Origin of the sequence: Oharaeibacter diazotrophicus, assembly GCF_004362745.1 — a bacterium.
Lineage (GTDB): Bacteria > Pseudomonadota > Alphaproteobacteria > Rhizobiales > Pleomorphomonadaceae > Oharaeibacter > Oharaeibacter diazotrophicus.
In genome coordinates, this window is sequence record NZ_SNXY01000006.1 from 1,741,887 (window position 1) to 1,824,113 (window position 82,227).

Below are 82,227 nucleotides of genomic sequence, written 5' to 3' on the forward strand. Positions count from 1 at the left end.
CCCGGTCGGCGCCGACGAGCTCTCCACCATAGAGCCGGACGACATCCTGAAGAGCCGCGTCCTCACCCAGGGCGGCCGCATCGGCGGGTGATGCGCGGGCGCGCTCCCGTCAGCCGTCGTTGGCCGCGTTGAGCTCGTCCGGGCGGATGCCCGTGTCCTCCGCGCCCGCCGCCCGCTTCGACCGGATGCCGGTGCGGCCGTCGTCGGCCCCGATCATCTCGACCCCGCCGCGCTCGAAGGCGGCCGCCAGCGCGGCCACCGCCCCCGGCGGCGGCGGGCGCCGCTCGGCCTCGAACTCCCGAACCGCGTCGACGGCGACGCCGGCCTGACCGGCGAGCTGGTCGAGCGACCAGTTGAGGAAGGCGCGGGCGGCACGGCACTGGGCGGGGGTCATGGAAGGCTCTCCTCACGGGCGGCGGTCGGCGTCGTCCCGTCCGCCGCGACGGCGATGCTGGCACGCCGCGGCCCTTGACGCGAGGCCGGCCTTCGGGTCTGGCTGTGCCATCGGCAAGGACGTGTGGGGACGGCGGCATGCACGTGCGGAAGTGGTTTTCGGCGGCGGTGGTTCCGCTCCTCCTCGCGTTCGCGGCCCCGGCCGCGCGGGCGGCGACCTGCGAGACCTCCGACATCGTGGTCTACGGCGGCACGCCGGCCGGTCTGGCGGCGGCGATCCAGGCCGGGCGGATGGGCAAGTCCGTCACCGTGCTCGAGCCGACCATGCACGTCGGCGGCATGATGGGCAGCGGCCTGACCAAGGCCGACGTGTCGGTCTACGAGGACACCTACGGCGGCATCGCCCGCTCGTTCTTCGCATTGGCCCGCGCGCACTACGACACCAAGAGCACGACGCGGATCTACTACGGATCCGGCTGGGCCGAGGAGACGCTGCGGCGGATGACGATCCACGCCGGGGCGAAGATCGTGCTCGGCCAGCCGATCGCCCGGGCGGTGCGGTCCGGCCGCTCCATCGTCCGCATCGAGACCACCACCGGCCGTCGCTTCTGCGCCGAGGTCTTCGTCGAGGCGAGTTACGAGGGCGACCTCCTCGCCAGGGCCGGCGTCCCGACCATCCTCGGCCGCGAGGCGCGCGCCACCTACGGCGAGGCCCACGCCGGCGCGCAGCCGCTCGGGCGGATCGAGGTCGGCAACCGCACCGTGCTCGTCGATCCCTACGTCAAGCCCGGCGTTCCCTCGAGCGGCCTGCTCTACGGCGTCGAGCCCTTCGTCGCGCGGACGACCGGCGAGGCCGACGACCGGTTGATGGCGTTCAACTATCGCCTCTGCGTCACCGACCGCGCGGCCAACAAGGTGCCCTTCCGCAAGCCGGCCGGCTACGATCCCGCGCTCTACGAGACCGCCGCGCGCTTCCTGCAGACCCTGATCGCCGAGCGCGGCTTCGTCACCTCGACCCATTTCATCGGCAACAGCGTCACGGTCGAAGGCAAGCTCGACGTCAATTCGAGCCGCTACTTCTCGACCGACGTCTGGCACATCGGCCGCGACTACATCCTCGCCGACGGCGCGGGCCGCGCCGCGGTCCTGGCGCGTGTGCGCAACTACACCGAAGGCCTGTTCTGGTTCGCCTCGACCGACCCGCGGGTGCCGAAGAACGTGCGCAGCTACACGCGCCGCTACGGCTGGTGCGCCGACGAATTCCGCGACAACGGCAACTTCCCGCGCCAGCTCTACGTCCGCCAGGGCCGTCGCCTCGTCGGCCGCTACGTCCTCACCGAGAACGACCTGATGGCGCGCCGTTCGTTCGACGACTCCATCGGCCTCGGCTACTACCCGATGGACGAGCACGGCATGTACCGCACGGTCGTCGGCGGTTTCATCGCCGACGAGATCCGCCAGAGCCTGCCCGGCGGCAAGTACGAGATCCCCTATCGCGCGCTGCTGCCGAAGATCGGCGACTCGCTCAACCTGATCGCGGCGACCACGATCTCCGCCAGCCACGTCGCCTTCACCTCGGTGCGGGTCGAGCCGACCTTCATGGTGATCGGTCAGGCCGCCGGCGCCGCCGCGGCCCTCGCCAAGGACGGCCGGGTCGGGGCGGTCGACATGGCGCGCCTGATGAGCACGCTCGACGCCGCCGGCCAGATCCGCAAGAAGGATCCGACGGGCGGCCGCCGGTAGGTCTGCACGCTCCCGCCCGTCCACCTGCGCCCTGCGGCTAAACCCGAACTACCGGACCGCGCCCCGACGTGGTAACTCGGCCGGGTCGGGGAGAGGGAGACGGACTTGCCCGCGACGGCGCGCGACATTCTGCGGGTCTGGGTGGCGATACTCGCCGCCTGGGCGCTCGTCGTCCAGGCGGTCGTCCCGGCGGCGGCCGCGCCGCTTCCGTCCGACCTCCGGGCGATCTGCGCCGCCGCCATGACCGGCGCCGCTCCCGCGGGCCACCTGCCCGCGGGCACCGCGCACGACGACTGCTGCACCCTCTCCGTCCCGCCGACCGCGCTGCCGCCGGACGCACCGCCCCGTCCCGTCGTTGCCGCCCGCGGCTGGATCCACCTCGACGTCCCCTCCGCCCCCGCGGGCGTGCGCGGCGCGGAGACGCCCGAGACCGCCCCGCTCGTCCCGCGCGGCCCGCCCGTCGCGGCCTGATCGACACCGTCCCGGCCGCCCCGGCGGCCCGCTCGACAGCTTCTCGTCTTCCCGACGGCCGCCCGCGAGTCCCGCGCACCGCCCGTCACCTTTCACATCGGATCCTCGCCATGCGTTTCGCCAAGTTCCTCGCCGCCGCCACTGTCCTCGCCGCCCTGGTCGCCCCCGCCGCGGCCCACGAGTTCAAGGCCGGCGCCCTCGAGATCGTCCACCCCTGGACCCGCGCCACGCCCCCGGGCGCCAAGGTCGGCGGCGGCTTCATGGTCATCCGCAACACCGGCACCGAGCCCGACCGTCTGGTCGGCGGCTCCGTGTCCTTCGCCGACGAGTTCCAGGTCCACGAGATGACCATGGAGGGCGACGTCATGAAGATGCGCCAGCTCGAGAACGGCCTCGAGATCCCCGCCGGCGGCGAGGTCACGCTGAAGCCCGGCTCCTTCCACGTCATGTTCATGGGCCTGAAGCACGGCCTCGAGCAGGGCAAGGAGGAGAAGGCGACGCTGAAGTTCGAGAAGGCCGGCGAGGTCGAGGTCGAGTTCGCCGTCGAGCCGGTCGGCGCCAAGGAACCGTCGCACGACGGTCACTGATCACCGAGTTCGCGAGGTTCCGAACACCGGTCGGAACCTCCTGCGAGCGCCACCACCGCGCGTCCGCATCGGGCGCCGTCCCCGCGCCGGGGGCGGCGCCCTTTCGTTTTCGGTGCCGGGCGTGCTTTTCGTCCGGCCTTCGCCCTCCCCTTTCCGCCCGGCGCGCCCTAGCCTTGACAGCACGGGTTCGCGCCTATTAGTTTAGACTTCAAATATCGAACCCTGAAGGAGGCGGACATGCGCATCGTGTGCGTCGGCGGCGGCCCGGCCGGTCTCTATTTCGCGCTTCTGATGAAGAAGGCCGACCCCGCCCACCGAGTCACGGTGATCGAGCGCAACCGCCCCTACGACACCTTCGGCTGGGGCGTCGTCTTCTCCGATGCCACCATGGAGAACATGCGGATCTGGGATCCGGAGAGCGCCGCCGAAATCGAGCAGGCGTTCAACCACTGGGACGACATCGAAGTCCGCATCAAGGGCAAGGCGATGCGGACGACCGGCCACGGCTTCGTCGGCATCGGCCGCAAGAAGCTGCTCAACATCCTGCAGGCCCGCTGCGAGGCGCTCGGCGTCGAGCTGGTGTTCGAGCAGGAGGTCGACGGCGACCGGCAGTTCCCCGATGCCGACCTCGTCGTCGCCTCCGACGGCCTCAACTCGAAGATCCGCCTCGCCCATCCCGACGTGTTCGAGCCCGACCTCGTCGTCCGCCCGAACCGCTACATCTGGCTCGGCACCAAGAAGGCCTACGAGGCCTTCACCTTCGACTTCCAGAAGACCGAGCACGGCTGGTTCCAGGCGCACATCTACAAGTTCGACGAGGACACCTCGACCTTCATCGTCGAGACCACCGAGGAGACCTTCAGGGCCCACGGCCTCGACCAGGCCGACCAGCAACAGTCGATCGACTTCTGCGAGCGCCTGTTCGCCGACGTCCTCGACGGCGCCGAGCTGATGACCAACGCCCGCCACCTGCGCGGCTCGGCCTGGCTCAACTTCAACCGCCTGATCTGCGGCCGCTGGAGCTTCTTCAACGGCAACTCGCACGTCGTGCTGATGGGCGACAGCGCCCACACCGCCCATTTCGCGATCGGCTCGGGCACCAAGCTCGCCATCGAGGACGCCATCGAGCTCGCCCGCCAGTTCGGCGCGCTCGGCCAGGACCGCGCCGCCATCCCGGCCGTGCTCGCCGCCTACGAGGAGGTCCGCCGCGTCGACGTCGCCCGGATCCAGAACGCCGCCCGCAACGCCATGGAATGGTTCGAGGTCGTCGGCGCCCGCTACGCCGACACCCTCGAGCCCGAGCAGTTCATGTACTCGATGCTGACGCGCTCGCAGCGCATCAGCCACGAGAACCTGCGCCTGCGCGATCCCGCGTGGCTCGAGGGCTACGAGCGCTGGTTCGCCGCCCGCACCGGCATCGCCCCGCGCGGCAACGGCCGCGGCCTGCCGCCGATGTTCACGCCCTACCGCCTGCGCGGGCTCACGCTCGAGAACCGCATTGTGATGTCGCCGATGGCGATGTATTCCGCGGTCGACGGCCTGCCCAACGACTTCCACCTCGTCCACCTCGGCGCCCGCGCCCTCGGCGGCGCCGGCCTCGTCTTCGGCGAGATGACCTGCGTCTCGCCCGACGCCCGCATCACCCCGGGCTGCCTCGGCCTCTGGAACGACGAGCAGGAGGCCGGCTGGAAGCGGATGATCGACTTCGTCCACGGCCAGACCGGCTCGAAGTTCGCGATCCAGCTCGGCCACGCCGGCCGCAAGGGTGCCACCAAGGTCGCCTGGGAGGGCACCGACCAGCCGGTCGAGACCGGCGGCTGGCCGCTGATCTCGGCCTCGCCGATCCCCTACCTGCCGCATTCGCAGGTGCCGCGCGAGATGACCCGCGCCGACATGGACCGCGTCCTCGCCGACTTCGTCCAGGCCGCCGAGCGCGCCGCCCGCTCCGGTGCCGACATGCTCGAGCTGCACTGCGCCCACGGCTACCTGCTGTCGTCCTTCCTGTCGCCGCTCACCAACCGTCGCACCGACGCCTACGGCGGCGACCACGAAGGCCGCGCCCGCTTCCCGCTCGAGGTGTTCCGTGCCATCCGCGCGGTCTGGCCCGAGGACCGGCCGATCTCGGTGCGCCTGTCCTGCAACGACTGGGTCGACGGCGGCAACTCGCCGGAGGACGCGGCGATCTACGCGCGCATGTTCAAGGACGCCGGCGCCGACATGATCGACTGCTCGTCCGGTCAGGTCTCCAAGGAGGAGAAGCCGGTCTACGGCCGGCTCTGGCAGACGCCCTTCGCCGACAAGATCCGCAACGAGGTCGGCGTGCCCACGATCGCGGTCGGCGCCATCTCCGAGGCCGACCACGCCAACTCGATCATCGCCGCCGGCCGGGCCGACCTCTGCGCCGTCGCCCGCCCGCATCTCGCCGACCCCGCCTGGACCCTGCACGAGGCCGCCAGGATCGGTCTCACCGAGGTCGAGTGGCCGCGCCAGTATTTCGCCGGCAAGCGCCAGTACGAGACCGCCCTCGCCCGCACCGCGGCCCCCGCCGCCGTCGCCCCGCGCTGAGGCCCGGAATGGCCGGCGCGAGAACGTCCCGTGTGGGGCCCCCTCTCCCTGTCCCTCCCCCTCGAGGGGGGAGGGGACGCGGTTGGGATCGTTCGGCCTCTACGATCGCACTCGGCGCTCGCTGCGCCGGATCCTCGACGTCTCACTTGCGAACCCCTCTCCCTGTCCCTCCCCCACAAGGGGGGAGGAGACGCGTATGGAATCGTTCGACCTCGATCTCCAACCTCGCCATCCGCTTCGACGGAGTCGTTACGTCTCACGCGCCAACCCCTCTCCCTGTCCCTCCCCCACAAGGGGGGAGGGGACGCGGTTGGTTTCGTTCGACCTTGATGTGCCGCCTCGGCGCCCGCGGTGACCGATCGATCCCCCGTGAACCGGGAGCTTCGGATCCGACAACGCACGCCGCCGCCGTCGGCGCGACGCCCGACATCCACCCTGTCCCTCCCCACCGCGTCCCCTCCCCCCTTGTGGGGGAGGGACAGGGAGAGGGGTATCCCACGCGCGCGGTCCCCCACCCCGCCCACGAGCACGCGACGCCCGACATCCACCCTGTCCCTCCCCCCATCGTCCCCTCCCCCCTGGAGGGGGAGGGACAGGGAGAGGGGGGAGTCCGCGCCGCCACGCAGCCCGCCGCAATGTCGCCCACCGCCACGCCGCTCGCCACCGGCCGCCCCGCCCCCGGAGCCCGTCCATGACCCGACACGCCCTCGTCACCGGCGGCGGCTCCGGCATCGGAGCGGCGACCGCCCGCGCCCTCTCCGCCGCCGGCTGGCGCGTCAGCGTCGCCGGTCGCCGGCCCGCGCCTCTCGAAGCCACGCTCGCCACCCTCGCCGGCCCGCGCGGCATCGCCGCGACCCTCGACGTCACCGACGAGGCTTCCGTCACGGCCGCCGTTGCGGCGGTCGAGGCGGTCGCCCCGGTCGACCTCCTGGTCAACAACGCCGGCGCCGCCGCGAGCGCCCCGTTCCAGCGCACCACGCCGGCGCTCTTCCACGAGATGATCGCGGTCAACCTGACCGGCACCTTCCTGGTCACCCGCGCGATCCTGCCCGGCATGGTCGCCCGCGGCCGCGGCCGCGTCGTCAACGTCGCCTCCACCGCCGGGCTCGTCGGCTACCCCTACGTCTCGGCCTATGTCGCGGCCAAGCACGGCGTCGTCGGGCTCACCCGCGCGCTCGCGCTCGAGGTCGCGCGCCGCGGCGTCACGGTGAACGCGGTCTGCCCGGGCTTCACCGACACGCCGCTGATCGACGCCTCGGTGGCGACGATCGCGGAGAAGACCGGCCGCGACGCCGACGCCGCCCGGGCCGAGCTCGCCCGCTCGAACCCGCAGGGACGGTTGGTCTCGCCGGAGGAGGTCGCCGCCACGGTGGTCTGGCTCGCCTCCGACGCGGCCTCGGCGATCAACGGACAGGCCATCGCGGTGGCCGGTGGAGAGGTGATGACCGGATGAGCGAGACCTCGATCATGGGCGCCATGCGCCGCCCCTTCCGCGACTACGAGGCGCGCCACTTCGGCTGGCGGGCCGAGGAGGACGGCCGCGTCGCCGTCGTCACGCTGAACCGGCCGGAGCGCAAGAACCCGCTGACCTTCGACAGCTACGCCGAGCTGCGCGACCTCTTCCGCGCCCTCGCCCACCCCTCCGACGTGCGGGCGATCGTGATCACCGGCGCGGGCGGCAACTTCTCCTCCGGCGGCGACGTCTTCGAGATCATCGAGCCGCTGACGCGCATGGCGATGCCCGACCTGCTCGCCTTCACGCGCATGACCGGCGACCTCGTCAAGGCGATGCGGCGCTGCCCGCAGCCGATCGTCGCCGCTGTCGACGGCGTCTGCGCCGGCGCCGGCGCCATCCTCGCCATGGCCTCCGACATCCGGCTCGCCACCCCGGCGGCCAAGACCGCCTTCCTGTTCACCCGCGTCGGCCTCGCCGGCGCCGACATGGGCGCCTGCGGGATCCTGCCGCGCATGATCGGCCAGGGCCGCGCCTCCGAGTTGCTCTACACCGGCCGCGTCATGACCGCCGACGAGGGCGCCGCCTGGGGCTTCTACAACCGCCTCGTCCCCGCCGACGCGCTCCTCGCCGAGGCGACCGGCCTCGCCCGCGCCATCGCCGACGGCCCCGCCTTCGCCCACGCCATGACCAAGACCATGCTGACCCAGGAATGGGCCATGGGCCTCGACGAGATGATCGAGGCGGAGGCGCAGGCGCAGGCGATCTGCATGGCCACCCGGGACTTCCGCCGCGCCTTCGAGGCCTTCGCCGAGAAGCGCAAACCCGTGTTCGAGGGCGACTGAGCCATGGCCGCCGCCCGCCCCGCCCGCGACCATCTCGACTGGCCCTTCTTCGGCCCCGAGCACCGCGCCTACGCCGAGCGCCTCGACGCCTTCGCCGCCGAGGGCCTCTCCGGCCTCGACCACCACGACGTCGACGGCACCTGCCGCACGCTGGTGCGCCGGCTCGGCGCCGCCGGCCTGCTCGACGTCGCCGTCGCCGCCCCCGACCGCGACGCCTCGGCGATCTCCTCGCGCGCGCTCTGCCTCGCCCGCGAGACCCTCGCCTGGCACGACGGTCTCGCCGATTTCGCCTTCGCCATGCAGGGCCTCGGCACCGGCGCCATCGCCTTCGCCGGCGCGCCCGAGCTGAAGGCCGCCGTGCTGCCGAAGGTGCGCGCCGGCGCGTTCGTCGCCGCCTTCGCGCTCTCCGAGAAGGACGCCGGCTCCGACGTCGCCGCCATGACCTGCGCCGCCCGCGCCGACGGCGACGCCTACGTGCTCGACGGCGAGAAGACCTGGATCTCCAACGGCGGCATCGCCGACGTCTACACCGTGTTCGCCCGCACCGGCGAGGCGCCGGGCACGCGCGGCATCTCCGCCTTCGCCGTCTTCGCCGACGACCCCGGCTTCTCGATCGTCGAGCGGATCGACGTGATGGCGCCGCACCCGCTCGCCACCATCCGTTTCGACGGCTGCCGCATTCCGGCCGAGCGCCGGCTCGGCGCGTCCGGCGAGGGCTTCAAGCTCGCCATGCGCACGCTCGACGTCTTCCGCGCCTCGGTCGCCGCCGCCGCGCTCGGCTTCGCCCGCCGCGCCCTCGACGAGGCGACCGCCCACGCCCGCGGCCGCCGCATGCTCGGCGCCACCCTCGCCGACCTCCAGCTCACCAAGGCCGCCCTCGGCGACATGGCGACCGGCGTCGACGCCGCCGCCCTCCTCACCTTCCGCGCCGCCTGGCGCCGCGACGTCCAGGGCCTGCCCACCACCAAGGAGGCGGCCATGGCCAAGATGACCGCCACCGAGACCGCCCAGACCGTGATCGACCGCGCCGTCCAGCTCTTCGGCGGCCGCGGCGTCCGCGTCGGCGAGACGGTGGAGCGCCTCTATCGCGAGATCCGCGCGCTCCGCATCTACGAAGGCGCCACCGAGGTCCAGAAGCTCATCGTCGCCCGCGCACTCCTCGAGGAGCCCGGGCGATGACGGGCACCGACGCCGTCGCACGCCCCACCCCGACGCTCCGCGCCGCCCCTCCCCACGAGGGGAAGGGTAGAAGAACGGCCCACGCCGGCGCCACCGATCTACCCTCCCCCCTGCGGGGAGGGTCGACGGCCAAAGGCCGGCGGGGTGGGGTCCGCGTCAACCGCCGCGACGCCCGTCCCTCCCCACCGCGCGCGGGGAACCCCGATCCCGTCGCCCCCCTGCCCGGCCACCCCACCCCGGCGCTCCGCGCCGACCCTCCCCACGAGGGGGAGGGTAGAAGGACGACCCGCGCCGGCTCCACCCCACTACCCTCCCCCTCGTGGGGAGGGTCGACGGCCGAAGGCCGGCGGGGTGGGGTACGCCTCGACCGCCGCGACGCCCGTCCCTCCCCACCGCGCGCGGGGAACCCCATTCCCGTCGAGCCCCTGCCCGGCCACCCCACCCCGGCGCTCCGCGCCGACCCTCCCCGCAAGGGGGAGGGTAGAAGAACGGCCGGCGCCACCTCACTACCCTCCCCCCTGCGGGGAGGGTCGACGGCCGAAGGCCGGCGGGGTGGGGTACGCCTCGACCGCCGCGACGCCCGTCCCTCCCCACCGCACGCGCTCAACCCCATTCCCGTCGAGCCCCTGCCCGGCCACCCCACCCCGGCGCTCCGCGCCGACCCTCCCCGCAAGGGGGAGGGCAGAACCGCGCCCCGCCCCCTCCCCCTCCCCCTCCCCCTTTCCTGATCCCCACTCCACCGGAATCCCCGCCATGCTCGACCGTCCCCCCGCCCCCCGTCCCCGTGTCCTGCAGCCCGAGGGCTGGCCGCAGCCGAAGGGTTATGCCAATGGCATGGAGGCGCGCGGGCGCGTCGTGTTCGTGGGCGGCCAGATCGGTTGGACGCCGGACATGCGGTTCGAGGCCACGGACCTCGCCGGCCAGATCCGCCAAGCCCTCCTCAACGTCGTCGCCGTGCTGGCCGAGGCCGGCGCCGGGCCCGAGCACGTCACCACCATGACGTGGTACCTGATCGACCGCCGCGACTACGCCGCCAAGCTCAAGGAGATCGGCGCGGTCTGGCGCGAGGTGATGGGCCGCAACTTCCCGGCCATGGCGGTCGTCGAGGTCTCCGGCCTCGTCGAGGACGAGGCGCTGGTCGAGATCCAGGCCACCGCCGTCGTGCCGGACTGAACCCGATGACCGACGCCGCCCCCGTGGTGACCACCCGCCGCGACGGCGCCGTCGCGGTCGTCACCATCGACTCGCCCCCCGTCAACGCCGCCTCGCACGCCGTCCGCGCCGGGCTCGTCGCCGCGATCGCCGGCGCGAACGCCGACCCGGACGTCCGTGCCGTCGTGATCGCCTGCGCCGGCCGCAGCTTCGTCGCCGGCGCCGACGTCCGCGAGTTCGGCCGGCCCCCCGAGCCGCCGCGACTGACCGACGTCTGCGACGCCATCGAGGCGTCGGCAAAGCCCGTCGTCGCCGCGCTGCACGGCACCGCGCTCGGCGGCGGGCTCGAGATCGCCCTCGCCTGCCACGCCCGGATCGCCGCCCCGGGCGCGCGGATGGGGCTGCCCGAGGTCAAGCTCGGCATCGTCCCCGGCGCCGGCGGCACCCAGCGGCTGCCGCGCCTCGTCGGCGTGCCCCGCGCGATCGAGATGGCGACCTCCGGCCGCCCGGTCGACGCCGCCGACGCGCTCGCGAGCGGCCTCGTCGACCGCATCGCCGGCCCCGACCTCCTCACGGAGGCCGTCGCCCTCGCCGCCGACCTCGACGCCCCGCGCCGCACCGGCGACCGCCCCGTCCCCGCCTTCGACCGCGCCGCCGTCGAGGCCGTCGTCGCCAAGGTCGAGGCCCGCGCCCGCGGCCGGATCGCGCCCGGCGAGGCCGCCCGCCTCGTGCTCGCGAGCGCCGACCTGCCGCTCCGCGACGGCCTCGCCCGCGAATGGGAGACGGTCGCGCGCCTCAAGGAGACCGATCAGGCGAGGGCGCTCCGCCACGTCTTCTTCGCCGAGCGCGAGGCTGCGCGCGTCCCCGGGCTCGACGGCGTCGCCCCGCGCGCGGTCACCACCGTCGGCGTCGCCGGCTGCGGCCTGATGGGCTCCGGCATCGCCGCGGCCGCCGCCGACGCCGGCTGCGCGGTGATCGTGGTCGAGCGCGACGAACCCGCCGCCGCCGCCGGCCGCGACCGCCTCGCCGCGCTCTACGACCGCCGCGTCGCCACCGGCCGCCTCGCCGCCGCCGAGCGCGACGCCCGGCTCGGCCGCATCGCCGTCTCGGCCGATCGCGCCGCCTTCGCCGCCGCCGACCTCGTCGTCGAGGCGGTGTTCGACGACCTCGACGTCAAGCGCGAGCTGTTCGCGGCCCTCTCGGCCATCGTCCGGCCCGACGCCATCCTCGCCACCAACACCAGCTACCTCGATCCCGACGCCATCGCCGCCGTGGTCGCCGACCCCGGCCGTGTCGTCGGCCTGCACTTCTTCTCGCCGGCCGACGTGATGCGCCTCGTCGAGGTGGTCCGCACCGGCGCCGTCGCGCCCGACGTGCTCGCCACCGCGATCGCCGTCGCCAAACGCCTCGGCAAATTGCCGGTGGTCACCGGCGTCTGCGAGGGCTTCGTCGGCAACCGCGTCTTCTCTGCCTATCGCGACGAGGCCGAGCGGCTGCTGCTCGACGGCGCGTACCCCGAGACGATCGACGCTGCCATGGAGGCGCACGGCCTCGCCATGGGTCCGTTCGCGGTGTTCGACCTCGCCGGCCTCGAGATCGCCCGGGCCCGACGCGAGCGCCTGCGCGCCGCCGGCCGCCTCTCCCCGGCGCCGACCATCGCCGACCGGCTCTGCGAGCGCGGCCGCCTCGGCCGCCGGGCCGGCCGCGGCTGGTACGCCTACGATGGCGGCGAGCGCCGCGTGGATCCCGAGGTGACCGCCCTGGTCGAGGCCGCCTCGGCCGAGGCCGGCGTCGCCCGCCGCGTCGTCGCCGCCGACGAGATCGTCCGCCGCCTCGTCGGCGCCATGGCCCGCGAAGGCCGCGCCCTCGTCGACGAGGGCATCGCGCAACGCGCCTCCGACGTCGACCTCGTCATGATCGCCGGCTACGGCTATCCCGACTGGCGCGGCGGCCCGATGTTCGAGACGGCGGCGGCGGGTTGAGGTTCATACCAGTCTCGCACGGTCCCGACTCGTCGGGACCGTGCGAGGTTTCGGCCATCCGGCCGGCGCCCGGTCGGGCGCTCCTCGCCCGTAAAGCTCCGACCACAGGTCGGAACTTTGCGAGCTCGGGATCAGTCCTCGCCCGCGGTCAGATGCGCGGCGACCGAGGCCTTGACGACGCCGAGGTCGCGCAGCGTCGCCGCCACCAGCCGCGGCTCGACGTCGGCGAGCATGTCGGAGAGCCAGCCCTCGTGGGCATGCGCCATGGCGGCGAAGGTGTCGCGGCCCTTGGCCGTCAGCCGCGCCACCGTGACCCTACGGTCGCCGTCGGCGGATTCGCGGCTGATCAGCCCGTCGCTCTCGAGCCGGTCGACGAGCCCGGTGACGTTGCCGTTGGTCACCATCATCCGTTTGGAAAGTTCGCCGAGCCGGAGTCCGGCCGGCTCGCGGTCGAGCTGCGCCATCAGGTCGAACTGCGGCAGCGTCATGCCGAACTGCGCCCTGAGCCGCCGGCGCACCTCCTGGCTGATCAGGTTGGTGGTCGAGAGCATCCTGAGCCACAGCCGGAGCTCCTGCTTGTGGCCCTCCGGCGTGCCCTTGACGATGATCTCGAGGTCGACGTTGCCGCTGTCCTGGTCCATGCCGCGATCCCGTGTCCGGCCATCAGGATTACGGAGGGATATTTCAAATGTCAAAGAGTGGGGTGGTAGGCAGTAGGCAGTAGGGCTTGGGCAGTCGGGCTTCGGCAGTCGGCAGTCGGCAGTCGGGCTTCGGCAGTAGGCTGTCGGACTTCGGCAGTCGGCAGTCGGACTTCGCCGGCCGACGGCATGCCCCGGCCCATCCCCCCTCGCACGGAAGCCCGCCCTGCCCTCTCCCCCCTTGTGGGGGAGAGTTGAAGAGGGGGTTCCCCACGTGTCCGCCGGTGCGGCGGTGGAGGCGTCGCACACCCCTCTCCCTGACCCTCCCCCACGAGGGGGGAGGGAATCCGTCGCGGCGGTGGCGGCCGGTAGCTCCGAGTCCCGCGGCCGAGACCCGACGGCCCCGCCGACCGCCGACCGCCGCCCCGAAGCCCGACTGCCGACTGCCGACTGCCGAAGCCCCCCGCCTACCGCCCCGCCAACATCTTCCCCACCATGTACCCCGACCCCGCCCCCGTGCCCGCGCCCGGCCAGGTGAACGCCCCGCACATGTGCAGTCCCTTGACCGGCGTCGCGTAGCGCGACCAGCCCGGCACCGGGCGGAACAGGAAGTTCTGGTCGAGGTGGTGGCTGCCCGAGAGGTTGTCGCCGCCGACGAGGTTGGGGTTCTCGCGTTCGAGGTCGAGCGGGGAGAACACGGCGCGGCCGAGGATCTTCGCCCGCGTGCCGGGAGCGTAAGTCTCGAGGAGGTCGAGGACGCGCCCGGCGTAGGCGTCCTTCGCGCCGTCCCAGTCGCGCGCGGCGATGGTGCCGGCGGCGTCGCCGCGGATCTCGGCCGGCAGCACGCGGACCTGGATCCACAGCACGTGCTTGCCGGCGGGGGCGCGCGAGGGATCGATCGCGGTCGGCTGGCCGACCACCAGCACCGGCTCGGCCGGCAGGAGGCCCGCGCTCGCCTCCGCGTAGACGCGCGCCATCATCGCCATGTCCGGGGCGACGTGGACATAGGCGAAGCGGCGGAGGTCCGCCCCGGCGCGCCAGTCCGGCAGGTCGTCCATGGCGAGGTGGATCATCATCGTGCCCGGCCCGGCGCGGAAGCGCGCCACCTTGGCGTCGAAGTCGGCGCGGGCGGAATCGGGCGGCAGCAGCCGGCCGAACAGCAGCTTGGGGTGGACGTTGGCGATCACGGCGCGCTTGGCCTTGAGCAGGCGGCCGTCGGCGAGCCGCACGCCGGTCGCCCGGCCGCCGTCCGTCTCGATCCGCTCCACCGCCGTGCCGAGGATCAGTTCGCCGCCCTTCGCCGCCAGCGCGCCGGTCATCGCCTTGACGATGGTGTCGGCGCCGCCCTGGCCGATCACCATGCCGAAGGCCTGGTTGGCCATCGATTCCAGATAGGGGAACAGCGCGCCGCCGGCGACGTCGGGTGCGAAGTCGAGATGCAGCCCCCAGGCCGCCATCATCGTCTTCACCGCGGGATCCTCGAAGCGGGCGTCGAGGAAGTCGCGCGGCGAAGCGAGCAGCAGCCGGGCGGTATCGTGGAGCCAGCCGGTGCCGCGCCGGCGCCAGGCCTTCCACAGCACCTTGGCGGCGGCGAGCGAGGGCATCGGCGCGCCGAGCAGGCCGAAGATGTGCGGGGCGTCGGCGCCGAAGCCGGCCAGCATCGCCTTCCACGCTTCGGCGTCGGCCGGCGAGCGCGCGGCGATGCCTGCGACGGTCTTGTCGAGATCGGTGGAGACGCCGAGGTGGGTGCCGTCGCGGAACACGCTGGCGAAGCAGTCGGCCGCCGGCACGAAGCCGAGGCCGTGGGCGGAGAGCAGATCGCGGTGCTCGGCGAGGAAGCCGGACCCGGCGAACATCGACAGGTTCATCGCCGCGACGTCGTGGCGGAAGCCCGGCAGCGTCAATTCGCGCGTCTTCACCGCGCCGCCCGGCTCGTCCGCACGCTCCACCACCGCGACCTTCCAGTCGCGGGTGGCGAGATGCACCGCCGCCGCCAGACCGTTGTGTCCCGCGCCGACGACGATCGCGTCGTAGTCCATCGTCCGAACCTCCCGCCGAGCCGATCCTCGAAACTCCCATATGCATACATCTCTCGGCCGCCGCTGCAACAGCGCGGACGCGGGCGCGGCGGGCCGGCGAGGCCGGCGCTCCGTCCACGAACCGCACCGTTCCGCGGTGGTCGGCGGCGAAGCTCCGGCTCGGCGCGGCCCCTCGACACTCGGCCGGAGCGCGCCCCGATACTTGCAATCCCATATTTCGGGCGTAGGATGCCCTCCGGACGCGTCCGAGATGCCGCCACCCGGGACCACGGGCGGCGGACGGCGGAGGAAGGCCGTCGGGCGCCCGTTCCGGATCTTGCCAGGGGACGACATCCATGAGTTCCAGCCAAAGCCTCGCCGGCCTCGCGTCGGCCCTCCTCTCGGGCGCCGTCAAGGTGGTCGACCTGACCGCCCCGCTCGGCCCGGAGACGCCGGTGATCTTCCTGCCGCCGCAGATCGGCAAGAACACGCCGCCGGTGAAGGTGCACACCATCTCCCATTACGACGGCGACGGCCCCTACTGGGCCTGGAACTGGCTGGAGCTCGGCGAGCACACCGGCACCCACTTCGACGCCCCGGTGCATTGGATCACCGGCAAGGACTACGCCGACGGCACCACCGACCGCATCCCGCCGCAGAACTTCGTCGCCCCGGTCAACGTGATCGACCGCTCGAAGGAAGCCGCGGAGAACCCGGACTACCTGCTCACGGTCGAGAGCATCCAGGCCTGGGAGGCCGAGCACGGCGCCATCGAGGCCGGCTCCTGGGTGGTGCTGCGCACCGACTGGTACAAGCGCAACGGCTCGACCGAGACCTTCCTCAACGCCGACGCCAACGGCCCGCATTCCCCCGGGCCCACCGCCGAGGCGATCGAGTACCTGCTCTCCAAGGGCATCGTCGGCTGGGGCTCCGAGACGGTCGGCACCGACGCCGGCTCGGCCGGCGGCATGAACCCGCCCTTCCCGGCCCACAACCTGATGCACAAGGCCAACAAATACGGCCTCGCCAGCCTCTGCCACCTCGACCAGCTCCCGGCCAAGGGCGCCGTCCTGATCGCCGCCCCGCTGAAGTTCGTCAACGGCACCGGCTCGCCGGTCCGCGCGCTCGCCCTCGTCCCGGCCTGACGGCCGGCCGCACGGCGAAGTCCACCGGCGGGCGCCCCGGCGCCCGCCGGCTCCAACCACGGCGCCACCGCGCTCCCTCTCCCCTCGCGGAATCCCCCGCGCTCCTTCTCCCCTCGCGGGAGAAGGTGCCGGCAGGCGGATGAGGGGGAACCGCGACGGCGTCCGACTTGGCCCGTCCCCACCCCGCCCGTGCCCCACTCCCGGAGCCCCCATGTCCGAACCTGACTACGTGATCGTCGGCAGCGGCATCAACGCGCTGGTCGCGGCGGCGATGCTCGGCCGGAAGGGCCGCCGGGTCGTGGTGCTGGAGCGCAACGATCGCATCGGCGGCTGCATCCGCACCGAGGAGATCACGGCCCCGGGCTTCGTCCACGACGTCATGGCCACCACCTTCGTGCTGTTCCTGCTGTCGCCGGCCTATGCCGCGCTCGGCAAGGACCTCGAGGCGCGGGGTCTCTCCTTCTCCCACACCGACACGCCGACCGCCGTGCTCCGGCCGGACGGCTCCCACGTGGTCTTCACCAAGGACCGCGCCCGCAACGTCGCCGCCTTCGAGGCGCTCGCCGCCGGCGACGGCGCCGCCTTCGCCCGCGAGATGGACGGCCTCGGCGCCGACGCGTCCTTCCTGTTCGCGCTGCTCGGCGGCTCGCTGTGGTCGGCGCCGATCTTCAAGGCGGTGGCGAAGGAGGCCCTGCGGCGCGGTCCGCGCGGGCTCATGGCCTGGTTCGGCGAGCAACTCGTCACCGCCCGTGCCCACCTCGAGGGCGCCTATGCGTCCGAGGCGCTGCGCGCGCTCTGGGCGCCGTGGGTGCTGCACACCGGCCTCGGCCCGGAGAGCGCCTATTCCGGCGCCATGGCCCGGGTGATCGCCTTCGCCATCGAGATCGCCGGCTGCCCGATCGTCACCGGCGGCGCCCGCAACGCGCTTTCCGCCTTCGAGCGGCTGATCGTCGACCAGGGCGGCTCCATCCACACCGGCGCCGACGTCGTCGGCATCGTGCCCGGCCCGGGCGACCGCGCCGCCGGCGTCCGCCTCGCCGGCGGTGAGACGATCACGGCCCGCCGCGGCGTGATCTGCTCGGTCGCGCCCGACCAGCTCTACGGCCGCCTGCTCGCCGACTTCCCCCGCCCGGTGCCGGCAGAGGTCACCGCCGGCCTCGCCCGCTACCGCTGGGGCAAGGGCAACGTCCAGATCCACTACGCGCTCTCCGCCCCGCCGCGCTGGAAGGCCGGGCCGGCCCTCGACAAGGTCGCGCTGATCCACCTGACGCCCGGCCTCGACGGCGTCTCGCGCGCCGCCAACGAGGCCGAGCGCGGCCTGCTGCCGGCCGAGCCCACCATCTGCGTCGGCCAGCCGACCGCGCTCGATCCCTCGCGCGCGCCGGACGGCAAGGCGATCCTGTGGCTGCAACTGCCCGAGGCGCCGCGCGTCATCAAGGGCGACGCCGCCGGCTCGATCGACGTCCCCGCCGACGGCCGCTGGACCGAGGCGGTGCGCGAGGCCTACGCCGACCGCGTCGAGGCGCTGCTCGCCGCCCACGTCGAGAACTTCCGCGACGGCGTGATCGCCCGCCGCGTCTACTCGCCGGCCGACCTCCAGGCGATGAACGTCAACCTCGTCGGCGGCGACCCCTACGGCGGCTTCTGCGGCCTCGACCAGTTCTTCCTGTGGCGGCCGTTCAAGTCGTCGATCAACCACCGCACCCACGTCGACGGGCTCTGGCACATCGGCGCCTCGACCCACCCGGGCCCCGGCCTCGGCGGCGGCTCCGGCTTCCTGCTCGGTTCGGCGCTGAAATGACACCGAGCGCGCAAGCCTCCTGCCTCGGGCCGGAGGCTTGCGCGCGAGAGGCGCCCGGCCGGGCGCCGGCCGCAAGGCCGAAACCCCGTTGCGTCCCGATGCATCGGGACGTCACGGGACAGGAACGAGACCTCGGGGGGACGGCGACATGGACGAGCGCTTCACGGGCGGCATCCTCGGCGGCGACGGCGTCGATCCCGCCACGCGCCCGACCCTCGGCGAGATCGGGCTCAACCACTTCGCGCCCTATCTGATGAACCGGGTCATGGCGCGCTGGAACGCCAACCTCGCCGAGGACCTCAAGGCGCACGACCTCACCACTACCAAGATGCGCGCGCTCGCGGTGCTGTGCCTGTCGGGCAGCCTGACCATCAACGAGCTGTCGGTCTACGCCGTCACCGAGCAGTCGACCATGAGCCGCACCCTCGACGCCCTCGAGGACCAGGGCCTGATCCGCCGCGTCCCCCGCCCCGAGGACATGCGCGTGCGCGACGTCTCGGTCACCGAGGAGGGCCGCGCCGCCTTCGACAGCTTCTGGCCGGTGATGTACGAGGACTTCCGCGCCCTGTTCGACGGTGTCGACGACGAGGAGTACCGAGCCTTCGTCGCCACCCTCCACAAGCTGCTCAGGAACATCCGCAAGCACGAGCTGTGAGGGCGGTTCAGCTGCCACCCTCCATCGCCTTCCGCCACGCGTCGACGAAGTCTGGCACTTGGGCCACGCCGCCATCCTTGGGGCCCGCGAGCTTGAAGGGCACAGGCTGGCAGAAGCCGTCCTCGCATGACGTCTGAAATGCACCCGCGCCTGGAGGCGCATTCGTTGCTCCCGGTGCGCCCAACGAGTTCTCACCGAGCAACTTGATCGCCTGATCGAGCACCGCGGGATCGGCCTTCGCCTTGACCGCGGCCGCGATCTCAGCGTTGGTGGCGCCGAGCCGGAGCATCTTGGCTCGGAGCGCAACCGCCTTGGCCACGTCCGGGCTGTCGGATACGTCGATCGGCGTTTCGGGTGGCGGGTTCAGATGGGCGATCACCGCCGGCTTGATCGCGACCGACAGGATCCCGGTGACGAGGCAGGCGACGAACAGCGCGCCCGCCGACTTCGACACCAGTTCGATCTTGTCCCGGTTCTCCGGCTTGCCCAGATCCGCCTTCGACAAACCGAACGCGCCGACGGCGGCCGTCAGCCCGAACAGCAGCGGCAACAGCGTCCCGGCGATCGGCGTCGAGGAGAAGATCAGCAGGGCGCCCGTCAACGCCCCCAGGCTGGCGAATCCGAAGATCGACGACTTCAAAGGCATGGCCGCCCCTCCGCAACCGAGGGCCGATGGTTGCAGATGTGCACGCGCGTCACAAGGCCGTACCCGCGTGCGGCGCGTTCCCGCCCCCCGCCCCCGGCACGCGCCCTGCCCTTCAGGAAATATTTCCCGGCTTCCCGCTGGCGGCGCAAAGCGGTTTCGCTATTCTTCTCCCCCGAGGGACGGGCGTGCGGAGGAGCCGCCCGGCGAGGAAACGGGGATGGAGATGATGAAGCGTGGCGGTATCGGCCGCGGCCCGCTGGTCGCGGCGCTGCTCCTGGCGTCGGCCCTCGTCGGACCCGCGGCGGCCGAGGATGCGCCGGCGAGCGCGGCGGAGAGCAGCTGGCCGGCCCTGTCGGCCGACGTGTTCGGTGGTCGCCCGATCGGCGACGGCACCGGCCTGATCGCGCTCGCCGCCCCGGTCAACCACCCCGACGCCGGCGCCATCCCGGTCACGATCACCACGGCCGGCCCCGCCGCCGGCCCGGACCGGATCGAGAAGCTGACGCTGATCGTCGACGAGAATCCCTCGCCGGTGGTCGCCAGCTTCGACGTCGCCGACGGCGCGGTCCTCGCCAAGGTCGAGACCACCATCCGCGTCAATCGCTTCTCGAGCGTCCACCTCGTCGCCGAGACCGCCGACGGCCGGCTGCTCGCTGTCGAGCGCTTCGTCAAGGGCTCCGGCGGCTGTTCGGCCCGCGGCGTCGAACTGCGCGAGGCGGCGCTGAAGGACCTCGGCGAGATGGCCTTCTCCGAGATCGGCCGCACCCCGCGCGCCGACGGCTCGCTCGAGCGACAGGTCGAGATCTCCGTCCAGCACCCGAACTACACGGGCATGCAGATGGACTACGTCACGCTCTACTACATCCCGGCCCACTTCATGACCGAGATGGCGCTGGCGCAGGACGGCCGCCCGCTGGTGACGATCGAGAGCGGCATCTCGGTGTCGGAGAACCCGCATTTCCGCATCACCTACGCCACGCCGAGCCGCGGCAAGGACCTCGCCGTCGACGTGTCCGACAGCGAGGGCCTGCGCTTCCACCGCGCCTTCCCGCTCGACGCCTCCGGCACCTGAGGGGGAGCGGCTCGCCGGAACCGCCCGCGCATCTGCCTTACCCTGAACAACCCCACCGCGTCCCCTTGTAACTTCCCCTGTGCCGCAGTTGGTATAGTGCCGGTTGCGGTGGCGGACGGGAGACCGGGAGCCCTTTGGGACATCAAGCCCGTGGGGGAGCGAGGGTCTTCGTCCGCCGTTCCATCGAACCCGAACAGTCGCTTGGGCCGCTCGAAGCGAAGCCCGCTTGCGCAAGGATGGGATCGGATGGACGCCCTCGACATCGGCATCGACGTCTCCAAGGATCGGCTGGACGTCGCTGCGACCACGGCCTCGTTCGCCGCCTTCAGCGTGTCGCGCGACGGAGATGGGTTGGCCGCCTTGGTCGATCGGCTGAAGCCGCTCGGCCCGGGCAGGATCGCACTCGAGGCCACGGGCGGCTTCGAGACGGTCGTCGTGGCCGCCCTGGCGGGAGCGGGGCTTCCCGTCGTCGTGGTCAATCCGGCCCAGGTCAGGGCCTTTGCCCGGGCCTTGGGCAAGCGGGCGAAGACCGACGCGATCGACGCCGCCGTCATCGCCCACTTCGCCGCGGCGACCCGGCCGCCCGTGCGGCCCCTGCCGGACGCCGAAACCGAGGCCCTGGCCGATCTCGTGGCCAGACGCCGGCAGATCGTGGCCATGATCGGTGCGGAGAACCAGCGCCTCGACCGCGCCTCGGCGCGCATGCGCAAGAGCATCCTGCGGCTCCTGAAGGCGCTGCAGAAGGAACTGGACGACATCGACGGCGACATCGACGCCACCGTCCGACGCTCGCCGAATTGGCTGGCGAAGGCCGAGCTGCTCACATCCGTCCCGGGGATCGGCGACCAGATCGCCCGAACCCTCCTTGCCGAGCTGCCGGAACTCGGCACGCTCGACCGCCGCCGGATCGCGGCGCTCGTCGGCCTGGCGCCCTGGACGCGGCAATCCGGACAATGGCGCGGCAAGAGCTTCATCGGCGGCGGCCGAGCGCCGGTCCGATCCGCCCTGTTCATGGGCGCCATGGTCGCCAGCCGATGGAAAGAGACCCTCAAGGCCTTCCGCGACAAGCTCGTCGCAGCCGGCAAGCCGAAGCTCGTCGCCCTCGTCGCCGTCGCTCGAAAGATCCTCACCATCCTCAACGCCATCCTCCGGGACAGCCAACCATGGCGCGCACAAGACGCTTGACCACCAAGACAGTCGCTCCCCCCTTGCGGGGGGAGGGACAGGGAGAGGGGTTCACCCGGCATAGAACGTACCGGCGGTCGAAGCCCCGCGTACCCCTCTCTCCAATTCTCCCCCACAAGGGGGGAGAGGGCCCGCCGAGCGGATGGCCGGCGGTGCGGCTCGCGAAAACCGTTCTCAGCGGATACGCCCTGGCGTCCGCCGCAACCTGAACCTCGCAACCGCGTCCCCTCCCCCCTGGAGGGGGAGGGACAGGGAGAGGAGGCAACCGCCGCGACATTTGTCCAAGCGACAGAATGACGAGGCGGCAGACCGTACGTCTCTCGGCGTCGGCCCCCTCTCTCCAACTCTCCCCCTCCAGGGGGGAGAGGGCCGGTCGAGGATGGGGTCGACGGTGCGGCTCGCGACCAACGCAGTCGCGTCGACGACCAGCGCCGTCCGAGACCCGAAGCCCGACTGCCGACTGCCGACTGCCGAAGCCCTACTGCCTCCCCCCTGCCCCCTTCACAACGTCCCCACCGTCTTCAGCGCCCCGTCGAGCGCCACGCCGGCCTCGTCGAGCAGGGCGGCCTGCCGGAGCCGCGCGAGCCAGACCGCGCCATCCTCGCGCGGGATCAGCGTCGGCAGCGCGGAGAGCACGCGGTCGAACTTGGAGACGCCGCGGGCGTGGGTGTCGGAATAGCCCTTGACCAGCCGGCGGCAGCCGAGCACCTCGACGGCGAGGTCGTAGTTGGCCGGGAGCGTCGCCGAGGCGGTGGCGAGCCAGGCTTCGCGGTGGGCGGTCTCGCGGGCGTGGCGGAGCGAGCCGCGGCGGCGGCCGCGCAGGCCCGCGACCATGTAGAGCCCGAGGAACCAGAACAGCGTGTGCGTCTTCACGCGGCGGCCGCGGTTCACCACCCGGTCGAGCGCGCGGTAGAGCCGCGGGCGGTTCTCGATGAAGAGACCGAGCCGCTCCGGCAGGGTGCCGCAGACCTCCTCCATGCGCGGGTGCATGTACTCGGTGGTGTGCAGCACCTGGCCCTCGCGCACGCCGACCTCGCGGCGCACACGGGCGAGCCGGGCGGCGCGGGTCTTGAGGTCGGCGACGCGGACGACGTCGTCGTAGGCCATTGCGACCGCGACGTATTTCGCCGCCGCCACCGTGAAGGCGAAGCCGCGCTCGGCGCCGCCGGCGGCGACGTCCTCGCCGTGCAGCCGGCGGACGCGGTCGAGATACTCGCCGGCGTAGTCGGGGTCCTGGTAGGCGGTGAGCGTCTTGACGCCGGCGAACAGCATCGCCCGCGCCGCTTCCGGGAACTCCGCGCGGATGCGGTGGACCAGCCGGTCGAGCGCGGGATGGCCGGCGGTCTCCGGCACGGCGTCGAGCCGCTTCGGCGCCGTGCGCGCCACCGCCTCGCGCGGCTTGTCGCGGACGCGGTCGGCGGCGACGCGGAAGGCCTTCAGGCTCGCCTCGACGCCCTTGCCGCCGGCGCCGATCGTCGCCTCGAAGGCCTCGCGCGGGAAGGGCAGCACGCCGGAACCGGCGAGCGCGCCGAACATCGAGGCCGAGATCACGCTGCCGTTCGCCTTGGCCACCGCCTCCATGTCGAAGGCGATGGTGCGCTTGGCCGCGAAGTCGGTGGCGGCGACGACCACGCCGGGGTCGCCGACGCCGTCGCCGGGACGCTCCTTCTCGACCACCGCGAAGGAGCGGTGTGTCGAGGCGATCAGCGTGGTGCGGTCGGGCGTGACGAGGCCGCGCAGGACCGAGCGCCCCGCCTCCATCAGTTCGGCGGCCATCACGACGTCGACGTCGCCCGGCGTCGGCATCAGCGAAAGCACCGGCGCGCGCCCGTCCTTCGCCGGCAGCATCTCGACGTAGTAGATGGTGGCGCCGGTGCGCTGGGCGACGCCCGGCACCGATGTGGTCTGCGCCATCCACCCCTCAGCTTCGGCGAGGGCGACGATCCAGTCGGCGAGCACGCCGCCGCCCTGACCGCCCATGGCGAGGATGGCGATCGACAGCGGCCGGTCGGTGGAGAGGCGCGCGGGGAAGGTCTCGTGCCGCGTCATGGGCGTGGGCTCCGGGTTCACTCGGCGAAGACGACGCGGCGCGCCGCGCGGCGGCGCTGCAGCCAGGCGATGACCGTGCCGCGGACGCGGTCGAGCAGCAGGTCCCAGCGGGTCGGGTTGTGCACCACCTCGGCCTTGTAGAAGGACGGGCACAGCACCGCGGCCTCGGCGACCTCGCCGCAATTGCCGCAGCCGACGCAGTTCTCGTCGATGGCGGCGACCGGATCGTCCTTCAGCGGATCGTCGGTGTGCTTGACCGTCAGCGACGGGCAGCCGGACAGGCGGATGCAGGCGTGGTCGCCGGTGCAGACGTCCTCGTCGACGCCGAACTTCTCGCGCACCACGCGCCGGCCGTCCTTGACCGCCTTGGCGAACAGCGGCTTCACCCGGCGCTGCTTGTTCAGCATGCACTCGGAGGAGGCGACGATGATCTTCGGTCCGGGCGCGTCGGTGGTTAGCGCCTCGCGCAGCGTGTCGCGCATTTTGCCGACGTCGTAGGTGCGGTCGATCTGGCGCACCCAGGTGGCGCCGACGCCCTTCACGGCGGCGACGATCGAGTTGTTGGTCTTGCGCCGCGGGTTGAGCGCGCGCGAGGACAGGATGTCCTGCCCGCCGGTGGCGGCCGAATAATAGTTGTCGACGACCAGGATCACCCCGTCCTGCTTGTTGAAGACGGCGTTGCCGACCGACGAGTTCAGGCCGTTGTGCCAGAAGCCGCCGTCGCCCATCACCGAGATCGGGCGCTTGTCGGCCTCGACGTTGAAGGCCGACGCCGAGGCGGGCCCGAGGCCGTAGCCCATGGTGGTGGCGCCGATGTTGAACGGCGGCAGGATCGAGAACAGGTGGCAGCCGATGTCGGCCGAGACGTGGTGTCGGCCGAGTTCCTGCTCGACCAGCTTCATCGCCGCGAAGATCGGCCGCTCCGGACAGCCGACGCAGAAGCCGGCCGGCCGGGCCGGCACCACCTCGGCCAGCGCCTTGACCTTGGGGTCGGCGAGCACGCCGGACGGGTCCGGCAGCGGCGGCTGGTTGCCGAGCAGCGGCCGGGCGTTGGCCTCGACGAACTGCCGGAGCCCCTTGGTCAGCACCGGCGTGGTGTATTCGCCGCCCATCGGCAGCACGTCCTTGCCCGACACCCTCGTCTGGATGTCGCGGCGACGCAGGATGGTGCTCAGCGCCTGCTCGATGTACTCGGGCGCGCCCTCCTCGACCACCACCACCGCCTTCTTGGACGCGCAGAAGGCGACCAGCTCGTCCTCGATCAGCGGATAGGTCACGTTCATCACGTAGAGCGGCACCGCCGTCTCGCCGTAGACGTCCGCGAGGCCGAGAAGTTGCAGGGCGCGCATGACGTTGTTGTACATGCCGCCCTGGAGCACGATGCCGATCTCGGCCGTCTCCGGTCCGAACAGCTCGTTGAGCTTGCGGCTCTTGACGAACTCCACCGCGGCCGGCCAGCGCCGCTCGAGCTTGTCCTTCTCCTGCAGGAAGGAGGCCGGCGGCAGCACGATGCGGTTGACGTCGCGCACCGGGTTCTCGACCGCCTCCTTCAGCGTGAAGGCCGGCTTGCGGTTGGCCTTGGCGACGAACTGGCCGTGGACGTGGCAGGTGCGGATGCGCACCTCCAGCATCACCGGCGTGCTCGACGCCTCGGAGAGCTCGAAACCCTCCTCGACCATGCGCACCACGGTCGGCAGGTCGGGTCGCGGGTCGAGCAGCCACATCTGCGACTTCATCGCGTAGGCGTGGCTGCGCTCCTGCATGATCGAGGAGCCCTCGCCGTAGTCCTCGCCGATCACGATCAGCGCGCCGCCGGTGACGCCGGACGACGACAGGTTGGAGAGCGCGTCGGCGGCGACGTTGGTGCCGGCGGTCGACTTCCAGGTCACCGCACCGCGCACCGGATACATCACCGAGGCCGACAGCATCGCCGCCGCGGTCGCCTCCGAGGCCGACGATTCGAAGTGGACCCCGAGGTCCTCCATGACGTCCTTGGCGTCGGCCAGCACGTCCATCAGGTGCGAGATCGGCGAGCCCTGGTAGCCGCCGACGTAGGAGACGCCCGACTGCAGCAGCGCCTTGGTGATCGCGAGGATGCCCTCGCCGCGGAAGATCTCGCCCTCGCCGAGCTTCAGGTCCTCGACTTCGCGGGCAAACGAACGCTCTGCCATATCGGGCCTCCCGGGGGAGATCGCCGCCCTCGACGACGATCGCTTGCAAATTCATATTTCCGTCGCGCCGGACCTGTCAACCGATCCCGATCGTCCAATCGGCGTGCCCGGCACGCCCTTCCCGCAATGCAGCGCGCCCCGGCCCGCCCGATCGCTGCGCGGCCGACGCCGACCCTGGCCCCGGCCTACTCGCGTCGTCGCCGCAATTATATGCACACGCATTCATCTCGACCGCTCGAGGCGGCGGCGATTTGCCTTGCGCCGCGCCGCCGGATGCCCACAGATTCCCCTTGGCAGCGGCCGACTTGTTATTTTAAGCTTGAAACAACGACACGGGGAAAACCCCGGTCACAGGGTCTGCCGGCGCCATGCCGGCCGAGAAGATGAGGGGAGAGGGTTCCATGCTGACGCCGTCCCGTCGTCAGGCGCTCGCATTGGGCGCCGGCGGTTTCCTGGCCACGCTCGTCACCGGCCGCGGCATCGCCCGCGCCGCCGAGGGCGGCACGCTCACCATCGCCTACAACGTCAACCTGCCGTCCTTCGACCCGACCGTGGGTCCGTCGGCGGTCAACCCGACGATCCAGGCGATCTACCGCTCGATCTTCGACCAGTTCGTCGGCCAGGCGCCGGACCTGTCGTTCCAGCCCGGCCTCGGCCTCCTCACCGAGTGGGGCTGGAACGAGGACAAGACCAAGATCCACATGACCGTGCGCGAGGGCGTCACCTGGCACGACGGCTCGCCCTTCACGGCCGAGGACGTGGTGTGGTCGCTCCAGCGCGCCGCCGACGAGAAGACCGGCAACCCGATCCAATTCGTCTGGTCGACCGCCGGCAACTACGTCGTCGACGGCAACAAGATCACCGCCGACGTGCTGCGCTTCGAGCCGACCTTCTTCAAGTGGATGGCCTTCCTCACCGGCTACGTGCTGCCGAAGGCCTATTACGAGAAGGTCGGGCCGGAGGGCTTCGAGAAGAAGCCCGTGGGCACCGGGCCCTACATGGTCGACGCCTACGAGGGCAACGCCTTCCTGCGCCTCAAGGCCAACCCGAACTGGTACGGCGGCAAGCCGGCCTTCGACACCGTGGTGTTCAAGTTCGTGCCGGACGCCACCAGCCGCGTCGCCGAGATCGAGTCCGGCTCCTCGGACGTCACCCTCGAGGTGCCCTACGAGGAGTTCGACCGCCTGATCGAGATCGAGGGCCTCGCCGGCTCGGCGACGCCGATCTCCGACATCGGCATGATCTTCCTGAACGACGTCGACGCGATGCTGGACAAGAACGTCCGCCTCGCCGCCCACCACGCCATCGACAAGGAAGCCATCGTCAAGCGGCTGCTGCTCGGCTACGGCGTGCCGATCGACACGCTCGAGGCGCCGGAATACGCCGCCTACGACGCTTCCATCAAGGTCGGCTACGACCCGGAGAAGGCCAAGGAACTCCTGAAGGCCTCGGGCTTCTCGACCGAGAACCCGGTCAAGTTCAGGATCCAGACGACGCGCGGCTTCAAGCCGAAGGACTACGAGATGGTCCAGGCGATCGTCGGCATGTGGCGCAAGGTCGGCATCGAGGCCGAGATCGAGGTCTACGAGATCGCCAAGCACTACGAGCTGCGCGCCGCCGACCAGCTCGCCCCGGCCGCCTTCTACAATTGGGGCAACGCCATCGGCGACCCGACCACGTCGACCGGCTTCGCCATGTTCGGCCCCTCGCCCCACTCGGTCTGGGACACCGACGACCTCGACGCCATGATCGCCCCGCTCTGGGGCGAGAAGGACGAGGAAAAGCGCATCGCCGGCTGGAAGGCGGTCGACAAGTACATCGCAGAAGAGGGCTACGTCATCCCGCTGCTGCAGTACGTCCAGCCGGTCGTCTACAAGGCGAGCCTCAAGGTCACCCCCAACGTCTCCGGCGCCCTCCAGCCGACGCTGATCGCGCCCGGCGCCTGACGGGCGGGGCGCACGCGGCCGCCTCGCTTCCGCCCGATCGCCGGGCGGAGGAGTCGCCACCGCCGAGCGGATTGCCTACCGGCAGGTCAAGCCGTGCCCGCTTCCCGGTTCGCCGTACCCCTTCCACCGCGTCCCCTCCCCCTTGGAGGGGGAGGGACAGGGAGAGGGGGCCACCCGCGCCGACGCCGGCCGACGTCGCCGGCGAGGGCACCCGGAAGCCGCACGGCGTCTGCCCCCTCTCCCCAACCCTCCCCCTCCAGGGGGGAGGGGGCAGGTCGATCGGGTGGAAGCGGGAAGCGCAGGACGACGACGGGGCTGAAGGACGGAGGCAGAACTGCCGACGCTCGGCAATCGACACTCTCCTTCCGATTGCCGAAGCCCCACTTCCGACTGCCGACTGCCGACTGCCGACTGCCGACTGCCGAAGCCCTACTGCCTACTGCCCCCTCCCCCCACCCTCTCCCCCACCCCCGTCCCCGCCATGCTCGCCGTCGCCGCCCTCAACCGTCTCCTGATGGCCCTCGCCACGCTCTTCGGCGTCGCCGTGGTGGTGTTCGTGCTCTTGCGCGTCGTCCCCGGCGATCCGATCGCGATGATGATCGCGCCCGGCGCCAGCCCCGCCGACGTCGCGGCGCTGCGCGCCCGCTACGGGCTCGACGCCTCGATCCCGGTGCAGTTCTTGGTCTGGCTCGGCGCCGTCGCCGGCGGCGACTTCGGCACCTCGATCTCGCTGCGGCGCGACGTGCTGGAGCTCCTGGCCGAGCGGCTGCCGGCGACGCTCGAGCTCGCCGTCGCCGCGCTCGCCTTCGCGCTGGCGCTCGGCGGCACCGTGGCGGTGGTCGGCACGCTGGCGCGCCGCACGATCGGCGAGACGGTAGTCGACACCGTCAACGGCGTGTTCCTGGCGGTGCCCGACTTCGTCTGGGCGCTGGCGCTGGTGCTCCTCCTCGGCGTCGTCTTCCCGGTGTTCCCGCTGTCCGGCCGGATCGACCCCGGCGCCGACGTCGCCTTCGCGACACGCTTCTACCTGACCGAGAGCCTCGTCACGCTCCGCTTCGACGTCTTCCTCGGCATCCTCGCGCACATGGCGATGCCGGTGCTGGCGCTCGGCTTCCCGTTGGCGGCGGTGATCGCGCGGGTGCTGAAGGGCGCGCTCGCCGAGGCGATGGTGCAGGATTACGTGCTGCTCGCCCGCCTCAAGGGCATGTCGGACCTCCGGCTGATCCTGCAGGAGGCGCTGCGCAACGCCATCGGCCCAACCCTGGCGCTGACCGGCGTGCAGTTCACCTTCCTGATCGGCGGCACGGTGATCGTCGAGCGGATCTTCTCCTATCCCGGCATCGGCAACATGGGCGTCGACGCCGTCATCAACCGCGACCTGCCGCTGATCCAGGGCCTCGTCCTCGTGTTCGGCACGCTGTTCATCCTGGTCAATCTCGCGACCGACCTCGCGGTCGCCGCCCTGAACCCGCGGCTGCGCCATGGCTGAGGCGCGCCCCCTTCCCTTCCGCCCCGCCCGCGCGCTCTACTCGACGCCGCGCCCCACCGGAGCGCAGTCATGACCGACGTCACCCACCAGGGACCGGCCCCCGCCTTGTCGAGACCCCCGCTCCGCCTCCCCGCGCCGCTGCGCGATCCCAAGGTCGTCGTCGGCGGCGGCTTCGTGCTGTTCCTGGTGGTGCTCGCGGTGTTCGCGCCGTGGATCGCGCCGAAGGACCCGCTCGAGCAGGACCTGATGCTCGGCACCCTGCCGCCGGTCGGCTTTTCCGGCGCCGAGCCCGGCTACCTCCTCGGCACCGACGACCTCGGCCGCGACGTGCTCTCGCGGGTGATCCACGGCAGCCGGGTCGCGCTCACGGTCGCCTTCGTCGCCGCCAGCCTCGCGGCGCTTGTCGGCACCGGGCTCGGCCTGCTCGCCGGCTGGTACCGCGGCTGGATCGACGTGGTGGTGTCCCGCCTCGTCGACGTCTGGATGGCCTTCCCGCCAGTGCTGCTGTCGATCCTGCTGGTGGCGGTGATCGGGGCCGGCCTGCCGGCAGTGATCGCGGCGATCGTCATCATCGACTGGACGCGCTTCTGCCGGGTGGTGCGCGCCGAGACGATGGCGCAGGCCGGCCTCGACTACGTCACCGCCGCCCGCTCGGTCGGCTTCTCGCGCGGGCGGATCCTGGTCTCGGAGATCCTGCCCAACGTGGTGCCGGTGCTGATCGCCCTCGTCAGCCTCGAGATGGGCATCGCCGTCATCGTCGAGGCGATCCTGTCCTTCGTCGGCCTGTCGGTGTCGTCGGACACGCCGACCTGGGGTGGCATGATCGCCGAGGGCCGCCAGATGGTCCGCCACGGCTGGTGGGTGCTGGCGGCGCCGCTGACGATGCTGTTCCTCACCGTCCTCGCCTTCAACCAGCTCGGCGACGGCCTGCGCCGCGCCCTCGACCCGGTGATGAAGCGATGAGCGCGCCCCTCCTGGACATCGTCGGCCTCTCAGCCGTCTCCGACCGCGACGGCGGCGCCCCGGTGCTCTCCGACGTCTCGCTGCGGCTGGAACGCGGCCGCGTCCGCGGCCTCGTCGGCGAGAGCGGCGCCGGCAAGTCCACGATCGCCAAGGCGCTGCTCGGCATCCTGCCGCGCACCGTGCGCGTCGTCGGCGGCCACGTCCTGTTCGAGGGTCGCGACCTCCTCGCCATGGCCGCCGCCGAGCGTCGCCGCGTCCTCGGCACCGAGATCGTCCTGATCCCGCAGGACCCGATGACCTCGCTGAACCCGTCGCGGCGGATCGGCGCCCAGATCGTCGACGGCCTCGTGGTCGGCCGCGGCCTCGGCCGGCGCGAGGCGACGGCGCGCGCCGCCGCCATGCTCGCCGAAGTGCAGATCCGCGATCCCGAGCGGGTGATGCGGTCCTATCCGCACGAGCTCTCCGGCGGCATGCGCCAGCGCGTGCTGATCGCTGCCGCCTTCGTGATGGAGCCGAAGCTGGTGGTCGCCGACGAGCCGACCACCGCCCTCGACGTCACCGTGCAGAAGCAGATCCTGCGCCTGATCCGCGGCCTGCAGGAGGCCCACGGCACCGCCGTCGTCTTCGTCACCCACGATCTCGGCGTCGTCGCCAAGATCTGCGACGACGTCACGCTCCTGTGGACCGGCCGCGTCGTCGAGGCCGGCCCGGTCGAGGCGATGCTGACGCGCCCGACCCACCCCTACACCCGCGCGCTGATCGCCGCGAGCCCGCGTCACGACCGTCCCGAGGAGGGCCTCGCGCCCGTGCCCGAGGCGGTGTTCGCGGGGCTCCGCCGCGAGGCCGCCGCGCTCGACGGAGAACCGCGCCATGGCCGCTGACCTGATCGTCGCCACCGGCGTCGAGGTCGTCTACGGCGCCCGCCGCGGCCTGTTCGGCGACCGGCCCGGCACCCGCGTCCTGCACGGCGTCGACGTCCGCGTCGGCCGCGGCGAGACCGTCGGCATCGTCGGCGAGAGCGGTTCGGGCAAGACCACGCTCGGCCGCGCCCTGATCCGCCTCGTCGAGCCCTCGGCCGGCCGCGTCGTCTTCGACGGCACCGACGTCACGCACATGGGCGAGGACGCGCTCCGGCCGCTGCGCCGGCGCATGCAGATGATCTTCCAGGACCCGATGGCCTGCCTCAACCCGCGGCACACCATCCGGCGCATCCTCGAGGGCCCGCTCCGCCTGCACGGCCTCGCCACCGACGCGATTTCCGCCGGCCGGCGCGTCGCCGCCATGCTCGACAAGGTCGGCCTGCCGCAGGCGGTGCTGGAGCGCCATCCCCACGAACTCTCCGGCGGCCAGCGCCAGCGCGTCGGCATCGCGCGCGCCGCGGTGCTGGAGCCCGATTTCGTGCTCGCCGACGAGATCGTCTCCGGCCTCGACGTCTCCACCCAGGCCCAGGTGCTGCGCCTGCTCAAGGACCTCTCGGCCGACATGGGCCTCTCCATGGCCTTCATCAGCCACGACCTCTCCGTCGTCCGCGCCGTCTGCGACCGCGTCTACGTGATGCGCCACGGCGTGATCGTCGAGGAGGGCCGCTGCGAGGAGCTGTTCGCCGCGCCGAAGGCCCCCTACACCCGCGCGCTGATCGACGCCGTGCCGCTGCCCGAGATCGACCCGGGCTGGCTCGATCGCCGCACCGACTTCGAGGACGCCGCCTGACCCGGACGGTCGGCGGCGGAACGGACGACATCCACGACACCGGCACCGGGGCCGCGGGCCTCCGGCGCGACGGGACGGCTTCGCGTCGCCCCGACGGATCGCCCGCGTCTCGCCGAGGAGGACGACCACCGATGCCCCGTACCAGCCTGCCCCTCGCCGCCGCGCTCGTCGCGGCCCTGTCGCTGCCCGCCGCCGCCGAGGGCATCCCCGGCATGCGCGGCCACGACCACACCGGCGTCACCGTGCCGGACATGAAGGAGGCGGTGTCCTTCTTCGTCGACGTGGTCGGCTGCAAGAAGGCGATGACCTTCGGGCCGTTCGCCGACGACAAGGGCACCTTCATGACCGACGCCCTCGGCGTCGACGCCAAGGCGGTGATCGAGGAGATCACGCTGGTGCGCTGCGGCTACGGCTCCAACATCGAGCTGTTCAAGTACACCGCGCCCGACCAGACTACGCTGAAGCAGAAGAACAGCGACGTCGGCGCCTTCCACGTCGCCTTCTACGTCGACGACGTCGCCGCGGCGAAGGCCTACCTCGAGTCCAAGGGCGTCGCGACGCGCCTCGGCCCGATCCCGGTCGACCAGGGCCCGGCGGCCGGCCAGACCATCCTCTACTTCCAGGCGCCTTGGGGCATGCAGCTCGAGGCGATCAGCTATCCGAAGGGCATGGCCTACGAACAGGGGGCGGAGACGGTGCTGTGGAGCCCGAAGGACCCCGCGAAGTGATAACGTCTCGCCATAGGGAGGACAGGACGATGGCGGATCTCGAGAAGGGCATCACCCGCGACGGCGAGGGCTTCGCCGGCACCGAATGGAACATCCTCGGGCAGGTCTATTTCCCGAAGGCGAGCTGCGACAGCACCTTCGCCTTCGAGACCAATAGCGAGCCCGGCCAGTTCGTGCCGGTGCACGTGCACCCGACCCAGGACGAGTTCATCCTGGTTCAGGAGGGCGAACTCGACCTGAAACTCGACGGCGTCTGGACCAAGGCGCGCGCCGGCGACCTCGTGCGCATGCCGCGCGGCATCCCGCACGGCTACTTCAACAAGGGCGACGTCCCCGCCCGCGCCCTGTTCTGGGTCTCGCCGGCCGGCAAGCTCGAAGATCTGTTCCGCGCCCTCGACAAGCTCTCGGACATCCCGGAGATCATCCGCCTCTCCGCCGAGCACGACGTCGACTTCCTCCCCGAGGAAGCCAACGCCTGACGGCGCGAAGCACGGACGAAGACCGCGGGGCACCCGGAGACGGCAGCCCCGCGGGCGTGCGCCTCAACCCGCCGTTTCGGCGCGGTAGCGCTCGAGCGCGGCGCGCAGGTCGTCCGGGATCGCGATTGCCTTGTGTTCGACGAGGTCGGTGCACACCACCACGAGACGGCCGCGCAGCGCCTCGCGGCCGTCCTTCAGCGCGTGCAGCGTCAGCGCGAAGGAGGCGCCGCCGATCCGCGTCAGCACCACCGCCACCTCCATCTCGTCGCCCATGAAGCCGGGCGACAGGAAGTCGGCGCTGGCGTGGGCGTAGCCGAGGCCGACGCGGCGGTCACGCATGTAGGCGTGGTAGTCGAGCCCGAGCCTCGCCGGGTACCAGTCCTCGACCACGCCGTTGAAAATGTCGAAGTAGTTCGGCGTGTAGACGATGCCCGCGGGGTCGCAGTGCCCCCAGCGGATCTTCACCGTCGTCCGCCACAGCGCCGGATGCAGCGTCCCGGCCTCGATGCGCTCGATCTTCGACATGTCCCGCCCCGGAAACCGGCCGTTTCTCCGCGGCCGCGTGGCGCGGACCTTTGGCAGAACCCGCCCCGAAACTCAACCGGCCGCTTGGTCGAAGCGGCGGGGATCGGCGGTCATCCCTGCGGCGTCGGTTCGATTTGCCTTCCGCCGGCGGGCATGCGGCTGCCAGGGCGTTCTCCGACCAAGCTGCAAGACTTGGTCGATGAGAGAATGCTGGAGCATATCGAATCTGGTGCGGTATCTCGTCGACCGGACGATTCCGTCAGGTCGGAAGGCGCTCCAGGTGACGCGGTACCCACGGACTGCCGGGTCGCCGGGGCGCGACGCATCCTCGCGACCGCCGCGACCGACGCCGAGGGCATCGCGGCGCGACCGCCCCGTCGCCGGGGCATCGGGCCGGCACGGAGAGGGACGATGATCGCTGGAGCAACATTCCTCAGGCGGATCGCCGAGGTCCTGGCGCGGGGCCGGATGGTCAGGCGCCGACTGCCCAACGGGGTCGCCATCTACGTCACGCCGGACAGCCAACTCGGCTACCTCAGGTCCCGTCTGGACGATCGGATGCTGCGGATCGCGTGGGAGACCGTGACGCCGTCGTCGGTCGTCTGGGACATCGGCGCCAACTGCGGCGTGTTCGCCTTCGGCTGCGCAGGGGCCCGCAGCATCGTCGCCGTCGAGCCGGATCCGTTTCTCTGCCATGTGGTGCAGCGCTCGATGGCCCTGAACGGCGTCGCGGTGAAACTGGTCGCCGCCGCGGCGGCTTCGGCGGTCGGCCTCGCCGAGTTCTCGATCGCTGCGCGCGGGCGGGCCTCGAACCATCTGACGCGCGTGGGCGGGCGCAGTCAGGCGGGCGGCGAGCGCGCGCGCATCCTGGTCCCGACGATCACCTTGGACGGGCTCCTGGACGTCTCCGCTCCGCCGACGCTCCTCAAGATCGACGTCGAAGGCGCCGAGGTCGACGTGTTGCGCGGCGCCCGCCGCGTGCTGTCCGAAGCGAGACCGGCGATCCACCTCGAGGTCGATCAGTCCACGGAGAGCGACTGCAGGGCCATCCTCGAGGCCGCCGACTACGACACCACCGCCCTCGACGAGATGAACTGGTTCTGCGTCCCGCGCCGACGCCTCACCGCCGCCGCCTGAGCGTCTCCGACGGGCTCTCGCCGAAGCGCTCCCGATAGGCGGCCGCCGCGCGGCCGAGGTGGCCGAAGCCGGCCGCGAAGGCGATGTCGGCGACCAGCGCCGGGCCGTCGGGGTCGAGCAGGCCCGCGCGCAGGCGCTCGAGCCGGGCGGCCTGCAGTGCCTCGGTGATCGTGTGTCCGCGCGCCCGCCGGAATGCGTCCTGGAGCGAGCGCAGGCAGACGCCCGCCGCGGCGGCGACGTCTGCGGTCGAGATCGCCCGGCCCGCGTTCTCGGCGATGAACGCCTCGGCGCGGCGCACCGCGGCCGGCGCCGGAGCGGCCGTCGGGCGGGCCAGCACGTCGGTGCGGTCGTGCCGCAGCCCGGCCAGCATCAGCGTCGTCACCCCGTCGCGCAGCGTGGCGAGATAGGCGGCCGGCAGCCGGGCGCCGGCGTCGGCAGCCGCCAGCAGCGCCGCCGCCTGCCGTTGCAGCGCCATGCCGACGGGACCGTCGAGGTCGACTGCGGTGTCGAAGGCCGGCGCCGCGGCCGGCCGGTCGGCGAGCGCACCGTAGCGCGCGGCCATCGCTTCGCGCTCCACCAGCACGATCAGCTTCTCGCAGCCGGCCTGCCAGGTCATCCGCGTCGCCAGCATCGGCGACAGCACGGAGGCCGTCCGCCCCGCCTCGGCCTCGGCGACCCGCGTACCGCAGCGCACCCGCGCCCGGCCCTTCAGCGGAATCTGCAGCAGATAGAAACGCGCGAGTTCGCCGGGGTCGATCTCCACCGTCGCGCCGTAGGCGACGTAGTTGACCGAGAAGTCGCCGAAGGTCGCGGCGTGGTGGCGGGCGTGGAAGCCCTCGGCGCGCCGCTCCAGCGGGCTCAGGAAATGCGGACAGAAGATCCGCCCGATCGCCTCGCGCGCCTCGTCGGGCCGGCGCGTGTCGACGACGGCGTTGCGGGCGAGCGGCAGGTCGGGCGTCGGCGTCATCGCGACCCTCCTCGGATCCCCGCGCGAAGCGGACAGCCTCCCTCGCCGCGCGGATAGAACCGGCCGAAATCCGGCACCCTACTGATGATAGTTGAAACTTGAACGAAGAGGAAGCGTCGACCATGGACATCGCCGCCTCGAGGGACGCCTTCCGTACCGGCATGCGCCGCGTCGCCGGGGCCGTCACCATCGTCACCACCGCCGACGCCGCCGGCGAGCGCCGCGGCGCCACCGCCACCGCGGTCTGCTCGCTGACCGTCGACCCACCCGCCGTGATCGCCTGCATCGCCCGCGACAGCGCCGTCGGCCGAATGGCGCCGGAGAGCGGCATCTTCACCGTCAACGTCCTGACGGGCGACCAGCGCCCGGTCGCCGAGACCTTCGCCGGCCGCACCGGACACGTCGGCGACGAGCGCTTCGCCGTCGGCGACTGGACCGCCGGCGCCCTCGGCGCGCCGCGGCTCGCCGGCGCCGTCGCCGCCTTCGAATGCCGGCTCGAGAAGGCGGTCGAATTCGCCACCCACGTCGTCCTGTTCGGCGCCGTCGTCGGCACCGTCCTCGGCCCGGCCGGGCTCGCGCCGCTCGTCTACGTCGACGGCCGCTTCGCCGGCGTCGCCGATGCCGACGTCGACGCCGGATCCGGACAGCCGGACTCGCCGCGCGGATAGCGGGACGCCGCGGGCGCCCCGACCATCGGGGCATTCCGGATCGGGACGGGAGGATCTGACATGCGCGGACTCGAGGGCAGAACGGCGATCGTATCGGGCGGCGCCACGTTGATCGGCGAGGCCGTCGGCGCCACGCTCGCCGGCTACGGCACCAATGTCGTGATCGCCGACGTCGACGTCGCCGCCGGCGAGGCCGCCGCGGCGAGGATCGGCCGCGGCGCCCGCTTCCTCGCCTGCGACGTCACCTCCGACGCCGACGTCGCCGCCCTCGTCGCCGCCACCGTCGAGGCGACCGGCCGGCTCGACCATCTCGTCAACGTCGCCTGCACCTATCTCGACGACGGCGCCGACACCAGCCGCGCCGATTGGCTGAAGGCGCTCGACGTCAACATCGTCGGCTCGGTGATGTTGATGCAGGCGGCCCGGCCGCATCTGAAGGCGAACCGCGGCGCCATCGTCAACTTCGGCTCGATCTCGGCGCGCGTCGCCCAGATCGGCCGCTGGGTCTACCCGGTCTCGAAGGCGGCGATCCTCCAACTCACCCGCAACCAGGCCATGGACCTCGCCCCCGACGGCATCCGCGTCAACGCGGTGTCGCCGGGCTGGACCTGGTCCAACATCATGCGCCAGCTGACCAACGACCGCCGCGAGAAGGCCGACGCCGTGGCGAAGCCCTTCCACCTCCTCGGCCGCGCCGGCGATCCCGCCGAGGTCGGCGAGGCCGTCGCCTTCCTGCTCTCCGACGCCGCTTCCTTCGTCACCGGCACCGACCTCGCGGTCGACGGCGGCTACGGCGCCATGGGCCCCGAGCGCGCCGACCCGGCCATCCCGCTCCTGATGGAGTGAACCACCCCTTCCGCCGCGACGGGCGCGCCAGAACCGCCCGCGTCGGCCTCTTCCAGAGAACCAGGGACACCCCGATGACCAAGCGCAGCTTCACCATCGTCGGCGGCGGCCAGTCCGGGCTCCAGCTCGGCTGCGGCCTGCTCGACGCCGGCCACGACGTCCGCATCGTCCAGAACCGTACCGCCGAGGAGATCCACGGCGGCCGCGTCCTGTCCAGCCAGTGCATGTTCGGCGAGGCGCTCGTCAACGAGGCGGCCGTCGGCCTCGACTTCTGGACCGACACCTGCCCGACCGTCGACAGCATCAACTTCTGCGTCCCCGCGCCCGACGGCGCCGGCAAGGCGATCGACTGGAACGGCAAGCTCGACCGCCCCGCCCGTAGCGTCGACCAGCGCGTCAAGATCCCCGCCTGGATGGCCGAGTTCGAGCGCCGCGGCGGCCGGCTCGACATCGCCGAGGCCGGCATTCCCGACCTCGAGGCCTACGCCCGCGACAGCGACCTCGTGATCGTCGCCGCCGGCAAGGGCGACATCGCCCGTCTGTTCCCGCGCGACGCCGGCAAGTCGCCGTTCGACCGGCCGCAGCGCGCCCTGGCCCTCACCTACGTCACCGGCATGACGCCGCGGCCGGAGCACTCGGCGGTCTGCTTCAACCTGATCCCCGGCGTCGGCGAGTATTTCGTCTTCCCGGCGCTGACGACGTCCGGCCCTTGCGAGATCATGGTGTTCGAGGGCCTGCCCGGCGGCCCGATGGACTGCTGGCGCGACGTCCGTTCGCCGGCCGAGCATCTGGCGACCTCCAAGCGGATCCTCGAAACCTTCCTGCCGTGGGAAGCCGAGCGCTGCCGCGCCATCGAGCTCACCGACGACAACGGCATCCTCGCCGGCGCCTTCGCGCCCACGGTGCGCGAACCGGTGGGCCGGCTGCCCTCGGGCGCGGTCGTGCTCGGCCTCGCCGACGCGGTCTGCCTCAACGACCCGATCACCGGCCAGGGCTCCAACAACGCGTCGAAGGCCGCCAAGATCTACCTCGACGCCATCCTCGCCCACGGCGACCGCCCGTTCGACGCCGCCTTCATGCAGGCGACCTTCGACGCCTATTGGGCCTACGCGCAGTTCGTGGTCGGCTGGACCAACGCGCTCCTGCAGCCCCCGCCGCCGCACGTGCTCCGGATCATGGGCAGCGCCCAGGCCCACCCCGCCCTCGCCCGCCGCATCGCCAACGGCTTCGACGAACCGCGCGACCTCTTCCCCTGGTTCGCCGTCCCCGAGGAAGCCGACCGATACCTCGGCCAGCTCGCGGCGTGAAGGTGGCGTAGGGCGGCGGCGCCCCGGCCCGGCACCGCTGCTTTGACCCTCCCCTTGCGGGAGGGTCGGCGCAAAGCGCCGGGGAGGGTCGCCGGCTACGGGCTCGACGCGGCATGTTGCGTTGCGGCGGTGGAAGCCACCCCACCCCGCCGACCTTCGGCCGTCGACCCTCCCCGCAAGGGGGAGGGTAGAATTGTGGAGCGCCGACACCCGACGCCCCCGGCCCCGCCCCCTCAGGCCGCGAACAGCCCCGCGCGGTCGAGCCGCAGGAACGTCCGCGTCCCCACCGCCGGCGGGGTGAAGCCGGCCGGGGCGACGGCCTCGAGGTCGGCCTCCGCCCCGTCGAGCCGCACCGCGACCCGGCGCGACGATCCCGACCGGTGCAGCGACACCACCGTGCCCGGCAGGCCCTCGCCCTCGCGGGCGAAGGCGACGTTCTCCGGGCGCACGTAGAGCAGCCCGCGGCCGTCGGCGGCCCGCACCCCCGGCGCCAGCGGCACCGGGTTGGTGCCGAGCCGGGCGACGCCGCCGCGGATCTCCACCGGAATCCGCGCCGCCTCGCCGATGAAGTCGAACACGAACGGGCTGGCCGGGCGGTCGTACACGTCCTCGGGGCTGCCGATCTGCTCGATGCGGCCGTTCGACATCACCACCACGCGGTCGGCGAGGTCGAGCGCCTCCTCCTGGTCGTGGGTGACGAACACCGTGGTGTGGCCGGTCTTGTCGTGGAGCTCGCGCAGCCAGCGCCGGAGTTCCTTGCGCACCTTGGCGTCGAGCGCGCCGAACGGTTCGTCGAGCAGCAGCACCTGCGGCTCGATCGCGAGCGCCCGGGCGAGCGCGACGCGCTGGCGCTGGCCGCCGGAGAGCTGGGTCGGGTAGCGCTTGCCGAACTCGCCGAGCTGGACGAGGTCGAGCAGCGTCGCGACGCGCTTGGCGATCTCGGCCTCCGCCGGCCGGGTCGCGCGCGGGCGGGCGCGCAGGCCGAAGCCGACGTTGTCGGCCACCGTCATGTGCTTGAACAGGGCGTAGTGCTGGAACACGAAGCCGACGTTGCGCTCGCGCACCGTCTTCAGGCTGGCGTCGACACCGCCGAACAGCACCTGGCCGCGGGTCGGGAAGTCGAGCCCGGCGATGATGCGCAGCAGCGTGGTCTTGCCCGAACCGGACGGGCCGAGCAGCGCCAGCAGCTCCCCGGATGCGACCTCGAGGTCGACCGAGTGCAGCGCGGCGGCGGATCCGAAGTCCTTGGCGATCGAGCGGAGGTCGAGCTTCATCGAAAGGGCTCCCGTCAGTGGCGGCGGCCGGCCGCGAGTTCGTCCGCGAAGCGGACCTCGAGCAGCGTCTTCAGGCCGAGGGTGAGGAGGGCGAGCAGCGCCAGCACCGCGGCGACCGCGAAGGCGCCGACGAACTGGTACTCGTTGTAGAGGATTTCCACGTGCAGCGGCATCGTGTTGGTCAGGCCGCGGATGTGGCCGGACACCACCGACACCGCGCCGAACTCGCCCATGGCGCGGGCGTTGCAGAGCAGCACGCCGTAGAGCAGCGCCCATTTCACGTTGGGCAGTGTCACGGTGAGGAAGGTGCGCAGGCCCGAGGCGCCGAGCGACAGCGCGGCCTCCTCGTCGGTGGTGCCCTGCTCCTCCATCAGCGGGATCAGCTCGCGCGCCACGAACGGGAAGGTGACGAAGATCGTCGCCAGCACGATGCCGGGCACGGCGAACACCACCTGCAGGCCGGCGGCGTTGAGGATCGGCCCGAACCAGCCGTGGGTGGTGGAGTAGAGCAGCACGTAGACGAGGCCGGCGACCACCGGCGACACCGAGAACGGCAGGTCGATCAGGGTGATCAGGAAGGCCTTGCCGCGGAACTCGTACTTGGCGACCGCCCAGGCGGCGGCGACGCCGAACACGAGGTTGGCCGGCACCGCGATCGCGGCGACCAGCAGCGTCAGCCGGATCGCGGCGAGCGCGTCGGGGTCGGTCAGCGCCTCGACCACCGGGCCGAGGCCGCGGCGCAGCGCCTCGGCGAACACCGCGACCAGCGGCAGCAGCAGGAACAGCGCCAGCAGCGCCACCGCGACGAGGATCAGCGTGCGCCGGACCCACGGCGCCTCCTCGGTCGGCAGGCGTGGCGCCGGGCGGCGGGCGACCCGGACGGGGGCGGCGGCGGTGCGCGCGGGCGGCGGCACGGCCGAGGACGAGACGGCGACGTCAGACACGACCGAACCTCCGGCGGGACCAGGCCTGGATCAGGTTGATGGCGAGCAGCATCGCGAAGGAGATCGCCAGCATGATCGTCGCCACCGCGGTGGCGCCGGCGTAGTCGAACTCCTCGAGCTTGATGACGATCAGCAGCGGCGCGATTTCCGAGACGTAGGGGATGTTGCCGGCGATGAAGATCACCGAGCCGTATTCGCCGACCGAACGGGCGAAGGCGAGCGCGAAGCCGGTCAGGATCGCCGGCGTCAGCGTCGGCAGGATCACCGCCCGGAGCGTGCGGAAGCGGCCGGCGCCGAGCGTCGCCGCGGCCTCCTCGCACTCGCGGTCGACCTCGGCCAGCACCGGCTGCACCGTGCGGACCACGAAGGGCAGGCCGACGAAGACCAGCGCCACGAAGATGCCGAGCGGGGTGAAGGCGATCTTGAGGCCGATCGCCTGGGCGTATTGTCCGAGCCAGCCGTTCGGGGCGTAGAGCGCCGTCAGGGCGATGCCGGCCACCGCCGTCGGCAGCGCGAACGGCAGGTCGATCGCCGCGTCGAGGAGACGCCGGCCGGGGAAGGAGTAGCGCGTCAGCACCCAGGCGACCAGCACGCCGAACGGCACGTTGAACACGGCCGCCGCGAAGCTGGTCAGGAACGACACCTTCAACGCCGCGAAGGTGCGCTCCTCGAGGGCGAGCGCGGCGATGGCGCCGAACCCGAGGCCGGAGGCGTTCCACACCAGCGCCGCGAGCGGCAGGAGCACGATCGCGGCGAGGTAGACGAGCGTGAAACCGAGCGCCAGGCGAAAGCCCGGGATCACGCTCGGCTGGACCAATCGAAATGTCGACACCCGTTTCCTTCCCCCTCGCGGGCGCGGCGTCGGATCGCCGCGCGAACGATCGAACCGGGCCCCGCCGTCGCGGCGGGGCCCGGCGGTGCGGATCACTGCGCCGGCTTGTAGATCTGGTCGAACACGCCGCCGTCGCCGAAGTGGTAGGGCTGCGCCTTCTTCCAACCGCCGAAGATCGGGTCGTCGATCGAGACCAGCTTCAGTTGCGGGATCTTCCCGAGCAGCGTCTTGTCGGTGACGAGATCGGGCTCGGCCGGGCGGTAGTAGTGCTTGGCGGCCAGTGTCTGGCCCTCGGCGGAGTAGAGGTAGTTCAGGTAGGCCTCGGCCACCTTGCGGGTGCCGGCCGCGTCGACGTTGCCGTCGACCACCGCGACCGGCGGCTCCGCCAGGATCGACTGCGGCGGCACCACGATGTCGAACTGGTCGGCGCCGAACTCGTCCTGGGCGAGGAAGGCCTCGTTCTCCCACGCGAGCAGCACGTCGCCGATCTGGCGCTGGGCGAAGGTGGTGGTCGAGCCGCGCGCACCGGTGTCGAGCACGGGCACGTGCTTGAACAGCGTGCCGATGTACTCCTTGATCTTGGCCTCGTCGCCGCCGTACTCGCCGTAGGCCCAGGCCCACGCGGCGAGATAGTTCCAGCGCGCGCCGCCCGAAGTCTTCGGGTTCGGCGTCACCACCTCGACGCCGTCCTTGACGAGGTCGCCCCAGTCCGTGATGCCCTTCGGGTTGCCCTTGCGGACCAGGAACACGATGGTCGAGGTGTAGGGCGAGGAATTGTGCGGCAGCCGGCCGCGCCAGTCGGCGGCGATCTTGCCGGACTTGGCGGCGATGGCGTCGATGTCGCTCTCGAGCGCCAGCGTCACCACGTCGGCGGGCAGGCCGTCGATCACCGCACGGGCCTGCTTGCCCGAGCCGCCGTGCGAGGTCTGGATCGTCACGGTCTCGCCGGTGTCGGCCTTCCACTTGGCGGCGAAGGCGGCGTTGAATTCCTTGTAGAGCTCGCGGGTCGGGTCGTAGCTGACGTTGGTCAGCGTGACGTCGGCGAGCGCCGGCGCGGCCATCGGCAGCGCCACCGCGGCCGCGATCAGCAGGCGTTTCCAGTCGAACGGCTTCATGGTCGAGCGTCCCCTCGGGTCGGATTTCCCGGCCGCGGCGCGGCCGGTGGTTCGTTCTGCGAGGGGGCCGTTCCGCACCGCCGGCTCGTGCCGGCCCCGTCTCATGAAACTAACTCTATCTGATGGGTCGAGTTTATCAAGTTTCCTTTCGCAGCGTTTTTTCCACCCGGAACGGAAAATTCTCCTCGCCGGCCCCGGGTTCCGGGAATGGTCCGGTCGCCGTCGGCGCCGCTGCGCATGCGCCGCGTCGATGCCCGCGGGGCGCGCCGCACGGGGCCGTGCATTCTTCATTTTCGACGTGGACAGCGGTGCCCGCCCGGCTAAACTCGCGTCCGCTCGCTAGAAAATCGAACAGGGGTGACGGGCATGCTCATGCGTTCAGTGCGCCATTTCGTGTCGGCGGCGGCGGTCTGCGCCGCGCTGATCGGTCCCGCCGCGGCGGCCACGCCGGCCGACACGCTGGTCGAGGCCTGGCAGATCGACGACATCATCTCGCTCGATCCGGCCGAGATCTTCGAGATCTCCACCACCGAGATCGCCGGCAACACCTACGAGCGCCTGATCGGCTACGACATCCACGACGTCTCCAAGGTGTTCGGCGTCGTCGCCGAGGACTGGACCGTCTCCGAAGACGGCAAGACCATCACCTTCAAGATCCGCGAAGGCCGCAAGTTCGCCTCCGGCAACCCGATCACCGCCGCCGACGCGGTCTATTCGCTGCAGCGCGCGATCATCCTCGACAAGTCCCCGGCCTTCATCGTCTCCCAGTTCGGCCTGACCAAGGACAACGTCAAGGACAAGATCAAGCAGACCGGCGACTACACCTTCACCTTCGAGATGGACAAGGCCTACGCCCCGTCCTTCGTGCTCTACTGCCTGACCTCCTCGGTCGCCTCCGTGGTCGACAAGAAGCTGGTCGAGGAGCACGAGGCGAACGGCGACCTCGGCTACGAGTGGCTGAAGACCCACTACGCCGGCTCCGGCCCCTATTCGATCCGCGACTGGCGCGCCAACGAGGCCGTCGTGCTGGAGCGCAACCCGAATTATTCGGGCACCGCCGCCCCGCTCGCCCGCGTGATCTACCGCCACGTGCCCGAGACCGCGACCCAGCGCCTCCTGCTCGAGAAGGGCGACATCGACGTCGCGCGCAACCTCGGCCCCGAGCAGATCGCCGCCGTCTCGGCCAACCCGGACGTCAAACTCGCCCAAGCGGCCAAGGGCACGCTCTACTACTTCAGCCTCAACCAGAAGAACCCGACCCTCGCCAAGCCCGAGGTTCGCGAGGCGATGAAGTACCTCGTCGACTACCAGGCGATCGCCGACACCATCATGAAGAACCTCGGCGAGGTCCATCAGGCCTTCCTGCCGAAGGGCTTCCTCGGCGCGGTCAACGACAACCCCTATTCGCTCGACGTCGAGAAGGCCAAGGCTCTGCTCGCCAAGGCCGGCCTGCCGGACGGCTTCACCGTCACCATGGACGTCCGCTCGACCCAGCCGATCACCGGCATCGCCGAGGCGGTCCAGGGCACGCTCGCCAAGGCCGGCATCAAGGTCGAGATCATCCCGGGCGACGGCAAGCAGACCCTGACCAAGTACCGCGCCCGCACCCACGACATCTACATCGGCGTCTGGGGCCCGGACTACCAGGACCCGCACACCAACGCCCAGACCTTCGCGTCCAACCCGGACAACAAGGACGACGCCGCGTCGAAGACGCTGGCGTGGCGCAACGCCTGGGAGACGCCGGAACTCGGCAAGCAGGTCGACGCCGCCATCCTCGAGCGCGACGGCGCCAAGCGCGCCGCCCTCTACGAGGCGATGCAGAAGGAGGTGATGGCGACCAGCCCGTTCGTCGTCATGTTCCAGCAGACGGAGGTCGCGGCGGTCCGCGCCAACGTCAAGGGCTTCGAGCTCGGCCCGTCCTTCGACAACAACTTCGTCGCGCCGGTGAGCAAGGAGTGACGGCGGTCTCCGGTCCCGGACCGGATCGCGGCGCCGGGGACGGGGCATCCCCCGTCCTCGCCGCCGGGGACGGGTGGAAGCCCGTCCTCGGCATCGCCGCGGCCTTCGGCCGATTCGTCTCGACGCTGGCGGCGACGCTGCTCGGCCTGCTCGCCGTCACCTTCGTGATCGGGCGGGTCATCCCGATCGACCCGGTGCTCGCCATCGTCGGCGACCGCGCCCCAGCGCAGGTCTACGCCCGCGTCCGCGCCGAGCTCGGCATCGACCTGCCGCTGTGGGAACAGTTCTGGATCTACTGCACCAAGGCGCTCTCCGGCGACTTCGGCACCTCGGTGCTGACCACCAATCCGGTGCTGGTCGACATCGCCCGCTACTTCCCCGCCACCATCGAACTCGCCACCCTCGGCACCCTTGTCGGCACGCTGGTCGGCATCCCGCTCGGCGTCTATGCCGCGGTGCGCGCCGGCAGCCTCGGCGACCAGATCGTCCGCGTGCTCGGCCTCGTCGGCTATTCGGTGCCGATCTTCTGGCTCGGCCTGATGGGGCTGTTGCTGTTCTACGCCAATCTCGACTGGGTCGCCGGACCGGGCCGGCTCGATGTCGCCTACGACTACTACGTCACCCCCGTCACCGGCATGCTGCTGGTCGACAGCCTGATGCAGGGCCAGACCGAGGTGTTCTGGAATGCCGTCTCGCACATCGTGCTGCCGGTGGCGCTGCTCGGCTATTTCTCGCTCGCCTACATCGCGCGGATGACGCGCTCCTTCATGCTCAACGAGCTGTCGCAGGAATATGTCGTCACCGCCCGGGTCAAGGGCCTGTCCGAGGCGCGGGTGATCTGGGGTCACGCGCTGCGCAACGCCGCGGTGCCGCTGGTCACCGTGGTGGTCCTCTCCTACGCCACCCTGCTCGAGGGCTCGGTGCTGACCGAGACCGTGTTCGCGTGGCCGGGGCTCGGCACCTACATCACCAGCGCCCTGCAGAGCGCCGACATGAACGCCGTGCTCGGCGGCACGCTGGTGATCGGCACCACCTTCGTCTGCCTCAACGTGCTGTCCGACCTGCTCTACCGCCTGATCGACCCGAGGACGCGCCGATGACCGCCCCGGCCCCGCCCGCGACCTCATCGTCCGCCGGCGCGCTCCGCGCGTGGCTGACCGCCGCCGAACCCGGCTCGCGCACCCAGGCGCGGCTCGGCCGCTTCTACGTCGGCTGGCTGAGCTTCCGCGCCAATCCGCTGGCGATGGTCGGCCTCGCCATCGTGGTCGCGCTGGTGCTGGTCGCGATCTTCGCCGACGTGCTCGCCACCCGCGATCCGCTGATCGGCGGCGACCTGCGCACCGAGCGGCTGCTGCCGCCGAGCGCCGAATTCTGGTTCGGCACCGACAATCAGGCCCGCGACATCTACGCCCGCGTCGTCCACGGCTCCCGGCTGACGCTGCTCGTCGTGGTGCTGGTGTCGGTCATCGCCACTCCGATCGGCGTCCTGGTCGGCACCGTCTCCGGCTATTTCGGCGGGATCGTCGACACGGTGCTGATGCGGATCACCGACATCTTCCTCGCCTTCCCCCGCCTCGTGCTCGCCCTCGCCTTCGTCTCGGCGCTCGGCCCCGGCATCGAGAACGCGGTGATCGCGATCGCCATCACGATCTGGCCGCCCTATGCCCGCATCGCCCGCGCCGAGACGCTGACGGTGCGGAACGGCGACTTCATCCACGCCGTCCGCCTCCAGGGCGCCTCGTCGGCGCGGATCATCCTTCGCCACGTCGTGCCGCTCTGCATGTCCTCGGTGATCGTGCGCGTCACCCTCGACATGGCCGGCATCATCCTCACCGCCGCCGGCCTCGGCTTCCTCGGCCTCGGCGCCCAGCCGCCGCTGCCGGAATGGGGCGCGATGATCGCCGCCGGCCGGCAGTATCTGATCGACCAGTGGTGGGTGGCGGCGATGCCGGGCATCGCCATCTTCGTGGTCAGCCTGGGCTTCAACCTGCTCGGCGACGGCCTGCGCGACGTGCTCGATCCCAAGGCCGCGAAATGAACCGTCTCCTGCTCGAGGTCGAGGACCTCCGCGTCCGCTTCCACCTGCGCCGCGGCACCGTCGAGGCGGTGCGCGGCGTCTCGTTCGCGCTCGGGCGCGAGCGCCTCGGCATCGTCGGCGAGTCCGGCTCGGGCAAGTCGCAGACCGGCCGCGCCATCCTCGGCCTCACCCCGCCGCCCGGCGAGGTCACCGCCGCCAAGCTCGCCTTCGACGGCGTCGACATGCTGCGCGCCTCGAAGAAGGAGCTGAGGCGGCTGCGCGGCGGGCGGATCGGCATGGTGATGCAGGATCCGAAATACTCGCTGAACCCGGTGATGACCGTCGGTGCCCAGATCGTCGAGGCCTACCGCGCCCACGCCCGCGCCGGCCGCGCCGAAGCGCGCGACAAGGCGCTGGCCGGCCTCGAGGCCGTCAAGATCCGCGATCCCGGCCGCGTCTTCTCGCTCTATCCGCACGAACTCTCCGGCGGCATGGGCCAGCGGGTGATGATCGCGATGATGCTGATCGGCGACCCCGACCTCCTGATCGCCGACGAGCCGACATCGGCGCTCGACGTCACGGTCCAGCTCGAGGTGCTGCGCATCCTCGACGAGTTGGTCGCCAACCGCGGCATGGGCCTGATCTTCGTCAGCCACGACCTCGAGCTGGTGTCCTCCTTCTGCGACCGCGTGCTGGTGATGTACGCCGGCCGCGTCGTCGAGGAGGTCGCCGCGCGCGACCTCGCGAACGCCCGCCATCCCTACACCCGCGGGCTGATGGGCTGCCTGCCGAAGCTCCACGACGACGTCCACCCGCTGCCGGTGCTCGACAGGGATCCCGCATGGGCGCTGTGACCCCCTTCCTCGCCGTCGACGACCTCGCGGTGCGCTTCGGCTCCGGCCGGCTCGCCGTCGCGGCGGTCGACCGCGTCTCCTTCTCGGTCGGCGAGGGCGAGGCGCTCGGCCTCGTCGGCGAATCCGGCTCGGGCAAGTCCACCGTCCTCCGCGCCATCGCCGGGCTGGCGCCGGTGTCGGGCGGGAAGATCGCGCTCGCCGGCCGGCCGGTGCCGTCCCCGCGCGACATGGCCTTCTTCCGCACCGTGCAGATGGTGTTCCAGGATCCCTACGGCTCGCTTCACCCGCGCCACACCGTCGACCAGATCCTCGCCGAGCCGTTGGCGATCCACCGCGAGCGCGACGTCGAGGCCCGCATCCTCGGGGCGCTGCGCGAGGTCGGGCTCGGCCCGGCCTTCCGCTTCCGCTACCCGCACCAGCTCTCCGGCGGCCAGCGCCAGCGCGTCGCGATCGCCAGGGCGCTGATCCTCCGTCCGCGGGTGCTGCTGCTCGACGAGCCGACCTCGGCGCTCGACGCCTCGGTCCAGGCCGAGATCCTCAACCTCCTGGAATCGCTGCGCCGCGAGCTCGGCCTGACCTATCTCCTGGTCAGCCACGACCTCGCGGTGGTTGCCCATCTCTGCGAGCGGCTGGTGGTGATGCGCCATGGCAGCCTCGTCGAGGCGACCACGGCGGCGCACCTGCGCACCGGAACGGTGTCCGAGGACTACACCCGCACCATGTTGACCGCCAGCGAGGGCTTCACCCGCCGCCCGGCGCCCTGAAGGGGCGCGAATCTACCCTCCCCCGGACGCAGGCCGTTCTTCTACCCTCCCCCTTGCGGGGAGGGTCGACGGCCGAAGGCCGGCGGGGTGGGGTGGCGTCCACCGCCGCGCCGCCCTGTCCAATGTCGAGCCCGACGCCGGCGACCCTCCCCGGCGCTTCGCGCCGACCCTCCCCCAAGGGGAGGGTCAAGACAGGGGTGCGCGTCGGCGCCACACCCTCCACCCGCGGCGAACCCCGCCCTCACACCAGCCTCAGCCGCGCCGGGCCCTTGCCCCTGCCCCGCGGCGGCGCGGTACGATATGTCCCGCGCCCCGCCGCCTTGGCGCGGTACATCGCGTCGTCGGCGGCGCGGAAGAGTTCGTCGGCGCTGCGGCCGTCGGCGCGGGCGATGCCGATCGAGGCGCCGATCCGCACCTTGGCCGCGCCGCTGCCCACCGTCTCGGCGAGGTCGCTCGCGATCCGCGCGGCGCGCAATTCGGGGTCGGCGATGCGCTCGGCGCGCCAGATCACCGCGAACTCGTCGCCGCCGATCCGCGCCACCAGTTCGGCGTCGCGGCAGGCGACCGCGAGCCGGTCGGCGGCCCGGCGCAGGCAGGCGTCGCCGGCGGCGTGGCCGAAACCGTCGTTGACCTGCTTGAAGCCGTCGAGGTCGACGATCATCAGCACGCCCGAGCGCGCCAGCGGGTCGTCCGGGGCGTCGAAGGCGGCGAGTGCGCTCTGGAAGCGGGCGCGGCTGGCGAGGCCGGTCATGGCGTCGCTCTCGGCCATGTGGCGCAGCCGGTCGGCGAGCAGCCGCTCCTCGGTGATGTCCTGCTTCATGCCGAAGATGCGGACCGGCACGTCGCCGTCGCATTCCACCGTCGCGGTGATGCGGATCCAGCGCGCCGCGCCGCGCGCGGTGCGGATCTCGACGTCGAGCTGGAAACCCGAGCGCTCGGCGAGCGCCCGATCGCGCACGGCCCGCAGCCTCGCGCGCGACTCCTCCGGATAGAGCGGCAGCACCATCTCGCGCGTCACAGCGATGCCGCGCGGCAGTTCGAACAGGTCGTAGACCATGTCGGTCCAGGTCAGCGTCTGGCACGGCAGGTCGCACTGCCACACCCCGATCCGCGCCGCCTCGGAGGCGCGCTCGAAGAGCTTGCGGAAATGCGCCAGCGCCTCGCCCTGGGCGCTGATCACCGCGGCGCTGGCCGCGAGTTCGGCCGCGAGCCGCGCGACGGCGCCGCCGGTCTCCGAGGGAGCGACGACGTCGATGCCGGGATCGGTGCTTCCGTTGGCCATGGCTGCGGTTCCGTCACATGCGATCGCGAACATATCGGAAATACACTTACGATCCGTTTTTTGCGCTGCCGCACATTTGTGCCGTCCGTCGCAGGAGGCGGAAATTGCTCCCGGCGACCGAGGTCGGCGGATTTATTTCTCGACTTTCCCGATATGGATTATAGGTTCGCCGTGACCGTCGCGTCCGGCTCGACCGCCGAGCCGTCCGGTCCGCCAAGACGGTCGCCCCGACCGCCCGCAGTCTCGAACACGGAACCGCCGATGCTCGTCTTCCTCAGCCCCGTCACGGAACGGAACAGGGTCGTCCGCGCCTTCTTCGACGGCCTCGCCGGCCGCTACCGGCCCGTCCTGCGCGAGGAGGCCGGCGTCAACGCCGCCGCGGAGTATCTCGCCGGCGGCATCCCGGTGATCGTCCACGTCTCCGGCGAGACCGGCTTCTTCCGCGCCGGCCTCACCGACGAGGAGACCGCGCGCGTGGTCGAGGAGGTCCGCTCCGGCCTTACGCGCGTCGCCGCCGCCGGCGGCCGGATCGTCTGGTCGGTCGGCGTGCCATCCCCCGAGAACACCAAGCCGGAGGCGGTCGCCGAGCTCCGCCGCGTGCTCGCCGCCAAGGCCGACGTCGTCCTGCTGCCGCCCGGCGGCTACCGCCTCGAGGACGTCCACCCGAAGCTGCGCCGCGACCCCGCCCGCGGCCGCACCGGCCTGTGGCCGGCCGACGCCGCCGCCCTCGGCGCCGTCTACGACGCCGTCGCCGCCGATCTCGCGACCTTGCGGGCCGACTACGCCGACGACCTCGCCGCGATTCCCGCGCCCGACCTGCCGCCGCCGGCCGATCCCGCGCCGCTCTTCGTCGACTGGCCGAACACGGCCAAGACCGGCCGCAACTGGGGCGACAAGCTCAACCCCGTGCTCGCCGCCCTGCTCTCCGGCCGCCCGGTCGTCAACGGCAAGGGCACCCTGCGCAGCGACGACGCCCCGGCGATCCGCATGATCGGCAGCAGCCTCGGCAGCATCCGGCCGCGCAGCGTCGTCTACGGCACCGGCTACATCGACACCGCCGACAAGACCCCGGTGCCGCGCGCCGTCGCCGCCGTGCGCGGACCGCTGTCGCGGGCGAAGGCGCTCGCCGCCGGCCTCGACGTGCCGGACGTCTACGGCGACATGGCGCTGCTGCTGCCGCTGTTCTACCGGCCGGCGATCGAGCCGACCTTCGACGTCGGCGTCATCCAGCACTTCCGCGACGCCGAGGGCGAGCCGCTGCCGCCGGTGCCGGCCGGCCTGAAAGTCAAGGTGATCGACATCCTCGGCTCGATCACTGGCGTCGTCGACGACATCCTGTCCTGCCGCGAGATCGTGTCGAGTTCGCTGCACGGCCTGATCGCCGCCCACGCCTACGGCCGCCCGGCCACCTGGCTGAAGTGGGGCAACCGGCCGATGGGCGACGACTTCAAGTTCCGCGACTACTTCGCCTCGGTCGGCTGGGACGACGCCGAGCCCTTCCGTGTCACCGCCGCCACCACCGCCGCGGACTTTCTCGGCCCCAAGCTCACCACCCGGCCGCTGGTCGACGTCGCCAAGTTGATCGCCGCCTGCCCCTTCGCCGACGACGCCCGCAAGCGCGCGCTGCTCGACTGCGCCGCCCGCGAGTTCCCGGCGATCCCGCCGGTGTCCTTCCTGGCGCCGCGGGCCGAGGGTCTGCGCCGCGCCGGCTGAGCCTCCGCCACGGCCGCGGACGGCTTCACGCCTCCGCGGTCGCGATTCCCACGGGCTCGGCCGCCTCGCCCACGTCCGGCAGCGAGGCGAGCAGCGTCTCGCGCGCCGAATCGAGATGCACCCGGCAGGCCGCGGCGACGCGGGCCGGATCGCGCGCCTTCAGCGCCGCGACGTAGTCGAGATGCTCGAGCACGGCCCGTTCGTTGCGGCGGCGCTCGTCCTGCTTGTTCCACTGGTAGTGGTAGTGGAAGATCATCGCGATGACGTCGTAGAAGTCGATGATGAACCGGTTGGCCGAGGCGCTGTGGATCAGCCGGTGGAACCGCTCGTCGAGTTCGGAGAAGCGGCCGTAGCCGGTGGCGATCTCCGACAGCAGCGCCCGGTGCTCGGCCTCCAGCGCGTCGAGCCGGGCCCAGGCCGGATGGTTGGGCGGCTGCTGCGCGAAGGCCTGCGCCGAGCGCATCTCGAACATCTCGCGCACTTCGATCAGCTCGAAGGCGAAGCGGCGGTCGAAGCCCTTCAGCACCCAATGGCTGTTCGGCCGCTTCTCGATCAGGCCGAAGCGGCTGAAGCGGATCAGGAATTCGCGAACGCTGGTAGTGCCGACGCCGATCGCGCGGGCGAGTTCCAGTTCGTTGATCTGGGTGCCGGCGCGCGCGTCGCCCTCGAGCAGCCGGCGCATGAAGCTGCGCTCGATCACCTCCGACAACGGGTCGGTCTCGGCGGCGGCGAAATAATCGCCCGGCACGGGCGCGCGCAGCACCGTCCGCGACCGGCCGGACCGGGCGATCAGCCCGGCGTCCTCGAGCCGCTGCAGCACCGCGCGCACGGTGGTGCGGCTGACGCCGAGCGCGCGGCCGATCTCCGGCTCGGACGCGCCGAGCCCCTCGCCGGCGAGGAGGGACAAGGCCCGGTTGTAGGCGTCCTTGAAGGTGGTGTTCTGCCTGGACATCGGCTTCCCGGCCCGGTTCCGTCCCGGGCGACGGCCCTCGCGGGGCCTAGCGCTGCGTCTCGTTGCATTCTATAGATAAAAGACAGCTTGGCGCTAGGGTCCGTTCATGTCCGATTTCCCCATCCTCCAGTTCGGCACCAGCCGATTCCTGCAGGCCCACGTCGACCTTTTCGTACACGAAGCCGCCGAGGCCGGACAGGCGGCGGGCCCGGTCGCGATCGTCGCGTCCAGCGGCGACGGCGGCCGCCGCGGCCGCCTCGCCGCCTTCGACGACCCGGCCGGCTACCCGGTCGAGATCCGCGGCCTCGAGGCCGGCGTGCCGGTGGAACGGACGGTCCGCGTCCGCAGCGTCCGCCGCGGCCTCGACCTCGTCGCAGACTGGGACGAGGTCCGCGCCGTCGCCGCCGGCGCCGCCTTCTGGATCTCCAACGTCTCCGAGGGCGGCTACCGCCTCGCGGACGGCCCGCCGGTCGACCTCGACGCCGCCACGCCGCCGGCCGGCTTTCCCGCCCGCCTGCTGATGCTGCTGCACCACCGCTGGCGCGTGGGCGGACCGGCGCCGGTCGTGATGCCGACCGAACTCGTCCGCCGCAACGGCGAGGTGCTGCACGGCCTCGTCCGCGGCCTCGCGGTTGCAGCCGGCGCCCCCGCCGCCTTCCTCGACTGGCTCGACCGCGACTGCGTCTTCGTCGTCGGCCTCGTCGACCGCATCGTCTCGGCGCCGCTGGAACCGGCGGGCGCGGTCGCCGAGCCCTACGCCCTGTGGGCGATCGAGCGCCGCCCCGGCCTCAGCCTACCCTGCGAGCACCCGGCCATCGTCGTCGCCGACGCGCTGGAGCCCTTCGAGCGGCTGAAGCTGCACATCCTCAACCTCGGCCACACCGTGCTCGCCCACGGCTGGCGCGCCGCCGGCCGGCCGGAGGGCGCCACGGTGCGCGCCGCCATGGCCGATCCGGCGACGCGCGCGCATCTCGAGGCGGTCTACCGCGACGAGGTCCTGCCGGGCTTTTCCGCCCGCGGTCTCGGCGCCGAGGCGGAGGCCTACGTCGCCACCACCCTCGAACGCTTCGCCAATCCCTTCCTCGACCACCGCCTGGCCGACATCGCGGTGAACCACGGCGAGAAGGCGGAACGGCGGATCGCCGATTTCCTCGCCTGGGTCCGCGCGGTTCATTCATTCCATCTTGCGCCCGAATTGGAAAATGTGCTCCATATTGCGCGAGAGGGGACTTGAAAGCCCCGGGTGATTGGGCTACGGTTCCCTTGGTTGTCTTTTATCGATAATATAACAGCTGCCATCGAATACCCGTCCTGGAGGGGACGGGCTTGGGAGGAGAAGACCATGCAGTCCAAGATGACGCGCCGCCTCTTCGTCGGCGCCGCCGCTCTCGCCGTGGCCGCCGTCGCGGCCCCGTTCGCGCCGGCCCGTGCCGCCGACGCGACCATCCCGATCATCGTGAAGGACACCACGTCCTTCTACTGGCAGATCGTGCTCGCCGGCGCCCGTCAGGCCGGCAAGGACCTCGGCGTCAACGTGCCCGAGCTCGGCGCGCAGTCCGAGGCCGACATCAACGGCCAGATCTCGATCCTCGAGAACGCCGTCTCCGGCTCGCCGGCCGCCATCGTGATCTCGCCGACCGAGTTCAAGGCGCTCGGCAAGCCGATCGACGAGGCCGCCAAGTCGGTCAAGATCATCGGCATCGACAGCGGCGCCGACAGCAAGGCGTTCACCTCGTTCCTGACCACCGACAACGTCCAGGGCGGCCGCGTCGCCGCCGACGGTCTCGCCGCCGCGATCGCGGAGAAGTACGGCTCGGCCGAGGGCGACGTCGCCCTGATCACGTCGCTGCCGGGCGTCGGCTCGCTCGACCAGCGCGCCCAGGGCTTCAAGGAGCAGCTGGCGGCCAAGTACCCGGGCCTCAAGCTGGTGGCGGACAAGGTGGCGGACGGTCAGGCCACGACCGGCCTCAACATCATGACCGACCTGATCACCGCCAACCCGAACCTGCGCGGCGTGTTCGCCTCCAACCTGATCATGGCCCAGGGCGCCGGTCAGGCGATCGCCGAGAACAACGCCCAGGACAACATCAAGCTGATCGGCTTCGACAGCGACGACAAGCTGGTCAAGTTCCTGAGCGACGGCGTCATCGCCGGCCTCGTGGTCCAGGACCCCTACCGGATGGGCTACGACGGCATCAAGACCGCGCTCGCCGCCTCGAAGGGCGAGACCGTCGAGACCTTCGTCGACACCGGCGCCAACCTCGTCACCAAGGCCAACATGAAGGAGCCCAAGATCGACGCGCTCCTGAACCCGAAGCTCAACTGAGCCTCGGGCGGGTCGATCCGCTCCCCCTGAAGCGCGGCCGGACCCCACGGGGTCCGGCCGCTCCGTACCCGCACGCCGTCGCCACGGCCCGGCGGGCCGCCGAGCTTCCCGGCCTCACGAGGGCGCCATGGCACATCACCCGGAACCCCATCACGCGCCCGCGCGCGGCACCCCGATCCTGGAGCTGCGCGGCCTCGAGAAGCGCTACGTCGGCACCCACGCGCTGAAGCCGGCCGACCTCACCTTCCGCGCAGGCGAGATCCACGCCATCGTCGGCGAGAACGGCGCCGGCAAGTCGACGCTGATCAAGCTCCTGACCGGCGTCATCCCGCGCACCTCCGGCGAGGTGCTGTGGCAGGGCCGTCCGGTCCCGCTCGCCTCGCCGCAGGAGGCGATGGCCCTCGGCATCAACGCGGTGCACCAGGAGGTCGTGCTCTGCCGCCACCTCACCGTGGCCGCCAACATGTTCCTCGGCGAGGAGAAGGTCCGCTTCGGCCTGATGCAGCGCCGCCGGATGGAGCGCGAGGCGCAGGCGATCCTGCACGACCTCGGCTTCGACCTGCCGGCCGACGTGCTGCTCGGCGACCTCACCATCGGCCAGCAGCAGCTGGTCGCCGCCGCCAGGGCCGCCACCCGCGGCACCCGCTTCCTGATTTTCGACGAGCCGACCGCCTATCTCACCCGCCGCGAGGCCGAACAGCTGTTCGCGCTGATCCGGCGGCTCGAGGCCGACGGCGTCACCATCGTCTACATCTCCCACCGCATGGAGGAGGTGTTCGAGCTCGCTTCGCGCGTCTCGGTGCTGCGCGACGGCACCCTGGTCGGCACCCGCGACATCGCCGCGACCGACGAGGCCGAGCTGATCGCGATGATGATCAACCGCTCGCTCGAGCAGATCTACCACAAGGAACACTTCACGCCCGGCAAGGTGATCCTCGAGACCAAGGGCCTGTCCGGCCCCGGCTTCGAGGACGTCTCGATCACCGTGCGGTCGGGCGAGATCGTCGGGCTCTACGGCCTGATCGGCGCCGGGCGCAGCGAGTTCGTCACCACGGTGTTCGGCCGCCACCGCCGCACCGCCGGCACCGTCTCCTGGGACGGCCGGCCGGTCGACATCCGCTCCGAGCGTGACGCCATCGATCTCGGCATCGCCCTCGCGCCCGAAAGCCGGCGCGACCAGGGCCTCTGCCTCAACCTCTCGGTCGGCCTCAACCTCGACCTGCCGATCTACCACCGGCTCGGCCGCGGCGGCCTGCTGTTCGGCGGCGCCGAGGCGGCGGCGGCGGACCGGCAGATCGCCGACCTCCGGATCAAGACCGCCGGCCGGAGCGCGCTCGCCTCCTCGCTGTCGGGCGGCAACCAGCAGAAGATCGTCGTCGGCAAGTGGCTCAACCACGGCGCCCGGCTGTTCATCTTCGACGAGCCGACCGTCGGCGTCGACGTCGGCACCAAGGCCGAGATCTACCGCCTGTTCTCCGAACTCCTGCGTCAGGGGGCCGGCATCGTCCTGATCTCGTCCTACCTGCCGGAGGCCTACGAGCTTTCCGACACGCTCCACGTGTTCCGCCGTGGTCGCCTCGTCTCCAGCCACGGCTGGCGCGCGGTGTCCCACGAAGACATCCTCGCCCGTGCGATCGGCGTTTGAGGGATTCCTGCGATGACCGACGTTCCTGCCCAGCCGAAGGCGCACGCCCGCGGACGCTTCCAGTTCCTGTTCGGCCTGACGCTGCTCGCCCTGCTCCTGCTGCTCTGGGGCATCCTCGCCTTCTCGACGCAGAGCTTCTGGACCACCAACAACCTGTCGAACCTGTTGCGCCAGGGCTCGATGACCGCGATCCTGGCGATCGGCCAGACCTTCGTGATCATCACCGCCGGCATCGACCTGTCGGTCGGCGCCATCGTCGGCTTCACCAGCGTGGTCGCGGCGATGCTGCTCCAGGCCGGCTTCCCGATCTGGGCGGCCTGCCTGATCACGCTGGCGATCGGCGTCGGCATCGGCCTCTTCCACGGTTTCGGCATCGTCAAGCTCGGCCTGCCGCCCTTCATCATCACGCTGGCGACGCTGACCTCGCTGCGCGGCATCGGCCTCCTGATGACCAACGGCGCCACCATCTCGATCACCAACGACGAGTTCACCGCCTTCTCGCGGGCCGACTTCCTCGGCATCCCCAGCCTGTTCTGGATGGTGATCCTGGTGGCGATCCCCGCCTTCCTGTTCCTGCACCACAGCCGGTGGGGCCGCTACCTGTTCTCGGTCGGCTCCAACCCCGAGGCCGCGCGCCTGTCCGGCGTGCACGTGCCGCGGATGATCTACCTCGCCTATACGCTGTCGGCCCTCTGCGCCGCCTTCGTCGGCCTCCTGCTCGCCGCCCGCATCGGTATCGGCAACGCCACCCAGGCCGAGGGCTGGGAGTTGCAGGCGATCGCATCGTCGGTGATCGGCGGCACCTCGCTGTTCGGCGCGGTCGGGTCGGTGCACGGCCCGCTGCTCGGCGCCTTCATCCTCGCGACGATCAACAACGGCGCCAACCTCCTGAACGTCAACTCGTTCTGGCAGCGCATCATCACCGGCGGCCTGATCATCGTGATCGTCTACTTCGACCAGTTGCGCCGACGCGGCCGGTCCTGATACCGCCTCCCGCGACGCCCCGGTCCGCCGGGGCGCCGCCCCTCGGCAACGCTCCCGACGGACACCCGCTCCCATGAAGGCCCTCGTCTGCGAAGAACCCGGCCGGCTCCGGCTCGACGACCGTCCGGAGCCCGGCTCCCCGCCGCCCGGCTGGGCTCTGGTGTCCGTCAGCCACGTCGGCATCTGCGGTACCGACTACCACATCTATGGCGGCAAGCACCCGTTCCTGAACTATCCCCGGGTGATGGGCCACGAGGTCTCCGGCCGCGTCGTCGCGGTCGGCGCCGACGTCGCGATCGCCCCGGGCTCGCCGGTGGTGGTCAACCCCTACGTCTCCTGCGGCCACTGCGGCGCCTGCCGCAAGGGCAAGCCGAACTGCTGCACGGCGATCGCCGTGCTCGGTGTCCACACCGACGGCGCCATGTGCGAGCGCGTGCTGGTGCCGGCCGGCAACCTCTACCCGGCCGCCGGCATCACGCTCGAGCAGGCCGCGACGGTGGAGTTCCTGGCGATCGGCGCCCACGGCGTCCGCCGCTCCGGCGCCGCGCCGGGCGCGACCGCGCTGGTGATCGGCGCCGGCCCGATCGGCCTCGGCACCGCCCTGTTCGCCCGCATCGCCGGCCAGCGCGTCACGCTGCTCGACACCAGCGTCGAGCGCCTCGCCTTCGCCCGCGACGCCCTCGGCTTCGACGACACCCTGCTCGCCGGCGACGGCCTCGCCGACCGCGTCGCCGCCCACACCGGCGGCGAGGGCTTCGACGTCGTCTACGACGCCACCGGCGCCGCGCCGTCGATCGAGGCGGCCTTCGCGCACGTCGGCCACGGCGGCACGCTGGTGCTGCTGTCGGTGGTGCGCGACACCATCTCCTTCTCGGACCCCGAGTTCCACAAGCGCGAGATGACCCTCCACGGCTCGCGCAACGCCACCCGGGTCGACTTCGACCACGTGCTCGCCTGCCTGAAGGACGGCCGCATCGACGTCGCGCCGCTGATCACCCACCGCACCACGCTCGCCGGCGCCGCCGACGACCTGCCGCGCTGGGCGAGCGAGAAGACCGGCCTCGTCAAGGCGATGATCGTCGTCGACGCCGCCTGACCGGCCCCGCGGACACGGAACTCCCGCCCGGCGCGCCCTCCGCGCCGGGCTTTTTCGTCCGGGCGCCTCTGCCCGTCAGCCCGCCGCGCGCGGCCGCGCGACGTCGTTGCTGCCCTCCGGCTCCGGGCCGAAGCCGTAGCTCATCCGCTTCATTTGCGCGATCACCCGCTCCATCTCCTCGTCGGAGAGGATCGGCGGCTCGCCGAGCGTCAGCACCTGGACGTAGAGCCGGGCCAGCGTCTCGACCTCGGTCGCCATGTGGAACGCCTGTTCCAGCGTCTTGCCGAGTGAAATCTGGCCGTGCTGGCCGAGCAGGCAGGCGAGCCGGCCCTCGAGCGCGGTCAGCGCCGCGTCGGACAGCGCTTGGGTGCCGAAGGTGGCGTAGGCGGCGCAGCGGATCGTGGTGCCGCCGGCGAGGCCGACCATGTAGTGGAAGGCCGGGATCGCCTTGTGGTGGCAGGCGACCGTGGTGGCGTAGACCGAGTGGCAGTGCAGCACCACGTCGATGTCCGGCCGGTTCTTCAGGATGTCGCGGTGGAACCGCCACTCCGACGACGGCCGGCGGCCGACATAGGTGCCGTCGAAGGCCATCGCCACGATGTCCTCGGGCTGCATCACGTCGTAGGCCAGCGACGACGGCGTGATCAGGAAGCCGTCGCCGTGGCGCAGCGACAGATTGCCGGCGTTGCCCTGGTTGATGCCGGTGCCGTTCATCCTGCGGCAGATGTCCACCATGGCGGAGCGGGCGGCGTGTTCGTCTGCGATCGTCATGTCCTGTCTCTCCTCGCGATGTCGGGCGGCACCGATGCCTCCGCCGCCGCGCGCCAGGCGCGGGCGTAGGGCACGAGGCCGGGATGGGTGAACGGGTCGGGTCTCTCCAGCGCCAGTTCGACCGGCGCGGTCCGCACGGCGTGGCCGGCGAGCAGTGCGGCACCGGCCGCGACGCCGTAGCTCTCGGCATTCGACAGCGTCTCGCGGCCGGGCCGGAGCGCGGCGACCAACCGGGCGTAGAGAGGATCGCGCAGATAGGAGCCGTCGAGCACCACGGCGCGCGCACCGTCGAGCCGGTCGAGGCAGGCGACGGTCAGCAGCGCCATCGTCGTCACCGCCAGCGCCAGCCGCTCGGCCGGCCCCTCCGGCGGCGGCCCCGCGATCCGGCCGCGGCCGGCGGTGCCCGGGAACTGGCCGTCGTTGTCGCCGAAGCTCGGCAGCGCCATCGTCCCCCGGTCGATCAGCGCCGCAGCAACGGCTGGATCGGCGACGGCGCCGTCCGGCTGCGCGCCCGCGATCGCGGCGAACTCGCGCCCGCCCATGGTCAGCGCCCCGCCGACCGGCCGGCCGTCGACGTCGGCGTTGAGGGTCATGCCGCGCGCCTCGACCAGCCGGTCGAGCGGCACGTCGCCGGCGAGCGCGACGATCCAGGTCCCGGTCGAGACCACCATCAGGTCGCCCCGCCCCGCCGCGCGGTAGCGGTAGGCGTTGGCGGTGCTGTCGTGGACGCCGGCGTGGACGCGCATCCCAGCGGGCAGGCCGAAGCGGCGGGCGAGTTCCGGCCGCACCGGCCCGAGGTCGGCGTGGGCGGCGGCGAAGGGCGGCATCAGCCGCTCCCAGCCGCGGGTGTGCACGATCGGCGTGAAGCGCCGCGCCGGCACGTTCCAGAGATGCGACTGCGCCCCGAGGAAACTCGCCTCCGACACCGCCCGGCCGGAGAGCCGCCACGCCCAGTATTGCGGAATCCCGAGATGAAACCGCGCCGCCGCCACCGCGTCCGGATGGTCGCGCTCCATCCACAGGAGCTGGCGCGCCTGATGGGTCGCGGCCATCATGATCGCCGAGCCGCGGTCGAGGAAGTCGCCGGCAAGTGGGGCGTAGGCCTCCGCGATCCCGGCCGGCAGCGGCTGTTCGTAGTCGATCATCGGCAGCGCCGCGCCGTCGCCGCCGGCGTCCGGGTCGTCGCCGACCAGCACGCCGCCGGAGCCGTGGCCGGCCGCGATCACCCGTTCGATCGGGTGGCGACGGGCGAGCGCCGCCAGCGTCTCGAACACGAAGGCGCCGAGCCCGGCGAGGTCGTGGTGGCGCCAGGGCGGGCCGGGCAGCACCGCGTTGGCCGTCCCGATCGTCTCGACCACATGGCCGTCGGCCAGCGCGGCGGAGACCCTGACGTTGGTCTTGCCGACGTCGACCACGGCGACGCTCGCCGGTCCGTCCGCCATGGCGGGCCTCCTCCCCTCGCCCCTCCAGGGGCTCGCGCGCCTCACGGCGCGTCTTCTCATTCGGTCTCGGCCGTCCGGCCGGCGCCCGCTCGGGCGCGTTCGCCCCCGACCGGCGGTCGGGGCTCCGGAAGGCACTCGTCAGTTCGCCAGCCGGTAGTCCGGCTCGGCGCTCTCGGCCACCACGAAGCGGCCGTTCGGCAGGTCGTTGCCCTCGACCTTGGCGGCGACCACGTCGGGCGGCAGGCCGTATCCCTCCCAGCGCGCAATCAGCCGGCGGCGAAGTTCCGGCTCCGGCGTCTCGACCATCACCGTCACGTCGAACAGCGGCGCCAGCGACGACCACGGCGGCTGCCGCAGCAACAGGTAGTTGCCCTCGACCACCACGATCCGCGCCGAGCGCGGGATCAGCCGCGCGCCGGCCCGGGCGATCTCGATCGCGCGGTCGAACACCGGCACCGCCACGAACTCCTCGTCGGCGACCCGGAGCCGCGCCAGCACGTGGCGGAAGCCGCCGACGTCGAAGGTCTCCGGCGCGCCCTTGCGGGGTCGGAGGCCGGCCGGCACCAGGAAGAGGTCGTCGTAGTGGAAGCCGTCCATCGGCAAGAGCGCCACGGCGCCGGGCGCGATCGCCTCCAGTCGCTCCACCACCGCCTCGGCCACCGTCGACTTGCCGCCGCCCGGCGGGCCGGCGATGGCCGCGATGGTCCGCCCCTCCGCCGGCCGCGCCGCCAACAGGCGGACGAGACCGTCGACGTCGATCGGCGCTGCCGTCACCTTCCGCTCTCCCCTCTCGCCCGCGCCGGCGACGGACCGACGTCCCGCCGGCCCGCCCGCGCGGGGCTTCGCGTCATACCTGTCCCATGACGTCCCGGCTCGTCGGGACGTCATGGGGTTGCGGCCTTCCGGCCGGCGCCCGGTCGGGCGCGCCTCGCGAGCCCGGGATCAGATCAACCGGTACTGCCGCGCCTTGTTGCGCAGGAACGGCAGACCGTTGTCCATGACCTCCTCGAAGTTCTCCGCCACCGGCCGCCACACCGAAAGGCCATAGGCCACTTCCGGCGGCATGTTGATGAAGCTCTCCATGGCGAGGCCGCCCTTGAAGCCGATCGCGGCGAGCGCGCCGAACACCTCGTCCCAGTCGCAGGTGCCGGAGCCCGGCGTGCCGCGGTCGCTCTCGGAGAGGTGGATGTAGCGAAGGTGCTCGCGGGCGTCGAGAATGCCGTTGGCGGCGCCCTTCTCCTCGATGTTCATGTGGTAGGTGTCGAGGTGGATGAAGATGTTGTCGGCGCCCACCTTCTCGATCATCCACTTGGCCTGCGCGCCGGTGTTGATCAGGTGGTTCTCGTAGCGGTTGACCGGCTCGATGCCGAAGGCGAGGCCGAGCGCCTTGGCGTGGCGGGCGGCGACCTCGAGCACGCGGGCGACGTTGTCGTATTCCGCCGCGGTCGGCGGCACGCCGGTGCGCTGGCCGATGCCGCCGTAGGTGACGCCGGAGAGCGCCTCGCCGCCGAGCTCCTTGGTCTTGTCGAGCGCCACCTTGAGGTGCTCGATCGCGCCGTCCGGGTTCACCGAGGCCCAGTTGACCTCGGGCAGGCCGAGCGAGCAGACCGCGCGCACGCCGGTCTCGTCGAGCAGCGCGCGGGTGTGGGCGGCGTCGACCATCGGCGCGTTCAGCAGCGCGATCTCGACGAAGTCCATCTTGTAACGAACCGCGCCGGCGATGGCGCGCTCGGCACCCTCGCGGTCCCAGTTCATGGTCCACATGCTGGTGTGAACGCCGAAGCCTTGCATGGGTCAGGTCCTTCCCTTGGGGTTCTTCTGCAAGCGCCGGAAGGTCCAGCGCAGGATCATGACGGCGATCAGGAACAGGCCCCAGACCGCCGTGGAGAGGTGCTGGTTGGCACCGATCAGGTTGAGCCCGGACGACAGCGCCTGCAGCACCACCAGCGCCACCGCCACCGGCGCCACCCGGCCGAAGCCGCCGAACGGGTCGACGCCGCCGAGGAAGCAGGCGAGCACGGTGACGAGCAGCAGCGCCTCGCCGTGGCCGACGCGCACCGAGTTGAAGCGCGCCAGCATCAGGATGCCGGCGAGCGCGCACATCGCGCCAGACAGCGTGTAGATCAGCGTCAGCGTCCGCTTGACCGGGATGCCGGAATATTCCGTCGCCCGGATGTTGGAGCCGATCATCGAGGCGGCGACGCCGTGGCGGGTCCGCGACAACAGGAAGTGCCAAGCGACCGCGGCGACCGCGAAGATCACCAGCGGCACCGGGATGCCGAGGAGCGTGCCGTGGCCGATCGGCGCCATGAAGTCGGGGAAGCCGGAGATGTCGCCGCCGCGGGTCAGGAACTCGCCGAGGCCGCGCAGGAAGATCATCATCGCCAGCGAGACCAGGATCGGGTGCGCGCCGGTGTAGGCGATCACCGCGCCCATCACCGCGCCGGCGAGCGCGCCGACGCCGATCGCCAGCACCGACCCGACGACGAAGGCCGTCACGCCGGCGTCGGGACCGCCGTGGCTGTTCAGCACCCAGGCGAGCGTCAGCCCGGCCATGTTGGCGGTGTAGATGATCGCGAGGTTGATGCCGCCCGAGATGATCGGGATCAGCATCGCGAGCGTCAGCAGGCCGAACTCCGGCAGCTGGAACGCGATCGAGTCGAAGTTGGCGGCCGAGAGGAATTTCGGCGCGGCGATGCCGAACACCACGACCACGGCGAGGAGGAAGCCGAGCAGCGCGGCGACGTCGTCGCCCACCGTGCGGCGGAGGCCGTCGAGGAGACGTGTCATGTCAGCGGCCCTCCCGCTTGGCGGTCACGAGCGCGCCGAGGTCGAGGTTGGAGGTCGAGATCGCGACCAGGATCACGAGGCCGATCACCATCTTGAAGGCGTAGGGCGAGACGCCGAGCAGGTTGAGGCCGTTCTGGGTCACCGCCACCAGGGCGACGCCGAGGAAGCAGCCGATCACCGAGCCGCGACCGCCGCCGAGCCGGGCGCCGCCGAGCACCACGGCGGCGAGCACGTCGAGTTCGCGGCCGTAGAGGGCGTTCGGCACCACTTCCTTGACGATGTGCGCCTGCATCAGGCCGCCGATGCCGGCCATCAGCCCCATCCAGCCGAAGGCGATCGCCTGCATCGCCGCGACGTTGACGCCGACGCGGCGCGCGCCTTCCGGATTGTCGCCGAAGGCGAACAGCTGGCGGCCGATGTTGGTGCGGCGGATCAGCAGGAAGGTGGCGAGCATGCAGGCGAGCATGATCGGCACCGGCAGCGTCAGTTCGGCCCAGGTGCCGTCGGCGCTCTGGTGCTCCCACACGATCAGCCGGCCGCTCCACCAATCCGGCAGGTTGTAGAGGAACTTCCCCGAGGAGAAGAACATCAGGAGGCCGAAGAAGGCGTTGAACGTGGCGATGGTCACCACGATCGAGATGATCTTGAAACGGTGGATCAGGAAGGCGTTGACGAGGCCGAGGCAGATCCCGAGACCGCCGGCGACCACGAAGCCGATCGCCCAGTTCGCCCCGCCGAGCCAGACGAACACGTAGACGCAGAGATACTGCACCACCGAGGCGGCGACGGCGAAGGAGATGTCGATGCCGCCGGCGATCAGCACCACCAGGAGGCCGACCGCCCAGATCACGTTGACCGCGTTGTTGTTGAGCAGCGAGGTCGCGTTCGCCAGCGTGAAGAAGCTGTCGGAGGCGACGGCGAGGAAGGTGCAGAGCGCGACCAGCACCGCGAGCAGCTTGGTCTCGGTCGGATAGGCGCGGACGAGGCTACGCATAGATCGCGGCCTCCAGGTCGGCGATCGAGGCGACGCGGGGGTCGTATTCCCCGACGATGCGCCCGCCCGCCATGTGCAGGATGCGGTCGGCGTTCATGTGGACTTCGGAGACCTCGTCGGAGATGAGCAGGATCGCGAGGCCGCGCTCGGCGAGGTCGCGGACGACGCGGAAGATCCCCTCGCGGGCGCCGACGTCGACGCCGACGGTCGGGCAGTCGAGGATCAGCACCTTGGGGCCGGTCGCGAGCCACTTGGCGAGCACGATGCGCTGCTGGTTGCCGCCGGACAGCGTCGACACCGCGTCCTCGGGCCGGCCGATCTTGACCGCGAGGTCGCGGATCCAGCGGGCGACGAGGTCGGCCTTGCGGGCCGGCGACACCAGCCCATTGCGGTCGCTGAGGGCCGGCAGCACGGTCAGGGTGAGATTGTCGGCGATCGACTGCGGCTGCACGAGGCCGAGCTGCAGGCGGTCCTCCGAGACGTAGGCGACACCGGCGGCGATCGCCTCGCGGTTGGAGCGGAACCGCACCTCGCGGCCGGCGAGGCGGATCGCGCCGCGGTCGGGACGCGCCATGCCGAACAGCACGTGGGCGAGTTCGGTGCGCCCGGCGCCGATCAGGCCGGTCAGGCCGACGACCTCGCCGGCGCGGATCGTCAGGTCGACGTCCTCGAACTCGCCGCGGCGCGTCAGGCCCTTCACCTCGATCGCCACCGGATTGGCCGCGACGTCGCGGGCCGAGATGCCGCGCTCGAAGGTGCGCCCGGTCATCAGCTCGGTCAGCTTTCCCTGCGTCAGCGACGAGGCGGGGAACACGCCCACCAGCCGGCCGTCGCGGATCACCGTCACGCGGGAGGCGATCTCCAGCACCTCGGCGAGGCGGTGGCTGACGAAGACGATGGCGACGCCGCGCGCCGACAGCGTGCGCACCACGTCGAGCAGCTTGTCGGTCTCGGCCTGGGTCAGCGAGGCCGTCGGCTCGTCCATGAAGATCAGGCGGGCGTCCGAGACCAGCGCCCGCGCGATCGCCACGACCTGACGGTCGGCGATCGCCAGCGTGGCGACGCGGGCGTCGAGATCGAGGTCGACGCCGAGCCGGCCGAGCGCCGCGGCGGCGGTCGCGCGCAGCGCCGCGTCGGAGACCAGCCGCGGCCGTCCGCCGACCAGGGTCTCGAAGGCGATGTTCTCGGCCACGGTCATCTCGCCGAACAGGGCGAGGTCCTGCCAGATCACCGCGATGCCGTGGGCACGCGCCGCGTTCGGGGTCACGCCCGTCTCGGGGCGGCCGAAATACTCCATCACCGCGCCCGGCTCGGGGGTGTAGACGCCGGAGATGATCTTGATCAGCGTGCTCTTGCCGCAGCCGTTCTCGCCGGCGAGGCAGTGCACCTCGCCGCGGCCGACCTCGAAGGAGACGTCGTCGAGGGCGCGGACGCCGCCGAACACCTTGGAGATCGCGGACATGCGGATGGCGGGCGCGCCGTCGGCGGGCCGGAGGGCGGCCGCGCTGGCGTCTGAGGTCATGGCGTCACCTGTGGCCGCGGCTGAAACCGCGGCGTTCCGGGCCTGATCGGGAAGCGGGAGGCGGGGATGCGGGCGGCCGCTCGGGCCGCCCGCGGGGTCTCGTCAGAGACCGAGGTCGGCGAGGCCGTCGACGGTGTCCTTGTTGATGGTCACCAGGTTGTTGGTGATGATGTCCTTGGCGGCCGCGTCCGGCTCGATCGTGCCGAGGCCCTCGACGGTCATGCCCGACTTGATCTCGGTGCCGTCGACCAGCAGCTTGCCCATGCGCACGAACACGCGGCCGGCCTCGGCCGGGTTCCACATGAAGCCGCCGGTGATGGCGCCCTCCTTGATCAGCGCGCGGCCCTGGCCGGGCGAGAACGGGCCGATCACGAACACCTTGTCGACCAGCCGGCGCTCCTCGACGGCGCGGCCGGCGCCGATCGGGCCCTGGCTGCCGAAGGCGAGGAAGCCCTTGAGGTTCGGGTGGGCGGCGATGACGTCGAGCGCGGTCTTGCGGCTGTCGTCGACGTTCTCGGCGACGCCGTAGCGGTCGCCGACCAGCTTCATCTTCGGATAGTTGGCGGCGATATAGGCGTTGGCGGCGTCGGCCCAAGCGTTGTGCAGCGGCACGGTCAGCGAGCCGACGAACACGGCGTATTCGCCCTCGCCGCCCATCTTCTCGGCCAGCAGCTTGGCATGGGCCTCGCCGAAGCCGGAGGCCGAGGCGAGCTCGAAGTCCCAGTCGATGTTGGTCAGGCCCGGGCCCTCGTGGGCGACCACCTTGATGCCGGCGTCCATCGCCTTCTTCAGCACCGGCTCCAGCGCCTTCTCGTCGTTCGGCACCACGCCGATGACGTCGACGCCCTTGGCGATCAGGTCCTCGATCGCGCGCACCTGCAGCGCCGGGTCGGCGCTGGTCGGGCCGATCATGCTGGCGTCGACGCCGAGCTTCTCGCCCTCCTCCTTGATGCCGGCCTCCATGGCGTTGAACCAGGGGATGCCGCCGATCTTCACCACCACGCCCATGGTGGGCTTGTCGGCGGCCACCGCCATCGTCGCGATCGCCGAAACGGCGAGCGTCAGCGCCGCGAGCGTCGCGGTCAGGGTCTTCTTCATCGCTTGTCCTCCCTCGTCCCGCCCTTGCCGGGCGGTCTTCGCTGCAAATAGCCTGCACAATCGATTGCGCAATTGCGCGCACGAAGCCTACGCTGCCAGTCGCACTGGATTTGTCGGCGAGTCCTCCCGCACCGCGACCGCCGAACCTCCTCGGCGCACCGTGCTGCACAATCGATGTTGCATACCAAAACAAAAACGGTGATCGTCGTCAAGCGACGAGCGGTGCCATTCGGCACGCGATCTGCGACGAGCCGTGGGAAACGGCCCGGGAGACGGCCGATCGGACGGGGACCGACGTGGTGGCACGATGACGGGACGCAGGACCAAGCCGACGATCTACGACGTCGCGCGCCTCACCGGCGCGTCGGCCTCCACCGTCAGCGCCGCGCTGTCGGGCAAGGGCCCGTCGCGCCGGATCGCGCCGGCCACCGTCGAGGAGATCCAGCGCGTCGCCGCCGAGCTCGGCTACAGCACCAACATGCAGGCGCGTGGCCTCCGGCAGGCGCGCTCGCACCTCGTCGGCATGATCATCCCCGAGCACGACAACCGTTATTTCTCCGCGCTCAGCCAGAGCTTCGAGGCCGAGGCGCGCGCCCGCGGGCTCTGCCCGGTGATCGTCTCCACCCTGCGCGACCCGCAGGAGGAGATCCGCACCGTCGAGACGCTGATCTCCTACGCGGTCGACTGGGTGCTGATCGCCGGCGCGTCGGATCCCGACGCCATCAGCACGCTGTGCGACGCCGGCCGCAAGCCCTATGTCTTCGTCGACCTGCCGGGCTGGGGCCATCCCTCGGTCGTCACCGACAACCACCTCGGCGCCGTCCGCCTCACCGAGGCGATTCTCGCCGACATGCCGCCGACGGCCGATCCGCGCCGCGCCCGGCCGTATTTCCTCGGCGGCGACGCGCGCGACTACGCCACCCGGCGCCGCATCGAAGGCTTCGTCGCCGCCGCCACGGCCCGCTTCGGCACCGTTGCCGACGACCAGATCGTCGCCTGCGGCTACGCCCCGTCGAAGGCCGGCGTCGCCGTCGCCGACCTGATCGCCCGGCTCGGCGGCCTGCCCGCCGCACTGTTCGTCAACTCGCTGACCGCCTTCGAGGGCGTGCTGCGCCACTTCGTCGAGCTGCCGCCCGAGGCGCTCGCCGGCTCGGCGATCGGCTGCTACGACTACGACCCCTTCGCGGCCTATCTGCAGTTCCCGGTCCACATGATCCGCCAGAACGCCGACCGCCTGATCGAGCGCGCCTGCGAGATCATCGCCTCCGGCAACCGCGAACCGGTCCTCGTCGAGATCGAACCCGACCTCATCCCCCCGCGCACCATCCACCGCAGCATCCACGCCACGCTGGTGTGAGATGGGGGGGGCGCGCCGCGAACTACCCTCCCCCTCGTGGGGAGGGTCGACGGCCGAAGGCCGGCGGGGTGGGATCCGCCTCCACCGCCGCGACGCCCCTCTGAGCGTCGAGCCCGTGGCCGGCGACCCTCCCCGGCGCTTCGCGCCGACCCTCCCGCAAGGGGAGGGTCAAATCTCGCCCCTTACAGCGCCAGACCCTTCTGGTCGAACAGGTACACGTGCCCCGGCGCCACGCCGAGATCGAGCGTGTCGCCCGGCTTCACCGCCGGACGGCCCGGCGCGAGGATGCTGACCGGCTCGGCGCCGCCGCGGGCGAACACCTGGGTCGAACCGCCGAGGTTTTCGCTGAAGTCCGCCGTCAGCCGCAGCACCGGCGCCGCCGCGCCGATCTCGAGATGCTCCGGCCGGAAGCCGACCAGCAGCTTGTCGCCGGCGCGGGCGCGGTGGCCGGCGCGGGCCGGCAGACGCGCCCGGCCGCCGGCGAAGGTCTCGCCGGCCACCTCCACCGTCGCCTCCCCCGCCGAGGCGACCACGCCCTCGATGAAGTTCATCTTCGGCGAGCCGATGAAGCCGGCGACGAAGGTGTTGGCGGGACGGTCGTAGAGCTCGGTCGGCGAGCCGATCTGCTCGACCTGCCCGGCGCGCAGCACCACGATGCGGTCGGCCAGCGTCATCGCCTCGATCTGGTCGTGGGTGACGTAGACCATGGTGACGCCGAGGTCGCGGTGCAGCTTGGCGATCTCGACGCGCATCTGGGTGCGCAGCTCCGCGTCGAGGTTGGACAGCGGCTCGTCGAACAGAAACAGCTTGGGGTTGCGAACGATCGCCCGTCCGATGGCGACGCGCTGGCGCTGGCCGCCGGAGAGCTGGCGCGGCTTGCGCTCCAGCAGCGGCTCGATCTGGAGGATCCGCGCCGCCTCGCCGACCCGCGCCTTGATGTCGGCCTCGCTCGCCTTAATCATCCGGAGGCCGAAGGCCATGTTGTCGTAGACCGACATGTGCGGATAGAGCGCGTAGGACTGGAACACCATCGAGACCTGGCGCAGCGCCGGCTCGACGTTGGTCACCACCTTGCCGTCGATCGAGACGTCGCCGCCCGAGATGTCCTCGAGCCCGGCGATCATCCGGAGCAGCGTCGACTTTCCGCAGCCCGACGGGCCGACGAAGACGACGAACTCGCCCTTCTCGGCGCCGAAGCTGACGCCCTTGATGACTTCGTGATCGCCGTAGCGCTTGACGACCTTGTCGAGGACCAGGAAGGACATCGGCTTCAACTCCGGTGGGCCGCCGCACCGGCCTCGAGCGCGCGCGCGGCGGCCTCGACCTCGTTGCGGACGGAGAACAACTTCAGATAGGTGCGATAGGCCGTCTCGTGCGGCGCCTTCCAGGCGGGATCGGCCGGAACCGTCCGCTGGTCGGCGGCCATGGCGTCGAGGGCGGCGAAGAGGTCGCCGTGGAGGCCGGCGGCGACGGCGGCGACCATGGCGGTGCCGAGCAGCACCGGTTCGGGCGCGTCGGAGAGCACGAGGTCGGCCCCGAGGGCGTCGCGGTAGAGCCGCACCAGCAGAGGATTGCGCAGGTGGCCGCCCGACAGCGTCACCGCTTCGAAGGCGAAGCCGTGGCCGTTCAGATGCTCGGCGACGTGGCGGCTCTGCAGCGCCAGCGCCCGGGCGGTGGCGTAATAACTTTCGAGGAAGGCCCGCTCGCCGGTTTCCTCGCCGATTCCGGTCGCGAGCGCCCGGACCCGGCCGTCGCCGAGCGGCGAGCGGTTGCCGAGCCAGTCCGGCACGATGTGCCGGCGCGCCGCGAAGGCCGGTCCCTCCTCCTCGAGGATGGCGAGGATCGCCGCCGCGGCGCGGGCGTGGTTGTCGGACGAGGCCTGCCGCGGCCCGCCGGGATGGTGGCGCAGCACCGCGTCGAGGGCGGCGCCGGAGAGGCTCTGGCCGCCCTCGTGCATCCAGTGGCCCGGGAACACCGCGTCCCTGAACGGCCCCCACACACCCGGCACCAGCCGGGCCTCGGTGGCGAAGGGCATGTAGTTGGTCGAGGTGCCGCCGATCATCGGCAGCACCCGGTTCATGCGGTCGCGGAAGCCGCGGCCGAGCACGCCGACGGCGCCGGCCTCGGCGTCGATCAGGCCGACCGCGACCGGGATGCCCGTGGGCAGACCGAGCGCCGCCGCCCCCGCCGCCGAGACGCGGCCGTGGACGTCGCCGACCAGACCCGGCCGCTGCGACAGCGCACCGAGCCCGTCGAGGTCGGCGAGACCGAGGCCCGCCAGCAGGTCGTGGCACCACGGCTCGGCCTCGGCCGGAAGATAGGGCCACTTGCAGGCGAGGCCGCAGACCGAGTGGCGGTCGACACCGGTCGCCCGGAAGGCGAGTTCGTCGCAGAGGTCGCGGGCGGCGGTGATCCCGGCGAGCCCGCCCGGCCGGTTCCGCTTCAGCCACAGCAGCTTCGGCAGGTGCATCTCGGGCGAGATCGACCCGCCGACGAAGGCGAGGAAGCGGTGGGCGGTGGCGTCGATCTCGGCCGCCTCGGCCTCGCCGCGGTGGTCCATCCAGCAGACGACGTCGGCGCCGTCCTCGAGCGGCGCCGGCCCGCCGGTCTCCAGGTAGAGCGAGGAGGTCGCATCGAAGGCGAGCGCGGCGACCCGCTCCGCCGCCCCCGGCATCTTCGCGAGGCAGGCGGCGACGGCGGCGCACACCGCGCCCCAGATGTCCGCCATGCGGTAGACCGCCCTGTGCTCGGCCGGACGGCGCAGCTCGAACCCCTCGGCCGCCACGGCGACGAGGCCGCCGGCCGAATCGAACAGGCCGGCGCGCGCCGACAGCGTGCCGACGTCGACCGCCAGCACCAGGGGCCGGGACACGGTGGAACTCAAAGCACCCTCTCCGCACAGGCCTCGTCGGTGACGAGGCGCTTGACGTAGCCGCCGGTCAGGATCGCCTTGACGATCGGCGCCTTGTGCGCGCCGCCGGAGGCGAGGATCGAGTTGGGGATGGCCTTGAGCTCGTCGGGCGCGAGCGCCATCACCCGCTGGTTCAGCGGATGGTCGACCGGCCGTCCGGCCTCGTCGAGGAACACGCCGAGCAGGTCGCCGACCGCCCCGGCCTCGCGCAGGCCCGCGGTGTTCTCGGTCACGATCTGCGTCACGGCGAGCAGCGAGCGGTTGGAGAGGTCGCCGCAGGATACGAGCGCGATGTCGACCAGCTTGGCCCGGCGGTAGGCCTCGGCGATGCCGTAGTGCTGCAACAGCGCGGTCCGGCTCTCGGCCGAGGGGAAGTAGATCGGCACCGCCAGATAATAGCACTCGGCGCCGAGCAGCTTGGCGAAGGCGGTGGAGACCTCGAAGGTGTTCATGCCGGAGCCGCGGGTGAGCCCGCCCATCAGCGTCGCGACCCAACCGCGCGACACCTTGCGCGGGTTGATCCGCTTGAGCGCCTCCGACAGCGTCCGGCCCCAGCCGACGCCGAGCCCCAGGCCCTCGCGCAGCATCGGGTCCAGCATCACGCCGGCGGCCTCGCCGACCACGCGCTGCTGGTCGTCCTCCACCGTCGGCACCACGGTGACCGCGGCGAGGCCGTAGCGCTGCTTCAGCTTCTCCTCGAGGGCGACGCAGCGGGCGAGCGGCAGCCGGACGTCGATGTGCACCAGCCCGTCGGCGCGGGCCTGTCCGGCGATGCGGTTGACCCGGAGCCGGGTGATGCCGAGCTTGTCCGCGATCTCCTGCTGGGTCAGGCCGCCGACGAAATAATACCAGACCACCCGGGCCTTGATCTGCTCGGGGTCCTGGCCGCCCGGCAGGTCCGGGCCGACGTCGACGGCTTCGATTTCGCTCACGGCTGCGGTCATCCCCGGGAGAACGCGGTCTTCAGGATCGCGGCCGAGCGGGCCACCGCCTCCAGGATGGAGCGGTCGTCGCGCTCGAACGGATAGAAGACTTCGAGGAAGACCGGCCGGTCCGCAAGGCCGGTCCGCGCCAGGAGGTCGGCCGCCGCCGTCGGATCGACCGCGCCGGCCTCGGTGAAGTCCCAGTGGCGGTCGTATTGGAAGTCGGTCTGCTGGATGTGCACCGCCCCGATCTCGGGCGCCAGCGCCTCGAACCAATCCTCCATCCGGGCGCGGTAGCGGCCGTAGAGCGGCTCGAAGGTGCCGTGGCCCCAGTCGACGCAGAGCCGCCAGGGCACCGCCGAGCCGGCGACGTCGGCGGTCATGGTCCGGGCCTGCTCGACCGTCCACGGCCACTCCCGCCGCATCGGCGTCGGCTCGACGTAGAGCTCGGTCAGACCCGCCTCGGCGGCGACCACCGCCAGCCGCCGCATCCGCGCGATCAGGTCGTCGTAGTCGGCAGGGGGGATCGCCTCGGCCTCGGCGCCGTCGACCCGCGAGGCGATCGCGCCGAGCGGCCCGCCGACCCGCGCTATCCCCGCCTTGGCGGCGAAGCGGTAGGCCCGCCCGAGCCAGCGCTCGGCGATGTCGCGCACCCGGGGATCGGGGTGGAGCATCTGGTTGAAGGTGTAGTGGGCCAGCCCGATGAAGGCGCTGTGCACGGTCACGCCGTGGCGCTCCGGCACCGCGGCGATCTCGGCGGCGAGGTCGTCGAGGATCTCGTCCGGCCACGTGGGATCGACGAGGTCGAACGAGAACTGGACGAGGTCGAGCCCGAGCCGGTCGCGCACCACCGGCGCCCACAGCGACGGGGTCACCCAGCGTTTGACGCAGAAGGACAGGTTGATGCCGAGCGGTGTCGCCATGGGGTCCCCTCCCGAGCCCGTTGGTTGTCGTTCGGTTGTCGATCGGTTGCTACTTGGTGGCGCCCATGGTCAGGCCGCGGATCATGTGCTTCGACACCAAGAGCGCGAACACCGTCACCGGCAGCACGATCACCGTGCCGGTCGCCATGATCTTCCCCCACGGCAGCTCGTAGCCCGACATGAAGCTGGTCGCGACCACCGGGGCGGTCTGGACGGTTCGCCGAGTCAGGACGAGGGCATAGAGAAGTTCGTTCCAGGAGAAGATGAACGAGAAGATCGCCGAGACCGCGATGCCGGGCACGCCGAGCGGCACGTAGATCTTCGAGAAGATGATCCACTGGTTGGCGCCCTCGAGCCGGGCGGCCTGCTCGAGTTCGGGCGGGATCGACCGGAACTGGTCGGTGCAGATCCACACCACGATCGGCAGGTTGAAGGTCAGGTAGATCAGGATCAGCACGAGATGGGTGTCGAGCAGGCCGAGCTGCATCGCCAGCAAGTAGATCGGCAACGCCAGAACGATCGGCGAGATCATACGGTTCGAGATGAACCAGAACCACAGGTCCTGCTTGCCGCGAAAGTCGAAGCGCGCCAGCGCATAGGCTGCGGGAGCGCCGAGCATCACCGCCAGGATCGTGGTCGAGGTCGCCACGATCAGCGAGTTGATCACCGCGTTGACCACCTTCTGGTCGGCGAAGATCGCGCGATAGTGTTCGAGCGTCGGCGCGAAGGTCCAGACCGGCGGCGAGGCCAGGAGGTCGGTCTGGTCCTTGAGGCTCGAAGTCACCATCCAGTAGAACGGAAACAACGAGAAGGCGACGACTACGGTCAGTCCGAGGCCGTGCAGCAGGCGGGAGGTCGGCTTCGTCATCACTCGATCTCCCGGTAGAGCAGGCGGATGTAGAGCCGGGCGAGCAGGATCGTCAGCACCAGCAACAGGATGGCCTGCGCCGAGGCGACGCCGAGGTCGAACACCCGGAAGCCGACGCGCTGGATGTAGACCGAGACGAGGTCGGTCGCCGCGCCCGGGCCGCCGCGGGTCATCACGAACACCATGTCGAACAACTTGAGCACATCTGCCGAGCGCAGGATCAGCATCGCGGTCAGACCCGGCAGCAGGTAGGGCAGTTGGACGTGCCGGAGCATCATGAACTTCGAGCGGGTCTCGAGCCGGGCAGCCTCCTCGATCTCGGTCGGTACCATCGAGAGGCCGGCCAGGAAGATCAGCGCGCAGAACGGCGTCCACTGCCAGATGTCCATCATCGCGATCGCCGCGAAGGCGCCGGCCGGCGAGCCGAGCCAGTCGAGCCCGCCGATGCCGATGAAATCAAGCGCTTGATTCGCAACGCCGAAATCGCGGTTGAAGATCAGCCGGCCGATCAGGCCGACCACCGCGTAGGTGGTCGCGAGCGGCACCACCAGCGTCACCCGCGCGAGCGCCCGGAGGACACCGAGACCCGGCGTGTGCAGCAAGAGCGCGATCCCGATCCCGAGCGCGACCTGGATGGGGATCACCGTCAGGAAGAAGCGTCCGGTCAGGCCCAGCGTCGCCCAGAAGGTGTCGTCGGAGAGGACGGTGAAGTAGTTCTCTAGACCGACGAAAGGAAAACCGTCGCGCGGGCGAGTGATGTTGTACTGCCGGAACGAGGTCACCGCCGCGAAGATCGTCGGATAGATGCCGATCGCCAGCAGCGTGAACACGGCCGGCGCCAGGAACCAGAACGGCGTCCAGCGGCCGTAGCCTCGGTTGGGTCGTCTGTCGACGGCATCCGCCACGGAGCGGTCCTCCCTCGGCGGGCCGACGTCCGTCCGGACCGGTCCCGCGGCTTCGGTGGTCATTCGAGATTGGTGTGGTTCGCCCGCATCAGGGCGGGATCGATGCCGAGTTTCGCGCGCAGTTTCAAGATCATGACCTCGAACAGCACGTATTGCGCGCCCTCGAACAGCGAGCCCATCGGCAGCACCGAGGTCGCCGCCGAACCGGTGTCGTCGGCCATGGTCTGCGCCGGGATCACCAGCACGTGGTCGGCCCGGCGCGCCGCGCCACCGTCCGCCTGCGCGGTCACCACCAGCGTCTCGGCACCCGCCTCCGTCGCGACGCCCATCAGCCCCGCGACGGTGGAGAAGTCGCCCGGTCCCGCCGAGACGATCAAGAGGTCGCCCGGCCCGAGCGGCGGCGTCGTCATGTCGCCGACCACGGCCACGGATCGGCCGAGGTGGAACAGGCGCATAGCCAAGCCCTTGATCTGCAAGCCTTCCCGGCCGACGCCGTAGCAGGCGATCCGCTTCGCCCGCGCGATCGTGTCGACCGCCGCATCGACGCTCGCGTCGTCGACGCGCGCGAATACCGCGGACAGTTCGGCGAGCGCGCCCTGGTAGAGATCGGTCACGTCCATCCTCCCCCGGGGAACGCCCCGCGCCCCGGTCTCCTCGAAGAGCATACGCGATCGGTTGGGGGAACCGGCGGCGGGCGATCCTGGCGCCCGCCGCGGTCCCCGACGCGGGAAGCCGCTTACTGCAGCTTCTCCTTCTTGCCGTCGTAGTAGCCTTCCTTCTCGAGGATGGCTTCCATGCGGGTGCCGATCTCCTTGGCGCCGCCCTCGACCGTGACCTCCCCGAGCATCATCTTGGAGCCGAACTCCGCGACGATCTCCGAGATCGCCGGCCACGCGGGGAAGCGCGGACGGAACTCGGGCACGCCCTTCTGCCAGGACGCGACCATCGGCTCGACGAACTTGTACTTGGCCTTGATGTCGGCCTCATTGTAGATCGCCATCCGGCCCGAGACGCCGCCGGCCTCGACATAGGCGCGGGCGATCTCCTCGGACGTCGCCCACTGAATGAACAGCCAGGTGGCCTTCTTCTGCTCGTCCGAGGCCTGCGACGCCACGGCGAGCGAGAAGCCGCCGAGCGCGGGCAGACGGCCGGCCGGGCCTTCAGGCTCCGGAGCGACGGCGAGGCAGTCGCCGAGCTTGGAGGTGGCCGGGTCGGTGAGCGTGCCGTAGAAGGCCGACCACTCGGTGATCATCGCGACCTGGCCCTGCGCCAGGGCGTTGACCGCCTCGGCGTGGTCGAAGGAGACGATGCCCGGCGGCATGTACTTCATCAGGTCCTGACGGAACTGCAGGCCCTTCTGGCTCTCGGCCGAGTTCAGGTTGGACTTGAAGTCCTTGTCGAGCAGCGAGCCGCCGAACGGCCACAGCACGCGCATGAAGCTGTCGGCCGACTGGGTCTCGCCGCGCAGCGACTGCAGGGCGAAGGCGTACTTGCCGTCCGCCGTGAGCTTCGGACCATAGACGTCCTTCAGCTCGTCCCAGGTCTTCGGCGGGCCGTCGAAGCCGGCGTCCTTCAGCATGCAGCTGTTGTAGAACAGGAGGCCGGAATAGTTGTCGAACGGCAGGCCGTAGACCTTGCCGCCCCACGAGCCGAACGCGTCGAGCAGCAGCGGGAAGAAGCCCTCGAGCTTCAGGTTCGGATCGGTGATCGAGGCGTCGGCGGTGAACTTCTCGACCGGCTCGATCCAACCGTTCTCGGCGAACTCGCCGATCCAGACGAGGTCGACCAGGGCCATGGTGAGGTCGCCCTGCGAGGTGAAGTTCAGCACTTCCTTCTCGCGCGTGTTCTCGTAGGGGACGATCTCGTAGTTGACCTTGATGCCGGTCTTCTTCTCGAACTCCGGCAGCAGCTTGATGATCGCGCGGTAGCCCGGGCGGTCGAGGAAGATGCCGCTGATCTCGGTGCCGGCGAGCGGCTTGGCGGCGTCCTCGAGCCAGTCGGCACGGGCGATCGTGGTGGCGCCGGCGAGCATGGTCGCGGCGCAGAGCGTGGCGTGGATCAGTTTCCTCAAGGCGTACTCCTCCCCTCTCCTCTCAGCGATTCGGATAGATCAGTGTCTTGATGACCCCGGGCGCGCTCTCGGCGTGGCGCTGGAACGCCCGGGGTGCCTCGTCGAGGCCGACCTCGTGCGTCACCATGGACGCGACGTCGACCTTCCTCCTCGTGACGAGCTCGATGGCGCGCGGATAGACCTCTCCCATCCGGCGCGCGAACTTGATCTTGAGACCCCGGCGGCGGGTCTCGGCGGCGGGGAGCGTGTAGACGTCCCCGTCGGGAATGCCGACCATGACGACGCGGCCGCCGATCTTGGCGGCGAGCACGGCGTCGCGGAATCCGTCCGGCGAATTGGTCGCCTCGACGACGAGGTCGCAGCCGGTGCGGCCGGTGACCTCGCGCACGATCGAGAGATCGGCGCCGACGTGGGCCGCACCGAGTTTCGCCGCCGCCTCGCGCCGGTGCGCCTGAGGATCGACAGCCACGATCTCGCCGGCCCCGGCGACCTTCAGCACCTGCAGGATCAGGAGCCCGATCGGGCCGCAGCCGATCAGCGCGACGCGCTCGAGCAGGCGCGGCTTGGCGAGGTCGACCGCGTGGATCGCGACGCCGAGCGGCTCCAGCATCACCGCCTCGAGCGGCGTCATGCCCTCGGGCAGCGCCACCACCTGCGACGTCGGCACCCAGATCCGGCCGGTCATGGCACCGTCGAAGGGCGGTGCACCAATGAACTTCACGTTGGGGCAAAGGTTGAAGTGCCCGCGATGGCAGAACTCGCAAGTCCCGCAAGCCCGATTCGGGTCCACCGCCACGAGCGCGCCCGCCGCCAGCCCCTGCTCGGGCAGGGCCTCGCACAGGTATCCGCCGAACTCGTGGCCGGGCACGAAGGGCTCGCGAATGGTCGCCGAGCCGATGCCGCCATCCTTGTAATAGTGCAGATCCGAGCCACACAGCCCGACGGCGGCGACGTCGAGCAGCACCTCGCCGGGCTGGCCTTCCCTGAGGTTGAACGGCGCGACGCGGGCGTCGTAGGCGCCGTGGAGGTAGAGGGCTCGGCTCATCGAGGCTTCGGCTTCTTTCCGGTTGACCTGACGAGCGAGACCATACAGGTGTAATATCGCTTGATCAATAGTTGGATCGAACGCCGTGACCGCTCCGCCCGACGCCCTCCTCGACCGCCTCGCCACCGTCGTCGGCGCCCGCAACCTCCTGACCGCAGCCGACGACGTCGCGCCCTATCTGGTGGAATGGCGCGGCCTCTACCGCGGCGCCGCGCGCGCCGTCGTGCGCCCCGGCTCGACCGCCGAGGTCGCGGCCGTGGTGGCGCTCGCCCGCGAGGCCGGCGTCGCGCTGGTGCCCCAGGGCGGCAACACCGGCCTCGTCGGCGGCCAGATCCCGTTCGAGCACGGCCGCGAGATCGTGCTGTCGCTGAAGCGGCTCGACCGCATCCGCGAGGTCGACCCGGCGAGCGACCTGATCGTCGCCGAGGCCGGCGTCACCCTCGCCGCGGTGCAGGCGGCGGCCGAGGCGGCCGACCGGCTGTTCCCGCTCTCGCTCGCCGCCGAGGGCAGCGCCACCATCGGCGGCAACCTCGCCTCCAACGCCGGCGGCACCGCGGTGCTCGCCTACGGCAACGCCCGCGACCTCTGCCTCGGCCTCGAGGTCGTGCTCGCCGACGGCCGGGTCTGGAACGGCCTCGGGCGGCTGCGCAAGGACAACACCGGCTTCGACCTCAAGAACCTGTTCGTCGGCTCGGAGGGCACGCTCGGCGTCATCACCGCGGCGGTGCTGAAGCTGTTTCCGCGGCCGCGCTCGCGCGAGACCGCCTTCGTCGCCGTGCCCTCGCCGGCCGCCGCCCTCGAACTCCTGGCGCTCGCCCGCGCCCACGCCGGTGGCGCCGTCACCACGGTGGAGCTGATGGCGCGCACCGCGCTCGACTTCGTGCTCCGCCACGCCCCCGGCGCCCGCGACCCGCTCGCCGAACCGAGCCCGTGGTACGTGCTCCTGGAACTCTCCAGCCCGCTCGACGGCCAGCTCGCTGCTACCATGGAGGGCCTGCTCGGCGCCGCCTTCGAGGCCGGCGTCGTCACCGACGGCGCCATCGCCGCCACCGGCGCCCAGCGCGCCGACTTCTGGCGCCTGCGCGAGGCGATGTCGGAGGTCCAGGGCCACGAGGGCGGCTCGATCAAGCACGACGTCGCCGTGCCGCTGAAGGCGTTGCCGGCCTTCGTCGAGGAGGCGACCGCCGCCGTGCTCGCCCTCGTGCCCGGCTGCCGCCCGGCCGTGTTCGGCCACGTCGGCGACGGCAACCTGCACTTCAACGTGTCGCAGCCGGTCGGCGCCGACAAGGCGGCCTATCTCGCCGGCTGGGAGGCGATGAATGCGGCCGTCCACGCCATCGTCGCCGCGCACGGCGGCTCCATATCCGCCGAGCACGGCATCGGCCGCCTGAAGCGCGACCTGCTGCCGGCCGTCAAGGACCCGGTCGCCATGGCACTGATGGCCGATCTCAAGACGCTCCTCGACCCGACCGGGATCCTCAATCCCGGCAAGGTTCTCGCCGCTCCCGCCGAAGGAACCCGCCGATGAACGCCCCCGCCAGCGACGCCGTCGTCGCCCGCTCCGAGGCCGCCCGCCGCATCGCCGTGGAGGCCGGCCGGCGCGCCCTCGCCTTCTTCGAGAGCCGCGGCGAGCTGGTCGTCGAATCGAAGGGCACGCTGCAGGACTGGGTCAGCCGCGCCGACCGCGACGTCGAGACCTGGATCCGCGCCGCCGTTCTCGACGCCTTCCCCGGCGACGGCCTCGTCGGCGAGGAGCACGGCGTCGCCGCGGGCACCAGCGGCTGGACCTGGGTGATCGACCCGATCGACGGCACCCTGCCCTTCCTGACCGACCAGCCGAACTGGTGCGTCTCGATCGCCGTCGTCGACGCCGAGGGCATCGCGGTCGGCGTGATCCACGCCCCGGTGCTGCGCGAGACCTACTCGGCCGTGCGCGGCGGCGGCGCCCGGCTCGGCGAGCGCCGGCTCGCCATGGATCCGACGCTGGACGTCACCGCCGGCAACGTCGCCATCGGCGCCACCCAGACCTTCGACGCCGACGCCACCGGCCGCTTCGTCGCCGGCCTCTACCGCGCCGGCGGGGTGATGTTCCGCATCGGCTCGGGCGCCCTGATGCTCGGCTACCTCGCCGCCGGCCGTCTCGCCGGCTACTACGACCCGCGCATCAACGCCTGGGACTGCTACGCCGGCCTGCTGATCGTGCGCGAGGCCGGCGGCACCGCCAGCTTCGACGGCGACATCGGCCGCCCCGGCGTGCTCTTCGCCGGCAGCGCCGGCGTCGTCGCCACCCTCGCCGACCTCCACGCCCGGGCGATCGCGCCCGTCTGATCCCCCTCCCGCCGCCGCCCTGCCGCCGCCCGATCCGGGGCCGGCGCGCCCCGCCCACCACGATCCCGAGGACGACTCCGATGAAGGCACTGGTTCTGGAAGAGAAGGGCCGCCTGTCGCTGCGCGACTTCCCCCTGGAGGAGACGGTCGGCCCGCGCGACGTCCGCGTCGCGATCAAAGTGGTCGGCGTCTGCGGCAGCGACGTCCACTACTACACCCACGGCGCCATCGGCCCCTTCGTGGTGCGCGCGCCGATGATCCTCGGCCACGAGGCCGCTGGCGTCGTCACCGAGGTCGGCGCCGCGGTGACCGAGCTGAAGGTCGGCGACCGCGTCTGCATGGAGCCGGGCATCCCCGACCCGACCTCGCGGGCGAGCCGGCTCGGCCTTTACAACCTCGACCCCGCCGTGCGCTTCTGGGCGACGCCGCCGGTCCACGGCGTGCTGCGCCCCTCGGTCGTCCACCCCGCCGACTGGTGCTTCAAGCTGCCGGACCAGGTCTCCTTCGCCGCCGGCGCCATGGTCGAGCCGCTCGCCGTCGGCGTCCACGCCGCCGGCAAGGCGCGCGTCAAGCCGGGCGACGTCGCGGTGGTGATCGGCGCCGGCCCGATCGGCCTCCTGACCCTCCTCGCCGCCCGCGCCGCCGGCTGCGCCCGCGTGATCGTCTCAGACGTCGACGACGACAAGCTCGCCCTCGCCGCCCGCCTCGGCGCCGCCCGCACCGTCGACGTCCGCCGCGAGCCGCTCGCCGCCGCCGTCGCCGCCGAGACCGACGGCTGGGGCGCCGACGTGGTGTTCGAGTGCTCCGGCGCCGAGCGCGCCGCCGCCGGCGTGTTCGACCCGCTGGCGCCCGGCGGCTGCGTCGTCTTCGTCGGCATGCCGCTCGCCCCGGTGCCCTACGAGGTGGCGCGCGCCCAGGTCAAGGAGGCCCGCGTCGAGCACGTCTTCCGCTACGCCCACGTCTTCCGCCGCTGCGTCGAGATGCTCGCCTCCGGCGCCATCGACGTCGCCCCCCTGATCACCCGCACCTTCCCCTTCTCCGAAGCCGTCGCCGCCTTCGACTACGCCGCGGCGGCCCCGAAGGGCGAGGTGAAGATCCAGATCGAGATGGAGGGGTAACGGGGGCGGGGGCGGGGGGCTTTCCCACAACGAATGCCGAAGCTCCGTACCCGCCTCCTGCGAGGCCTATAAGGCTGAAAACCGGCATTTGCGGTGGACAAGGGGGAATCCCATCGCCCCGCGCAGCCGCGAGTGAATCAGAGGCTTCTAACAGGTTGTCCTTTATCAATGCAATGACCTCTGGTAAATTTTCAATTGGAGATTTGGCCTAACCTGGAAAGATATCGGATGTCGGAAACTGAAGCTCCGGCTGGCGCCGAGTCTGAAACTGGCTCGGGTTCCTCGGCTCGGCGAAAGATACCGGGAAACCTACCGTACACTAGCTCACCGGGCGTCCTCAGGCGCGTACTGGAGAAAATTCCAATCTCTGAGAAGCCCGCCGTGTTCAATAATGACTTCCTGACGACAGTGCTTGGCGTAACCGGCGGTTCAGCTAGGCCAATTATTCCTATACTCAAAGCAACGGGGCTCTTGAACCAGAGCGCCACACCAACAGAACTTTACGCTCAGTTCCAAACCGATGGTGGCAGAGCATCAGCTGCCCTTCAAGCTCTTCGGAATGGATTCCAAGAAATATTCAAGCGAAATCAGTATGCGCACAAGGCTGAGGAAAAGGCGCTGACCGACGTTATAGTTGCAATTACTGGCGCACCAAAAGGGGACAGTGTCGTTAGATACATATACAACACATTTGAAACATTCAAAAATTACGCAAGTACTTTGAAAGACGAACAACCAAAGTCAATACCAAATAATGACGAAAGACCAGAAACAACCGCAACAAATGAGATTAGAGCGGAATCCGATCAGATTGCATCATATCCGGCCGCTTTGAAGTAGTTGGCGCATTCGGCAGGCGGGAAGAGGTCGATGAGGCGACCGATTG

Annotated in this window: 73 protein-coding genes (1 of these 73 cut by a window edge); 42 read left to right on the forward strand and 31 right to left on the reverse strand. The window is 71.4% G+C overall.

Features of this window, described 5'->3' with window-relative positions; translation table 11 throughout:
• A protein-coding gene (gene cbbX / locus EDD54_RS08190) for a CbbX protein (RefSeq protein WP_126541534.1) crosses the window boundary here: on the forward strand, window positions 1-91 show its end. The gene continues 836 nt to the left of window position 1, outside the view; 91 of the gene's 927 nt are visible here — the last part of the coding sequence; its start codon lies beyond the left edge, outside the window; it ends in the stop codon at window positions 89-91.
• A gap of 18 nt (window positions 92-109) precedes the next feature.
• Here cbbX and EDD54_RS08195 read toward each other — a convergent pair whose 3' ends face one another.
• Window positions 110-394 carry a helix-turn-helix domain-containing protein gene (locus EDD54_RS08195; RefSeq protein ID WP_126541533.1) on the reverse strand — a complete coding sequence of 95 codons (285 nt, stop codon included), beginning with the start codon at window positions 392-394 and terminating at the stop codon, window positions 110-112.
• 137 nt (window positions 395-531) lie between these two features.
• Here EDD54_RS08195 and EDD54_RS08200 point away from each other — a divergent pair, with 137 nt between their 5' ends.
• The 9 genes from EDD54_RS08200 (at window position 532) to EDD54_RS08240 (ending at window position 12,370) form a co-directional block, all read left to right on the forward strand.
• Complete coding sequence (locus EDD54_RS08200) at window positions 532-2,136, forward strand: FAD-dependent oxidoreductase (protein WP_126541532.1); 1,605 nt, start codon at window positions 532-534, stop codon at window positions 2,134-2,136.
• A gap of 105 nt (window positions 2,137-2,241) precedes the next feature.
• Window positions 2,242-2,607: a hypothetical protein gene (locus EDD54_RS08205; protein WP_126541531.1), complete on the forward strand. Its 366-nt coding sequence runs from the start codon at window positions 2,242-2,244 to the stop codon at window positions 2,605-2,607.
• Window positions 2,608-2,717: 110 nt separating this feature from the next.
• On the forward strand, window positions 2,718-3,194 hold the full coding sequence (locus EDD54_RS08210; RefSeq protein ID WP_126541530.1) for a copper chaperone PCu(A)C: 477 nt from the start codon (window positions 2,718-2,720) through the stop codon (window positions 3,192-3,194).
• Window positions 3,195-3,431: 237 nt separating this feature from the next.
• A complete protein-coding gene (locus EDD54_RS08215; RefSeq protein ID WP_126541529.1) occupies window positions 3,432-5,759 on the forward strand; it encodes a bifunctional salicylyl-CoA 5-hydroxylase/oxidoreductase in 2,328 nt (775 codons plus the stop codon).
• A 691-nt stretch (window positions 5,760-6,450) separates the two neighbouring features.
• On the forward strand, window positions 6,451-7,212 hold the full coding sequence (locus EDD54_RS08220) for an SDR family NAD(P)-dependent oxidoreductase (RefSeq protein ID WP_126541528.1): 762 nt from the start codon (window positions 6,451-6,453) through the stop codon (window positions 7,210-7,212).
• Window positions 7,209-8,057 carry an enoyl-CoA hydratase family protein gene (locus EDD54_RS08225; protein WP_126541527.1) on the forward strand — a complete coding sequence of 283 codons (849 nt, stop codon included), beginning with the start codon at window positions 7,209-7,211 and terminating at the stop codon, window positions 8,055-8,057. The genes EDD54_RS08220 and EDD54_RS08225 overlap by 4 nt, the downstream gene beginning before the upstream one ends.
• A 3-nt stretch (window positions 8,058-8,060) precedes the next feature.
• A complete protein-coding gene (locus EDD54_RS08230) occupies window positions 8,061-9,236 on the forward strand; it encodes an acyl-CoA dehydrogenase family protein (RefSeq protein WP_126541526.1) in 1,176 nt (391 codons plus the stop codon).
• 753 nt (window positions 9,237-9,989) lie between these two features.
• Entirely contained in the window at window positions 9,990-10,409 is a 420-nt protein-coding gene (locus tag EDD54_RS08235; RefSeq protein WP_133673974.1) for a RidA family protein, read from the forward strand.
• Between the two features lie 5 nt (window positions 10,410-10,414).
• A complete protein-coding gene (locus EDD54_RS08240) occupies window positions 10,415-12,370 on the forward strand; it encodes a 3-hydroxyacyl-CoA dehydrogenase NAD-binding domain-containing protein (protein ID WP_126541524.1) in 1,956 nt (651 codons plus the stop codon).
• A 131-nt stretch (window positions 12,371-12,501) separates the two neighbouring features.
• Here EDD54_RS08240 and EDD54_RS08245 read toward each other — a convergent pair whose 3' ends face one another.
• Window positions 12,502-13,011 (reverse strand): MarR family winged helix-turn-helix transcriptional regulator, encoded by a 510-nt coding sequence (locus tag EDD54_RS08245; protein ID WP_245515667.1) that lies wholly within the window; start codon window positions 13,009-13,011, stop codon window positions 12,502-12,504.
• A gap of 464 nt (window positions 13,012-13,475) precedes the next feature.
• Window positions 13,476-15,047 carry a phytoene desaturase family protein gene (locus EDD54_RS08250; protein ID WP_126541523.1) on the reverse strand — a complete coding sequence of 524 codons (1,572 nt, stop codon included), beginning with the start codon at window positions 15,045-15,047 and terminating at the stop codon, window positions 13,476-13,478.
• Between the two features lie 335 nt (window positions 15,048-15,382).
• On the opposite strand from EDD54_RS08250, the gene EDD54_RS08255 reads away from it, so the two are divergent.
• From EDD54_RS08255 to EDD54_RS08265, 3 genes are all read left to right on the forward strand, one after another.
• Entirely contained in the window at window positions 15,383-16,171 is a 789-nt protein-coding gene (locus EDD54_RS08255) for a cyclase family protein (RefSeq protein ID WP_126541522.1), read from the forward strand.
• Window positions 16,172-16,382: 211 nt separating this feature from the next.
• Entirely contained in the window at window positions 16,383-17,972 is a 1,590-nt protein-coding gene (locus EDD54_RS08260) for a phytoene desaturase family protein (RefSeq protein ID WP_126541521.1), read from the forward strand.
• A 148-nt stretch (window positions 17,973-18,120) separates the two neighbouring features.
• Window positions 18,121-18,627 carry a MarR family winged helix-turn-helix transcriptional regulator gene (locus EDD54_RS08265; RefSeq protein WP_126541520.1) on the forward strand — a complete coding sequence of 169 codons (507 nt, stop codon included), beginning with the start codon at window positions 18,121-18,123 and terminating at the stop codon, window positions 18,625-18,627.
• A gap of 7 nt (window positions 18,628-18,634) precedes the next feature.
• Here EDD54_RS08265 and EDD54_RS08270 read toward each other — a convergent pair whose 3' ends face one another.
• On the reverse strand, window positions 18,635-19,273 hold the full coding sequence (locus tag EDD54_RS08270) for a hypothetical protein (RefSeq protein ID WP_126541519.1): 639 nt from the start codon (window positions 19,271-19,273) through the stop codon (window positions 18,635-18,637).
• A 217-nt stretch (window positions 19,274-19,490) separates the two neighbouring features.
• Between EDD54_RS08270 and EDD54_RS08275 the strand changes: the two genes are divergently transcribed.
• Complete coding sequence (locus EDD54_RS08275) at window positions 19,491-20,345, forward strand: quinoprotein dehydrogenase-associated SoxYZ-like carrier (protein WP_165644356.1); 855 nt, start codon at window positions 19,491-19,493, stop codon at window positions 20,343-20,345.
• A 246-nt stretch (window positions 20,346-20,591) separates the two neighbouring features.
• Window positions 20,592-21,530, forward strand: coding sequence for an IS110 family RNA-guided transposase (locus EDD54_RS08280; protein WP_126541517.1), 939 nt, complete (start codon window positions 20,592-20,594; stop codon window positions 21,528-21,530).
• Window positions 21,531-22,031: 501 nt separating this feature from the next.
• Here the strand turns inward: EDD54_RS08280 and EDD54_RS08285 are convergent.
• Together EDD54_RS08285 and EDD54_RS08290 are read right to left on the reverse strand one after the other, a co-directional pair.
• On the reverse strand, window positions 22,032-23,579 hold the full coding sequence (locus EDD54_RS08285; protein ID WP_126541516.1) for an indolepyruvate oxidoreductase subunit beta family protein: 1,548 nt from the start codon (window positions 23,577-23,579) through the stop codon (window positions 22,032-22,034).
• A gap of 17 nt (window positions 23,580-23,596) precedes the next feature.
• Window positions 23,597-25,750, reverse strand: a complete 2,154-nt coding sequence (locus EDD54_RS08290) for a ferredoxin family protein (protein WP_126541515.1) — start codon at window positions 25,748-25,750, stop codon at window positions 23,597-23,599.
• A 401-nt stretch (window positions 25,751-26,151) separates the two neighbouring features.
• On the opposite strand from EDD54_RS08290, the gene EDD54_RS08295 reads away from it, so the two are divergent.
• The 7 genes from EDD54_RS08295 to EDD54_RS08325 all read left to right on the forward strand — a co-directional run bounded on the left by EDD54_RS08295 (window position 26,152) and on the right by EDD54_RS08325 (window position 33,065).
• Window positions 26,152-27,696, forward strand: a complete 1,545-nt coding sequence (locus tag EDD54_RS08295) for an ABC transporter substrate-binding protein (protein ID WP_126541514.1) — start codon at window positions 26,152-26,154, stop codon at window positions 27,694-27,696.
• Between the two features lie 481 nt (window positions 27,697-28,177).
• The gene (locus EDD54_RS08300; RefSeq protein ID WP_126541513.1) at window positions 28,178-29,185 is read left to right on the forward strand and encodes an ABC transporter permease; all 1,008 of its coding nucleotides are present in this window, start codon (window positions 28,178-28,180) and stop codon (window positions 29,183-29,185) included.
• Between the two features lie 69 nt (window positions 29,186-29,254).
• Entirely contained in the window at window positions 29,255-30,148 is an 894-nt protein-coding gene (locus EDD54_RS08305) for an ABC transporter permease (RefSeq protein ID WP_126541512.1), read from the forward strand.
• The gene (locus tag EDD54_RS08310; RefSeq protein ID WP_126541511.1) at window positions 30,145-31,029 is read left to right on the forward strand and encodes an ABC transporter ATP-binding protein; all 885 of its coding nucleotides are present in this window, start codon (window positions 30,145-30,147) and stop codon (window positions 31,027-31,029) included. Before EDD54_RS08305 ends, EDD54_RS08310 begins: the two co-directional genes overlap by 4 nt.
• Window positions 31,019-31,858 (forward strand): ATP-binding cassette domain-containing protein, encoded by an 840-nt coding sequence (locus EDD54_RS08315; RefSeq protein ID WP_126541510.1) that lies wholly within the window; start codon window positions 31,019-31,021, stop codon window positions 31,856-31,858. The genes EDD54_RS08310 and EDD54_RS08315 overlap by 11 nt, the downstream gene beginning before the upstream one ends.
• 131 nt (window positions 31,859-31,989) lie before the next feature.
• Window positions 31,990-32,586, forward strand: coding sequence for a VOC family protein (locus EDD54_RS08320; protein WP_126541509.1), 597 nt, complete (start codon window positions 31,990-31,992; stop codon window positions 32,584-32,586).
• 29 nt (window positions 32,587-32,615) lie between these two features.
• Window positions 32,616-33,065 (forward strand): cupin domain-containing protein, encoded by a 450-nt coding sequence (locus tag EDD54_RS08325; protein WP_126541508.1) that lies wholly within the window; start codon window positions 32,616-32,618, stop codon window positions 33,063-33,065.
• A 63-nt stretch (window positions 33,066-33,128) separates the two neighbouring features.
• Here the strand turns inward: EDD54_RS08325 and EDD54_RS08330 are convergent, their stop codons facing one another.
• Window positions 33,129-33,590 (reverse strand): acyl-CoA thioesterase, encoded by a 462-nt coding sequence (locus EDD54_RS08330; RefSeq protein WP_126541507.1) that lies wholly within the window; start codon window positions 33,588-33,590, stop codon window positions 33,129-33,131.
• A gap of 207 nt (window positions 33,591-33,797) precedes the next feature.
• Here EDD54_RS08330 and EDD54_RS08335 point away from each other — a divergent pair, with 207 nt between their 5' ends.
• Entirely contained in the window at window positions 33,798-34,727 is a 930-nt protein-coding gene (locus EDD54_RS08335; protein WP_166653440.1) for an FkbM family methyltransferase, read from the forward strand.
• On the opposite strand, the gene EDD54_RS08340 is transcribed toward EDD54_RS08335, so the two are convergent.
• A complete protein-coding gene (locus EDD54_RS08340; protein ID WP_126541505.1) occupies window positions 34,711-35,694 on the reverse strand; it encodes an AraC family transcriptional regulator in 984 nt (327 codons plus the stop codon). The two genes, EDD54_RS08335 and EDD54_RS08340, sit on opposite strands and share 17 nt — an antisense overlap.
• Window positions 35,695-35,816: 122 nt before the next feature.
• Here EDD54_RS08340 and EDD54_RS08345 point away from each other — a divergent pair, with 122 nt between their 5' ends.
• The 3 genes from EDD54_RS08345 to EDD54_RS08355 all read left to right on the forward strand — a co-directional run bounded on the left by EDD54_RS08345 (window position 35,817) and on the right by EDD54_RS08355 (window position 38,515).
• On the forward strand, window positions 35,817-36,362 hold the full coding sequence (locus tag EDD54_RS08345; protein ID WP_126541504.1) for a flavin reductase family protein: 546 nt from the start codon (window positions 35,817-35,819) through the stop codon (window positions 36,360-36,362).
• A gap of 60 nt (window positions 36,363-36,422) precedes the next feature.
• The gene (locus EDD54_RS08350; protein WP_126541503.1) at window positions 36,423-37,208 is read left to right on the forward strand and encodes an SDR family oxidoreductase; all 786 of its coding nucleotides are present in this window, start codon (window positions 36,423-36,425) and stop codon (window positions 37,206-37,208) included.
• Window positions 37,209-37,282: 74 nt separating this feature from the next.
• Complete coding sequence (locus EDD54_RS08355; RefSeq protein WP_126541502.1) at window positions 37,283-38,515, forward strand: styrene monooxygenase/indole monooxygenase family protein; 1,233 nt, start codon at window positions 37,283-37,285, stop codon at window positions 38,513-38,515.
• Between the two features lie 233 nt (window positions 38,516-38,748).
• Here EDD54_RS08355 and EDD54_RS08360 read toward each other — a convergent pair whose 3' ends face one another.
• From EDD54_RS08360 to EDD54_RS08375, 4 genes are all read right to left on the reverse strand, one after another.
• Window positions 38,749-39,789, reverse strand: a complete 1,041-nt coding sequence (locus EDD54_RS08360; protein ID WP_126541501.1) for a sulfate/molybdate ABC transporter ATP-binding protein — start codon at window positions 39,787-39,789, stop codon at window positions 38,749-38,751.
• A 14-nt stretch (window positions 39,790-39,803) separates the two neighbouring features.
• Window positions 39,804-40,640: a sulfate ABC transporter permease subunit CysW gene (gene cysW / locus EDD54_RS08365; RefSeq protein ID WP_165644784.1), complete on the reverse strand. Its 837-nt coding sequence runs from the start codon at window positions 40,638-40,640 to the stop codon at window positions 39,804-39,806.
• Window positions 40,641-40,725: 85 nt separating this feature from the next.
• The gene (cysT, locus tag EDD54_RS08370; RefSeq protein WP_207620256.1) at window positions 40,726-41,550 is read right to left on the reverse strand and encodes a sulfate ABC transporter permease subunit CysT; all 825 of its coding nucleotides are present in this window, start codon (window positions 41,548-41,550) and stop codon (window positions 40,726-40,728) included.
• 107 nt (window positions 41,551-41,657) lie between these two features.
• Complete coding sequence (locus EDD54_RS08375) at window positions 41,658-42,680, reverse strand: sulfate ABC transporter substrate-binding protein (RefSeq protein WP_126541499.1); 1,023 nt, start codon at window positions 42,678-42,680, stop codon at window positions 41,658-41,660.
• Between the two features lie 366 nt (window positions 42,681-43,046).
• On the opposite strand from EDD54_RS08375, the gene EDD54_RS23180 reads away from it, so the two are divergent.
• The 5 genes from EDD54_RS23180 (at window position 43,047) to EDD54_RS08400 (ending at window position 48,277) form a co-directional block, all read left to right on the forward strand.
• Window positions 43,047-44,642: an ABC transporter substrate-binding protein gene (locus tag EDD54_RS23180; RefSeq protein ID WP_425374985.1), complete on the forward strand. Its 1,596-nt coding sequence runs from the start codon at window positions 43,047-43,049 to the stop codon at window positions 44,640-44,642.
• A 92-nt stretch (window positions 44,643-44,734) separates the two neighbouring features.
• Window positions 44,735-45,742: an ABC transporter permease gene (locus tag EDD54_RS23185; protein WP_245515701.1), complete on the forward strand. Its 1,008-nt coding sequence runs from the start codon at window positions 44,735-44,737 to the stop codon at window positions 45,740-45,742.
• On the forward strand, window positions 45,739-46,680 hold the full coding sequence (locus EDD54_RS08390; RefSeq protein WP_126541497.1) for an ABC transporter permease: 942 nt from the start codon (window positions 45,739-45,741) through the stop codon (window positions 46,678-46,680). Before EDD54_RS23185 ends, EDD54_RS08390 begins: the two co-directional genes overlap by 4 nt.
• Window positions 46,677-47,513, forward strand: coding sequence for an ABC transporter ATP-binding protein (locus EDD54_RS08395; RefSeq protein ID WP_126541496.1), 837 nt, complete (start codon window positions 46,677-46,679; stop codon window positions 47,511-47,513). The genes EDD54_RS08390 and EDD54_RS08395 overlap by 4 nt, the downstream gene beginning before the upstream one ends.
• On the forward strand, window positions 47,501-48,277 hold the full coding sequence (locus tag EDD54_RS08400) for an ABC transporter ATP-binding protein (protein ID WP_126541495.1): 777 nt from the start codon (window positions 47,501-47,503) through the stop codon (window positions 48,275-48,277). Before EDD54_RS08395 ends, EDD54_RS08400 begins: the two co-directional genes overlap by 13 nt.
• 241 nt (window positions 48,278-48,518) lie before the next feature.
• Here the strand turns inward: EDD54_RS08400 and EDD54_RS08405 are convergent, their stop codons facing one another.
• A complete protein-coding gene (locus EDD54_RS08405) occupies window positions 48,519-49,559 on the reverse strand; it encodes a diguanylate cyclase domain-containing protein (protein WP_126541494.1) in 1,041 nt (346 codons plus the stop codon).
• A gap of 261 nt (window positions 49,560-49,820) precedes the next feature.
• Here EDD54_RS08405 and EDD54_RS08410 point away from each other — a divergent pair, with 261 nt between their 5' ends.
• Window positions 49,821-51,272 (forward strand): polysaccharide pyruvyl transferase family protein, encoded by a 1,452-nt coding sequence (locus tag EDD54_RS08410; RefSeq protein ID WP_126541493.1) that lies wholly within the window; start codon window positions 49,821-49,823, stop codon window positions 51,270-51,272.
• Window positions 51,273-51,297: 25 nt separating this feature from the next.
• On the opposite strand, the gene EDD54_RS08415 is transcribed toward EDD54_RS08410, so the two are convergent.
• Window positions 51,298-52,224 (reverse strand): GntR family transcriptional regulator, encoded by a 927-nt coding sequence (locus tag EDD54_RS08415; protein WP_126541492.1) that lies wholly within the window; start codon window positions 52,222-52,224, stop codon window positions 51,298-51,300.
• 106 nt (window positions 52,225-52,330) lie between these two features.
• Here EDD54_RS08415 and EDD54_RS08420 point away from each other — a divergent pair, with 106 nt between their 5' ends.
• From EDD54_RS08420 to EDD54_RS08440, 5 genes are all read left to right on the forward strand, one after another.
• Window positions 52,331-53,458, forward strand: a complete 1,128-nt coding sequence (locus tag EDD54_RS08420; RefSeq protein ID WP_126541491.1) for a mannitol dehydrogenase family protein — start codon at window positions 52,331-52,333, stop codon at window positions 53,456-53,458.
• Window positions 53,459-53,566: 108 nt separating this feature from the next.
• Window positions 53,567-54,550: an ABC transporter substrate-binding protein gene (locus EDD54_RS08425; RefSeq protein ID WP_126541490.1), complete on the forward strand. Its 984-nt coding sequence runs from the start codon at window positions 53,567-53,569 to the stop codon at window positions 54,548-54,550.
• 127 nt (window positions 54,551-54,677) lie between these two features.
• Window positions 54,678-56,195 carry a sugar ABC transporter ATP-binding protein gene (locus EDD54_RS08430; RefSeq protein ID WP_126541489.1) on the forward strand — a complete coding sequence of 506 codons (1,518 nt, stop codon included), beginning with the start codon at window positions 54,678-54,680 and terminating at the stop codon, window positions 56,193-56,195.
• A 12-nt stretch (window positions 56,196-56,207) separates the two neighbouring features.
• Window positions 56,208-57,179 carry an ABC transporter permease gene (locus tag EDD54_RS08435; protein ID WP_126541488.1) on the forward strand — a complete coding sequence of 324 codons (972 nt, stop codon included), beginning with the start codon at window positions 56,208-56,210 and terminating at the stop codon, window positions 57,177-57,179.
• Between the two features lie 73 nt (window positions 57,180-57,252).
• Entirely contained in the window at window positions 57,253-58,275 is a 1,023-nt protein-coding gene (locus EDD54_RS08440) for a zinc-binding alcohol dehydrogenase family protein (RefSeq protein ID WP_126541487.1), read from the forward strand.
• Window positions 58,276-58,350: 75 nt separating this feature from the next.
• Here EDD54_RS08440 and EDD54_RS08445 read toward each other — a convergent pair whose 3' ends face one another.
• The 8 genes from EDD54_RS08445 to EDD54_RS08480 form a co-directional block, all read right to left on the reverse strand.
• The gene (locus tag EDD54_RS08445) at window positions 58,351-59,046 is read right to left on the reverse strand and encodes a class II aldolase/adducin family protein (RefSeq protein WP_126541486.1); all 696 of its coding nucleotides are present in this window, start codon (window positions 59,044-59,046) and stop codon (window positions 58,351-58,353) included.
• Window positions 59,043-60,488 carry an FGGY family carbohydrate kinase gene (locus EDD54_RS08450; RefSeq protein ID WP_126541485.1) on the reverse strand — a complete coding sequence of 482 codons (1,446 nt, stop codon included), beginning with the start codon at window positions 60,486-60,488 and terminating at the stop codon, window positions 59,043-59,045. Before EDD54_RS08450 ends, EDD54_RS08445 begins: the two co-directional genes overlap by 4 nt.
• 138 nt (window positions 60,489-60,626) lie before the next feature.
• Window positions 60,627-61,262 (reverse strand): nucleoside/nucleotide kinase family protein, encoded by a 636-nt coding sequence (locus EDD54_RS08455; RefSeq protein ID WP_245515668.1) that lies wholly within the window; start codon window positions 61,260-61,262, stop codon window positions 60,627-60,629.
• Window positions 61,263-61,430: 168 nt separating this feature from the next.
• Window positions 61,431-62,279: a sugar phosphate isomerase/epimerase family protein gene (locus EDD54_RS08460; protein WP_126541483.1), complete on the reverse strand. Its 849-nt coding sequence runs from the start codon at window positions 62,277-62,279 to the stop codon at window positions 61,431-61,433.
• A 3-nt stretch (window positions 62,280-62,282) separates the two neighbouring features.
• The gene (locus tag EDD54_RS08465; RefSeq protein WP_126541482.1) at window positions 62,283-63,278 is read right to left on the reverse strand and encodes an ABC transporter permease; all 996 of its coding nucleotides are present in this window, start codon (window positions 63,276-63,278) and stop codon (window positions 62,283-62,285) included.
• A gap of 1 nt (window position 63,279) precedes the next feature.
• Complete coding sequence (locus tag EDD54_RS08470; protein ID WP_126541481.1) at window positions 63,280-64,272, reverse strand: ABC transporter permease; 993 nt, start codon at window positions 64,270-64,272, stop codon at window positions 63,280-63,282.
• A complete protein-coding gene (locus EDD54_RS08475) occupies window positions 64,265-65,794 on the reverse strand; it encodes a sugar ABC transporter ATP-binding protein (protein WP_126541480.1) in 1,530 nt (509 codons plus the stop codon). The genes EDD54_RS08470 and EDD54_RS08475 overlap by 8 nt, the downstream gene beginning before the upstream one ends.
• Window positions 65,795-65,896: 102 nt before the next feature.
• Window positions 65,897-66,892 carry a substrate-binding domain-containing protein gene (locus tag EDD54_RS08480; protein ID WP_126541479.1) on the reverse strand — a complete coding sequence of 332 codons (996 nt, stop codon included), beginning with the start codon at window positions 66,890-66,892 and terminating at the stop codon, window positions 65,897-65,899.
• Window positions 66,893-67,199: 307 nt separating this feature from the next.
• On the opposite strand from EDD54_RS08480, the gene EDD54_RS08485 reads away from it, so the two are divergent.
• Window positions 67,200-68,249 (forward strand): LacI family DNA-binding transcriptional regulator, encoded by a 1,050-nt coding sequence (locus EDD54_RS08485; RefSeq protein WP_126541478.1) that lies wholly within the window; start codon window positions 67,200-67,202, stop codon window positions 68,247-68,249.
• Between the two features lie 182 nt (window positions 68,250-68,431).
• Here the strand turns inward: EDD54_RS08485 and EDD54_RS08490 are convergent, their stop codons facing one another.
• From EDD54_RS08490 to EDD54_RS08530, 9 genes are all read right to left on the reverse strand, one after another.
• Window positions 68,432-69,514: an ABC transporter ATP-binding protein gene (locus EDD54_RS08490; protein ID WP_126541477.1), complete on the reverse strand. Its 1,083-nt coding sequence runs from the start codon at window positions 69,512-69,514 to the stop codon at window positions 68,432-68,434.
• A gap of 5 nt (window positions 69,515-69,519) precedes the next feature.
• Entirely contained in the window at window positions 69,520-71,133 is a 1,614-nt protein-coding gene (locus tag EDD54_RS08495; RefSeq protein ID WP_165644348.1) for an FGGY-family carbohydrate kinase, read from the reverse strand.
• Window positions 71,130-72,092, reverse strand: a complete 963-nt coding sequence (locus EDD54_RS08500) for a sugar-binding transcriptional regulator (RefSeq protein ID WP_245515669.1) — start codon at window positions 72,090-72,092, stop codon at window positions 71,130-71,132. Before EDD54_RS08500 ends, EDD54_RS08495 begins: the two co-directional genes overlap by 4 nt.
• An 8-nt stretch (window positions 72,093-72,100) precedes the next feature.
• Entirely contained in the window at window positions 72,101-73,006 is a 906-nt protein-coding gene (locus EDD54_RS08505; protein ID WP_126541474.1) for a sugar phosphate isomerase/epimerase family protein, read from the reverse strand.
• A 49-nt stretch (window positions 73,007-73,055) separates the two neighbouring features.
• A complete protein-coding gene (locus EDD54_RS08510; protein WP_126541473.1) occupies window positions 73,056-73,874 on the reverse strand; it encodes a carbohydrate ABC transporter permease in 819 nt (272 codons plus the stop codon).
• Window positions 73,874-74,779: a carbohydrate ABC transporter permease gene (locus EDD54_RS08515; RefSeq protein WP_245515670.1), complete on the reverse strand. Its 906-nt coding sequence runs from the start codon at window positions 74,777-74,779 to the stop codon at window positions 73,874-73,876. Before EDD54_RS08515 ends, EDD54_RS08510 begins: the two co-directional genes overlap by 1 nt.
• 59 nt (window positions 74,780-74,838) lie before the next feature.
• Window positions 74,839-75,393 carry an SIS domain-containing protein gene (locus EDD54_RS08520; RefSeq protein WP_245515671.1) on the reverse strand — a complete coding sequence of 185 codons (555 nt, stop codon included), beginning with the start codon at window positions 75,391-75,393 and terminating at the stop codon, window positions 74,839-74,841.
• A gap of 122 nt (window positions 75,394-75,515) precedes the next feature.
• Entirely contained in the window at window positions 75,516-76,850 is a 1,335-nt protein-coding gene (locus EDD54_RS08525) for an ABC transporter substrate-binding protein (RefSeq protein ID WP_245515672.1), read from the reverse strand.
• 22 nt (window positions 76,851-76,872) lie between these two features.
• Window positions 76,873-77,895 (reverse strand): zinc-dependent alcohol dehydrogenase, encoded by a 1,023-nt coding sequence (locus EDD54_RS08530; protein ID WP_126541470.1) that lies wholly within the window; start codon window positions 77,893-77,895, stop codon window positions 76,873-76,875.
• A gap of 85 nt (window positions 77,896-77,980) precedes the next feature.
• Between EDD54_RS08530 and EDD54_RS08535 the strand changes: the two genes are divergently transcribed.
• The 4 genes from EDD54_RS08535 to EDD54_RS08550 all read left to right on the forward strand — a co-directional run bounded on the left by EDD54_RS08535 (window position 77,981) and on the right by EDD54_RS08550 (window position 82,181).
• Window positions 77,981-79,423, forward strand: a complete 1,443-nt coding sequence (locus EDD54_RS08535; protein ID WP_126541469.1) for an FAD-binding oxidoreductase — start codon at window positions 77,981-77,983, stop codon at window positions 79,421-79,423.
• The gene (locus EDD54_RS08540; RefSeq protein WP_126541468.1) at window positions 79,420-80,223 is read left to right on the forward strand and encodes an inositol monophosphatase family protein; all 804 of its coding nucleotides are present in this window, start codon (window positions 79,420-79,422) and stop codon (window positions 80,221-80,223) included. The genes EDD54_RS08535 and EDD54_RS08540 overlap by 4 nt, the downstream gene beginning before the upstream one ends.
• 80 nt (window positions 80,224-80,303) lie before the next feature.
• Window positions 80,304-81,341, forward strand: coding sequence for an NAD(P)-dependent alcohol dehydrogenase (locus EDD54_RS08545; protein ID WP_126541467.1), 1,038 nt, complete (start codon window positions 80,304-80,306; stop codon window positions 81,339-81,341).
• A gap of 228 nt (window positions 81,342-81,569) precedes the next feature.
• Window positions 81,570-82,181, forward strand: a complete 612-nt coding sequence (locus tag EDD54_RS08550; RefSeq protein WP_126541466.1) for a DUF5343 domain-containing protein — start codon at window positions 81,570-81,572, stop codon at window positions 82,179-82,181.
• Window positions 82,182-82,227 lie beyond the last annotated feature (46 nt).

What these genes read in the sequence shown, in the direction of transcription:
- EDD54_RS08445 (WP_126541486.1), bottom strand. Translation starts at nt 59,046, where the DNA reads ATGACGATCGCAGACGAACACGCCGCCCGCTCCGCCATGGTGGACATC.
- EDD54_RS08335 (WP_166653440.1), top strand. Translation starts at nt 33,798, where the DNA reads ATGCTGGAGCATATCGAATCTGGTGCGGTATCTCGTCGACCGGACGAT.
- EDD54_RS08420 (WP_126541491.1), top strand. Translation starts at nt 52,331, where the DNA reads ATGTCCGATTTCCCCATCCTCCAGTTCGGCACCAGCCGATTCCTGCAG.
- EDD54_RS08410 (WP_126541493.1), top strand. Translation starts at nt 49,821, where the DNA reads ATGCTCGTCTTCCTCAGCCCCGTCACGGAACGGAACAGGGTCGTCCGC.
- EDD54_RS08360 (WP_126541501.1), bottom strand. Translation starts at nt 39,789, where the DNA reads ATGAAGCTCGACCTCCGCTCGATCGCCAAGGACTTCGGATCCGCCGCC.
- EDD54_RS08265 (WP_126541520.1), top strand. Translation starts at nt 18,121, where the DNA reads ATGGACGAGCGCTTCACGGGCGGCATCCTCGGCGGCGACGGCGTCGAT.
- EDD54_RS08350 (WP_126541503.1), top strand. Translation starts at nt 36,423, where the DNA reads ATGCGCGGACTCGAGGGCAGAACGGCGATCGTATCGGGCGGCGCCACG.
- EDD54_RS08405 (WP_126541494.1), bottom strand. Translation starts at nt 49,559, where the DNA reads ATGGCCAACGGAAGCACCGATCCCGGCATCGACGTCGTCGCTCCCTCG.
- EDD54_RS08415 (WP_126541492.1), bottom strand. Translation starts at nt 52,224, where the DNA reads ATGTCCAGGCAGAACACCACCTTCAAGGACGCCTACAACCGGGCCTTG.
- EDD54_RS08355 (WP_126541502.1), top strand. Translation starts at nt 37,283, where the DNA reads ATGACCAAGCGCAGCTTCACCATCGTCGGCGGCGGCCAGTCCGGGCTC.
- EDD54_RS08315 (WP_126541510.1), top strand. Translation starts at nt 31,019, where the DNA reads ATGGCCGCTGACCTGATCGTCGCCACCGGCGTCGAGGTCGTCTACGGC.
- EDD54_RS08465 (WP_126541482.1), bottom strand. Translation starts at nt 63,278, where the DNA reads ATGACACGTCTCCTCGACGGCCTCCGCCGCACGGTGGGCGACGACGTC.
- EDD54_RS08505 (WP_126541474.1), bottom strand. Translation starts at nt 73,006, where the DNA reads ATGGCGACACCGCTCGGCATCAACCTGTCCTTCTGCGTCAAACGCTGG.
- EDD54_RS08235 (WP_133673974.1), top strand. Translation starts at nt 9,990, where the DNA reads ATGCTCGACCGTCCCCCCGCCCCCCGTCCCCGTGTCCTGCAGCCCGAG.
- EDD54_RS08480 (WP_126541479.1), bottom strand. Translation starts at nt 66,892, where the DNA reads ATGAAGAAGACCCTGACCGCGACGCTCGCGGCGCTGACGCTCGCCGTT.
- EDD54_RS08195 (WP_126541533.1), bottom strand. Translation starts at nt 394, where the DNA reads ATGACCCCCGCCCAGTGCCGTGCCGCCCGCGCCTTCCTCAACTGGTCG.
- EDD54_RS08200 (WP_126541532.1), top strand. Translation starts at nt 532, where the DNA reads ATGCACGTGCGGAAGTGGTTTTCGGCGGCGGTGGTTCCGCTCCTCCTC.
- EDD54_RS08320 (WP_126541509.1), top strand. Translation starts at nt 31,990, where the DNA reads ATGCCCCGTACCAGCCTGCCCCTCGCCGCCGCGCTCGTCGCGGCCCTG.
- EDD54_RS08285 (WP_126541516.1), bottom strand. Translation starts at nt 23,579, where the DNA reads ATGACGCGGCACGAGACCTTCCCCGCGCGCCTCTCCACCGACCGGCCG.
- EDD54_RS08450 (WP_126541485.1), bottom strand. Translation starts at nt 60,488, where the DNA reads ATGGCGGACGGACCGGCGAGCGTCGCCGTGGTCGACGTCGGCAAGACC.
- EDD54_RS08280 (WP_126541517.1), top strand. Translation starts at nt 20,592, where the DNA reads ATGGACGCCCTCGACATCGGCATCGACGTCTCCAAGGATCGGCTGGAC.
- EDD54_RS08290 (WP_126541515.1), bottom strand. Translation starts at nt 25,750, where the DNA reads ATGGCAGAGCGTTCGTTTGCCCGCGAAGTCGAGGACCTGAAGCTCGGC.
- EDD54_RS08425 (WP_126541490.1), top strand. Translation starts at nt 53,567, where the DNA reads ATGCAGTCCAAGATGACGCGCCGCCTCTTCGTCGGCGCCGCCGCTCTC.
- EDD54_RS08240 (WP_126541524.1), top strand. Translation starts at nt 10,415, where the DNA reads ATGACCGACGCCGCCCCCGTGGTGACCACCCGCCGCGACGGCGCCGTC.
- EDD54_RS08310 (WP_126541511.1), top strand. Translation starts at nt 30,145, where the DNA reads ATGAGCGCGCCCCTCCTGGACATCGTCGGCCTCTCAGCCGTCTCCGAC.
- EDD54_RS08225 (WP_126541527.1), top strand. Translation starts at nt 7,209, where the DNA reads ATGAGCGAGACCTCGATCATGGGCGCCATGCGCCGCCCCTTCCGCGAC.
- EDD54_RS08270 (WP_126541519.1), bottom strand. Translation starts at nt 19,273, where the DNA reads ATGCCTTTGAAGTCGTCGATCTTCGGATTCGCCAGCCTGGGGGCGTTG.
- EDD54_RS08275 (WP_165644356.1), top strand. Translation starts at nt 19,491, where the DNA reads ATGGAGATGATGAAGCGTGGCGGTATCGGCCGCGGCCCGCTGGTCGCG.
- EDD54_RS08325 (WP_126541508.1), top strand. Translation starts at nt 32,616, where the DNA reads ATGGCGGATCTCGAGAAGGGCATCACCCGCGACGGCGAGGGCTTCGCC.
- EDD54_RS08340 (WP_126541505.1), bottom strand. Translation starts at nt 35,694, where the DNA reads ATGACGCCGACGCCCGACCTGCCGCTCGCCCGCAACGCCGTCGTCGAC.
- EDD54_RS08330 (WP_126541507.1), bottom strand. Translation starts at nt 33,590, where the DNA reads ATGTCGAAGATCGAGCGCATCGAGGCCGGGACGCTGCATCCGGCGCTG.
- EDD54_RS08540 (WP_126541468.1), top strand. Translation starts at nt 79,420, where the DNA reads ATGAACGCCCCCGCCAGCGACGCCGTCGTCGCCCGCTCCGAGGCCGCC.
- EDD54_RS08400 (WP_126541495.1), top strand. Translation starts at nt 47,501, where the DNA reads ATGGGCGCTGTGACCCCCTTCCTCGCCGTCGACGACCTCGCGGTGCGC.
- EDD54_RS08475 (WP_126541480.1), bottom strand. Translation starts at nt 65,794, where the DNA reads ATGACCTCAGACGCCAGCGCGGCCGCCCTCCGGCCCGCCGACGGCGCG.
- EDD54_RS23180 (WP_425374985.1), top strand. Translation starts at nt 43,047, where the DNA reads ATGCTCATGCGTTCAGTGCGCCATTTCGTGTCGGCGGCGGCGGTCTGC.
- EDD54_RS08245 (WP_245515667.1), bottom strand. Translation starts at nt 13,011, where the DNA reads ATGGACCAGGACAGCGGCAACGTCGACCTCGAGATCATCGTCAAGGGC.
- EDD54_RS08375 (WP_126541499.1), bottom strand. Translation starts at nt 42,680, where the DNA reads ATGAAGCCGTTCGACTGGAAACGCCTGCTGATCGCGGCCGCGGTGGCG.
- EDD54_RS08485 (WP_126541478.1), top strand. Translation starts at nt 67,200, where the DNA reads ATGACGGGACGCAGGACCAAGCCGACGATCTACGACGTCGCGCGCCTC.
- EDD54_RS08430 (WP_126541489.1), top strand. Translation starts at nt 54,678, where the DNA reads ATGGCACATCACCCGGAACCCCATCACGCGCCCGCGCGCGGCACCCCG.
- EDD54_RS08435 (WP_126541488.1), top strand. Translation starts at nt 56,208, where the DNA reads ATGACCGACGTTCCTGCCCAGCCGAAGGCGCACGCCCGCGGACGCTTC.
- EDD54_RS08260 (WP_126541521.1), top strand. Translation starts at nt 16,383, where the DNA reads ATGTCCGAACCTGACTACGTGATCGTCGGCAGCGGCATCAACGCGCTG.
- EDD54_RS08470 (WP_126541481.1), bottom strand. Translation starts at nt 64,272, where the DNA reads ATGCGTAGCCTCGTCCGCGCCTATCCGACCGAGACCAAGCTGCTCGCG.
- EDD54_RS08545 (WP_126541467.1), top strand. Translation starts at nt 80,304, where the DNA reads ATGAAGGCACTGGTTCTGGAAGAGAAGGGCCGCCTGTCGCTGCGCGAC.
- EDD54_RS08255 (WP_126541522.1), top strand. Translation starts at nt 15,383, where the DNA reads ATGAGTTCCAGCCAAAGCCTCGCCGGCCTCGCGTCGGCCCTCCTCTCG.
- EDD54_RS08510 (WP_126541473.1), bottom strand. Translation starts at nt 73,874, where the DNA reads ATGACGAAGCCGACCTCCCGCCTGCTGCACGGCCTCGGACTGACCGTA.
- EDD54_RS08215 (WP_126541529.1), top strand. Translation starts at nt 3,432, where the DNA reads ATGCGCATCGTGTGCGTCGGCGGCGGCCCGGCCGGTCTCTATTTCGCG.
- EDD54_RS08390 (WP_126541497.1), top strand. Translation starts at nt 45,739, where the DNA reads ATGACCGCCCCGGCCCCGCCCGCGACCTCATCGTCCGCCGGCGCGCTC.
- EDD54_RS08300 (WP_126541513.1), top strand. Translation starts at nt 28,178, where the DNA reads ATGCTCGCCGTCGCCGCCCTCAACCGTCTCCTGATGGCCCTCGCCACG.
- EDD54_RS08395 (WP_126541496.1), top strand. Translation starts at nt 46,677, where the DNA reads ATGAACCGTCTCCTGCTCGAGGTCGAGGACCTCCGCGTCCGCTTCCAC.
- EDD54_RS08220 (WP_126541528.1), top strand. Translation starts at nt 6,451, where the DNA reads ATGACCCGACACGCCCTCGTCACCGGCGGCGGCTCCGGCATCGGAGCG.
- EDD54_RS08230 (WP_126541526.1), top strand. Translation starts at nt 8,061, where the DNA reads ATGGCCGCCGCCCGCCCCGCCCGCGACCATCTCGACTGGCCCTTCTTC.
- EDD54_RS08210 (WP_126541530.1), top strand. Translation starts at nt 2,718, where the DNA reads ATGCGTTTCGCCAAGTTCCTCGCCGCCGCCACTGTCCTCGCCGCCCTG.
- EDD54_RS08550 (WP_126541466.1), top strand. Translation starts at nt 81,570, where the DNA reads ATGTCGGAAACTGAAGCTCCGGCTGGCGCCGAGTCTGAAACTGGCTCG.
- EDD54_RS08250 (WP_126541523.1), bottom strand. Translation starts at nt 15,047, where the DNA reads ATGGACTACGACGCGATCGTCGTCGGCGCGGGACACAACGGTCTGGCG.
- EDD54_RS08295 (WP_126541514.1), top strand. Translation starts at nt 26,152, where the DNA reads ATGCTGACGCCGTCCCGTCGTCAGGCGCTCGCATTGGGCGCCGGCGGT.
- EDD54_RS08530 (WP_126541470.1), bottom strand. Translation starts at nt 77,895, where the DNA reads ATGAGCCGAGCCCTCTACCTCCACGGCGCCTACGACGCCCGCGTCGCG.
- EDD54_RS08305 (WP_126541512.1), top strand. Translation starts at nt 29,255, where the DNA reads ATGACCGACGTCACCCACCAGGGACCGGCCCCCGCCTTGTCGAGACCC.
- EDD54_RS08460 (WP_126541483.1), bottom strand. Translation starts at nt 62,279, where the DNA reads ATGCAAGGCTTCGGCGTTCACACCAGCATGTGGACCATGAACTGGGAC.
- EDD54_RS08490 (WP_126541477.1), bottom strand. Translation starts at nt 69,514, where the DNA reads ATGTCCTTCCTGGTCCTCGACAAGGTCGTCAAGCGCTACGGCGATCAC.
- EDD54_RS08440 (WP_126541487.1), top strand. Translation starts at nt 57,253, where the DNA reads ATGAAGGCCCTCGTCTGCGAAGAACCCGGCCGGCTCCGGCTCGACGAC.
- EDD54_RS08345 (WP_126541504.1), top strand. Translation starts at nt 35,817, where the DNA reads ATGGACATCGCCGCCTCGAGGGACGCCTTCCGTACCGGCATGCGCCGC.